Annotated in this window: 103 protein-coding genes, 1 tRNA gene, 3 pseudogenes and 1 riboswitch (1 of these 108 cut by a window edge); of the genes and pseudogenes, 55 read left to right on the top strand and 52 right to left on the bottom strand. The window is 65.6% G+C overall.

What is annotated here, in order from left to right:
• The 6 genes from CAG31_RS28470 to CAG31_RS18145 all read right to left on the bottom strand — a co-directional run.
• Positions 1-120: hypothetical protein (locus CAG31_RS28470; RefSeq protein WP_170930399.1), on the bottom strand; the 120-nt coding region annotated here is incomplete at its 3' end.
• A 186-nt stretch (positions 121-306) separates the two neighbouring features.
• Complete coding sequence (locus CAG31_RS18125) at positions 307-1,071, bottom strand: ABC transporter ATP-binding protein (RefSeq protein WP_085583625.1); 765 nt, start codon at positions 1,069-1,071, stop codon at positions 307-309.
• Between the two features lie 15 nt (positions 1,072-1,086).
• Positions 1,087-1,797, bottom strand: coding sequence for an ABC transporter permease (locus tag CAG31_RS18130; protein WP_085583627.1), 711 nt, complete (start codon positions 1,795-1,797; stop codon positions 1,087-1,089).
• A complete protein-coding gene (locus CAG31_RS18135; protein ID WP_085583629.1) occupies positions 1,794-2,522 on the bottom strand; it encodes an ABC transporter permease in 729 nt (242 codons plus the stop codon). The genes CAG31_RS18130 and CAG31_RS18135 overlap by 4 nt, the downstream gene beginning before the upstream one ends.
• A gap of 356 nt (positions 2,523-2,878) precedes the next feature.
• Positions 2,879-3,652, bottom strand: coding sequence for an ABC transporter substrate-binding protein (locus CAG31_RS18140; RefSeq protein WP_085583631.1), 774 nt, complete (start codon positions 3,650-3,652; stop codon positions 2,879-2,881).
• A gap of 101 nt (positions 3,653-3,753) precedes the next feature.
• Positions 3,754-4,947: a M20 aminoacylase family protein gene (locus tag CAG31_RS18145; RefSeq protein ID WP_085583633.1), complete on the bottom strand. Its 1,194-nt coding sequence runs from the start codon at positions 4,945-4,947 to the stop codon at positions 3,754-3,756.
• A gap of 144 nt (positions 4,948-5,091) precedes the next feature.
• On the opposite strand from CAG31_RS18145, the gene CAG31_RS18150 reads away from it, so the two are divergent.
• Positions 5,092-5,985: a LysR substrate-binding domain-containing protein gene (locus tag CAG31_RS18150; RefSeq protein ID WP_085583635.1), complete on the top strand. Its 894-nt coding sequence runs from the start codon at positions 5,092-5,094 to the stop codon at positions 5,983-5,985.
• 13 nt (positions 5,986-5,998) lie between these two features.
• On the opposite strand, the gene CAG31_RS18155 is transcribed toward CAG31_RS18150, so the two are convergent.
• The gene (locus CAG31_RS18155) at positions 5,999-6,655 is read right to left on the bottom strand and encodes an O-methyltransferase (protein WP_085583637.1); all 657 of its coding nucleotides are present in this window, start codon (positions 6,653-6,655) and stop codon (positions 5,999-6,001) included.
• A 138-nt stretch (positions 6,656-6,793) separates the two neighbouring features.
• On the opposite strand from CAG31_RS18155, the gene CAG31_RS18160 reads away from it, so the two are divergent.
• The 4 genes from CAG31_RS18160 (at position 6,794) to CAG31_RS18175 (ending at position 12,111) form a co-directional block, all read left to right on the top strand.
• On the top strand, positions 6,794-7,429 hold the full coding sequence (locus tag CAG31_RS18160) for a TetR family transcriptional regulator (RefSeq protein WP_085583639.1): 636 nt from the start codon (positions 6,794-6,796) through the stop codon (positions 7,427-7,429).
• A gap of 458 nt (positions 7,430-7,887) precedes the next feature.
• Positions 7,888-9,354 carry a tyrosinase family protein gene (locus CAG31_RS18165; RefSeq protein ID WP_085583641.1) on the top strand — a complete coding sequence of 489 codons (1,467 nt, stop codon included), beginning with the start codon at positions 7,888-7,890 and terminating at the stop codon, positions 9,352-9,354.
• An 11-nt stretch (positions 9,355-9,365) separates the two neighbouring features.
• Positions 9,366-10,142 (top strand): DUF2182 domain-containing protein, encoded by a 777-nt coding sequence (locus CAG31_RS18170; RefSeq protein WP_085583644.1) that lies wholly within the window; start codon positions 9,366-9,368, stop codon positions 10,140-10,142.
• Positions 10,135-12,111 carry a caspase family protein gene (locus tag CAG31_RS18175; protein WP_085583646.1) on the top strand — a complete coding sequence of 659 codons (1,977 nt, stop codon included), beginning with the start codon at positions 10,135-10,137 and terminating at the stop codon, positions 12,109-12,111. The genes CAG31_RS18170 and CAG31_RS18175 overlap by 8 nt, the downstream gene beginning before the upstream one ends.
• A gap of 14 nt (positions 12,112-12,125) precedes the next feature.
• Here CAG31_RS18175 and CAG31_RS18180 read toward each other — a convergent pair whose 3' ends face one another.
• The 3 genes from CAG31_RS18180 to CAG31_RS18190 form a co-directional block, all read right to left on the bottom strand.
• Complete coding sequence (locus tag CAG31_RS18180; RefSeq protein ID WP_085583648.1) at positions 12,126-13,376, bottom strand: voltage-gated chloride channel family protein; 1,251 nt, start codon at positions 13,374-13,376, stop codon at positions 12,126-12,128.
• Between the two features lie 80 nt (positions 13,377-13,456).
• Positions 13,457-13,525: riboswitch (Fluoride riboswitch) on the bottom strand.
• Positions 13,526-13,576: 51 nt separating this feature from the next.
• Positions 13,577-14,605: an AbrB family transcriptional regulator gene (locus CAG31_RS18185; RefSeq protein WP_085583650.1), complete on the bottom strand. Its 1,029-nt coding sequence runs from the start codon at positions 14,603-14,605 to the stop codon at positions 13,577-13,579.
• Positions 14,605-15,792: an MFS transporter gene (locus CAG31_RS18190; RefSeq protein ID WP_085583972.1), complete on the bottom strand. Its 1,188-nt coding sequence runs from the start codon at positions 15,790-15,792 to the stop codon at positions 14,605-14,607. Before CAG31_RS18190 ends, CAG31_RS18185 begins: the two co-directional genes overlap by 1 nt.
• 93 nt (positions 15,793-15,885) lie before the next feature.
• Here CAG31_RS18190 and CAG31_RS18195 point away from each other — a divergent pair, with 93 nt between their 5' ends.
• Positions 15,886-16,773: a LysR family transcriptional regulator gene (locus tag CAG31_RS18195; protein ID WP_085583652.1), complete on the top strand. Its 888-nt coding sequence runs from the start codon at positions 15,886-15,888 to the stop codon at positions 16,771-16,773.
• Here the strand turns inward: CAG31_RS18195 and CAG31_RS18200 are convergent, their stop codons facing one another.
• Together CAG31_RS18200 and CAG31_RS18205 are read right to left on the bottom strand one after the other, a co-directional pair.
• Positions 16,774-17,379: a glutathione S-transferase gene (locus CAG31_RS18200; protein ID WP_085583654.1), complete on the bottom strand. Its 606-nt coding sequence runs from the start codon at positions 17,377-17,379 to the stop codon at positions 16,774-16,776.
• Between the two features lie 12 nt (positions 17,380-17,391).
• Positions 17,392-17,661, bottom strand: a complete 270-nt coding sequence (locus CAG31_RS18205) for a hypothetical protein (protein ID WP_085583656.1) — start codon at positions 17,659-17,661, stop codon at positions 17,392-17,394.
• 106 nt (positions 17,662-17,767) lie between these two features.
• Here CAG31_RS18205 and CAG31_RS18210 point away from each other — a divergent pair, with 106 nt between their 5' ends.
• From CAG31_RS18210 to CAG31_RS18220, 3 genes are all read left to right on the top strand, one after another.
• Complete coding sequence (locus CAG31_RS18210; protein ID WP_085583658.1) at positions 17,768-18,688, top strand: LysR substrate-binding domain-containing protein; 921 nt, start codon at positions 17,768-17,770, stop codon at positions 18,686-18,688.
• Positions 18,689-18,791: 103 nt separating this feature from the next.
• Positions 18,792-19,565 (top strand): SDR family oxidoreductase, encoded by a 774-nt coding sequence (locus CAG31_RS18215; RefSeq protein WP_085583660.1) that lies wholly within the window; start codon positions 18,792-18,794, stop codon positions 19,563-19,565.
• A 93-nt stretch (positions 19,566-19,658) separates the two neighbouring features.
• The gene (locus CAG31_RS18220; protein WP_085583662.1) at positions 19,659-20,594 is read left to right on the top strand and encodes a LysR family transcriptional regulator; all 936 of its coding nucleotides are present in this window, start codon (positions 19,659-19,661) and stop codon (positions 20,592-20,594) included.
• A gap of 21 nt (positions 20,595-20,615) precedes the next feature.
• Here the strand turns inward: CAG31_RS18220 and CAG31_RS18225 are convergent, their stop codons facing one another.
• Complete coding sequence (locus CAG31_RS18225; protein ID WP_085583664.1) at positions 20,616-21,194, bottom strand: GNAT family N-acetyltransferase; 579 nt, start codon at positions 21,192-21,194, stop codon at positions 20,616-20,618.
• The gene (locus tag CAG31_RS18230) at positions 21,191-21,721 is read right to left on the bottom strand and encodes an RNA polymerase sigma factor (RefSeq protein WP_225927243.1); all 531 of its coding nucleotides are present in this window, start codon (positions 21,719-21,721) and stop codon (positions 21,191-21,193) included. The genes CAG31_RS18225 and CAG31_RS18230 overlap by 4 nt, the downstream gene beginning before the upstream one ends.
• A 293-nt stretch (positions 21,722-22,014) precedes the next feature.
• Here CAG31_RS18230 and sctW point away from each other — a divergent pair, with 293 nt between their 5' ends.
• The 13 genes from sctW to CAG31_RS18295 all read left to right on the top strand — a co-directional run bounded on the left by sctW (position 22,015) and on the right by CAG31_RS18295 (position 38,221).
• Positions 22,015-23,115: a type III secretion system gatekeeper subunit SctW gene (gene sctW / locus CAG31_RS18235; protein ID WP_085583669.1), complete on the top strand. Its 1,101-nt coding sequence runs from the start codon at positions 22,015-22,017 to the stop codon at positions 23,113-23,115.
• A complete protein-coding gene (sctV, locus tag CAG31_RS18240) occupies positions 23,112-25,205 on the top strand; it encodes a type III secretion system export apparatus subunit SctV (protein ID WP_085583671.1) in 2,094 nt (697 codons plus the stop codon). The genes sctW and sctV overlap by 4 nt, the downstream gene beginning before the upstream one ends.
• Positions 25,206-25,217: 12 nt before the next feature.
• A complete protein-coding gene (locus CAG31_RS18245; protein WP_170930400.1) occupies positions 25,218-26,147 on the top strand; it encodes an FHA domain-containing protein in 930 nt (309 codons plus the stop codon).
• Positions 26,147-27,502, top strand: coding sequence for a FliI/YscN family ATPase (locus CAG31_RS18250; RefSeq protein WP_176243869.1), 1,356 nt, complete (start codon positions 26,147-26,149; stop codon positions 27,500-27,502). Before CAG31_RS18245 ends, CAG31_RS18250 begins: the two co-directional genes overlap by 1 nt.
• Positions 27,489-27,941 carry a type III secretion protein gene (locus tag CAG31_RS18255; RefSeq protein ID WP_085583677.1) on the top strand — a complete coding sequence of 151 codons (453 nt, stop codon included), beginning with the start codon at positions 27,489-27,491 and terminating at the stop codon, positions 27,939-27,941. The genes CAG31_RS18250 and CAG31_RS18255 overlap by 14 nt, the downstream gene beginning before the upstream one ends.
• Positions 27,938-28,504, top strand: a complete 567-nt coding sequence (locus CAG31_RS18260; protein WP_085589517.1) for a type III secretion system HrpP C-terminal domain-containing protein — start codon at positions 27,938-27,940, stop codon at positions 28,502-28,504. Before CAG31_RS18255 ends, CAG31_RS18260 begins: the two co-directional genes overlap by 4 nt.
• 1 nt (position 28,505) lies before the next feature.
• On the top strand, positions 28,506-29,540 hold the full coding sequence (locus CAG31_RS18265) for a FliM/FliN family flagellar motor switch protein (RefSeq protein WP_085583681.1): 1,035 nt from the start codon (positions 28,506-28,508) through the stop codon (positions 29,538-29,540).
• Positions 29,537-30,190: a type III secretion system export apparatus subunit SctR gene (sctR, locus tag CAG31_RS18270; protein WP_085583683.1), complete on the top strand. Its 654-nt coding sequence runs from the start codon at positions 29,537-29,539 to the stop codon at positions 30,188-30,190. The genes CAG31_RS18265 and sctR overlap by 4 nt, the downstream gene beginning before the upstream one ends.
• Before the next feature lie 7 nt (positions 30,191-30,197).
• Entirely contained in the window at positions 30,198-30,458 is a 261-nt protein-coding gene (gene sctS, locus CAG31_RS18275) for a type III secretion system export apparatus subunit SctS (protein WP_085583685.1), read from the top strand.
• Position 30,459: 1 nt separating this feature from the next.
• A complete protein-coding gene (sctT, locus tag CAG31_RS18280) occupies positions 30,460-31,260 on the top strand; it encodes a type III secretion system export apparatus subunit SctT (protein WP_085583687.1) in 801 nt (266 codons plus the stop codon).
• A gap of 47 nt (positions 31,261-31,307) precedes the next feature.
• The gene (sctU, locus tag CAG31_RS18285; protein ID WP_085583689.1) at positions 31,308-32,399 is read left to right on the top strand and encodes a type III secretion system export apparatus subunit SctU; all 1,092 of its coding nucleotides are present in this window, start codon (positions 31,308-31,310) and stop codon (positions 32,397-32,399) included.
• 117 nt (positions 32,400-32,516) lie between these two features.
• Complete coding sequence (locus CAG31_RS18290) at positions 32,517-37,550, top strand: AvrE-family type 3 secretion system effector (RefSeq protein WP_085583691.1); 5,034 nt, start codon at positions 32,517-32,519, stop codon at positions 37,548-37,550.
• A gap of 59 nt (positions 37,551-37,609) precedes the next feature.
• On the top strand, positions 37,610-38,221 hold the full coding sequence (locus tag CAG31_RS18295; protein WP_085583694.1) for an aspartyl/asparaginyl beta-hydroxylase domain-containing protein: 612 nt from the start codon (positions 37,610-37,612) through the stop codon (positions 38,219-38,221).
• Positions 38,222-38,293: 72 nt separating this feature from the next.
• Here CAG31_RS18295 and CAG31_RS18300 read toward each other — a convergent pair whose 3' ends face one another.
• From CAG31_RS18300 to CAG31_RS18360, 14 genes and pseudogenes are all read right to left on the bottom strand, one after another.
• A complete protein-coding gene (locus tag CAG31_RS18300; protein WP_085583696.1) occupies positions 38,294-38,692 on the bottom strand; it encodes a type III secretion system chaperone in 399 nt (132 codons plus the stop codon).
• Positions 38,693-38,793: 101 nt separating this feature from the next.
• Positions 38,794-39,144: a negative regulator of hrp expression HrpV gene (locus CAG31_RS18305; protein ID WP_085583698.1), complete on the bottom strand. Its 351-nt coding sequence runs from the start codon at positions 39,142-39,144 to the stop codon at positions 38,794-38,796.
• A 291-nt stretch (positions 39,145-39,435) separates the two neighbouring features.
• Entirely contained in the window at positions 39,436-41,457 is a 2,022-nt protein-coding gene (gene sctC, locus CAG31_RS18310) for a type III secretion system outer membrane ring subunit SctC (RefSeq protein WP_085583700.1), read from the bottom strand.
• On the bottom strand, positions 41,450-41,872 hold the full coding sequence (locus tag CAG31_RS18315) for a type III secretion system chaperone (protein WP_085583702.1): 423 nt from the start codon (positions 41,870-41,872) through the stop codon (positions 41,450-41,452). Before CAG31_RS18315 ends, sctC begins: the two co-directional genes overlap by 8 nt.
• A complete protein-coding gene (locus tag CAG31_RS18320; RefSeq protein ID WP_085583704.1) occupies positions 41,859-42,080 on the bottom strand; it encodes a serine kinase in 222 nt (73 codons plus the stop codon). Before CAG31_RS18320 ends, CAG31_RS18315 begins: the two co-directional genes overlap by 14 nt.
• 85 nt (positions 42,081-42,165) lie before the next feature.
• Complete coding sequence (gene sctL / locus CAG31_RS18325; RefSeq protein WP_085583706.1) at positions 42,166-42,762, bottom strand: type III secretion system stator protein SctL; 597 nt, start codon at positions 42,760-42,762, stop codon at positions 42,166-42,168.
• The gene (locus CAG31_RS18330) at positions 42,713-43,294 is read right to left on the bottom strand and encodes a hypothetical protein (RefSeq protein ID WP_085583709.1); all 582 of its coding nucleotides are present in this window, start codon (positions 43,292-43,294) and stop codon (positions 42,713-42,715) included. Before CAG31_RS18330 ends, sctL begins: the two co-directional genes overlap by 50 nt.
• Entirely contained in the window at positions 43,291-44,085 is a 795-nt protein-coding gene (gene sctJ, locus CAG31_RS18335) for a type III secretion system inner membrane ring lipoprotein SctJ (protein ID WP_085583711.1), read from the bottom strand. The genes CAG31_RS18330 and sctJ overlap by 4 nt, the downstream gene beginning before the upstream one ends.
• Positions 44,086-44,094: 9 nt before the next feature.
• Entirely contained in the window at positions 44,095-44,451 is a 357-nt protein-coding gene (gene sctI / locus CAG31_RS18340) for a type III secretion system inner rod subunit SctI (RefSeq protein ID WP_085583713.1), read from the bottom strand.
• Between the two features lie 32 nt (positions 44,452-44,483).
• Entirely contained in the window at positions 44,484-45,467 is a 984-nt protein-coding gene (locus CAG31_RS18345; protein ID WP_085583715.1) for a DNA-binding protein, read from the bottom strand.
• A 69-nt stretch (positions 45,468-45,536) separates the two neighbouring features.
• Positions 45,537-45,797 (bottom strand): annotated as a pseudogene (locus tag CAG31_RS18350) (hypothetical protein); the annotation flags it as partial.
• Between the two features lie 90 nt (positions 45,798-45,887).
• Complete coding sequence (locus CAG31_RS18355) at positions 45,888-46,829, bottom strand: sigma 54-interacting transcriptional regulator (protein ID WP_085583719.1); 942 nt, start codon at positions 46,827-46,829, stop codon at positions 45,888-45,890.
• Positions 46,783-47,043 (bottom strand): hypothetical protein, encoded by a 261-nt coding sequence (locus CAG31_RS28235; RefSeq protein WP_139831397.1) that lies wholly within the window; start codon positions 47,041-47,043, stop codon positions 46,783-46,785. Before CAG31_RS28235 ends, CAG31_RS18355 begins: the two co-directional genes overlap by 47 nt.
• 130 nt (positions 47,044-47,173) lie before the next feature.
• Positions 47,174-48,097, bottom strand: a complete 924-nt coding sequence (locus CAG31_RS18360; protein ID WP_085583721.1) for a LysR family transcriptional regulator — start codon at positions 48,095-48,097, stop codon at positions 47,174-47,176.
• A gap of 122 nt (positions 48,098-48,219) precedes the next feature.
• Between CAG31_RS18360 and lysA the strand changes: the two genes are divergently transcribed.
• On the top strand, positions 48,220-49,458 hold the full coding sequence (gene lysA / locus CAG31_RS18365; RefSeq protein ID WP_085583723.1) for a diaminopimelate decarboxylase: 1,239 nt from the start codon (positions 48,220-48,222) through the stop codon (positions 49,456-49,458).
• Positions 49,459-49,461: 3 nt separating this feature from the next.
• On the opposite strand, the gene CAG31_RS18370 is transcribed toward lysA, so the two are convergent.
• Positions 49,462-50,352, bottom strand: a complete 891-nt coding sequence (locus CAG31_RS18370) for a LysR family transcriptional regulator (RefSeq protein WP_085583725.1) — start codon at positions 50,350-50,352, stop codon at positions 49,462-49,464.
• 136 nt (positions 50,353-50,488) lie between these two features.
• Here CAG31_RS18370 and CAG31_RS18375 point away from each other — a divergent pair, with 136 nt between their 5' ends.
• From CAG31_RS18375 to CAG31_RS18385, 3 genes are all read left to right on the top strand, one after another.
• Entirely contained in the window at positions 50,489-51,478 is a 990-nt protein-coding gene (locus CAG31_RS18375) for a zinc-dependent alcohol dehydrogenase family protein (RefSeq protein ID WP_085583727.1), read from the top strand.
• Between the two features lie 170 nt (positions 51,479-51,648).
• Entirely contained in the window at positions 51,649-52,269 is a 621-nt protein-coding gene (locus CAG31_RS18380) for a LysE family translocator (RefSeq protein ID WP_085583729.1), read from the top strand.
• A 9-nt stretch (positions 52,270-52,278) separates the two neighbouring features.
• Entirely contained in the window at positions 52,279-53,265 is a 987-nt protein-coding gene (locus CAG31_RS18385) for a quinone oxidoreductase (protein ID WP_256575583.1), read from the top strand.
• Positions 53,266-53,284: 19 nt separating this feature from the next.
• On the opposite strand, the gene CAG31_RS18390 is transcribed toward CAG31_RS18385, so the two are convergent.
• On the bottom strand, positions 53,285-54,166 hold the full coding sequence (locus CAG31_RS18390) for a LysR family transcriptional regulator (RefSeq protein WP_085583731.1): 882 nt from the start codon (positions 54,164-54,166) through the stop codon (positions 53,285-53,287).
• Between the two features lie 111 nt (positions 54,167-54,277).
• Here CAG31_RS18390 and CAG31_RS18395 point away from each other — a divergent pair, with 111 nt between their 5' ends.
• From CAG31_RS18395 to CAG31_RS18405, 3 genes are read left to right on the top strand one after another with little or no spacing between them, the layout of a single operon-like run.
• A complete protein-coding gene (locus CAG31_RS18395; RefSeq protein WP_170930066.1) occupies positions 54,278-55,414 on the top strand; it encodes a fatty acid desaturase in 1,137 nt (378 codons plus the stop codon).
• 2 nt (positions 55,415-55,416) lie between these two features.
• A complete protein-coding gene (locus CAG31_RS18400; RefSeq protein ID WP_085583733.1) occupies positions 55,417-55,872 on the top strand; it encodes a cobalamin B12-binding domain-containing protein in 456 nt (151 codons plus the stop codon).
• 42 nt (positions 55,873-55,914) lie between these two features.
• The gene (locus CAG31_RS18405) at positions 55,915-57,120 is read left to right on the top strand and encodes a methylaspartate mutase (protein ID WP_085583735.1); all 1,206 of its coding nucleotides are present in this window, start codon (positions 55,915-55,917) and stop codon (positions 57,118-57,120) included.
• 54 nt (positions 57,121-57,174) lie between these two features.
• Here the strand turns inward: CAG31_RS18405 and CAG31_RS18410 are convergent, their stop codons facing one another.
• Entirely contained in the window at positions 57,175-58,743 is a 1,569-nt protein-coding gene (locus CAG31_RS18410) for a winged helix-turn-helix domain-containing protein (protein ID WP_085583737.1), read from the bottom strand.
• A gap of 253 nt (positions 58,744-58,996) precedes the next feature.
• On the opposite strand from CAG31_RS18410, the gene CAG31_RS18415 reads away from it, so the two are divergent.
• The 4 genes from CAG31_RS18415 (at position 58,997) to CAG31_RS18430 (ending at position 62,948) form a co-directional block, all read left to right on the top strand.
• Complete coding sequence (locus CAG31_RS18415; protein ID WP_085583739.1) at positions 58,997-59,761, top strand: SDR family oxidoreductase; 765 nt, start codon at positions 58,997-58,999, stop codon at positions 59,759-59,761.
• A 34-nt stretch (positions 59,762-59,795) separates the two neighbouring features.
• Entirely contained in the window at positions 59,796-60,218 is a 423-nt protein-coding gene (locus CAG31_RS18420) for a cupin domain-containing protein (protein ID WP_085583741.1), read from the top strand.
• Between the two features lie 73 nt (positions 60,219-60,291).
• The gene (locus CAG31_RS18425; protein ID WP_085583743.1) at positions 60,292-61,374 is read left to right on the top strand and encodes an HlyD family secretion protein; all 1,083 of its coding nucleotides are present in this window, start codon (positions 60,292-60,294) and stop codon (positions 61,372-61,374) included.
• The gene (locus CAG31_RS18430) at positions 61,371-62,948 is read left to right on the top strand and encodes a DHA2 family efflux MFS transporter permease subunit (RefSeq protein ID WP_085583745.1); all 1,578 of its coding nucleotides are present in this window, start codon (positions 61,371-61,373) and stop codon (positions 62,946-62,948) included. The genes CAG31_RS18425 and CAG31_RS18430 overlap by 4 nt, the downstream gene beginning before the upstream one ends.
• 34 nt (positions 62,949-62,982) lie before the next feature.
• Here the strand turns inward: CAG31_RS18430 and CAG31_RS18435 are convergent, their stop codons facing one another.
• From CAG31_RS18435 to CAG31_RS18450, 4 genes are all read right to left on the bottom strand, one after another.
• Complete coding sequence (locus tag CAG31_RS18435; protein ID WP_085583747.1) at positions 62,983-64,221, bottom strand: DUF2599 domain-containing protein; 1,239 nt, start codon at positions 64,219-64,221, stop codon at positions 62,983-62,985.
• A gap of 29 nt (positions 64,222-64,250) precedes the next feature.
• Complete coding sequence (locus CAG31_RS18440; RefSeq protein ID WP_085583749.1) at positions 64,251-65,942, bottom strand: DUF2599 domain-containing protein; 1,692 nt, start codon at positions 65,940-65,942, stop codon at positions 64,251-64,253.
• Positions 65,943-66,041: 99 nt separating this feature from the next.
• Positions 66,042-66,497: an SLATT domain-containing protein gene (locus tag CAG31_RS18445; protein ID WP_085583751.1), complete on the bottom strand. Its 456-nt coding sequence runs from the start codon at positions 66,495-66,497 to the stop codon at positions 66,042-66,044.
• Positions 66,498-66,601: 104 nt separating this feature from the next.
• Positions 66,602-68,779, bottom strand: coding sequence for a tetratricopeptide repeat protein (locus tag CAG31_RS18450; RefSeq protein WP_085583753.1), 2,178 nt, complete (start codon positions 68,777-68,779; stop codon positions 66,602-66,604).
• A gap of 145 nt (positions 68,780-68,924) precedes the next feature.
• Here CAG31_RS18450 and CAG31_RS18455 point away from each other — a divergent pair, with 145 nt between their 5' ends.
• The 7 genes from CAG31_RS18455 to fusA all read left to right on the top strand — a co-directional run bounded on the left by CAG31_RS18455 (position 68,925) and on the right by fusA (position 76,298).
• A complete protein-coding gene (locus tag CAG31_RS18455) occupies positions 68,925-69,833 on the top strand; it encodes a hypothetical protein (RefSeq protein ID WP_085583755.1) in 909 nt (302 codons plus the stop codon).
• A 146-nt stretch (positions 69,834-69,979) separates the two neighbouring features.
• Positions 69,980-70,813, top strand: a complete 834-nt coding sequence (locus CAG31_RS18460) for an oxidoreductase (protein ID WP_085583757.1) — start codon at positions 69,980-69,982, stop codon at positions 70,811-70,813.
• Between the two features lie 22 nt (positions 70,814-70,835).
• A complete protein-coding gene (locus CAG31_RS18465) occupies positions 70,836-71,774 on the top strand; it encodes an AraC family transcriptional regulator (RefSeq protein WP_085583759.1) in 939 nt (312 codons plus the stop codon).
• Between the two features lie 99 nt (positions 71,775-71,873).
• Positions 71,874-72,749: an AraC family transcriptional regulator gene (locus CAG31_RS18470; protein ID WP_085583761.1), complete on the top strand. Its 876-nt coding sequence runs from the start codon at positions 71,874-71,876 to the stop codon at positions 72,747-72,749.
• Between the two features lie 32 nt (positions 72,750-72,781).
• On the top strand, positions 72,782-73,189 hold the full coding sequence (locus CAG31_RS18475) for a DUF2000 family protein (protein ID WP_085583763.1): 408 nt from the start codon (positions 72,782-72,784) through the stop codon (positions 73,187-73,189).
• Between the two features lie 107 nt (positions 73,190-73,296).
• Positions 73,297-73,920 carry a LysE family translocator gene (locus tag CAG31_RS18480; RefSeq protein WP_085583765.1) on the top strand — a complete coding sequence of 208 codons (624 nt, stop codon included), beginning with the start codon at positions 73,297-73,299 and terminating at the stop codon, positions 73,918-73,920.
• Positions 73,921-74,162: 242 nt separating this feature from the next.
• Complete coding sequence (fusA, locus tag CAG31_RS18485; RefSeq protein ID WP_085583767.1) at positions 74,163-76,298, top strand: elongation factor G; 2,136 nt, start codon at positions 74,163-74,165, stop codon at positions 76,296-76,298.
• A 60-nt stretch (positions 76,299-76,358) separates the two neighbouring features.
• On the opposite strand, the gene CAG31_RS18490 is transcribed toward fusA, so the two are convergent.
• Entirely contained in the window at positions 76,359-76,820 is a 462-nt protein-coding gene (locus CAG31_RS18490; RefSeq protein WP_085583769.1) for a VOC family protein, read from the bottom strand.
• Positions 76,821-76,966: 146 nt separating this feature from the next.
• Here CAG31_RS18490 and CAG31_RS18495 point away from each other — a divergent pair, with 146 nt between their 5' ends.
• Both CAG31_RS18495 and CAG31_RS18500 read left to right on the top strand, forming a co-directional pair.
• Positions 76,967-77,242 (top strand): hypothetical protein, encoded by a 276-nt coding sequence (locus CAG31_RS18495; protein WP_085583772.1) that lies wholly within the window; start codon positions 76,967-76,969, stop codon positions 77,240-77,242.
• A gap of 105 nt (positions 77,243-77,347) precedes the next feature.
• Entirely contained in the window at positions 77,348-79,474 is a 2,127-nt protein-coding gene (locus tag CAG31_RS18500) for a TonB-dependent receptor domain-containing protein (RefSeq protein WP_085583774.1), read from the top strand.
• A 29-nt stretch (positions 79,475-79,503) separates the two neighbouring features.
• Here the strand turns inward: CAG31_RS18500 and CAG31_RS18505 are convergent, their stop codons facing one another.
• Positions 79,504-80,184, bottom strand: coding sequence for a phytanoyl-CoA dioxygenase family protein (locus CAG31_RS18505; RefSeq protein WP_085583777.1), 681 nt, complete (start codon positions 80,182-80,184; stop codon positions 79,504-79,506).
• Between the two features lie 76 nt (positions 80,185-80,260).
• The gene (locus CAG31_RS18510; RefSeq protein WP_256575584.1) at positions 80,261-80,956 is read right to left on the bottom strand and encodes a tRNA (adenine(22)-N(1))-methyltransferase TrmK; all 696 of its coding nucleotides are present in this window, start codon (positions 80,954-80,956) and stop codon (positions 80,261-80,263) included.
• 154 nt (positions 80,957-81,110) lie between these two features.
• On the opposite strand from CAG31_RS18510, the gene CAG31_RS18515 reads away from it, so the two are divergent.
• A complete protein-coding gene (locus CAG31_RS18515) occupies positions 81,111-81,539 on the top strand; it encodes an anti-virulence regulator CigR family protein (protein WP_085583779.1) in 429 nt (142 codons plus the stop codon).
• Between the two features lie 164 nt (positions 81,540-81,703).
• A complete protein-coding gene (locus tag CAG31_RS18520; RefSeq protein ID WP_085583781.1) occupies positions 81,704-82,264 on the top strand; it encodes a TetR/AcrR family transcriptional regulator in 561 nt (186 codons plus the stop codon).
• A 100-nt stretch (positions 82,265-82,364) separates the two neighbouring features.
• Here CAG31_RS18520 and CAG31_RS18525 read toward each other — a convergent pair whose 3' ends face one another.
• Genes CAG31_RS18525 through CAG31_RS18535 form a run of 3 tightly spaced genes read right to left on the bottom strand, consistent with a single transcriptional unit; the run spans position 82,365 to position 88,121 of the window.
• Entirely contained in the window at positions 82,365-83,777 is a 1,413-nt protein-coding gene (locus CAG31_RS18525; RefSeq protein WP_085583783.1) for an efflux transporter outer membrane subunit, read from the bottom strand.
• Between the two features lie 4 nt (positions 83,778-83,781).
• Entirely contained in the window at positions 83,782-86,931 is a 3,150-nt protein-coding gene (locus CAG31_RS18530) for an efflux RND transporter permease subunit (protein WP_085583785.1), read from the bottom strand.
• Between the two features lie 26 nt (positions 86,932-86,957).
• Positions 86,958-88,121, bottom strand: coding sequence for a MexC family multidrug efflux RND transporter periplasmic adaptor subunit (locus CAG31_RS18535; protein WP_085583787.1), 1,164 nt, complete (start codon positions 88,119-88,121; stop codon positions 86,958-86,960).
• Positions 88,122-88,255: 134 nt separating this feature from the next.
• Here CAG31_RS18535 and CAG31_RS18540 point away from each other — a divergent pair, with 134 nt between their 5' ends.
• The 7 genes from CAG31_RS18540 to CAG31_RS18575 all read left to right on the top strand — a co-directional run bounded on the left by CAG31_RS18540 (position 88,256) and on the right by CAG31_RS18575 (position 94,175).
• A complete protein-coding gene (locus CAG31_RS18540) occupies positions 88,256-88,873 on the top strand; it encodes a TetR/AcrR family transcriptional regulator (RefSeq protein WP_085583789.1) in 618 nt (205 codons plus the stop codon).
• 439 nt (positions 88,874-89,312) lie between these two features.
• On the top strand, positions 89,313-89,984 hold the full coding sequence (locus CAG31_RS18550) for a TetR/AcrR family transcriptional regulator (RefSeq protein ID WP_085583791.1): 672 nt from the start codon (positions 89,313-89,315) through the stop codon (positions 89,982-89,984).
• A 109-nt stretch (positions 89,985-90,093) separates the two neighbouring features.
• Complete coding sequence (locus tag CAG31_RS18555; RefSeq protein ID WP_176243870.1) at positions 90,094-91,008, top strand: GNAT family N-acetyltransferase; 915 nt, start codon at positions 90,094-90,096, stop codon at positions 91,006-91,008.
• Positions 91,009-91,147: 139 nt separating this feature from the next.
• Positions 91,148-91,987, top strand: a complete 840-nt coding sequence (gene yghU, locus CAG31_RS18560) for a glutathione-dependent disulfide-bond oxidoreductase (protein ID WP_085583793.1) — start codon at positions 91,148-91,150, stop codon at positions 91,985-91,987.
• A 209-nt stretch (positions 91,988-92,196) separates the two neighbouring features.
• Positions 92,197-92,598 (top strand): hypothetical protein, encoded by a 402-nt coding sequence (locus CAG31_RS18565; RefSeq protein WP_170930411.1) that lies wholly within the window; start codon positions 92,197-92,199, stop codon positions 92,596-92,598.
• Positions 92,599-92,904: 306 nt separating this feature from the next.
• Positions 92,905-93,423 carry an isochorismatase family protein gene (locus CAG31_RS18570; protein ID WP_085583797.1) on the top strand — a complete coding sequence of 173 codons (519 nt, stop codon included), beginning with the start codon at positions 92,905-92,907 and terminating at the stop codon, positions 93,421-93,423.
• Positions 93,424-93,698: 275 nt separating this feature from the next.
• Positions 93,699-94,175: a hypothetical protein gene (locus tag CAG31_RS18575; RefSeq protein WP_085583799.1), complete on the top strand. Its 477-nt coding sequence runs from the start codon at positions 93,699-93,701 to the stop codon at positions 94,173-94,175.
• Positions 94,176-94,301: 126 nt separating this feature from the next.
• Here the strand turns inward: CAG31_RS18575 and CAG31_RS18580 are convergent, their stop codons facing one another.
• From CAG31_RS18580 to CAG31_RS28240, 3 genes and pseudogenes are all read right to left on the bottom strand, one after another.
• On the bottom strand, positions 94,302-94,646 hold the full coding sequence (locus CAG31_RS18580; protein WP_085583982.1) for a cupin domain-containing protein: 345 nt from the start codon (positions 94,644-94,646) through the stop codon (positions 94,302-94,304).
• Between the two features lie 82 nt (positions 94,647-94,728).
• A pseudogene (locus tag CAG31_RS18585) lies at positions 94,729-95,040 on the bottom strand (LysR substrate-binding domain-containing protein); the annotation flags it as partial.
• Positions 94,998-95,153, bottom strand: coding sequence for a hypothetical protein (locus CAG31_RS28240; protein WP_256575579.1), 156 nt, complete (start codon positions 95,151-95,153; stop codon positions 94,998-95,000). The gene CAG31_RS28240 and the pseudogene CAG31_RS18585, both read right to left, overlap by 43 nt.
• A 191-nt stretch (positions 95,154-95,344) precedes the next feature.
• Between CAG31_RS28240 and CAG31_RS28725 the strand changes: the two are divergent.
• The 3 genes and pseudogenes from CAG31_RS28725 to CAG31_RS18595 all read left to right on the top strand — a co-directional run.
• Positions 95,345-95,902, top strand: a pseudogene (locus tag CAG31_RS28725) (HD domain-containing protein); the annotation flags it as partial.
• A gap of 3 nt (positions 95,903-95,905) precedes the next feature.
• Positions 95,906-96,412 carry a GNAT family N-acetyltransferase gene (locus tag CAG31_RS28730; protein ID WP_256575582.1) on the top strand — a complete coding sequence of 169 codons (507 nt, stop codon included), beginning with the start codon at positions 95,906-95,908 and terminating at the stop codon, positions 96,410-96,412.
• A 140-nt stretch (positions 96,413-96,552) separates the two neighbouring features.
• On the top strand, positions 96,553-97,584 hold the full coding sequence (locus CAG31_RS18595; protein WP_085583803.1) for an NAD(P)-dependent alcohol dehydrogenase: 1,032 nt from the start codon (positions 96,553-96,555) through the stop codon (positions 97,582-97,584).
• 155 nt (positions 97,585-97,739) lie between these two features.
• Here the strand turns inward: CAG31_RS18595 and CAG31_RS18600 are convergent, their stop codons facing one another.
• The 8 genes from CAG31_RS18600 to fdnG all read right to left on the bottom strand — a co-directional run bounded on the left by CAG31_RS18600 (position 97,740) and on the right by fdnG (position 110,853).
• Positions 97,740-101,567 (bottom strand): hypothetical protein, encoded by a 3,828-nt coding sequence (locus CAG31_RS18600; RefSeq protein ID WP_085583805.1) that lies wholly within the window; start codon positions 101,565-101,567, stop codon positions 97,740-97,742.
• Positions 101,568-101,788: 221 nt separating this feature from the next.
• A tRNA-Sec gene (locus CAG31_RS18605) sits at positions 101,789-101,884 on the bottom strand.
• Positions 101,885-101,891: 7 nt separating this feature from the next.
• The gene (selB, locus tag CAG31_RS18610; RefSeq protein WP_085583807.1) at positions 101,892-103,811 is read right to left on the bottom strand and encodes a selenocysteine-specific translation elongation factor; all 1,920 of its coding nucleotides are present in this window, start codon (positions 103,809-103,811) and stop codon (positions 101,892-101,894) included.
• Positions 103,808-105,220, bottom strand: coding sequence for an L-seryl-tRNA(Sec) selenium transferase (selA, locus tag CAG31_RS18615; protein WP_085583809.1), 1,413 nt, complete (start codon positions 105,218-105,220; stop codon positions 103,808-103,810). Before selA ends, selB begins: the two co-directional genes overlap by 4 nt.
• Before the next feature lie 51 nt (positions 105,221-105,271).
• Positions 105,272-106,198, bottom strand: a complete 927-nt coding sequence (fdhE, locus tag CAG31_RS18620) for a formate dehydrogenase accessory protein FdhE (protein ID WP_085583811.1) — start codon at positions 106,196-106,198, stop codon at positions 105,272-105,274.
• Between the two features lie 3 nt (positions 106,199-106,201).
• A complete protein-coding gene (locus CAG31_RS18625) occupies positions 106,202-106,855 on the bottom strand; it encodes a formate dehydrogenase subunit gamma (protein WP_085583813.1) in 654 nt (217 codons plus the stop codon).
• Positions 106,852-107,787, bottom strand: a complete 936-nt coding sequence (gene fdxH / locus CAG31_RS18630; RefSeq protein WP_085583815.1) for a formate dehydrogenase subunit beta — start codon at positions 107,785-107,787, stop codon at positions 106,852-106,854. The genes CAG31_RS18625 and fdxH overlap by 4 nt, the downstream gene beginning before the upstream one ends.
• Complete coding sequence (gene fdnG / locus CAG31_RS18635) at positions 107,788-110,853, bottom strand: formate dehydrogenase-N subunit alpha (RefSeq protein WP_139831389.1); 3,066 nt, start codon at positions 110,851-110,853, stop codon at positions 107,788-107,790.
• Between the two features lie 406 nt (positions 110,854-111,259).
• On the opposite strand from fdnG, the gene CAG31_RS18645 reads away from it, so the two are divergent.
• Positions 111,260-111,679, top strand: partial view of a MalY/PatB family protein gene (locus CAG31_RS18645; RefSeq protein ID WP_085583821.1) — the 5' end (the start) only. 738 nt of this gene lie beyond the right edge of the window; only the first 420 of its 1,158 coding nucleotides appear in the window; the start codon lies at positions 111,260-111,262; its stop codon lies beyond the right edge, outside the window.

Raw genomic sequence — 111,679 nt, forward strand, 5'->3', positions numbered from 1 at the left:
CGGGTCGAGGTTGTTCATCAGCATGCGCAGCGGCGCTTCGGTCAGCCAGCTCTTGGCGGTCAGCTGGTTGCCGCGGGGGGCGCGGATTTCGACGTCGCGAAAACGGGTTGGCTTGCTCACCGTGAATCCTCTTGAATCGGCAGTCGTGCCGTTTTGTTGTTGTGGATTGGAGTAAATACAAACATGTATATACAGGCTCAATCAAGCGAAATTTGACGACCTGTGCGTTACCTGTCGCTTAGGGTGAAAGGAATAGGCTAACGATGGAAAACGAGCGGCCGGACGGCCGCTCAAAAGGCTGGAACGTTACTTCAGGTTGCCGCTGAGGAACTGCTGCAGGCGCTCGCTCTTGGGGTTGCCCAGCACATCCTCGGGCGCGCCCTGCTCTTCCACCCGCCCTTGATGCAGGAACAGCACCTGGTTCGATACCTTGCGGGCGAAGCTCATTTCGTGGGTGACCATGATCATGGTGCGCCCCTCTTCGGCCAGCCCTTGGATCACCTTGAGCACCTCGCCCACCAGTTCCGGGTCCAGCGCTGAGGTCGGCTCATCGAACAGCATGATCTCCGGCTCCATGCTCAGGGCCCGGGCGATGGCGACCCGCTGCTGCTGGCCGCCGGAGAGAAACGCCGGGTACTGGTCCGCGACCCGCGCCGGCAGGCCGACCTTGTCCAGGTAGCGCCGGGCCCGCTCCTCGGCGTCCTTCTTGCTGACGCCCAGCACCCGGCGCGGGGCCAGGGTGATGTTCTCCAGCACGGTCATGTGGCTCCACAGATTGAAGTGCTGGAACACCATCGCCAAACGCGTGCGCAGGCGTTGCAGTTCGTCGGCGTCGGCCACGCGCATGCCGTGTCGGTCGTGGACCATGCGGATCGGCTGGTTGTCCAGGCTCATGGCGCCGTCGTTGGGCGTTTCCAGGAAGTTGATGCAGCGCAGGAACGTGCTCTTGCCCGAGCCGCTGGCGCCGATCAGGCTGATCACGTCGCCGGTCTTGGCGCTCAGCGAAACGCCCTTCAGGACTTCGTGGTTGCCGTAGCTTTTGTGCAGGTTTTCAACGGTCAGTTTGTACATGGCAAACCTCCTGAATTAATGGGCCGGGCCAAGGAAGGACAACCAGCGCCGTTCCGCCAGGCGGAACAGGCTGACCAGCGAGAACGTGACGGCCAGGTAGATCGCGGCCGCGATGCCGAAGGACTGGAAGGTCAGGAACGTCGCCGAGTTGGCGTCCCGCGCGACCTTGAGGATGTCCGGCACGGTGGCGGTGAACGCCACGGTGGTCGAGTGCAGCATCAGGATCACTTCATTGCTGTAGTACGGCAGCGAGCGGCGCAGGGCCGACGGAATGATCAGGTAGACATACAGCTTCCAGCCGCGCAGGCCGTAGGCCTTGGCGGCCTCGACTTCGCCGTGGTTCATGCTGCGGATCGCCCCGGCGAAGATCTCCGTGGTGTAGGCGCAGGTGTTCAGGGCGAAAGCCAGGATGGTGCAGTTCATCGCGTCGCGAAAGAACGCGTCAAGCATCGGCTGGGCGCGTACCGCCGCGATGCTGTAGATCCCCGTGTAGCAGATCAACAACTGTATATACAGCGGCGTGCCGCGGAACAGGTAGGTGTAGAACTGCACCGGCCAACGCACCAGGGCATTGGACGAGACCCGGGCGATGGACAGCGGCACCGACAGCACGAAACCGATGAAGATCGAGGCGCTGAGCAGCCACAGGGTCATGGCCAGGCCGGTGATGTGGTAGCCGTCGTGGAACAGGAACGGTTTCCAGTATTCCTGAAGGAGCTCGATCATCGTACGGCCTCCCGGGTGCCGGCGGCGTAGAAGATCTCCAGCCGGCGCAAGACATAGTTGGAGACGGTGGTGACCAGCAGGTAGATCAGGGCCGCCAGCAGCAGGAAGAAGAACAGCTGATACGAACTCTTGCCCGCGTCCTGGGCCACCTTGACCAGGTCGGCCAGGCCGATGATCGACACCAGCGCCGTGGCCTTGAGGATGACCATCCAGTTGTTGCCGATGCCCGGCAGAGCGAAACGCATCATCTGCGGGAACACCACCAGGCGAAAGCGCTGCATGCGGGTCAGGCCATAGGCGGTGGCGGCTTCCATCTGCCCGCGGGGCACAGCGAGGATGGCGCCGCGGAAGGTTTCGGTGAAGTACGCCCCGTAGATGAAGCCCAGGGTGATGACCCCGGCGCTGAACGGGTCGATCTCGATGTACTCCCAGCCCATCGCTTCGGTCAGGTTGGTCAGCCAGGTCTGCAGGCTGTAGAAGATCAGCAGCATCAGCACAAGGTCCGGCACGCCGCGGATCAGCGTGGTGTAGGCCTGCGCCGGCATGCGCAGCAGGGCCGTGCGCGACAGCTTGGCGCTGGCGCCGATCAGGCCCAGCAGCACGCTCACCAGCAGGCACAGAAAGGACAGTTTGACCGTCATCCAGGCGCCTTCCAGCAGCAACGGGCCGAAGCCTTTCAGGCTGAAGCCCGACAGCCCCAGCACCTGCAGCAGTTCATCGAACATCGCGCACCTCCAGGGCAGAGGCGCCAGGCACGCAGGGGGCTTGAGGGCAGCGTTGCGGGAAAGGCAGTGGAGCAAGGATCAGAAATGTTTTTTTCATTGTTATTTCCTGAAGACCGACAAGGGCGCTTGCGGCGCACGGGTACTGTTCATGGAACGCAGATGAGGCGATGACACGCAGACACCCCGACCCGGGTCTCGAACCGATCCGTGTGTCGAGGTGTGCGGCCGACTCTAATGCACCTATATTTACTTGTACAGACAGGCTTAAGCATTTGGTCGGTTTGTTCGTCATCCTGTCGGGAACCGTGCAAGGCACCCTCCCCGACAGGCCCGCTCGCGACCCGTCTTCCGTCGGATCAGCCGTTGTCGATATCGAAGTCGAAGTACTTCGCCCGGATCTTCTCGTAGGTGCCGTTGCGGCGGATCTCGGCCAGGGCGGCGTTGATGGCCTGCTTCAGCTCGGTGTCATCCTTGCGCAGGCCGATGGACGCGCCGACGCCCAGGGTCTGGGTGTCATGCACCGCCTCGCCGGCGAAGCCGAAGTCATGGCCTCGATCGGTTTTGAGGAACCCCATGTCCGACTGCACCGTGTCTTGCAGCGCGGCATCCAGTCGCCCCGAGAGCAGATCCTGATACACCAGGTCCTGATTCTGGTAGGACAACACGTCGACACCGTTCGGCGCCCAGTGGGCCTTGGCGTAGGCTTCCTGGGTCGAGCCCATCTCCACGCCGATGTGCTTGCCTTTGAGCGACTCGATCGCAGGCTTGATGTCCGAGCCTTTGCGGGCCACCAGGCTGGACGGGGTGTGGTAGATCTTGTCCGAGAAGTCGATCTGCTGAAGGCGCTTCTCGGTCACGCTCATCGACGACAGGATGCCGTCGAACTTTTTTGCCTTGAGCCCCGGAATCACACTGTCCCAAGGGCTTTCGACCCACACGCACTTAGCCTTGAGCTGCTCGCAGATGGCGTTGCCGATGTCGATGTCGAAGCCCACCAGCGTGCCGTCGGGCGCCTTCGATTCGAACGGCGCATAGCTGGGATCGACGCCGAAGCGGATGACGGTCCAGTCTTTGGCGTGGACGCCGCCGGCAGCCAGGAACAGGACGAGCGAGAGGATGATTTTGTTCATGTCGGTCTCCGAGGACACATTCGTTCAAAGCCGTGCTTTGAGGTAAGGCCAGCCTGGGTAGTTGGACTCATTGTCAGAGGCTGGTCGGGGGAAGCATCAGGTCAGGGCTGCGCCAGAAACCGCTCGACCAGGCGCGCCCAATAGGCGGCCCCGACCGGCAGGTTGCTGTCGTTGAAGTCGTAACCGGGGTTGTGCACCATGCAGCCGTCCGCGCCGACGCCGTTGCCCAGGCGCAGGAAGCAGCCAGGACGGGCCTGGAGCATGTAGGCGAAGTCTTCGCTGCCCATCAGCAGGTCGGTGTGCGGCACGACCCGGTCGGTGCCGAGCAGCTCTTGCGCCACCTCAATCGCGAAGTCGGTTTCGCGGTCGCTGTTGATCACCACCGGATAGCCCATGCGGTAGTCGATCTCGACTTCGGCGCCGTAGCTGGCGGCCTGCTGCTGCACCAGTTCGGTGATGCGCGACTTGAGCAAGGCACGCACCTGGGCGCTGAACGAACGCACGCTCAACTCAAGCCGGGCGGTGCCGGGGATGACGTTGTTGGCGGTGCCGGCCTGCAATACGCCGACCGTCACCACCGCAGGTTGGGTGGGCTCGACGTTGCGCGCCACGACGGTCTGCAACGCCATCACGATGCTGGAGGCCACCACCACCGGATCCACCGTCAGATGGGGCCGCGCCGCATGGCCGCCGTTGCCCTTGACGGTGATGTAGACGTTGTCGCCCGCCGCCTGCAGCGGCCCGCGACGGAAAAGCATGGTGCCGGCCGGCGCGCCCGGATGGTTGTGCAGGCCGAACACCGCATCGCAGGGAAAACGCTCGAACAGGCCGTCCTTGATCATGCTCAGCGCGCCGCTGTCGATGCCGTGTTCCTCGGCCGGCTGGAAGTACAGGTGCACGGTGCCGGAGAAGTTGCGCGTCTGCGCCAGGTGACGGGCGGCGCCCAACAGCATGGTGGTGTGGCCGTCATGGCCGCAGGCGTGCATCTTGCCGTGATGCCGGCTGGCGTAGGGCAAGCCGGTCTGCTCCAGGATCGGCAAGGCGTCCATGTCGGCGCGGATGCCGATGCTGCGCGGGCCGTCGCCGACCTTCAGCGTACCGACCACGCCGGTTCTCCCGACGCCGGTGGTCACGGCGTAGCCCCACGCCTCCAGCTTCTTGGCCACCAGCCCGGCCGTCTCCAATTCCTCATAGGCCAGCTCGGGGTGCTGATGCAGGTGATGGCGTATCGCACGCAGATCGTCGGTCGATTCGGCAAGGTCGGCGACCTCGCAATAACGTCGGGTAGTGTCCATATCGCTTGGCTTCTCTTTGTGATTCCCCCCGTCTGACGGGGGTGTGAAGCCACAGTAGAGATTGCCGGGTGCGCTGAGAAGATGTAATTTTTTTGCCAATGATCAGCTTTATTTATCACCAGAAACCCGTGGAAGGCAGTGCCCATGAAGATCAACCAACTCCAGGTGTTCGTGACCGTCGCCGAAGAAAAGAGCCTGCGCGCCGCCGCCCGCTGCCTGAACCTGACGCAGCCCGCCGTCACCCGCAGCGTGCAGGAACTGGAAAGCGACCTGGGCGTGGTCCTGATGACCCGCAACGTGCAGGGCATCACGCTGACCGAATGCGGCAAGGCGTTGCAGATCCGCGCGCACCAGATCCTTGAGGATGTGCGGCGGGCCCGGGAAGAGCTCGACCAGATCACCCACAACATGCGCGGCAAGGTCACGGTCAGCGCCACCTCCACCATCGCGCTGAGCCTGCTGCCCAAGGCCCTGGAGCAATTCCAGAAGACGGCCCCCGATGCCGAAATGACGTTCATGGAGGTCAAGTTCCCGCTCGCGGCCCAGCACCTGCGCGACGGCTCGCTGGATTTCGTGGTCTCCCACGAACTGCCCGACATGCTCGGGGACGACCTGATCAGCCTGCCGCTGTTCTCGACCGACTTCGTCGTGATGGCGCGGGCCGGGCACCCGTTGGCGAACGCGCGCCACCTGCGCGAACTGACCGACGCGCAATGGCTGAGCACGGTGCCGTCCGGCGGTTTCCAGCACAGCGTGATGGAGACCATGTTCGGCCACGCCGGGCTGCCCCTGCCCCGGAGCATCGTCCATTGCTCATCGTTCGCCATCGCGCTGGGCCTGGTCACCGGCACGGATTCCCTGGTGCTGTTCTCGCGGCTGCTGGCCGACAGCATCGCCAGCTTCGGGCTGCAGCGGATTCCGCTGGAGCAGAAACTGCCGGCGCTGGAGATGAGCATCATCCTGCGCAAGGGCACCCTGCTCACACCGGTGGCCCAGCGTTTCATGGAGTGTTTGCGGGCCGTCGTCAAACACCGTTGAGGGCGGCCCCTCTTCAGGCCAAGCGCATCGACACCTCGATGTCATCGGCAAACGGCACCGAAACGTAACCGTTCTGCGGCGAGCGCACGTGGGCCACGAACTCGGGGCAGTAATCGGTGTTGTCCGCCACCACCAGCGCGCCTGGCCGCAGGTGTTTCTCCACCAGGCCCAGCACGTCACCGTACAGCGCCTTGGCGCCGTCGAGCAGCAGCAGGTCGACCGATCCGGGCAGGTTGCTCGCCAGGGTGACCAGCGCATCGCCTTCGCGGATCTCCACCAGGTCGCTGACGCCGCCTTCCTCGAAGTGATGCCGCGCCAAAGCGATCTTCGACGGCTCGAATTCGCTGCCGATCAGCACACCGCCGCCGTTGTCCCGCAGGGCCGCCGCCAGGTGCAGGGTGGACAGCCCGAACGAGGTGCCGAACTCGACGATGGCTTTGGCCTTCGTGCTGCGGGCGAGCATGTACAGCAGCTTGCCGGTGTCGCGGGACACCGGCAGCCACAGGTCCTTGAGCATGGCGTAGAGCTGGCGGTACTCGGTCTTGCTGTGCATCAGGCGCTCGCGCTCATCGCGCGACAACGTCTCCAGCACCGGGCTGGTGGCGGTGCTGGCCTGGGTGTAGAGGCGTTCGATCAGGGGCGCCAATGGCGCAGAGGTCAGGGTCGTCATGATTGCTTTCCGTCGGTTGCTTTGTGTGGGTTCGACGCTAGAGTTGCGAACCAAACGCGAGTGATTCATCGCATTCAAATGATGCGAGCGATTCGCGCCCGCCGCTATTCGCGTTCTCCACCCACCGTTGGGGCTCTCATGACAAACCGCCAGACCGCCCGTATTTCCTCACGCAAACAGCCGCAGCAGGTGCGCTCCACTGAGCTTGTGGGCGCCATCCTGGAGGCGGCTGTTCAGGTTTTGGCCAAGGAAGGCGCCGCCCGCTTCACCACCGCACGGGTGGCGGAAAAGGCCGGCGTGAGCATCGGCTCGCTGTACCAGTACTTTCCCAACAAGGCGGCGATCCTGTTCCGCCTGCAGAGCGACGAGTGGCAGCAGACCACTCAGATGCTGCAGCGGATCCTGGAAAGCCAGGCGCAGCCGCCGCTGGAGCGCCTGCGCGCCTTGGTGCATGCGTTCATCCGTTCGGAATGCGAGGAAGCGCAGATGCGCGGCGCCCTGAACGACGCCGCCCCGCTCTACCGCGACGCCCCCGAGGCTCAGGAAGTGCGCGCGGCCGGCAAACGGATCTTCGACGCCTTCATGCTGGAGCTGCTGCCCGACGCCGCAGAGGACGTCCGCGCCCAGGCCTGCGACCTGATGCTCAGGACGTTGAGTTCGGTGGGCAAGGACTTTTCCGGCACCCCGCGCAGCGAGGCGGACATCAGCGTGTGCGCCGACGGCATGGCGGACATGTTTTGCGCTTATGTCGGGCTGCTCAGGGCGCCGGCCTGAGCGGCAGGGAGCCGAACACTGCCATTTCGGCATAGCCCTTGTAGCCATCGGTTATCGACCATCGCGCCGGCCATTAGAAACCAGACCGCCGGTGCGAACTGGCCGCCCAATCACCTTGCGCGCAAGGCCGCGGCGACTATGCTCCCCAATGCTGCGCTAATGGCCATTGGCCTTGAAGCGCATGGCCTCCGGTTCCGCTGTCCGGGCACCGCAACGCTGATTGGCAGAGAGCCCTACGCCTGACGACGCAAGCGCGTCCGTGCGGGCGTTCCCCAAGGAGGGAGTCATGCCCGCACCCGGACAGTACCTGTCTGCAGTGCCTGCCTACGAACCCCTCGGCGACCCTCCCCTTGAAGGCTCGCTCTGTCTCCCCTTTATCGCTGAAAACAGAGCAACCCCGCCGGCCGGCGCGCACCCGCGTCCGGCCGGCATCACCCACAGGAACGGAGGGAAACACCATGGCCGCCGTACGCCAGGATGTCGCAAAACTCGGCTCTGGATGGAACAAGGACTTGCTGAACTACGCCCTTGCGATGCAAGCGATGGACGAACTGCCCATCCAGGATCGCAACAGCTGGAAGTTCCTGGGCGCCATGCATGGCTTTCATCCCCAGTTATGGAGAAACGAGCACCTCATCAAAGCGAACGCCCCGATCCCGACGGATCTGACCAACAACACCTTCGGCAACCAGTGCCAGCACGGCAGCTGGTATTTCCTGTCCTGGCACCGGGCCTACCTGTACGCGTTCGAGTCCATCGTCGCCGCCAAAGTGAAACAGCTGACCGGCGACGACTGGGCGCTTCCCTACTGGAACTACCTCGACAGCAGCAACCCGAAAGCGCTGAACCTGCCGGACGCCTTCGTGGCCAAGACGCTGCCCAACGGCAAGCCCAACCCGCTGAGGAAGTACCCGCGCCGCAACGGGATCACGGCGATCCAGGCCAGCCCCTGGCTGAGCCTTGCCGCGATGGAGGAGAACGATTTCCTGGTGGGCAACGACGGATCCCTGGGGTTCGGCGGCGGGATCTCCGATGATTTCGTGCAGTTCGAGGCCATGACCGGCGACCTGGAAAGCAACCCGCACAACACCGTCCACGGTCTGGTCGGCGGCTACATGGGCAACGCCCTGCTGGCCGGGCTCGACCCGATATTCTGGCTGCACCACTGCAACATCGACCGACTCTGGGAAGCGTGGATGAACACGCCGGGCAAGACGATGGTGCGTGACCCACGCTGGCTCAACGGCCCGGCGAACCGCCGGTTCATCATGCCGGTGCCCGGCGATAACGCGCCGGGTGTGACGTTCAGCGGCAAAGACACCCTCAAGGGTGGCAAATATCACCGGACCTACGATGATCTGAGCATCGGCACAGGCGTGAAGCCAGGAGTCCAGGCAGTGGCACGGGTCAACATGGGTTCGCCCACAACACAGAAGGTCCAGCCGATCGGCGCCAACGCCGACGTCGTCAAGGTCGGCGGTGCGCCGGTGCAGACCCGCATCGACCTGGAACCGACCGCCACCGCCAAAGGCATGGCCACCATGGGCGCAACGGCCACAGGCCAGGAAGTGACCCGGCTCTACCTGGCGCTGGATTCCGTGCGCGGTTCGGCGCCGTCTCCGCTCCTGCATGTCTACGTCAACCTGCCGCCGGACGCCGACCCGGCGCAGCACCCCGAACGGCAGGCCGGCAGCCTGACGCTGTTCGGGCTCAACGTTGCCTCGCAGGACGACGGCCCCCATGCGGGTGGCGGCCTGGGCTACACGATCGACATCACGGACCTGGCCCAGCGGCTGACCGACGCCGGCGACTTCGACCCCCAACACCTGCGTGTGACGCTGGTCCCGGGAGAACAGGTCTCCGACGACGAGCCGATCACGGTCGAGCGCATCAGCGTCCTGAAGCGTAGCGGTGTCGTGACTTGAGGATCGGTCCCATGCGGGTCGGCTCGGTTCTGCGCAGTTTCACCTATGCCCCCTGGCCGCTGCTGCTGGCCACGTCGGGGCTCGGCCTGGCCCTTTGCGTCTACAGCGAGGCGACCCGCGAGGGCCCGGCGTTCTGCGCGGCCGTCAACGGGGTGTCGGTGCTCACGCGCTGGCCCGCGGCATTGCAGGCGGAGCTGGCGTTGAACCCGCTCCCGCGGGTTCTGCAGGAATGGTTCCTGATGCTGCTGGCCATGATGCCGCCCCTGCTGGCGATGCCGCTCATGCACGTGTGGCGCTCCAGCCTGCCGCGCAGACGGGTACGGGCGACGGTCGTTTTTCTGCTCGGCTACGGCGCGCTGTGGATGGCGGCAGGCCCTGTGCTGCTGGCCCTGGCGCTGTTGCTGCAGATCGCCGCGCTCAAGGGGGCATTGATCGTGTCGCTGCTGATCGCGTTGCTGTGGAGCATGAGCCCGTGGCACCGGGCGGCGCTCAACCGCAGCCACCGCCGACGGCGCATCGGCCTGTTCGGCTGGGCGGCCGACCGGGACTGCCTGGCCTTCGGCGTGACGCATGGCGCCGGGTGCATCGCGTCGTGCTGGGCGTGGATGCTGGTGCCGCTGGTCAGCGGCGCCTGGCACCTGCCAGTGATGCTGGCCGCTGGCGTCGTCCTGCTGGCCGAACGCCTGTCCCCGCCCGGCCCTGCGCGTTGGCGCTGGAACCCCGGTGCTTCATCCATCCACCTTTTCTCGCTTCTCATCAAGCGCAACACGGAGCGTTCCCATGGATAGGCGTGCGTGTCTGGCAATCGGCGTGAGCACCGTGGTGCCCGTCGACAATCTGGCCCTGAATTTCGCGTACCTGGACGGCGCCGTCTTCGCGGCCCGCTCCCTGGGCGAGTGGGCCCTGAGCGCGGGCTTCGGCGCCGCGAACGTCCGGGTCGTCGACGACGAACCGGTTGACGCAACCCCCAACCCGGTCACCCGCGAGCGGGTACAAAAAGCTGTCGACGAGCTGTTTCCCCCAGGCGCCGCAGTGGTGGACCAGCTGATCCTGGCCTATTGCGGCCATGGGCTGACCGACGCGAACTTCGACTCGGTGTCATGGCTGTTCAGCGATTCGCTGCGCCAGAAGTACCGGGTGGTGGCCAATGCTTTCTATGCCGAACTGCTGCTGCACGGCGTCCGGCGCATCACGCTCATCAGCGATGCCTGCCGCGAGGCGCCCCAGGGCCTGGACCTGATGCGCCTCGACGGCGTGCGCGGAATCGTCGTGCAGGGGACGCAGGTCGACAGCCCGAAATTCGACCGTCTGACGTCCTGCCAGGACGGGCAGCTCGGTTACATGGTCTTCGACCCTGCGGCAGCGGCGCCGGGCAAATGCGTGTTCTCCGGCGTCATAACGGACGCGCTGTGGGGGCTGGAGCCGACGGCCATCGAGAAAGGCGTGATCACCACGACCACGTTGGGCAAGTGCGTGCGCTCCAGAACCACCGAGCGCGCCAGCCAATACCACCTCAGGCTCAATCCGCAATGCCAGGTCGACGTCGAATCGGCGGTGCTCTACGACACCGCCGAACCGCTGCAGGTGCCCGGCGACCTTCAGCCCTGGCCCGCCGGAACCAATGCCGCGGCCCTGGGTGCCTCACCGGCCGCCGAAGCGCCGCAGTCCGCCGACCACATTCTGGAGCGCGTGCACACCGACCCGGCGTTCAGGGACCAAGTGCTCGGCGCGGATTTCGGCCTCAAGCGCTTCAACCTGACCGTCCCCGACAGCCAGGCCATGACCATTCCCGATGACAGCAAGGACTTGCTCCGCGACCTGGTGGAACTGCGCCAACCCGCCACCTGGGTGCTCGGCAAGAAGCAACAGGTCCGGGCACTGGTCGAGCGGATCGAGACCGAGGCGGCCGCCGGAGAGCTGCGCCAGCGCCTCGGGCAGATCGGGGATCCCGGCGGCGCCAACCTATACGCTTGGGGTAACCGAGTGAAGCTGTGGTACGCCCACCCGATCGAGTCCCAGGCCGCCGCTGCGCCGTTCAACAGTTTTCGCATCGACGCCGATGACCGGGGCCTGCCGGTGCTGGTGGAGGTGACGCCGGGGCAGTTCTCGCCGGTCGTTCCCTACCAGGGGCTGTTTGCCGTCATCGCCCCCAACGCCGAAGGCGACATTTTCCAGGCCTACGGAGAACAAGGCTTCGCCGAGCGTTACCAGGAAGCCCTCAAGGCCATCGACGACTTCGCCGCCGGACGGCTCAGGCCGGACAGCCTCGACCGGCTGGCCGCCGACCTGCGCCGGGACAAGCACGCCGATCCGATGCTCGGCGTCATCTGCGCCTACCTCTACCGCGCGACCGCCGACTTCGACAACATCCGGCGCATGGCGTGCTTCTACGCCAAACGAGGCCAGGCGGTGCCCTACGACATCGCGCTGCTGGGCGCCATGCCGGTGACGAAGGCGGCGGACGGCGCCCTCATCGTGCAGGTGCCTGCGGTCAAGGCGCGCCAGTCCCCGGACGGCGGACCCGCCCTCCCCAACTATGCCGCCCAGGCCACGGACGCCGTCACCGCCCGGATCGGCGGGCGATGCCCATGGCTCGGGCTCGGCTGGGACTATGTCCAGGATCCCCGTCCGGAATGGGCCGCGCTCGTCGAGGGCCTGGCCGAGCATGCCGCCGAAGTCCGCCGCAGCGGTTCGACCCTGCTGCCCAAGGCCTCCGCCGATAAGCTCGCGCAGACCTGGGGGCTGACGCCGCGCTGACCGACGAGGAAGGCTCAGCGCAACGCGGCATCCGCCGCCTGCCGGTGATGCTTGGCGCTCACCCGCTGCGCCCGGTAGATGCCGGCATGCCCGGAAAACAGGTACGCCGTCACGCAGCCGACCGCCGCCAACGGCCCGATGCCGGCGCCGAACAGTTCCATCGCCATCAGCGTCGTGGCGATGGGCGTGTTGGCGGCGCCGGCGAACACCGCCACGAAGCCGATGCCCGCCATCAGGGCGAACGGCATGCCGAGCAGCGGCCCCAGCACGTTGCCGAGGGTCGCGCCGATGTAGAACAGCGGCGTCACTTCGCCGCCCTTGAAGCCGCTGCCCAGCGAGGCGACGGTGAAGGCCAGCTTGCCCGCGAAATCGTAGGCCGACATCGGTTCCTGGAACGAGCGGACGATGCCGTCGAGGCCCAGGCCGATGTAGGGCTGAGCGTTCAGGCCCCACACCGCCAGCGCGATGACGGTGCCGCCCAGCAGCGGGCGCAGCGGCGCGTAGGCGATCCGCCGTTTCATCAGCGCACCGAGCCAGTGGGTGGCGCCGGCGAAGAGCATGCCCACCAAGCCAAACACCACGCCCGCGATGACGACGGCCATGACGCTGCCGGCGCTGACCGGCACCAGGCCGCCGATGGCGTAAGGCGTGTGGTGCACGCCCCAGGCCAGGCAGACCCGGTCCGCCACCAGGCTGGCGGCGATGCAGGGAAACAGCGCGTCGTAGCGCAGGCGCCCGATGGCCAGCACCTCCAGGCCGAACACCGCCCCGGCCAACGGCGTGCCGAACACCGACGAGAACCCGGCGGCGATGCCGGCCATCAGCAGCACGCGCCGGTCGACGCGATCCAGCTTGAACAGGTGCGTGAGCTGATCGGCCAGCGCCCCGCCCATCTGCACCGCCGTGCCTTCACGGCCCACCGAGGCGCCGAACAGGTGCGAAACCACCGTGCCGCCCAGCACCAGCGGCACCATGCGCAGGGGGATCACGCGTTGGGGATCGTGGATCTCGTCGATGATCAGGTTGTTGCCGGCGTCGACGGCCTTGCCGAACCGGTGATAGATCAGGCCCACCGCGAAACCCGCCAGCGGCAGCAGCCAGATGATCCAGGGATGGCCCTCGCGCCAAGCCGTGGCCTGATCAAGCGATAGCAGGAAAAACGCCGACGCGCTGCCGGCCAGCACCGCCACGGCAGAGGCGATGGCCAGCCACTTGGCCAGGTAAGGCAGCATCCGGAACGGTTCGAAACGATTGAGGATTGGCATGGGTCATGAGCTCGAAAGGATTCGGGCTGACCGACGGAGGGGAACGTGACGCGAACGCCTACAGCCCCGACGTTGGTCAGGTATCTGTAGGCGTCATCAGCCGCGTGCGATGCGGCGGTTCAAGGAGGAACACCATCTCCTGCGGGCGATGCTAACCGGATCCTGGGGATGAGGCCACGGCTTTTTTGCGCCAGGGCGCCTCAGGTCTGCGGCCGTTCCTGCCACAAGCGCTTGGGCAGCACCGCCGGCGACGCATGGATGATCGACATCCGCACCACGTGGTTGAGCATCACGAAGGCCGGATCGAGCTTGAGCAGCAAGGCCGCCGCCGTCATCACCTCGACCCCGCCGGGCACCCAGGACATGAACAGCGCCAGGAACGGCCGCCCCGTCACCTGGCTGAACGCAGCGGCCACCAGCAGCGTGGCGCAGAACGTCAGGGTGGTGACCGCAAGGCCGGCGCGCACGTAACGCAGCACGTCCTTGAGGGTGATGTCCTTGAGGCGGATGCCGATCAGCCCGCCGAGCAGCACCAGAGCGACCACGGCCAGCGGATCCGGTACATGCAGCGCCGCCTGGGGGAACTCGACGTTGAACGCGGCGGTGTACAGCAGGCCGGTCAGCATGTACGGCGCCGGCATGTCCAGGCGTTCCAGCAGGTAGCCGGTGACGACGGCCGCGGATGCCGGCGCCAGCACCAAGAGGTAATCGTGCAGCGACCCGACCGTGGGCGCCGCGCCGCCGGGGTGCCCGCCGGCGATGAGCGTGACCACCAGCAGCAACGCCAGCAGACGGACGATGTGCACGAACGCAATGCGCCCGGAATCGGTTCCCTGCCCGCCCGTCACCGTCATGACCGCCGCCATGGCGCCGGGCACGGAGCCGAGCAGGCTTTCGACATGCCCCCATTTTTCCGCGCGCCGCAGCCAGTGGTAGCCGACCAGGATCTGCACGCTCATGCAGATGAGCAGACCGCCCAGGATGCTTACGTCGCCCAGCTCGCCGATCATCGAGACCGTGACGATGGAACCGACGCTGATCCCCAGCAGCAACTGCACGACGGCCACGAACGGATGCGGCATGCGCAGCGGCACGCCCAGCTTGCTCACGGCCGTGACGGTGCAGATCGCACCGATCAGCTCGCCGAGGGGCAGCCCGGTCAGGTGGCCGATCCAGGCCCCCAGCGCCGCCACCGGGATGGGCAACAGGCATTCGAACAGTGTTTTCATCAAGACTCCGGCGTATCGGTGGGCAAACGGGATTGAAGAGTGGCGTTGCCGGGCTTCCAGGACCGCTGGGCGATCAGCAGCGGCAACACTTGGAACAGCACGATCACGGCGGCGCATCCGGGCCAGCCCCAGCGCTCCCAGGCCGCGCCCGGCACAAAGGCTCCCAGGCTGCCGCCCAGGTAATAGCAGGTCAGGTACAGCCCCAGGGCTGCGGCCTTGTTGTGCCGAGCATTGGCGGTGATGAAGGCGTTGGCGGCGGCCTGGGCGAGGAACACCGCGGTGGAGCTCAACGCCAGGCCCGCCACGATCCAGCCCAGCGACGGCGACAGGGTCAGGGCCGTGCCCGCCACGCCCAGGCACGCGGCCACTTTCACCAGATCGACCTGGGGCCGGCCCTTGCCTAATCGTCCCGCCAGCGGCACCACCACCAGCGCCAGCAGGAACACCGCATAGATCGATCCGAGCGCTGCGCTGCCCAGCGAAAACGGCGCCCTTCCCAGGTGCAGGCCGATGTAGGTGAACATCGCCACTTGGGCGAACAGCACACAGAACCCCACCGCGCAGGCGCCCAGCAGCGGTGCGGAAAACAGGCTTGACCGGGCGGCCTGGACCGGCCGCTCCGGGGCTTTCGGATTGGCGGGCAATAACAAGGCAATCGCCAGCCCGGTCAACAGGCTCAGGCCCGCCAGCGAGGCCAGCCCCAGGCGCCAGTCGCCGACTTCCGTCAGCAGCCCGGTCAGGAAACGCCCGAGAAAGCCGCCCAGCACCGTGCCGGCGATGTACACGCTGGTGACCTCGGTGACGGCGCCGCCGCTCCAGCGCCCGCCGATGTAGGCGACGCTGGTGGCGAACACGAACGGAATCAGCAGCCCCTCGACCGAACGCCAGAACAGGAAAGCACCGAAACCGCCGGCCCACGCCGACATCGCCGCCGGCAGCGCCAGCAGCAGCGCGGCCACGACGATCACCTGCCGTTGCGGCCAACGGGCCGTCATCCGCCCTACAAACGGGGCGCACACCGCCACGGCCAGGGTGGTGGCCGTGATGCTCCAGCTGGCCTGCCGGGCAGAGATCCGGAAAGCGGCCGACAGCTGATCGAGCAGCCCCTGGGTGGCGTACAGGTTGAGGAACGCCGCGCAACCGCAGAGGAACAAGGCGATTTTCGGGCAATGCAGGCGTGGCTTCATGGGAATGTTCGTCAACGGACCGAACATTTTTATAAGATGGGCCGCCTTCAGGATCCAATACCGATTTCCGACCGATCGATACCAAGGACGAACATGCTCGACCTGCGCCGCCTGCGTTGCTTTCTGGTTGTCAGCGAAGAATTGCACTTCGGCCGCGCCGCGGCGCGCTTGCACCTGTCTCAGCCGCCATTGACCCGGCAGATCTCGGCGCTGGAAGCGGAACTGGGCTTTCGCCTGTTCGACCGCAGCTCGCGCAACGTCACGCTCACCGCCGAAGGCCGGCACTTTCTGCCCTACGCGCGGGCGTTGCTGGAACAGGTCGAGCGCACGGCCGCCATCGGCCACAAGCTGGCCGCCGGCAGCGTCGGCCATCTGGCCCTGGGCTTCGCCAGTTCCATCGCCCTGTCCGACCTGTTCAGCCAGGCCGTCCGGGATTTCTGCTCGGCCCACCCGCAGGTGCAACTGACGGTTGAGGAAGGCGCGTCCACCGCGCAGTGGTCGCAGATCGCCGAGGGACGCCTGGACGTCGGCCTGGGCCGCCTGCATCCGCCGGCCGACCGCTCGGACATCGAAGTGACGTGCCTGGGCCAGGAACCGCTGATCGCCGCCGTGGCCAGCGACAGCCCCCTCGCCGCGCAGAAACGGGTGTCGCTCAGCGAATTGAGCGAACACCCATTGATCGCATTCCCGACGGACTACGGCTCCGGGCTCAACGAAAGCATCGAAACGCTGTACCGCCGCCACGGGCTCACGCCCCGCCGGGCGCCGACCGGCAAGCAGATCACCTCGCTCATCGCCCTGGTGGCAGCGGGCCGGGGCGTCGCCGTCGTGCCGCAGTGCGTGCAGACCCTGGCGCGGCACGGCGTCACCTACCGCCCCCTGGCGGAAGCCCACGCCACCGTGCCGCTGCTGGCGATGACCCGCCGAGAGGAGCGCAGTCCGCTGGTGCGCGCCTTCGTCGAGATCCTGCGCCGGAACTGATCAGAGCATCGGGTAACGCTTGAACAGCGCGGTCTGCTCCAGGCGCTCGGCATGGGCCTTCAGGGCCGGAAAGTCAGCGGCCTTCACCACTTCCGGCAGCACCAACTGGATGAACGACCACGCCACGGCGCTGGTCAGTGCGGCCTGATCGGGCCGTTCGTGCACCGGCCGCACCGCCAGCCGGCGATCCAGCTCCGCGCAGGCTGCGAGCAACTGCCGGGTGACGCGCTCCACCCACGGCTGATGGCGCTTTTCGGCCGGCCGCAGATTGTCCTCGTACACCCGCTGGACGGCCTTCTCGCAGGCCGCCAGCGCCAGCCCCAACGTGCTCAGCACTTCCACCAGCGCCTGCGGGTTCTGCGGCAGGCACCGGAAGGCCGGCGCCACGAGGGATCTGCCGTACTCGATGATCAGCGTCGAATCCATCAGCACGGTGCCGTCGTCCAGCAGCAGTGTCGGTGCCTTGACCACCGGGTTGACCGCGGAAAACGTCTCGAAGGTGCGGAACACCGACAGCGGCTCATGTTCGAACGGCACCCCCAGCAGGTCCAGGCTGATCGCCACCCGCCGCACGTAAGGCGAGTCCAGCATCCCTATCAGTTTCATGGCGTTCGCTCCCTAGTAGACATTGATTTTCAGTAGCCGCGAACGCCAAGGGCGCCCATGGATCCGGCGCCCCGCCGAACGCAGCTGCAACAGCCCCTCGCCGTCGATCAGGGCAAGCCCGGCCGAGAGCTTCAATTGTTCGCCGGGGCCGATCAGGTAATCGACGCCGTCGGCGCTGATCCAGTGCGTGCCGCTGACCGCCTGGGTGTACAGCGCCCGGTCGGCCTGCACCGACAGCAGTTGAGATTTGGCCAGTGCGACCTGAAGCCATTGCCGTTCCATAGCGTTGTGCCTCCTTAGGGCTGATGGTTTACTGTCCCTTACAGTAGAGAAACCGATGGCGCCAAAAAATCGGTATTTATTACCAAAACGCGTAAGAAAAAGTGACATGTCGACCATTCCACCCATCACCTGCCTGCGCAGTTTCGAGGCCGTCGCACGGCTGGGCAGCGTCACGGCGGCCGCCAAGGAGCTGCACGTCACCCATTCGGCGATCAGCCAGCAGATCAAAGTGCTGGAGGAACTGCTCGGCGCCACCCTGCTGGTGCGCGAGGGGCGCGGCGTCAGGGTCAGCGAAGACGGGCGGCTTTACGCGTTGCAGATCCGCGAATCCCTGGGCGGCATCGCCGAGGCCACCCGGCAGATCAAGACCCAGCCCAAGGCTTCCGAGCTGGTGGTGGCGGTGGTGCCGTCATTCGGCTGCCATTGGCTGTTGCCGCGCCTGACTAGCTTTCGGCAGGCGCACCCGAACGTCAGCGTGCGCCTGCAAGCGAGCCTGGCGGTGTCGAACCTGAACCGGGAATCGGTGGACGTCGGCATCCGCATGGGCAAGGGCGATTGGGAAGGCCTGGACAGCCATCTGCTGTTCCACGACGAAACCGTGGTGGTGGCGGCGCCGCACTTCAACGCCGGCGCCCTGCCGCAATCCCCCGAAGAGATCGTCGGCAGCCGGATCATCTTCAACATGGAATCCTGGCAGCCCTGGTGCCAGGCGGCGGGCCTGGACATCGACGTGCCACGCTCGGGCCTGTGCAGCAACGATTCCAACCTGGTGCTGCAAGCGGTGCGCCTGGGCCAAGGCATCGCGCTGGAGCGGCGCAGCCTGGTGCATGACGCGATCCGCCGGGGGGAGTTGGTGCAGCTCAGCGAATACACGGCCCCCTACCCCTTCCCCTACTGGCTGGTGGTGCCGGGCCGCGAGCGCTCGCCGGCCCGGCGGCAGGCGTTCTGCGGGTGGCTTTGCGACGAGGTCGAGGCCTACCTGAACGAGCTGAACCCCGGTGCGGCGGACAGCGAACCTGGCCTGTGATTGTTCGCGATCCCTGGATGCACCATCCAGAAAAGCGGCGCTGATCCGCCCCCCAAGCCTCCCTATCCTGAGCGCTCTCAACCCAGCCATCAGGAGTACACCCATGCCCAACCACAGCATCCAGGACAAAGTCGTGCTGATCACCGGCGGCGCCAAGAACCTGGGCGGCCTGCTCGCCCGCGATCTCGCCGCCCACGGCGCCCGTGCCGTGGCCATCCACTACAACAGCGACGCCAGCCGGGCGGCCGCCGAAGACACCGTGCAAGCCATCCGCGCCGCCGGCGCCCAGGCTCTGGCGATCCAGGCCGACCTCAGCGGCGCCGCCGCCATGGAAAGGCTGTTCGCCGAGGTGGTCGCCACCTTCGGCCGGCCGGACATCGCCATCAACACCGTGGGCAAGGTGCTGAAGAAGCCGATCGCCGAAGTCAGCGAGGCCGAGTACGACGAGATGGCGGCGGTCAACGCCAAGTCGGCGTTCTTCTTCCTGCGCGAGGCCGGCCGCCAGCTCAACGACAACGGCAAGGTCTGCACCCTCGTCACCTCGTTGCTCGGGGCGTTCACGCCGTTCTATGCGGCCTACGCCGGCACCAAGGCGCCGGTGGAGCACTTCACCCGCGCCGCGGCCAAGGAATTCGGCGAACGCGGGATTTCGGTCACCGCCGTAGGGCCGGGCCCGATGGACACGCCGTTCTTCTACCCCGCCGAAGGCGCCGACGCCGTGGCCTACCACAAGACCGCTGCGGCGCTCTCGGCCCTGTCGAGCACCGGCCTGACCGACATCGGCGACGTCGTGCCCTTCATCCGCCACCTGGTCAGCGACGGCTGGTGGATCACCGGCCAGACGATCCTGATCAACGGCGGCTACACCACCAAGTGATGCCCTCCGGGGCCCGGCGCAACCTGCGCCGGGCCTTTTTCTTTTCTGGCCGCCCTATACTCGGCACCACCGCCACCCCAGGAACGACAGGGTATGGACAAGCTTGAGCGCTACAGGATCTTTGTCCGCGTGGCGGAAATGGGCAGCTTCATCAAGGCCGCCAACCTGCTGGAGTTGCCGCGGGCGACCGTCTCCGCCGCCGTGCAGCGGCTGGAGAGCGAACTCGGCGCCCGCCTGCTGCACCGCACCACCCGCAACGTGCAACTGACCGCCGCCGGCACGCAATTCTTCGAACGGGCCGTGGAACTGCTGACCAGCGCCGAGGCCATCGACCGGCTGTTCAAGGACCAGCAACGCCAGGTCAAGGGCCGCCTGCACGTCGACCTGCCCAGCCGCATCGCCCGCCGCGTGGTGGCCCCGGCGCTGCCGCAGCTGCTCGGCGAGTACCCCCATCTCCAATTGCTGCTCGGTTCCAGCGACCGCGCCGTGGATCTGGTGCGCGAAGGCATCGATTGCGTGCTGCGGGTCGGCCCGCTCACCGACAGCAGTCTGGCGGCCCGTCCGCTGGGGATGATCGAGCTGATCAACTGCGCCAGCCCCGACTACCTGCAACGCCACGGCACACCCGAAAGCGTGGAAGACCTGGCGCAGGGGCACCGGATGATCGGCTATGCCTCGCCGCTCTCCGGCCGGGAAATGCCCTGGGAACATGTCGATGCCCAGAGCCAGGCACACACGCTCACGTTGCCCAGCCAGGTGACGGTCAACAATGCCGAAAGCTACATCGCCTGTTGCCGGGCGGGCCTGGGGCTGATCCAGATCCCGCGCTACGACGTGCAGCACCTGCTCGATGCCGGCGACCTGTGCGAAGTGCTGACGGACGCGCGCCCGGCGCCGTTGCCGGCCACCCTGCTCTATCCGCACCGGCAGCAGCGTTCGGGGGTGTTGGAGGTGTTCGTGGACTGGTTGCAGGGGGTCTTGGCCCCCTGCTTGGTCAATCGGCAGCCAGGCCGCCGTCCATCGCCGTGAACGGTCGGCCCGGTGGCGGCGTCAGGCGCCGGGCGAGTGGTCGTCGGGTCGCTGGGGCAAGCCTTCGTACAGCGGCAGGCCGAACAGCAGCACGTCGGCCCGTTCCTCGCCGAAGCGCGCGATGTTCGGCAGGCGGGCCCACAGCACCGCGCCGATGGACTGCACGATCTGCTGGCTGGGCCGGTTGGCCGCCATGATCCACGCCACCAGGGTCTCCAGGCCGAACTGGCGGCCGAGGATCACCGTCGCATGGCCCAGGCGCACGCCGATGCCGCTGCCGTGGCGGTCGGCCCGCACGTAGATCGCGGTCTCGCCGGTGTGGCGGCAGGCCTGGGTGCCCCAGCTGAAGCGGTTGATCGACAGCCAGCCCACCACCTCGCCGCCGCGTTCGAGCACGTACACCGGCAGCCCGTCGCGCTTGTAGAGGTTGATGTAGAACGTCACCTCCTCCAGCGTCATCGGCCGGGTCACCGGCGAGTTGGCGCCGGTGCCGGCGGTTTCGTTGAAGATCTCCATCATCGCCGGCAGGTCGGCGTCGCAGGACTCGCGCACGCCGCGCGGCAGGGTCGCGGGCAAGGCCCGGCGGTTGAAACCGTTCATGCGCCGGCCTCCTCTGCGAAGACGCTCATCTTCAGTTGGCCCCGGGCCCGGGCCAGGCGCGAACGCACGGTGCCGATGGGCACCCCCAGCTGCACGGCGGCGTCCTGATAGCTGATGTCGGAATCAACCAGCAGGTCGATCACCGCGCGCATGTCCACCGACAACCCGTCGATGGCCTCCACCGCGCGGCTGAGCAGGCGCTGGTGTTCGCTGACGTGGCTAGGGTCGTGCCCGTGCTCCAGGCTTTCGATGCCCGACTCTTCCAGCACCGCGCATTGCGGGCGGCTGTACAGGCTCTTGAAATGGTTGCTGACCAGGTTGGAGGCGATGCCGAATAGCCAAGTCTCCGGCCGGGACGCGCCGGCGAACTTGTGCTGGTTGCGCCAGGCCTCCAGGTAAGTCATTTGCATCAGGTCATCGACATCGGCCTGGTTGAACACCCGCTTATTGATGAAGCAGCGCAGTTTGCGTTCGCTGCTGCGAGCCAGGCCTCCCAGGTCCAGCTTGATCGCGCCAATCACTTTCATGTCCGTTTGAACGGTATTCGAATCCACGCTTGATCCCTCATGTCTCACGCTATGCCGACAGTGGCGGGAGAGACAGAGAGCAGCGAACGTACCAACCTCGACGCATTTTCAAGCCATTGATTTAGAACGATTTAATTTTCGATAAACGCCGATTCGGGCAACTTGTTGCACTTTCGGAAAAATCCCCGTGCCAGTTCTTGCACGCCGTTTTCGGGCCAGGGAACGCCCAGGGAACCGGATGCCGCCGCGCGCCACTCAGAGCTCACCTGCACTGCGGTGGAAAGCGCGCCTCCATGAAAATCAATAGCTACAACGACGTCCTGCCCCTGGACCTGCCGGGCCGGTTTCCCTTCCCCGCCGACACGACCGTGGCCACGGCGAAAAACCCGCTGATCGACTCCATGGAAGAAGTCGCGCTCAAGTTCAGCGAAAGCGTCGAGCGGCACAGCAAGAGCCTGGACGAACGCCTGATCAGCGAATCGACGCGGGGCCAGCGGGTCGAGCGCATCGAGAAGCTCGCCGAGCTCTACCGCTTGCTCGACCACGGCGACCAACCGAGCCTGGAGCAACAGGCCCGGCGCATGCAGATGCAACTGCAGCAACAACCGTCGCTGCAGACCGCGCTGGGGCTGGCCGAGCAGGATCCGGCGCGGGCCGACATCCTGTTGCAGCAGGCCTTGCGCCTGTCCTTGCAGGAAGGCCGGGAGACCGATGCGCAATCCACCCGCAGCCTGATCGACGAGCTGCGCCAGCTGCACGGCGACCGGATCCGCGCCGGGTTCAACACCGCCGGGGCCATCGCTCTGTTCACCCGCGACCCGCAGCAGCGCGCCGCGATGCGCCAGCTCTACTACAAGGCCATCGTCGGCCAGCAGCCGTTGGCCAACCTGCTCGAAGGGCTGCTCGAACAGTTCAGCGAAGAGCAGTTCGGCCGGGGCCTGCGCACCTTGCAGCGGGCACTGGCCGACGACATCGCCGCCCTGTCGCCGTCCCTGCCCGGTGGCGTGCTGGGCTCGATGCTGCGCGGGCTGGGTTCCTGCGGGCGGCTCAACAGCCTGCTCCAGGCCTGCCAGGCGTTGCTGGAGCGCCTGGGCCAGCGGCACGGCGGCATGACCTCGCTGGGCATGAGCAAACGGCTGCTGCGCTTTTGCGGCAACGGTTTCTTCGCCCGGGACCTGACGCTGCTGGGCGATGACACGTTGGGGCCGGCCTCCGACCGTCAGGCGTGGTTCTTCAATGCCCTGTATCCGTTGCTGCAACAGCTGCCGCTGGTGCTGTGGAAAGACCTCAAGACCCGCCAGAACGGCCTGCGCCTGCTGCAGGGCCTGATGGAAGAGATGGCCCGCCAGGAGCGTCAGGCCCTGGGCCTGGACGATGGCCGGAGCCCGCGATGAACCGACTGATCCAAAGCCTCAACCGCCTGGCGCTGGCGGTGATGCGGCGCACCGAGATCGTCGGCGCGGTGATGGTCATGGCCATCGTGTTCATGATGATCCTGCCCTTGCCCACGCCGCTGGTTGACGTGCTGATCGCCCTGAACATCTGCATTTCCTCACTGCTGATCGTGCTGGCCATGTACCTGCCCCGGCCCTTGGCGTTTTCCACGTTTCCGGCGGTGCTGCTGCTGACCACCATGTTCCGCCTGTCGCTGTCGATCGCCACCACCCGCCTGATCCTGCTGCAGCAGGACGCCGGGCACATCGTCGAGGCGTTCGGCAGCTTCGTGGTCGGCGGCAACCTGGCGGTGGGCCTGGTGATCTTCCTGATCCTGACCATCGTCAACTTCCTGGTGATCACCAAGGGGTCGGAACGGGTGGCCGAAGTGGCGGCGCGCTTCACCCTGGACGCCATGCCCGGCAAGCAGATGTCCATCGACAGCGACCTGCGGGCCAACCTGATCACCGTCCGCGAGGCGCGCCAGCGGCGCGAGCAGCTGTCCAAGGAAAGCCAGCTGTTCGGCGCCATGGACGGGGCCATGAAGTTCGTCAAGGGCGATGCCATCGCCGGCCTGGTGATCGTGTTCATCAACCTGATCGGCGGGTTCTCCATCGGCGTCCTGCAGAACGGCATGGAAGCCGCGGACGCCATGCACCTGTACTCGGTGCTGACCATCGGCGACGGCCTGATCGCGCAGATTCCGGCGCTGCTGATTTCCCTCACCGCCGGCATGATCATCACCCGCGTGGCGCCGGACAGTCAGGCCGGCGACGCCAACATCGGCCACGAAATCGCCGAGCAGCTGACCAGCCAGCCCAAGGCCTGGGTGTTCTCCTCCATCGGCATGCTGGGTTTTGCGGCCATCCCCGGCATGCCGGGCCTGGTGTTCGTCAGCATCAGCCTGGTGTGCCTGTCCGGCGGGCTGTTCCAGCTGTGGCGCATCCGCCGCCGGCAACTGTTGCAGGAACATGCCGGCGCCGCCCGCAACGCCGCGCCCGAGCTCAACGGCCGCGAGGACATCCGCCGCTTCAACCCCTCGCGCCCTTACCTGCTGCAATTTCACCCCGCTAACCAGGGCAGCGCCGAGGTCGAGCGGCTGGTGTCCGGCATCCGTCAGCGGCGCAACACCCTGGTGCACCGGTTTGGCCTGACCCTGCCCTCGTTCGAGCTGGAGTTCACCGAGCGCTGCGCCGAGGACGAATTCTGCTTCTGCGTCTACGAGGTGCCGCTGATCCGCGCCACCTTCGACAGCCGCCGGGTGGCGGTGCCGGTGCATCAGGTGGGCGAACTGCATGACGGCGAACGCGGCTCGGCGGAGCGCGACGAAGGCCAGTGGGTCTGGCTCGAACCGGAACACACGCTGCTGCGCATGACCAGCGTGGAGCCGGCGAGCGCCGAAGAACTGATCCTGGAACGCATGAGCCGCGCCTTCCAGGCCACCGGCCCGCGCTTCATCGGTTTGCAGGAAAGCAAGGCGATCCTCGGCTGGCTGGAAAGCGAACAGCCGGAACTGGCCCAGGAGCTGCAGCGCACCCTGCCGCTGGCCCGCTTCGCGGCGGTGCTGCAACGGCTGTCGGCGGAACTGGTGTCGCTACGCGCCGTGCGGCCGATCGCCGAGACCCTGATCGAGCAGGGCCAGCACGAACGCGATCTGAGCGCCCTCACCGACTACGTGCGCATCGCCCTCAAGGCGCAGATCTGCCATCAGCACGCCGACCAGGGCGCGCTGAACGCCTGGCTGCTGAACCCTGAGACCGAAGTGCTGCTGCGCGACGCCCTGCGCCAGAGTCAGAGCGAAGCCTATTTCGCCCTGGAGCCCGAGCTCGGCGGCGCCCTGCTGGAGCAACTGCGCGACGCGTTCCCGCTGCGGGCCCGGCCGGCTCCGGTGCTGCTGGTGGCCCAAGACCTGCGCAGCCCGCTGCACGGCCTGCTCAACGAGGAATTCAACCACGTCCCGGTGCTGTCCTTCGCCGAACTGCTGTCCAGCGTGCAGGTGCAGGTGCTGGGGCGTATCGATCTGCAAGAGGCACAGGCCATGCTGGCCTGACGGAGTGCGACCATGAAACCCCAGATGCTCTATGAACTGCGCGTGCTCACGGGCCTGCACCGTGGCGCGGCCCTGCCGCTGACCGGCGACGAGTGGAGCATCGGCTCCTCCAACGGCGCTGACCTGGCGCTCTACGATCCCGGCATCAAGGACCGCCATTGCCTGCTGCGGCTGGTGGACGACACCTGGTCGCTGTCGCGCAAGGACGGCGCAGTGACCGACAGCGAAGGGCACAAGGTCGACGCCATCGACACCCTGGAGCCGGGCACGCCCTTCTCGCTCAACGGCGTCTGGCTGTCGGTGGTCAGCGCCAACACCGAATGGCCCGAGGACGAGGAGCCCGTCGCCGACGCCTTCGCGCCCGAGGCCTTGCCGCTGAACGCCGAACCGGATGACGCGCCCCGGCCGCAAGCGGTGGTGCAGTCCCGTCCGCTGCTCGGGCCGCTGCTGTTGCTGGGCGCGTTGGCGCTGTTCCTCGGGGCGCTGATCTGGGGGCTCAGCGCCGAGGATCCGGTGCCGCCGGTGCCGGTTGCGCCGGCCCGCACGCCGCTCAAGGATGCCGCCGCCGTGCGCGGGGTGCTGGAGGACATGCTCAAGGAACGGGAGCTGCAAAGCCGCATCAGCATCGTCGAGGAACAGGGCAAGCTGCTGCTCAAGGGCCGTTTCGAAGAGGACGACCTGCTGCAATCCACCGAACGCATGCTGCTGCGTTTCGAGCAACAGTACCGCAGCCCCCTGCCGGTGCAGAGCGCCCTGCCCCCGGCCACCGATGTCTTGCCGTTCACCGTGGTGCAGATCAGCAATGCGCGGTTGCCCAGCGTGCTGACCAGCGACGGCCGCCGGCTGTTCCTCGGTGACGAGGTCGCCGGGGTGCGGCTGGTGGACATCAGCGACCACACGGTGGTGTTCGAAGGCGACCAGCGCGTCGAGCTGAGCTGGTGATGCAGGCCGCGCTCGAACGCCTGGCCCAGTGGCAAGGCCAGCACCAGGCCCGCCTCGGGCACTGCGCGGCGGTGGAGATCCGCGGGCGCATCGTCGGGGTCAGCGGCATCCTGCTGCACAGCCGCATGCCCCGGGCGCGGATCGGCGACCTGTGCCGGATCCGCCGGGCCGACGGCGGCGAGGTGATGGCCGAGATCGTCGGCTTCGACCGCGACCACACCCTGCTGGCGGCCCTCGGCCCGCTGGACGGCATTGCCGTCGGTGCGCCGGTCACGCCGCTGTTCCAGCCCCATGGCCTGGTGGTCCGCGACCGGCTGCTCGGCACCGTGCTCGACGGCTTCGGCCGCGCCCTCGGCGGCGAAGGCCCGGAGGCCTTTGCGCCAGCCGGCACGCCCGGTGCCCTGCCGGTGATCCGCGATGCCCCGGCGGCCACCGAGCGACCGCGCATCGAGGCCCCGTTGCCCACCGGGCTGCGCGCCATCGACGGCCTGCTCACCCTGGGCGAAGGCCAGCGCGTCGGGGTGTTCGCCGGGGCCGGCTGCGGCAAGACCACCCTGCTCGCCGAACTGGCGCGCAACACGCCGTGCCAGGCCATCGTGTTCGGCCTGATCGGCGAACGGGGCCGCGAACTGCGTGAATTCCTCGACCATGAACTGGACGCCGAACTGCGCAGCCGCACCGTGCTGGTCTGCGCCACCTCGGACCGCAGCAGCATGGAGCGGGCCCGTGCCGCCTTCACCGCCACGGCCATCGCCGAGGGGTTCCGCGCACAGGGCCGCTCGACGCTGCTGATCATCGACTCGCTGACCCGCTTCGCCCGGGCCCAGCGCGAGATCGGCCTGGCGAGCGGCGAACCGGCCGGGCGCGGCGGCCTGCCGCCCTCGGTCTACAGCCTGCTGCCGCGCCTGGTGGAACGGGCCGGACGCACAAGCGACGGGGCGATCACCGCGCTGTACTCGGTGCTGATCGAACAGGACTCGATGAACGACCCGGTGGCCGACGAGGTGCGCTCGCTGCTGGACGGCCACATCGTGCTGTCCCGGCGCCTGGCCGAGCGCGGGCACTACCCGGCGGTGGACGTGCTCGCCAGCCTGAGCCGGACGATGGGCAACGTCACGGGAACCGAACAACTGCACGGCGCCACACAGTTGCGCCGGCTGATGGCGGCCTACCAGCAAGTGGAGATGCTCCTCAAGCTGGGCGAATACCAGCCGGGCAACGACCCGTTGACCGATTGCGCCGTGGATGCCCGGGCGCGGATCGACGCTTTTCTGCAGCAGTCGCTGCGCGAACCCGTGTCGCTCGACGACACCCTCGACCATCTCTTGCAGGTGACCGCCGATGTCCCACTCTGATTCCGACACCCTGTCGCCGGCCGGCGACGCGCTGCTGCCGACCCTCGACCTGCTGGCCCCGATCCGCCGCCACCGGCTGGCCATGGCCGAACAGGCCTGGCGCCGTCAGCGCGACGTGCTGGCGGCGTTGCAGACGCGCCTGACGCAAATGGCCGACGAGCTGCAACGGCTGCGCCAATGCCAGCAACAGGAGCGCCAGGAGCAGCGCGAGCAGCACAGCCACCGCCGCCTGCCGCTGCACGAAATGAACCGCTGGCTGGCCGGCGAGCAGCAGGCGATCCGCCGCATCGAGCGTTTCGAGCAGCACTACAAGGCCTTGCAGCAAGAGCACCGGCAACAGCAGCACTGGACCGACGACAGCCGCCAACAGCTGCGTCGGCGCCAGCGCGACCTGGAAAAGCTCGACTGCCTGCGCGACCTGTCCCGGGAGGCCTCATGAGCGCACGTCCTGCCTTGCTCAAGCCGCCGCCCCGGCCAGCGGAGCCGCCCCGTGCGCGCCAGGAGCCGCAAGCGCCCGGTGCCTGGCCGGCCCGGCACGGCGCCTCCCGTGAACTGCGCGGCGAAACCCACGACGACGGCGACCGCTTCGAACAACTGCTGGCAGGCATTGACGGCCCAAGTCCGGCAGACGTCGGCCAAGGTGCGGTGGCGGACTTCGGCGGCGGCGACCGCCAGCCCTCCGGCCAGGATCCGGAGCGATCCGCCGGCGCCCCCCTGCCCCCCGGGCCGTCGGCGGGCCTTTGGCAAACCCTGTTGGCGCGCCTGGAGGAACGGCTCCAAGCGCTCGACGCAGGACCGCTCGACGTCCAGTTGCACATGCCGACCCTCGGCACGGTGTCGGCGCGGATCAGCCAACAGGGCGACGCGTTGGAGATCGCCCTGGGTTTCGCCAAGGACAGCGCCCGGCGCTATTGCGACGCCCGGCGCCAGGCCAGCGCCGATTGGCTCGGCCGGCAGTTGGGCCGCCGCGTGCGCCTGACCCTGCACAGTGAGGCGCACTGACATGCCGGCCCATGCCCTGCGCCTGCCTCGCCTGCCCGCCGCCGACGCCCAGGCCCGCCTGCAATTGGGCGCCGGCCTGGACCTGCGGCTCGCCGCGCCGTCCTCCGCCACGTTGACCCTGCGCCTGGCCCCCGAGCCCTTCGTCCGCGCACCGGGCAACGCCCTCGAAACCGCCTGCGGGCGGCTGTGGCTGGACGATGCCCAGCCGTTGCTCAGCCGACTGTCGCAGTGCCCGGCGATCCTGGATCCGGTGCAACCGGCGTCAGACGACAACGACTGGTACTGGCCGCTGTACAACCATTACCTCGCTGCCGAACTCCAGCCGCTGCTCAGCCCGTTGCGGACGGTGGCGGCAGTGCCGGATGGGGGCATCGATTGCCTGCTGGGGCTGCACGAGGACAGCGCGACCGCCCTCGTCTGCCGTGCGCGGATACCCGCCGCCACGCTGCTGAACCTGATCCGTGGCGCGCCCTGGCAACGGCTATCGAGCCATGACGCAGCGCCGGACTGGCCGCTGCGCATCCCCCTGCCGCTGGGCCACTGCACGCTGAGCGCTGCGGAGCTGGCCAGCCTGCGGACGGGCGATGTGCTGCTCGCCGAACAGCCGCTGTTCACCCCCGAGGGCCTCGGCCACCTGCAACTCGGCGCCTGTCGCCTGCACCTGCGGCTCCTGCCTGCAACGGATCTGCGTTTTACCCTCACTGAACTGGAAGACCTGCCCATGAACGCCTCCCTTGACGCTTTCGCCCTGGCCGACAGCGAGCCGCTGTACGCCGCGTCCGAATCCTTCGACGCGCTGCCCGACCCGGGCCGTTTCGACGACCTGCCGCTGGCCCTGACCCTGCGCGCCGGCAGCGTGAGCCTGAGCCTGGGCCAGTTGCGTCACCTGAGCGTCGGTTCGGTGCTGGCCTTCAGCGGCTGCGCACCGGGCCAGGCCAGCCTGTTCCAGGGCGAACGCGCGCTGGCCCACGGCGACCTGGTGGACATCGATGGCCGGTTGGGCCTGCAGATCACCCGCCTGGAGCCGCGCCCGTGAACCTGCAGGATGTCGATCCGCTGACGCTCGCGCTGTTTCTCGGGGCGCTGTCGCTGGTGCCCCTGCTGATGATGATCTGCACCGCGTTCCTGAAGATCTCCATGGTGCTGCTGATCACCCGCAACGCCATCGGCGTCCAGCAGGCGCCGCCGAACATGGCGCTGTACGGCATCGCGTTGGCGGCGACGCTGTTCATCATGGCCCCGGTGTTCAGCGACATGGGCCAACGCTTCAGACAACTGCCCCAGCGCATGGCCGACTACCCCGCGATGGAGAGCGCCGCCGCCCAAGTGGCCGAACCGCTGCGCAAGTTCATGTCGCGCAACGTCGACCCGGACATCCAGACCCACCTGCTGGAAAACACCCAGCGCATGTGGCCGGCGGCGATGGCGGCCAAGGCCAGCCGCGACGACCTGCTGCTGGTCATCCCGGCGTTCGTGCTCTCGGAGTTGCAGGCGGGTTTCCAGATCGGTTTTCTGATCTACGTGCCGTTCATCGTCATCGACCTGATCGTCTCCAACATCCTGCTGGCCCTGGGCATGCAGATGGTGGCGCCGATGACCATCTCGCTGCCGCTCAAGATCCTGCTGTTCGTGCTGGTGGACGGCTGGACGCGGCTGCTCGACGGCCTGTTCTACAGCTACCTGTGAGGACGCCATGGAAACCTTGACCCTGTTCAAGCAGGCCATGTTGCTGGTGGTGGTGCTGTCGGCGCCGCCGCTGATCGTGGCGGTGATCGTCGGCGTGCTGACCTCGCTGCTTCAGGCGGTGATGCAGCTGCAGGACCAGACCCTGCCGTTCGCCGTGAAACTGGTGGCCGTGGGCATCGCCCTGGCGCTGACCGGGCGCTGGATCGGCGTGGAGCTGATCCAACTGGCGCAACTGGCCTTCGCCATGATCCCGCAGACGAGGGCCTGAGATGTTCCAGGCGGCCTTCAGCGACATCAGCGAATCGATCATCGCCCTGACCGTCGGCATGGCGCGCCTGTACCCGTGCCTGTTCCTGGTGCCGGCGTTCGCCTTCCGGGAGATCAAGGGCGCGCTGCGCCACGCGATCGTCCTGGCGCTGGCCCTGGTGCCGATGCCGGCGATCCGCACCAGCCTCGCCGGGCGCGACCTCGGCTGGCTCGACCTGAGCGGGCTGATGCTCAAGGAAAGCCTGATCGGCCTGCTGCTGGGGCTGTTGCTGGCGATGCCGTTCTGGCTGTTCGAGTCGGTCGGCTGCCTGTTCGACAACCAGCGCGGCGCCCTGATCGGCGGGCAGATCAACCCGGCGCTGGGGGACAACACCTCGGAGCTGGGGCACATGTTCAAGCAGGTGCTGATCCTGCTGCTGATCCTGGGCGGCGGCTACGCCAGCCTCACCCAGGTGATCTGGGACAGCTACGGCCTGTGGCCCGCCAGCCAGTGGCTGCCGATGCCCGCCGTGGACGGCTGGGGCCTGTACCTCAAGCTGCTGGCCAGCACCTTTCGCTTCATGGTGCTGTTCGCCGCGCCGCTGGTGGGCCTGTTGCTGCTGATCGAGTTCGGCATGGCGATCCTCAGCCTGTACAGCCCGCAGTTGCAGGTCTCGACCCTGGCGATGCCGGCCAAGAGCCTGATCGGCCTGGGCTTCCTGGTTCTCTATCTGCCGATGCTGTGCTGGCTGGGCAACGGCCGGCTGGCGGAACTGGCCGACCTCAGGCACCTGCTGCCCTTGCTGCTGCACCCTACCCCCTGACGCCTGCCCCCTGACCTCTCTGCCATGAAACCTGACGAGCACCGCCCGTGAGCGAAAAGACCGAACAGCCCACCCCCAAGAAACTCGCCGACGCCCGCAAGAAAGGCCAGGTCGGCCAGAGTCAGGACGTGCCCAAGCTGCTGATCTTCGCGGCGCTGCTGGAACTGATCCTGGGCCTGGCCGGCGGTGGCATCGGTAAGCTCGAAGGTCTGGTGATGCTGCCGCTGCGCCAACTGGACCGGCCCTTCGCCGCGGCGGTCGGCGAGGTGCTGACCAAGGCCGGCTGGGACCTGCTGCTGTTCATGCTGCCGGTGCTGGGCATCGCCGTGGCCATGCGCCTGGCCGGCGGCTGGGTGCAGTTCGGCCCGCTGTTCGCCACCGAGAGCCTGAAGCTCGATTTTGAGCGGCTCAACCCGCTGAACCAGTTCAAGCAGATGTTCTCCTCGCGCCAACTGTTCAACCTGCTCAACAGCTTGTGCAAGGCACTGCTGATCGGTGCGGTGCTGTATTGGGTGCTGCCGCCGGCCCTGAACGACCTGATCGGCTTGGCCAACACCGACCTGGACACCTACTGGCAGGCGATGATCGCCCTGTTCAGCCGGCTGTCGCGCACCTGTCTGGGCGTGCTGCTGGTGCTGGCGGTGGCCGACTTCGCCTTGCAGAAGTACTTCTTCATCAAGGGCCAGCGCATGAGCCACGAGGACGTGCGCAAGGAATACAAGGAGATGGAGGGCGACCCGCACATGAAGTCGCACCGCAAGTCCCTGGCCCGCGAACTCACCCAGCAGCCGGCCGGCGCCGCGCCGGCCAAGGCGCCGGTGGAAGACGCCGACCTGCTGCTGGTGAACCCGACCCACTACGCGGTCGCGCTGTTCTACCGCCCGCAGCAGACGCCGTTGCCGCGGATCATCTGCAAAGGGCACGACGCCGAGGCCCGGGCGCTGATCGAGCGTGCCCGCCAGGCCGGCGTGCCGGTGATCCGCTTCGTCTGGCTGGCGCGCACGCTGTACCGCAGCGAGGTGGGCCATTTCGTCCCGCGCGAGACCTTGCAGGCGGTGGCCCAGGTCTATCGCCTGCTGCGCGAGCTGGACGCCGCCGCCCACGGCGAACTGATCGAGATGCCCGGCGTGCCGTACTGACGCTCCGGGGCTGGAACCAGGGCGCGAGCGCTGCCACTCAGGGCAAAGGAATCTTTCCTGAACGCCCCCGGCGAGCCTAACGAACTCGCCCTGTCAGTCCATGACACGGAGAACAGCATGCCGTCACCGGTTCACGCCAACTTCAGCGCGGTCACTACCCCGATCACCGCTCCAGTCACCGCCCCCGCCGGGCAAAACCCCCAGGGCCTGGAACAGCGCCCCCAGGAGCCGACCCAACGCAGCGCCCATTCCTTGCGCCACATGGGCCAGCGGCTGATGCGCAACATCGGCCAACTGTCCCAGGACCTGCGGGCCCTGCCGCGCCCCTGGGGGCGCAGCCAGAACACGGCCCCGACGGGCAACCTGGCCCCGGCCACCGGCGCACCGCTACAGCGCGGGGCGGCGCCGGCGAGCGAGACGATCGAACTGCAGGAACACCCCAGCGAGGCCGCCGAGGCGTCCGGCTCCACCCCGCGCCTGAACCGCAGCAACGCCGGGCGCTTCGACAGCCACAGCGAACGCATCCAGCGCCAACCCACGCCCGAACCGCCCTCGGCGGGTATCCGCCTCGACGCCAAGGGCAAGCCCGAGTTCCAGCACTTCCAGCCGTCGGCGGTGGGCGACCTGCTGCAAAACGCATTGGGCCAGTCCGGCCAACGCTATCAGGCGCAACACAGCGCCGGCGACGGTCGGAACCATTTGCTGCTGGACCGCCAAGGCCACTTGCTGCACGTGAAACAGACCCCGACAGCCTTGGTCACGGTGCGCAGCAGCCGGGCCGAAGGGCCGGTGGCGGACAAAGCGGCGGCCGCGCCGGGCCTGACGCTTGAGGGCAACGCCGCCAAGGTCGGCGACGGCGCGCCGCTGCCCACCCTCGGGCGGGCGCAGTTGGGGCACCTCACCGGCATCCACGAGGACGACGCAGGCCAGACGCTGCGCCTGCACGACGGCAAACTGTATGAGCTCGACCGCGCCAGCGCGACCTGGCAGCAGCCGGCCACGGAGGCCGAGCCGGCGACGTTCAGCCAGCTCTCCCGGCAGGGCAACGGCCATCTCTACGGCCAGAGCGGCGACAACCTGGTGAACCTGACCGACCACGATGCCGTAACGCTCACGGTGGCGGACCTCAAGGCCTTCTCCGTGAACAACGAGGGCATCGCCGCCAGCCTGAGCGGCGAAAAGAGCCAGACCCTGCAGTTCACGCAACTCGCGGACCACACCGCCAAGTCCATGACCCTGGAGCTGAACGGCGGCTCGGCCGAACCCAAGCACATCGGCCTGACAGAGGACCGGCTGTTCGTCAGCGACACCGAAGGCCGGCTGTACAGCGTCGGGCGCGGAGAGATCGACGACGACGCGACCACCCTCAAGCTCCAGCCCGACCGCCGCTTCCAGCCGCCGGGCGAACCCCTGGGCGGCAGCCGTCAGGTCAGCGGTTTCCTCCCTGGCGACGACGGCAGCCTGCATGTGCTGGTCGGCGACAAGGCCGGGCACGCCCATTCCCATCCCCTGGACGAGCAACACCCTGCGCTGGAGCACGGCTGGAACCTCAGCGACGCACTGGTGCTGGACAACCGCCGCGGCCTGCCCGGCGCCGAGGCGCCGACACCGGCCGCCACGTTCGACCTGGAGCGTTCGGGCCGGATCGGCCTGAGCGACGGCCGCGTGCAGAGCTGGGATTCGGCCCGCCAGGACTGGAAGGACACCGGCATCAAGGACGTCACGCAGCTGCAACGGGGCACTGACAGCAAGGCCTACCTGCTGCAGGACGGCAAGCTGCACAAGCTGGACGTCAGCGCCAAGTTCGAGTCGGTGGCGGTCAGCGACGGCCATGCGCTCAACCGGCCGCCGCGCAGCACCGACGTGGCCCTGGGCGATGCGCTGCCGGGCCTGACCGACCGCCACATCACCGCATTCGCCATGCTCAACGACAAGCAGTTCGTGGCGCTGGACGACCACAACCGCTTCACCGCCCACCACAAGAACGGCGAAACCAGCGAACTCAGCCGCCTGGATCTCGAAGGCACGGTGGCCTCGCTGGCGCTCGACGAGAACCACAACCTGCATGCCCTGACCACCGAAGGCAAACTGTTCACCCTGGCCAAGGACGACTGGCAGGCGCCCCCGGACAACCCGCGTCCGCAGGCCAAATGGAAACCCGTGGCGCTGCCCGAGGGCAAGACGCTGGCCAGCATCCGCACCTCCGACGACAACCGCTTGAGCGCCACCCTGCACGGCAGCCAGGATCACTCGCAGGTACAGCTCAAGGGCAACGCCTGGCAACCGCTGACGCCGCGCCCCGCCGACCACAACGCCCTGGACAATCTGTTCGACCGGCTCAAGGGCGGCGTCAAGACCGCGAAGATCCCCGGCACCGGCCTCACGGCCCGGTTCAACTACAACCTGATGGGCCGCGGCGCGATGGAAACGGGCAACCAGGCCAGCGTCGGCGACTACTTCCGCGCGCACATCTTCAAGCCGACCCTGGAAATGCCGCGGCCGCTGAAGAACGTCGGCTATCACCTCCAGCACCGCTATCAGGGGCGCGAAGGCCTGAGGCCGCTCTACGCCTCCGAAGGCCGCGAGTTCAAGCGCCTGGAACTGCTGAGCGAGAAACCGCCGCGGACCGGCGCCGGCCAGGATCTGCAGTCGCGCATCGCCGCGCTGGGCTCCCGCCCCGGCCTGCAGGGCACCGGACTGGTCGAGGCGCTGGAAGCGTTCCGCAAGGAGCTGGAAGACAACAGCCTGCGCGCCACCCAGCACCTGGGCCGGCACGCCGGCAAGTCAACGCTGCTGCAGCAGAAGGAAGGCCTGCTCAACGTCCACGGCGAGCTGTCGGCGCCCTCCAAGCGCAGTCAGTTGAGCCTGAAGCTGGACCGGCTTTCGCAGAACTTCAATTTCGCCAGCTCCGGCCATGATTTCCTCAAGGAACTGAACGGCGCCCTCGCGCATCTGGCGCCCTCGGCGCAGAACCGCACCGGCGCCCTGCTCACGGAACTGCGCAACAACGGCTTGCGGGTGTCCCACCAGAAAGCCGACATCCCCCTCGGCCAACAGCGCGACGCCAGCGACAGCCTGGGCCTGATCAAAGCGCGTCTGGCGCTGGACGTGGGCACGATGGAAGAGTTCGACCAGGTGCTCAAAGGCGCCGAGAAACTGGCCGGGGCCTCCAACACCGAGGCCGGGGTCGAGGCCTTGAAAAAGGAACTGGGCGAACTGAAGGACAAGAAATACGGCGAGCATCCGCTCAAGCAGATCACCGACATGGGCTTCGCCGACCACGCCAGCCTGGAAGGCGCCTACGACGGCATCAAGGGCTTCCTCAACGGCTTCAAGAAGGAAGACCACGCCACCAGCGTCAGCCTGCGCGCCGCCACCGGCAGCAAGACCCAGCCGGAGATGGCGCAGACCCTCAAAGAGGCGCTCAAGCAACTGCATCACCCCGACGACGAGATCGCCGTGCAGCGCGGCTACGGCATGAGCGTGAGCACGCCGTTCGTGTCCCTGGCCAACAAGGGCCTGGGGCCGTGGCCCAGCGGCGCCGTCAGCGGCGCACGCAACTACAGCTTCAGCGCCGAACGCGGCGAGAAAGGCGTGACTGTCTACCTGCAGCGCGAAGGCTCGGGCACCGCCAGCGGGGGCGTCGGCGGCGGCAAAGACTATTGGCCGGGGTTCTTCAGGGGCGAAGACGCCGACCGTTTCACCAAGGTCGACATCGGCAACGACCGCCGCCTGACCCCGGCCCTGCGCCTGGGGGCGGACGTCACCGGCACCGCCGCCACCACCTGGCGAGACGGCGTGGTGTTCACGTTGCCCGACGAGGAAATCGATCCGTTCATCGACAAGCTGGTCGACGGCAAGCTCGATCCGCTGGAACTGATGAAGAAAGGCGTCGACCACGAAGCCCAGAAGAGCCTGCGCTTCAACTTCGACCTCAATGCCAGCGCCACCGCGGAATTCCGGGTGGGGTTCGGCCTGACCGACAAGGACAGCACGCCGCTGTCGGCGGCGGCGCGGGTCGGCGTGGGCGGCACGGTCAACGTCAACCTGCTCAACTACAGCAACTATTCGCTCGAGCAGCACAGCAACAAGGGCGAGCTGCAGGAAAGCAGCCGCAACCGGCCCCGCCTGCTCAACAACTTCGGCGTGTCGGGATTCGCCCGTGCCCAGTTCGCCGGCAGCCGCACCCCGGCCTCGGACGCCGCGACGCCCGCCAACCAGGGCATCACCGCCCCGCTGGGCGTCAGCGCCGGCGTTTCGGTGGACAACAAGACCAGCAAGCGGATCAAGTTCACCTTCAAGGAGGCAGAACCGCTGACCGCCGAGAACCTGGACAAGCTCGGCAAAAGCCTGGGCAAGGCGTTCAAGGATCCGGAATCGGAGCGGGTGCTGGGCCGCCTGGCCGACGCCGACGACGCGCAGTACGCAGGCCTGGACGCCACAGAGCGGCTGCAGCGCCACCTGGAGGGCTTGCAGGCGCACTTCGCCAGCAAGCCCAAGGACAACGACGAGCAATACGCCGCCCTGCGCGCCCTCACCCGCGCCGGCGTCCAGCACCAGGCGGCCGAGGCCCGGCACAGCCTGCTCGACAGCGGCCGGTTCGAATCGACCTACACCAACCTCTCGCGCATCGACGGCAAAAGCGCGGTCGCCAGTGTCATGGCGAAAATCAATCCCCACCATTCGCCGAGCAACGCCGAACGCATCACCGCGCTGATCGAGCGGGATCCGGACCTCAAGGCCTTGGTCAAGCAACTGCAAGCCACCCCCGGCACCCAGGCGCGGGTGCGCCTGGAACTGAAGGACGATGTGCAGGACCTCATCGACCAGCGCAGCCGCGACGGCACCCTCTCGCAGAAGGAACTCGGCGCGCTGCTGTCGGACCGCAACAACATGCGGATCAAGGCGATCACCGTGTCCCACAGCGTCAACCAACCGGAAAACTTCACCTCGCCGCTGCCGGTGCTGAGCTACAGCAGCAACGCGTCGGTCAACCTCAGCAAGGCGTTGGGCAAGATCAACTTCAGCTACGGCCAGGATCAGGACACGCCCAAGAGCTACTTCCTCGACGGCATGATCGCCAAGCCGGGCGAAGCGTTGAAGGCCACGCTCGGCGCGCTGAAACAGGAGGGCCTGCAACTCAAGGGCTGACGCCCGCCCCACGGCCCCGTCCGCCCGGGCGGGGCCTTTACCCCCGACAAGGAGTTCACATGGATCCTGCCTTCTACCCGCTCGACACCTTCCCGGCCCTGGCCGCCCTGGCCGACCGCTGGACGGTGATGCGCCAGGAACTGCTGGCGCTGCACGCGCCGCTGCTGGACATCGACCGCACCGACAAGCCCCACCAAGCAGTGCACGACGAAGTCAGCGCCCATCTGCGACAGGGCGGCACCTACGGCTGGCTCAAGGGCTGGGGCGAATCGGGCGGCAATCGCGACTGGGTGCAATACCCGCTGCTGTTCCGGGATGAGCCCATCGCCCCGGCGCTGGCGGCCCTGCCCCAGACCCTGGCCATGCTCGGCGAAGTCGGCGGACTCAAGGTCGCGGCGCTCGCACGGTTGGCGCCCCAGGCGTTCCTGCCTCGCCACCGGCACCCGGAGATCCGCGCCGAAGGCCTGTTGCAGATGCACTTGACCCTCGATGCCGCGCACGAGCGCAACGATGCCTACCTGAACGTGGCCGGCGAATTCCATCGGCACCGCTGCGGTGCGGCGGCGGTGTTCGACGGCTCGCTGGACCATTTCGTGGTCAACGCCAGCGAGGCGCCGCGCACCCTGCTCTATCTGGAGTTCGACCGGGCGCGCCTCGCACGCCCGACGTGAGGCGCGCCGCCGGGCGCACAAAAAGAAACGGGCGCATGATGCATGCGCCCGTTTTTTATTTGTCCGGGTATGTCAGTGCAAGACCCGACCCAGCCCCGAGCGGGTCTCGCGTACCTGGGCGACGAAGCCGCCGACCACGTCGCTGAAGCTGTCCTCGTCCAGCCGGGCCAGTTCGCGCTGGGTGCACAGCCGCACATCGCCCTTGTCCAGGGCCAGCCAGCAACCGCGCAAGGCCGCGATGTCGAAGTTCATGGTCAGCAGGCGTTGCAGGTTGTCCGGGCCTGGCCGCAAGGCGCCGAGCCGGCAGTGGATGATCACGTTTTCGCTGTGTTCGGGCCACTCGATGACGGCAGCCTGGATCTGTTCGCGGTCGTACAGCGCGCAGACGCCGTTCTGCCAGGTCAAGGGGGTGCCCAACCGATCGGCCAGATGGGCGATGAAACGCTGGATGGCCGGTGTGGAGTTCGCCATTTGTTTTTCCTCTTAAGTTGAATGGCCTTGGGGTTGGCCGTTTCGCAACTTGAGTGGAAAAACAATGGCGAATAGTTCCAGCCGGAACAAATATTCCGGACTCAGTGCTTCAATCCCGCCAACGACAGGAGTTGTCCGAGCAAGGCCTGTAGTTGTTCGCCCTGATCGTCGTTGTGCAGTTCATGCCAGACCACGAAAGTGTGCTGGCTATCGAGACATATGTAGTAACCCTCATAGGATTCGACATTGTCGAAACGCCGCTTGAGAGTCTCGGAAAACAGATCCGGGCGCTGGGCCTGGCGCTGGATGTTCAGGGAAAGTCCCCAGCCCAGGCTCTCCTGGCGGCAGACGAATTCGACGCCCGGAGCCCACTGCCAGACGCTTGCCCGCTTCTGGGCGATGCGCTGGAGGAAGTCCTGCTGATCGGTGCTTTGAAAAATCGTTTCAGTCATTCAGAGGCACCGTACTGTATTGGCCACCGCCGTCACGCAGTGCCGGGGACCACCAGACGTTCAACTCGGAGTTGTTGGCGTCAAGTTGCTGACAATTCCCTATGTGACAGGAAGTTTCAGGTACTGACGTACAAGCGCTCAATATAAGTAAACACAACCACGCAATACCGGCACGACACCACTTCATCTCTTCACCTTCCTTGTCGGACTCTACAGATTATCGCCTCAAAGCCTAGCTGCTTAAGGGCACCGCGACAGGCAAAAGCCATGTCCAGTTGATTGAGTCTTCTCTTATAACCCGCGCGAAAGCGGGGGCAACATCGATACCCGTGCCGGCGCCGCCGCAGGCGACGCTGTCGCTGCGGGCCGCAAGGCCACGAACACCTCCGTTGATTCACCAGGTTGCAACAGGAACCGCGGTGCGGCCGTCACTGCCAATGTCGCGCCGCCGGAACAGGCCTCGGGGTTGAAACGCTGCGGTTTGACACCGACGTTCTTGACCACGCCGACCGCCACCGAGTAGTCCGTTGCGCTGAACCACTGCATCCGCCCGCGGTCCAGCGCGAACGGGCCGTCCACTTTACACAGGTCGCCCAAGGCCACACCAGATGATGTTCGTTTGATATCACCGGGTATCCGCCCGCGCACCAGCTCGGCGAAGGTAGCGCCGATCGATGCCCGCAACACCGCAGGCCCCCCCGGTTGGCGGCCGGACGCCAGGGCCTGGCCCAGCTGCGCGCGGTTTTCGCTGGCCACGTAGCGGGCCGGGTCGACCTGATCGCCGATCAGGCGCGGGGTCAGGATGAACAGGCGCTCGCGGCGCGACAGCTCGCGGCGGGTCGAGGAAAACATCGGCCCGACCCACGGCAGCTTGCCCAGCACCGGCACGCGGTCGCTCTGGTCGCCCTGCTCGTCCACGTGGAAACCGCCGATCACCAGCGAACGGTTTTCGCTGATCACCGCCTGGGTGCTGACCGTGCCGCGCTTGACCGTCGGCGTCTGCTGGTCACGCTGCTGCTCCAACTGGCCGTCCTCGATGTCGACGATCAACTGGAAGCGGTTGTTCGGCCCGCCTCCGATGGTGCGCGGCACCACTTGCAGGCTGGTGCCGGCGGTGACCGGCTGGATCGTCGCCACCCGCTCGCCCGTGGCGGTGATGAACTGGGTGCGGCTGAAGTCGATCACCGCCGGCTGGTTCTCCAGGGTCAGCACCGAGGGCCGGGCGATCATCGAGGCCATGCCCTGCCCCTCCAGCGCCTGGATCTCGGCGAAGAACCGCTCGAAGTCGCTGATGAACAGCGTCGATGAACCGCTGTTGAGCAACGAACTGCCGAAGCCGACTTTGCCCGCCCTCGCCGACCAGCGCGACTCCAGGTTGGCCAGTTGGCTGCGGTCGATGTCGAGGATGATCGCGTCGATCTCCACCAGATTGCCCGGCAGGTCCAACTGCTCGATCAGTTGCTGGTAGGTGGCGCGCTTGTCCGGGTTGTCGTAGATCAGCACGGCGTTGTTGCGCACGTCGGCCGCCACCCGGCGCTGGCCTGCGGCGGACTGGGGCCGGTGGCCGCTGCGCCCGGCGGTGCGTTCGCTGGCCAAGTTGAGGATCTTGCCCCGGGCCATGTCCGCCATGCCTTGCAGGGCGTCGATGTTGGCCTTGGGATCCTGGGGCGACGGCTGCGTCGGGCGCTGGCTGTCGAGCATGTCCTCCAGGATGCTGGCCACGCCGGGGATGCGCAGGCTCTGGTCGCGGTAATTGACCTGGCGGTCGGCCACCGCCGCGTAGCGCAGGGGGAACATCATCACCTGCTGCTTTTCGTCGGGCTTGGCCTTCTCCTTGCTGAACCCGCGGATCAGCTCGACGTAGCGCACAGGACCGCTGACCAGCACCACGCCTTCGTCGGGCAGCTCGCCCCAGCCGAAACGCTTGTCCAGCAGGCCGATGTCGGTCAACGCCTGCTTCAGGTCCGGCGCGGCGTCGGCGGACACCTCCAGCCGCTGCGAGACCTGGGCCGACTGCGGACTGACGTACAGCTTGCCGTTGTAGACGAACCACTGGAACTGATGCTCCAGCGCCAAGCGGTCGAGGAATTCCTCGGCCGTCGCCGCCCGCAGCTTGGCGTCCACCGTGCCGCTGACGCCGCTCAGGCTCAGGCCCACACCATAGGCGTTGGCAAAATCCTTGAGCACGGTCTCCAGCGGCGTGCGCGAGGCCTCGTAGGCGTAGGCCGATTGCCGCCAGTCATCGGGCACCACGGCCAGCGCCGGGCAGGACGCGGCCAACAGCAGGGTCAGGCCGCACAGTCGCTTAAACATAGGTTCTTCCCAGAGGCAGAGGACGGTTCACAGGGCGGGGCAAAGAACGGGAAACCGCGGCGCTGCGTTCAAGCATCGCCTCCCACACGTCCCGTTGGTTGGCCAGCGATTCGATGGCGGCGATCAGCGCCGGGATGCCCTGCAACGGCAGGTAGCGCATCAGGCACAGGCGACGCTCGGCCGGATCCAGCGCCAGCGCCCCGCCGAATCGCCCGAGGCTGGGGCCGGACAGGCGCAGCGCCGCTTCAAGGCTGGCGTCGTCGCCGCGCCAGGCTGCGCTGAGCATGGCCAGGCACAGCACGCCGCCGGGCCGCCGTTGCAGGCGCAGCGGCGCGCCGTCGATCAGCAGCCCCAGTTCGCCGTCGCCGCCGTCCAGCCAGCGTTGCGCGGCGAGCGCCAGTTCAGCGGATTTCATTGATGATCGCCTTGGCCAGGTTGTGCTTGACCACGATTTCCTGGTTCGCCGCCCAGCTGGCGGTGGAGGACTGGCGGATCGCCGAGTTGAAGGCATGCCAGTCGTCCGGGGAAAACGCATCCATGTCCAGCGCCGCGGCGTCCAGATCCTGTTGCGCGTTTTCGAAGTTGTTGTCCAGGCGGCGGCGCAGTGCATCGGGAGAAAGCATGGTGAGGCTCCAGGTCGATAACTGCCCATTGAGTGGCACGTTCCCGACGTTGGTTCCCTGCCCGCCTGCGCTCATTGCGCCAGCTTCATGGCTGCGCGCTGTCCGGCAGCGGCCCGAGCGCGCTGCCCAGGGCCTGCCAGTCGATCGCGAAGTCGCCGTGCTCGGTGCGCAGGCACAGGCTGTCCGGCGCCTGCTGCGGATCGGCGCGCAGGCTCCACACGGCCTGGGCCTGCTGCAGGTGGTTCGCGGCCAGATCCAGCCGGTCAGGGTGGCAATGCAGCACGCCGGGTTCGTCCGCCGGCCGGGCAGCGCTCAGCTGCCGGCACAGGGCGGCGATCCGTGCCGCATCGCCCTGCTCGCCCAGCAGTCGCTGCCAGGCTTGGCCCAACAGCGATTCGGCGCTCTGGAGAATGGCGTCCCACATCTGTTGGCGTTGCGCCTGCCATTGGGCGAGCAGCGCATCGGCCTGCTGCCAGACCTCGGCCAAGGCTTGTTCCTGCGCCGCTTGGCGCAGGCGCTCGGCCTCTTCGCGGGCGTCGGCCAGCAACGTGTCGGCCTGGGCGCGGGCATGCGCCAGCAGTTGCCCGGCCAGCAGGCTGTCTTCGAAGACTTCTCGGCGCAGGACGGGGCCGTCAGGCAACGCCTGGGGATGGCTCAGGCTCAGTCGGCGACGGGTCAGCATGGGGAGATCCTTGTGTAGTGAACGTGAGGGCGTACCAGCCGACCGCCTGCCAGAGTGAGGCCAGCCGTGCGTGGGGCAACCCCTGGAGCGGCGCGTCTTCGATGGATGTGCAGGCGAACTCCAGGCGCAGGCGTTGCCACACCGGTTCGCCGACCCAGGCCCGCAGCAGCCTCAGGCCTTGGCTCTGCGTGTCGCCCTCGCGCCAGCGGGCCGGCAGCCAATGGCCCGGCTGCAGCGCCCGGCCCAGGCGGCGGCACCAGCGCAGCCCCGCGTCATCGAGCCCCGGCGGCGGTTCGCCCTGGCTGCCGGCGCAGACCGCCACCGCCAGGCTCAGCACCTTCGCCCACTGCTGCGCGTCCAGCACCAGCAACGGCAACAGTCCGCCGTTGGGCGGCGCGGGCCGCGTGGCGCCCATGCCCGCATGACGGGCCCGCCACTCAGCCGGCCATGGGGTGTTCGATGGCGGAGCGGCGTCGGCCCACCAGCGCACCCAGGCAAGCGCCTGCGGCGGCGTGACCTCCTGGGGCTTCATGCCGGCCCGGACGGCGCGTTCTTGCCGCCGCCTGCCGCGTTGCCCAGGCGTTGGCGCCAGTGCGGATTGAGGGCGAACAGGCCGGCGACCAGCAGCACGCCGGCCACCGCGCACAGCCCCAGCAGCCATTGCCAGAACCGCCAGCGCTCGCGGGTCAGGGTGAACGGACCGACCGTCACCGTCTCCACGGTCTCGCGGTAACCCTGGGCCGGCACGAACACCACCGCGAGCTTCTTGTCGTCGGCGCCGCCGATCCCCGGAATGCTGCTGGCCACCATGCGTCGGATGCGCGGCAGCACGCTGTCCGGATCCAGCTCGGCGCGGTGCTTGATGAACACCGCCGCCGACGCCGGCTGCACCGGCTCGCCCGGCGCGATGCGTTCGGGCAGCACCACGTGCACCCGCGCCACCACCACGCCGTCGATCTGCGACAGGGTCTGCTCAAGTTCCTGGGACAGCGCATAGAGATAGCGCGCCCGTTCTTCCAGGGGCGATGAGATCACCCCTTCCTTGCGGAACACCTCGCCCAGGCTCGAACGCGAGCGCCGGGGCAAACCCACCGCCTCCAGCGCCCGCACCGCCCGGGAAATGTCGCGGTTGGCCACCAGCACCGCCACGCCGTTCTTGTCCAGACGCTTCTGCGCGTCGATGTCCTTGCCGGCCAGTTCCGCCAGCACTTCGTTGGCGTCCTGTTCAGAGAGGTCGCGGTGCAGTTCCATGCGCTCGCCGCAACCGGCCAGCAGCAGAACCGTCAGCACCGCCGCGAGCGGCCCGAATACCTTGGGATGCATGGCTGCGCCTCATTGAAGACTGGTGAGTTTTTCCACGCTCTGGGCGGCCTTGCTCACCAGTTTGGCGCTGAGCAGGCTTTGCAGATAAAACGACGACAGCGAACGGTTGGCCTGCAGCGCCTGCTGCGGGTCCACCGAGCGCGCGGCGCGCTGCAGTTCGCGGGTCGCCTTGTCGGCGTCTTTGTGCAACGCCGTCGAGGCCTGGGAAATCGCCGACACCGACGGTTCGTTGCCGGCGGCGCGCATCGCCGCCTGCTGCATCTGCGCATTGAACCAGGCGATGTCCGCCTCGGCAGGCGGCCTGGCCGGCAATGCCTCGGGCGCGGCTGCACCCGAATGCCCGGTTGTTACCCCTGTAATCGCCATTCACGCTCTCCTGCCAGGACGAAGGTTTACATTCAGCCGAAGAGGCTGCCGGTGCTTTGCTGCGTCAGCACCGAGAGCACGTTGCCGGCGGTGATCCGGGCATCGGTCTGCAGCGTGTTGCCGGCGCCGCCGTTGAGGAAGTTCTGCTCGGCGTTGGGGAACAGTCCGCCCATCGAGTGGCCCTGGGCACTGCCCTTGACCTCGCCCTTGATCATGTCGATCGCCTTCTGGAACTGCTTGCTCTCATCGCGGGACATGTATTGATCGCCCTCGGACAGCTCGCCCATCCAGTCCTTGGATTTGCCGTCCGGCTTGCCGAACTCTTCAGGGTGCATGTCCATGAAGCGTGCGATTTCCTTGAGCACGTCCTTGTCATCGTTGGAGAACGCCATCTCGCCGCGGGCATCGCGGGCCGGGTTGCCGGTGGGCTTGAGCAGGTTGTCGAGCTTCTCCTCGCCCAGGCTGCCCAGCAGCGACGACAGCAGGTCCTGCACGCCGCCACCGCCGCCGATGCCGCCGGGCATGGGGTTCCAGCCGCCCCCGCCGTTTCCGCCTGGCATCGGGTTCCAGCCTCCGCCGCCGTTGCCGCCCGGCATCGGGTTCCAGCCGCCGCCGTTGCCGCCGCCGAACTGGCCGCCGTTCTGCAGGCCGCCGCCCAGCATGTCCTTGATCATGCCTTCGAGGCCTTTGGTGAACGCCGCCTTCTCTTCGCTGTTGAGGTAGTTGTCCTCGGTCAGCTCGTCGCGCCAGCTGCGCACCTTGCCGTTGGCGTCGTCGGGCTTGCCGAACTTGCCGGGGTTCTTGTCCATGTAGTCGGCGATCATGCCCAGCAACGGGTTTTTCGCGTCGCGGATGTTGGCGCCGCTGCCGGATTTCTCGAACAGCGCCTGGCTCAACAGCTCGGCGATCTGCCCGGCGCTGTTGCCCGAGCCGCCCTGGGACCCGCCCATGCCCGGCAGGCTGAAGCCGCCCTGGAACGAGCCGCCTGGAGGGAGTGTCAACGCAGTGGAAAACATAAGGTGCTCCTTGCCTGGATTGCCCAAGTCACGGCCCTTCCGGCCAAGGCCGGAAGGGCCTGTGACCACTTAGTAGTTGATCGCCTTGCCGGTCTGCTGGGCGGCGTTCTGCGCCTTGGTGGCGGAGTCCTGGTAGGCGCTGGCGATACCGTTGACGGTATCGGTCATCATCTTGTTGGACTGAGCCTGGGCGTTCATGGTGGTGGTGGCTGCTGCAGTGGCGTCCATTTGTTGCATGGCAGCCATCGAAGCGCCAAGGGATGCGGTACCGGCCATAGTGTCTACTCCTGATAATCGATTGTTGTTTGAGCACCGGATGGTGTTCGAACAATGAGTGGTCGATTCTCGGCAGCGGTTCCATGGCGAACGCGAATTGGCCGGTGCGGCAGGTTCCGGGCGTCGGGGGACGGACCGCGGGCGTCAGAGTTCCGGGGAGTCGATGCTCAGGCTTTTCATGCGGTGATAGAGGGTTCGGCGCGGAATGCCCAGCTCGCTGACCACCGAGTCGATGCATTTGGCGTGGCGCGACAGGCAATCCATGATCAGGGTCTTTTCGAACAGGCGCAGGTGGCTCTTGAGCGGTGCGGCCTGCCGGCACGGGGGCGAAGGATCGTCGGTCTGCAAGGCCGGCATGCCCAGCACGAAGCGCTCGGCGGCGCACTTGAGTTCACGGATGTTGCCCGGCCAGCGGTGGTTGAGCAGGCACTTGAGCAGGTGCGGGTCAGGGGCCGGCATCGGCTGGCGGTGGCGTTCGGCGGCCTCGCAGACGAAGCGCTGGAACAGCGGCTGGATGTTTTGCAGGCGCGAACGCAGGGTCGGCAGCTGGATCTTGATCACATTGAGGCGAAAGAACAGGTCGCGGCGGAACTTGCCCTCGTCCACCAGTTTCTCCAGCGGCGTCTGGGTGGCGACGATCACCCGCAGGTCCAGCGGCACGAAACGGGTCGAGCCCAGGCGTTCGATGCCGCGCATCTCCAGCACCCGCAGCAGCTTGGCCTGCAGCAGCAAGGGCATGCTGTCGATCTCATCGAGGTAGAGGGTGCCGCGGTCGGACGCTTCGATGTAGCCGGCCCGGGACTTGGAGGCGCCGGTGTAGGCCCCGGCCATGACCCCGAACAGTTCGCTCTCGGCCAGCTGTTCCGGCACCGCCGCGCAGTTGAGGGCCACCAACTGACCTTCGCGTCCGGACAGTTCGTGGATGCGCCGGGCCAGGGTGTCCTTGCCGGTGCCGGTCTCCCCCTCCAGCACCATGTCGACCTTCAACGGTGCGGCCTTTCTGATAAACGCTTGCAAGGTGCCCACTGTGTCGAGAACTTCATGTTCCCATTGCACGGAGTGGTTGTTCGAAAAGCCCCCAGTCATCTTGTTCCCTCACGATGATGATCACTTCTGTCGGGATCGAGGAATACAGAAACGCCGCGCCTTCTTTCAATCCGAGCATCGGAAGGTCGATGGACGTCAGAAACTCAAGCGTATGCCTGCGACACCATTGTTTTTGTTCAGGGCGATATTGATAGCAGCAGATTTCCATCACCAGCCTGCGTTCATTCCCCCGATGGTTCAGTGCGATTTCCAAGGCCGGACGCCGCTGCGGGTGCGCCGGCCGCTCTCCTGCGGCAAGGCCGCAGTCTAGCGTCGCACAGGTGCGGGGCGAAATTGAAATTCGCCGCAAAGGCCATAGAAACGCTCAATTCCGGAACCGCGCCTCATGGCCGTCGCAAGGCGGCCCTCACCCCCTCGGCCATCGACTGCGCCTCTTCGCGCAGCGCCTGGCAGAACGCATCGGCGCTGACCGACGCCGGTCGGTGCTCCGGCCGGATCAGCATGACCCGGTACGGCAGCGACACCGCCAGCGGACGCATCACCAGGTCGCGCCCCGCCTCCGTCAATGCGGTCAGCGGGTTGATGATCGCCACCCCCAGGCCCTGCCTGACCATGGCGCAGACCGATGCGGCGTTGTCCGTTTCGATCACCGTGCGCCGGTCGACCTGCGCCTGGCGGAAACACTCGTCCAGGCGCTGGCGGTAAACGTCCAGGCTGGACAGGTTGATGAAGTCGACCCGGTGAAAGTCCGCCAGCGACAGCACCGGTTTGGCCAAAAGCGGATGCCCCGGCGCCAGGACGCAAATCATGTCTGCGCTGAACAGCGGCTCGCCCCGGGTGCCGCGCGGCACTTGCTCGACTTCGGTCAGGCCCAGATCGTGCTGCTGGGTGACCAGCGACTCTTCGAGCATCGGCGACTCCTGCGCCACGATGCTCACGCTGACGCCCGGTCGGGAGCGGTAGAAGCGCCGGCACACCCGGGGCAGCAGGGTCTGGGAAAACAGCGGCAAACAGGTCAGGGCCAGCCGGCCGTGCTCGAAATTGCGGATCGACTGCGCGCAGCGCTCGATGCGCTCAAGCCCTACATAACTGCGCTCGACCTCATCGAACAGCATCAGGGCCTGGTCCGTCGGCAGCAGGCGCCCGCCGGCGCGCTCGAACAGGCGCAGTCCGGAGACTTGTTCGAGCCGGGCCAGTTCGCGGCTGACCGTCGGCTGCGAGGTGAACAGCAACCGCGCCGCGCCCGTGACGCTGCCGGCCTGCATGATGGAACGGAACACTTCGATCTGACGCAGCGAGATCTTCACTGGGATTTTCCGGTGACAACAAGAAGGCCATATCAGATATGAATGGACAGCGAATAAAAAGCTATTTTTTCTGATGAGCGAGGCACGGCATGCTGCGCCGATCCTTTCGATGAGCATGCGCCATGTCCCCTACGCTTCCCTTCACCCTGTTGGCCGACAGCGCCCGTACCCACGGCACCCCGCTGTGGAGCTACGACGCCGCGACAATCCTTGAGCGCATCGGGCGCCTGCGCGCGTTCGACACCGTCCGCTACGCGCAGAAGGCCTGCTCCAACCTGCACATCCTGCGCCTGATGCGCGAGCACGGCCTGCACGTGGATGCCGTCTCCCTGGGCGAGATCGAACGCGCCCTGCTCGCCGGTTTCCAGGTCGGCGGCGCGCCGGCGGGCATCGTGTTCACCTGCGACCTGTTCGACCGCAAGACCCTTGAGCGCGTGGTCGAGCTGGGGGTGGAGGTCAACGCCGGTTCCATCGACATGCTGCGCCAACTGGGCGAGCGTTCGCCGGGGCACCGCGTATGGCTGCGGATCAACCCCGGTTTCGGTCACGGCCACAGCCGCAAGACCAACACCGGCGGCGAGAACAGCAAGCACGGCATCTGGCACGAAGACCTGCACGAGGCCCTGGCGGTGATCCGTGAGTTCGGCCTGAAACTGGTGGGCGTGCACATGCACATCGGCTCCGGCGTGGACTACTCGCACCTGGAAGAGGTGGCGCGGTCGATGGTGCAACTGATCGCTGGCCTGGGCCAGGACATCGAAGCCTTCTCCATCGGCGGCGGCCTCTCCACGCCCTACCGTCCGGGCGAGGCCGCCGTGGACGTCGAGCGCTATGCGCGCACCTGGGCGGTGGCCAGGAAGGAAATCGAAGCGCTGCTGGGCCATCCGGTGCACATGGAGATCGAACCGGGCCGCTTCCTGATGGCCGAGTCGGGCCGGCTGGTGAGCGAAGTGCGGGCAGTCAAGCGCATGGGCAACCGCCGCTACGTGCTGGTCGACGCCGGCTTCAACGACCTGATGCGCCCGGCCATGTACGGTGCCTACCACCACATGACGCTGCTGGACGCCGAAGGCCGCCCGGTGGACCGGCCGCTGGTGGACACCGTCGTCGGCGGCCCGTTGTGCGAGTCCGGCGACATCTTCACCCAGGACGACCAGGAACTGCGCCCGCAACCGCTGCCTGAAGCCAAGGTCGGCGACTTGCTGGTGTTCCATGACACCGGCGCCTACGGCGCGTCAATGTCGTCCAACTACAACAGCCGGCCGCTGCTGCCGGAGGTGCTGTTCAGCGACGGCCAGGCCCGCTTGATCCGCCGCCGGCAGACCCTGGACGCCCTGTTCGAGCAAGAACAGGAGCTCTGAGCCTCACGCACCCGGACCGAACGCGGCCCTGACGAACTCCATGAAGCTTTGCAGCTTGGGCGTCAGCCGCCGGTCCGGGGCGTACAGCAGGTTCATCGGCGAGACCGGCACCTTGTACTGCGGCAACAGCCGCACCAGCGTGCCTGCGCGCAAGGCGTCCTTGACCAGCTCCAGCGGCAGCATCACCACCCCCAGCCCGGCCACGGCGGCGGCCAGCAACGGGTCGCCCTGGTTGATCGTCAGCCGGCTCTTGATCGGCACATCGACGACGCCTTCCGGTCCCTCAAGGCGAATGTGCGAACGTCCGTCCGAATAGGCGAACGCCAGGCACTCATGGGCCTGCAGGTCCTGTGGCGTCGCGATGGCCGGGCGCCGGGCCAGGTACGCCGGCGCGGCGCACAGCACCATGGGGTACGGCTTGAGCGGCAAGGCCTTCATGCCGCTGTCGGCCAGTTCGCCGATTCGAAACACGGCGTCATAGCCGCCCTCCACCAGATCCACCAGTTCGTTCGACAGGGTCAGGTCCACCGACACCTGCGGAAAACGCACCATGTACTCCAGCAGGCGCGGCGACAATGTGCTCACGCCGAAGGTCACCGGCGCGTTGATCCGCAGCCGCCCGCTGGGCACGCCACGGGTGACGGCGGCCATTTCCTCGGCGGCGTCCACGTCGGCCAGGATCAGCTTGGCCCGCTCGTAGAAGGTGCGGCCGAAGTCGGTCAGGCTTTGCTTGCGGGTGGTGCGGTTGAGCAAGGAAACGCCCAAATGCTGTTCGAGCATTTTCACCTGCTTGCCGACCAGTTGCGGCGACAGGTTGAGCTCGTCGGCCACGGCGCTGAACGAACCCAGCTCCACCGAACGGACGAAAGTGGCCATCAACGTGAGGCGATCCATTGGAAACCCTGTGTTTCTAGTGTCGCGCCATCGTAGGGCTTTATCCGGCCCAGGCCAAAGACTAAATTGGGCGCCACGACACGCACGCACCGGGACTGCCCCGGTGCGTCGCTCCATTGATACAGCAGAGGTGCACATGGCCCGGATTGTCAGGATTCACGAATACGGCGACGCAAGCGTCTTGAAACTGGAAGCGGTGGACGTGCCCGCCCCCGCGCCCGGCGAGGTGCAGATCCAGGTCAAGGCCTTCGGCCTGAACCGCGCGGAAGTGATGTTCCGCAACCACGCCTACCTGCAGGAAGCCGAATTCCCTAGCCGTCTGGGCTACGAAGCGGCCGGCGTGGTGGCGGCGGTCGGCGAAGGCGTCAGCGGCTTCAATGTCGGCGACGCGGTCAGCCTGATCCCGCCGCTGGACATCGCCCGCTGGGGCACCTACGGCGAAGTGGCGAACGTGCCCGCTCACCTCACCGTCAAGCACCCGGCCAACCTGTCCTTCGTACAGGCCGCCGCGTCCTGGATGCAGTACGTCACCGCGTGGGGCGCGCTGATCGAGCAGGCGAAACTGACCCAGGGCGACGTGGTGCTGATCACCGCCGCCTCCAGCAGCGTCGGCCTGGCCGCGTTCCAGATCGCCCGCAGCGTTGGCGCGGTGCCGGTGGCCATCACCCGCACCCAGGCGAAAAAGCAGGCCCTGCTGGACGCCGGCGCCGCCCATGTGATCGTCAGCGACGAAGAAGACATCGTGGCGCGGGTCATGGCCCTCACCGACGGCCAGGGCGCCCGGGTGGTGTTCGACCCGGTCGGCGGCCCGGCCTTCGAAACGCTCACCCAGAGCATGGCCCGCGGCGGCATCCTGCTCGAATACGGCGCCCTGAGCCCGGAACCCACGCCGTTCCCGCTGTTCACCGTGCTGGGCAAATGCCTGACGCTCAAAGGCTACCTGTACGCCGAGATCGTCGCCGACCCGGCCGCGCTGGAACGGGCCAAGGCGTTCATCCTCGACGGCCTGGCCTCGGGCGCGCTCAAGCCGGTGATCGCCAAGACATTCGCGCTGGAAGAGATCCAGCAGGCCCACCGTTTCCTTGAGGCCAACCAGCAGATCGGCAAGATCGTCGTCACGGTCTGAGCCCTTCCCTCCCCACCCTTCCAGACCGCCGCCCGATGCCTGCATCGGGCGGCGCGCAAGGCTTCCACCATTTCTGGGATATCGCCTTGCGCTCTTCGCTATAACCTTAGAAGCGGCCGCGAATTAGACTGGCGCGAAAGCAGTTCGCACCGCGATTTAAGGAAGAAAGCATGCAAGACATTTTCAGCATCAACTGGTTGCTCTGGCTGTCGACCATGGTGCCGCTCACCCTCAGCGCAGGCCCCGGCAACCTGATGGTCGCCACCTCCGGCGCGCAAAGCGGCGTGCGCCGCTCGGTCTGGTTCATCGCCGGCCTCGACATCACCTATTTCCTGATCGCCGTGCTGGTGGGCCTGGGGCTCTACCACACGCTGATGAACCACCCGACGCTGGTCTGGGGCCTGCAAGTGGCGGGCAGCCTGTACATCCTGTGGCTGGGCGTGCGCCTGCTGCGCCGTCCGCTCAAGGCACCCGGCGACAAGACCCTGCACCTGCAGTTTCGCGACGGCATCTTCGTGCAGTTGGGCAACGTGCAAGGGATCGTCATGCTGCTGGTGATGTTCTCGACCTTCCTGCCCGCCGGCGACACCAGCAGCACCGTGGTGCTGGTCCTCAGCGCCGCACTGATTTCGCTGAACTTCTTCTCCCACGTCATCTGGGTCTCGATGGGCTCGACCGTGCAGAAGCTGATCCGCTCGCGTCCCCGCTTGCTGGTGGCCCAGAACGCCGCGTTCGGCCTGATGCTGATTGCGGTCGCCGTGTGGATCTTTCTGCGCATCGGCCCGCTGTAAGGACTGCCCATGACTCACGCCCACGCCATCGTCTTCACCACCCCCGGCGCACCGGACGTCCTGGAACTGCGCGAACTCAAGCTGCGCGCCCCCGGCGCCGGCGAGATCACCGTCGCCGTCGAGGCGGCCGGGGTCAACTTCATCGATCTGCACCGCCGCTCCGGCGCGCTGGACGACGGCTCGCCGTTCCCCCGGGGCCTGGGCATGGAAGGCGCCGGCCGCGTCCTCGAATGCGGGCCGCAGGTGCAGGGCCTCGCCCCCGGCGACCGGGTCGCGTTCGTCGACAGTTCGACGGGGAGCTACGCCAGCCACGCCGTGCTGCCGGCCTCGCGGGCCATCCGCCTGCCCGACGACATGCCCAGCGAAGTGGCCGCCGCCTTGATGTTCAAGGGGCTGACCGTCGAGTACCTGACGCACCGCTGCATACCCGTGGCACCCGGCGACTGGGTGGTTTGGCATGCCGCCGCCGGTGGCGTGGGCAGCATCGCCACGGCCTGGCTGAGCGCCCGGGGCCTGCACGTCATCGGCCTGGCGTCGAGCGAAGACAAACGACGTCAGGCGCTCGCCGCCGGCTGCGTGGCGGCCTTCGACGCCGAAGCGCCGGACACGCTCAGGCACATCCGCGAACTGACGGCGAACAAGGGCGTCCACACTGTGTTCGATTCCGTGGGGCGCGCGACGGTCGAACTGTCGCTGGCGTGCCTGCGCCAACGCGGGCATCTGGTGTCGTTCGGCAACGCCTCCGGCGACGTGACCGGATTCAACCTGTCCCGGTTGGGGCAGATGGGTTCGCTGCACGTGACCCGGCCGTCGCTCAAGCACTACATCGGCCAGGACAGCGAGCTCGCCGAGGCCGCTCAGCGGGTGCTGCGGGCTTTCTCCGACGGCGCCATCCGAGCGCCCGCCATCACCCGCCTGCCGCTGGCCGACGCCGCCGAAGCCCATCGCCGGGTGCAGGACCGGGAAACCCGCGGTTCCCTGATCCTCATGCCATGACCCGCCCGCAGAACGGCCGTCAGTGAATCGCGGCCGTTCTTTCGCTCAGCACTTGCGTCAGATAGTCCACCACCCGGTCGACACGGCCGATGCCCTGGGTCGCCTGGTTGCGCAGCAGCCAGACCTCGGAGCTGTGCGAAGGGCCGTCCGCCAACACCCGGCGCAAGCCTGACTGGTGCGCGACATAGACCGGCAACGCCGCGATGCCGAGATCCGCTTCGACGGCCTTGAGCTGACCGTTGAGGTTGGAGACGCGCATCCACGGTTTCTGTTCGCCGCTCATGTCGCTCAGCCACTGCGCGAGCGGCATGTACGCCATTTCCTCGGTCCAGCCGATCAGCCGGTGGCGCTTCAGGTCATCGACCGCCGCCGGCAGCCCGTGGGCGGCGGCATAGCCTTCGGAACAGAACAGCGCCTGGGTCAGCGTGCCGACCCGGCGCATGGTGAAGTTGCCGTTCTCGGGCCGGCGCAGGCGGACGATGATGTCGCTGTGGCTCTGGGTGAGCTTGGACGACACGGCCGAATTGAAGAAGTCGAAGCTGATCTCCGGGTACTGCTCACGGAACTGCGCCAGCGCGGGAATGATCAGGTGCGTGCCCATCAGTTCCGGGCAGTCGATGCGCACCTGCCCGGCCATCCGTTCCCCCGGCTGCGACATCTGCCGCTCGATGAGCTTGAAGCGCTCTTCCGTCTCCAGCGCCAGCGGCAGCAACGCCCGGCCGGCCTCGGTCAGGAAGTAGCCGTTGGTCTTCTTCAGGAACAGAGCGGCGCCGAGGGATTCCTCCAGCGCCGCGATTTTGCGGGACACCGTCGAAGCCGAAACCTTGAGCGAGGCGCCGGCCTCGGTCACGTTGTTCGATTTGGCGACGAAGATAAAAACTTTCAGATCATCCCAATCCATGTCGATGATTTACCCAAAAATGAAAAATCGATCCCCATGTATTTCTGTTCGAAATAACCAGAGGTCACGTTAAAGTTTTTTGCATGGAGCAAAACCCTAGAGGAAACATGGATGATACGTAACTCGATGCGCCCGCTTCCAGGGTTCATGCAGCCGTTCTTGAGTTGGCTGACCGCCAAGCCCCTGCCCGAGGACCTCGACCGGGTCCGGCCCCTCAAACCGATGCACCATATCATCGTCTCCGCCGGATTGATCGGCATCGGCGCGTCGCTGGCCGGCGCCGGCTACCTGCAAGGCAGCGTCTGGCTCTGGCTGCTGGGCTTCGTGCTGGCGACCGGCGGCATCAAACAGATGCAGGTGATGATCTGCCACAACTGCGCCCACGACATGGTCTTCAAGGACCGCGAGCGCAACCTGAAGGTCGGCCGGATCATTTCCGGCGTGCTGATGCTCAAGCCCTTCGACGTCTACAAGCATGAACACACGCTCCACCACAGTTCCAGGGCCCTTTTGACCGACGATGACGACACCCTGTCCTATCTCCAGGAAGTGGTGAAACTCAAGCCGTCCGACAGCATCTCCACCATGTGGACTAAGCTTGTGACCACCGCGCTGTCGCCGCTGGCCATCCTGCGGTCGTTCTGGGGCCGCGTGAAAGCCACCGCCGTGGCCGACAACCGCCGCGTCGCCCAATGGACGCTGATGTTCTGGGTCGCCCTCGCCCTGCTCTCCGCTGCCCTGGGGCATTTCGACCTGTTCGTCATGGCCTGGGTGGTGCCGGTGTTCGCCGGCTATCACATCAGCACCACGTTCCGCCTGGCCGCCGAGCACACCTGGCCCAGCGTGGACGTGCTGGAGCGCCGCGGCATCGACTTCATCTGCGAAAGCACCACCGGCGTGTTCATCGGCGAAGAACTGCGCCTGCCGCAAGACGCCGGTTTCATCCGCCGCCAGGCCCTGATCGCCCTGTGGCTGGTGAAGATGCTGTGCTTCCACCTGTTCGTGCGCCTGTTCGTGATGGTCGGCGACACGCCCTGCCATGACTTCCATCACCGCCGCCCGCGCTCCGCCGACTGGCCCAACTACATCACCGCCCGCGAGCGGGACATGCTTGAAGGCTCCAAGCCCTTCCCGACCAACTACAGCGAAAACTGGGGCTACATCAACGCGGTGACCGCCAACTTCCGCAACTTTCAACGAGCACTTCCGTACTACGCCAACAGGACTGCAACCCAAAAAGGACTTTAAGGATGATGTTCAACAAAACCGCTCTGCTCGCCACCGTACCTTCCGACTCCCACAGCTGGAACCTGGTGTTCATGGAATTCCTGCTCAACGACCTGGGCTACAAGGTCGAGAACCTGGGGCCCAACACGCCCATGGACGAGGTGATCGACCGCCTCAACCGCAAAGGCAACGCGATCGTCGTGGTCAGCACCGTCAACGGCCACGGCTACCTTGAGGGCGCGGAACTGGCCAAGCGCGTGCGCAGCGAGACCCGTCACCAGGGCGGGCTGTACATCGGCGGCAAGATCTGCACCGAGAACGACAGCCAGACCATCGCCCGGCACAGCGAAACCCTGCGCACGGCCGGTTTCGATGAAGTGTTCGACGACAGCGTGGCCAACAGCTTCGATACCTTTCAGGAACTGGTGACCGCGCAACTGAACTCGACGCACTTCCTGGAGAAACGGGTCGCCCGCTGACCCGTCCGCGCCACCTACCGGTTTGATGAAAAGGTTTACCGCATGATCGACTTCAACACGCATGTCCTTGAACGGTTCGCCGAGCAAGGTCCGGTGCTCCAGCCGCGCATGGGCTTCAGCGACCCGGCCCGGATGCAGGCGGGGCTTGAGGGCGTGGCCGCCAGCCGCGCCAACACCGTCTGCACCATCACCCTCGATGCGTTCACCCGGGTGAACAACCTCGCGGCGGCGCAGCGGGCCATCGACAGTGGGTCGATGCTCAACGGCTATCCGATCGTCAACCACCCCGGCGAAGACACCCGCGCGATGCTGGAGCAGATCTATGCCCGCCACCGCCTGCCGGTGCAGATCCGGCATGGCTCGCCCGATCCGCTGCACATTTTCGAGCGGATGGTCGAGATCGGCCTGCCCACCACCGAAGGCGGACCGATCTCTTACTGCCTGCCCTACAGCCGCACACCGCTGCGCGAGGCGTTCGGCCATTGGGAGAAAGCGTGCCGGGTGCTGGCCGACGGTGTGGAGCACAGCCACATCGAGAGCTTCGCCGGCTGCATGATGGGCCAGATGTGCGATCCGGCGATCCTGGTGGCGCTGAACATTCTCGAAGGCCTGTTCCTGCGCTCCCACGGCATCCAGACCCTGTCGTTCTCCTACGCACAAGGCACTTCGCCGGTACAGGACCGGGCAGCGGTGACGGCGTTGCAGCAGTTGGCCAGCGAGTACTTCGCGCCGGGCAGCTACCACTTTGTCGGCTATGTGTTCATGGGCTTCTTCCCGCGCTCGTTGGGCGGGTTCTGCCGGATCACCAGCGATGCGCTGGCGATGATCCGCGCCACCGGCGTGCAGCGGGTGATCATGAAGACCCCGGTGGAATCGCGCCGCATCCCCCGCATCGAGGAGAACATCGCGGCGCTGGAGTACGCCGACTTCTGCCTGAACACCGACGGCGAACTGCCGGACATCCCGTTCGATGCGCAAGAGCACGCCCGCGTCCTCGGCGCCGCCCGAAAGCTGATCGAAGGCACCCTCGCCCGCGACAGCGACCTGTCCGAGGCGATCCTAGATGCCTTCGCCGGCGGCTTCCTGTCGATCCCGTACTGCCTGCACCCGGACAACCGACGCAACGCCGGCACCGTGGTGACGGCCCAGAACTACTACCAAGGGTTCGACGGCGAGCGCGTCGAGAATGCGTTCTCGTTCCTGGCGGCGCTGCGGCACAACATCCAGACCTACGACCGCGTGGCCTGACGGCGCAGCGCTTTGCCTCCCCCACAAACGCCCGATGCCCGCATCGGGCGTTTTCTATTCGGGCAACCCGGCCAGGCGCAGCCCTTCGATGAAGAGGGCGACGTCTTCGGGGCGCTGGATCGGCAGCCACTCCTTGAGCCTGGACACCCGCAGGGTGGGATCCAACTCAAGCAGGCGCGCCATGACCGGCCCGGCCTTGTCCATCCGCCCGCCCAGCGCGTGGCTGGCGGCCATCAGCGCCACCGCCGGCAGCAGGCTGGGCAGATTGCCGACCGACTGTTCGGCATAACCGGCCGCGATCTCGAAGCGACCGGCGAAGAAGTGGGCGATGGCCATGCCCACCTGCATGCGGAACATCTCCGGATCCAAAGGGCTGAGGCGTACCGCGTGCTCCAGGTTCTGGATGGCGGCATCGGTCTCGCCGCGCATGGCCCGCAGGATCCCGCCCAGGTACCAGGCCGGCGCCAGGTTGGGATTGAGCAGCCGGGCCCGGTCGAGCAAGGCGATGCCGCCGTCGACGTCGCCGGTCAGGTGGGCCAGCGCGTGGCCGCTGCGGGTCAGGGCCACGGCGTCGTCGCGGCCCAGCTCCACCGCCATCCGCGCCAGCCGTGCGCCTTCGGCGATTTCCCGCGGCCGGTCGGTCATCCAACCGTTGAGCTTGCGCCAGAAGTGGCACCAGGCGGCCATGCCGTAGGCGGAGGCGAACTCCGGATCCAGTTCGATGGCGCGGTAGAACAGCGCGAGCGATTCGTCGATGGCCTCGCGGGTGGCGATGTGCAGTTTGGCCGTGGCGCGCAGGTAATAGTCGTAGGCATCGAGGCTGTCGGTGGGCTTGCGCTTGGCCCGTTCGATTTCCGCGCGCTCCAGTTGCGGCGCAATGGCGCCGACCACGCTTTCGGCGATCCGGTCCTGCAACTCGAAGATGTCGTCGAGCTGGCCCTCGAAGCGCTCGGCCCACAAATGCATGCCGCTGCTGGCGTCGATCAGCTGGCCGGTGATGCGCACCTTGTTGCCGCACTTGCGCACGCTGCCTTCGAGCACGTAGCGCACGCCCAGTTCCTGGCCGACGCTGCGGGTGTCCACCGCCCTGCCTTTGTAGGTGAAGCTGGAGTTGCGGGCGATGACGAACAGCCAGCGCAGGCGCGACAGCGCGGTGATGATGTCCTCGGCCATGCCGTCGGCGAAGTAGTCCTGTTCGGGGTCGCCGCTGAGGTTCTGGAACGGCAGCACGGTGATCGAAGGCTTGTCCGGCAGCAGGAGCGCCGGGCGCGGCGGCGCCGTCGGCTGCGTTGCGGCGGGAGGCTCGGGATCGTCGCTCGGTTGGACCTCGCCGACGAAACGGTAGCCCTTGCGCGGCACGGTGCGCACCAGGCGCTGGTGCTCGCCGGTGTCGCCGATGGCCTTGCGCACGGCGTTGATGTGGCTGGTGATGGTGGATTCGGAGACGACCCGGCCGCTCCACACGGTATCGAGCAGTTCGTCCTTGCTCACCACCCGGTCGCGGTGGCTGATCAGTTGCAGCAGCAGATCGAAGACTTGCGGCCCGACGGTCACGGTCTGGCCGCGTTGGGTCAGGTCCCGGCGCTCTGGGTCGAGCACGAAGTCTTCAAACTTGAATGGCACGCTGGCGGTTCCCTGATCGGACGCCCCCGGCGCGGAATCCGGGGTGGCAGTGGGTTGGGCCCTCAATGGTACGGCAGAGTGTGCGCCGCCGCACCGGTCTGTGCGCCGGCCACAGCAGTTTGGACGGTTTGGACGCAAATCCAAGCTCGGGCCAAGGCAAATCCAAGCCCCGGGCAAAGATTCGGATCCCCGCCGCAGGCATCCTCGAAGCACATCGACAGCAATGGTTGCGGTCGGCAAGCGGAGAGACGCCATGAAGATTGTCGTTATCGGAGGCACCGGCCTCATCGGATCGAAACTTGTGAAGAACCTGCGCGAGCGCGGCCATGATGCACTGGCGGCCTCGCCCAACACCGGCGTGAACAGCATCACCCGCGAAGGCCTCGCCGAAGCGATGGACGGCGCCCAGGTGGTGGTCGACGTGTCCAACGCGCCGTCCTGGGAAGACCAAGCGGTGCTGGAGTTCTTCGAGACCTCCACCCGCAACCTGCTGGCCGCCGAGGCCGCCGCCGGGGTCCGCCATCACGTGGCGCTGTCGGTGGTGGGCAGCGAGCGGCTGCCGGACAACGGCTACTTCCGCGCCAAAGTCGCCCAGGAAAACCTGATCAAGGCCTCCGGCATGCCCTACAGCCTGCTGCGGGCCACCCAGTTCTTCGAATTCGTCGGCGGCATCGCCCAGTCGGCCACGGTCGGCGACGAAGTGCGCCTGTCGCCTGCGCTGATCCAGCCCATGGCGTCGGACGACGTCGCCGCCGCGCTGACGGATGTGGCGCTGGCCGCGCCGAGCAACGGCACCCAGGAAGTCGCCGGCCCCGAGGCCTTGCCGCTGGATGAGCTGGTCCGGCGTTTCTTCCGCGTCACCGGCGACACCCGCAAGGTGATCCCGGACGTCCACGCCCGCTACTTCGGCGATGAACTGGACGACCAGTCGCTCACCCCCGGCAGCGCCAACCCGCGCCTGGGCCCGACCCGTTTCGAAGACTGGCTGGCGAAATCGACCGCGTCGGCTGCGCGCTGAACGCGCACTCACCCTCATCTATAGGAGCACTGCCATGTTTAGCCGAATCCTGTTGGCCGCCACCCTCGCGGCCGTGTCGGTCACCGCTGCCTCGACGGTCTCTGCGGCCGAGCCGCAGGCGGGCAAGGTCACCGTGGTGTTCGACCGCGCCCTGCCCAACGTGCCGGGCAAGACCATGAAGGGCGTGCTGGTGGAATACGCGCCGGGCGGGTCTTCGCCTGCGCACTTCCATCCGAAGTCGGCGTTCATCTACGCCACGGTGCTTGAAGGCGCCGTGCGCAGCAAGGTCGGCGATGCGCCGGAGAAGGTCTACAAGGCCGGGGAACACTTCGTCGAGCAGCCGGGCGACTTCCACGCCGTCAGCGCCAACGCCAGCACCACCGAGCCGTCCCGCCTGCTGGCGGTGTTCGTGCTCGACAGCACCGAGGGGGATCTGGTCCGGCCCGTGAAACCGTAACCGCCCCCTTCTACCGCCCGCCTCCGGCAGCCCCACGCTGCCGGAGGCGTTGGCCTTGCGCAGGATCCTGAACATGAACGCCCTCCAGCACGAAGTACCCGATAGCCAGGCCGGCGAACCCTCGCCGTCCGCCGTGCCGCGGCGCAAGCGCAAAGTGGCGGGCGTGCTGTTGTGCGCGGTGGCGGCCGTGGTGGCGGGCGGCGGTGTCCTGCTGTTCGGCGACGGCGGCGTCAGCACCGACAATGCCTATGTTCGCGGCGATGTCACATCGCTGGCGGCCAAGGTGGCCGGCTACGTGACCGCAGTCGAGGTGCAGGACAACCAACCGGTGCGCAGCGGCGACGTGCTGTTTCGCATCGATGACCAGGACTACCGCGCCCGTCTGGCGCTGGCGGAGGCCAATCTCCAGTCGGCGCAGGCGCGATTGAGCAACGTGGACGCCCAGACCGAACTGCAGCATGCCCAGATCCGTCAGGCCGAGGCTCAGCGGCGCTCGGCCGCCGCGCAGCTGAACCTGGCCAGCAAGACCCACGAACGCAACCGCAAGCTGATCGTCAGCAATGCGGTGAGCCAGGCGCTGGTCGATGAAACCGCCGCCGCCCAGACCCGGGCGTCCGCGACGGTGGAAGCGGCATCCGCATCGGTGCAAGCGCAACAGCAACGCATCGCCGTGCTGTCGGCCCAGCGCGCCGCGGCGCTGGCCAGCGTGGCCCAGGCCCAGGCTTCTCGGGACCTGGCCCGGATCGACCTCGACAGCACCGTGGTGCGCGCGCCGGTGAACGGCGTGGTCGGCAACCGTCAGGTGCGTGTCGGCCGCTTCGTCACGCCCGGGGGCGCCCTGCTCGACATCGTTCCGGTCCAGGACGTCTGGGTCGTGGCCAACTTCAAGGAAACCCAGCTCGAACGGATCAACCCCGGCCAACCGGTGCGCATCACGGTCGACGGCTACCCCGACGATGCCCTGCGCGGCGTGGTCGACAGTTTCGCCCCCGGCAGCGGTTCGGCCTTCAGCCTGTTGCCCACCGACAACGCCACCGGCAACTTCGTCCGGGTGGTGCAGCGGGTGCCGGTGAAGATCCGCCTGGCCCATAACCCGCTGCCCGGCCGCATCGTGCCCGGCCTGTCGGCCCGGGTCGACGTGGAGCCCGGGTCATGAAACGGCTGGCCGGCACGTGGAGCGGTGCCCTGCTCCTGGCCGGCGTCCTGCTGGCCAGCCTGACCGAAGCGATCGCCGGCAGCGCCCTGGTACTGGGACGCAACGGCATCATCGGCGACACCTACGCCACGCCCGACGAATTTGCCTGGCTGGACATCGGCTACACCGCGCTCAAGCTGATCGGCTTCATCAGCGCCTCGGCCTTGCTGACCCGCTTCGCACCCCGCACCGTGATCGTCGGCGCCACATTGGCCATGGGCCTGACCTGCGCCCTGGCCGCCGCCGGCACCCGGCTTGAGCTGCTGGTGCCGTTGCGCATGGTTCAGGGCTTCGCCGGCGGCACCCTGCTGGTGGCGGGCCAGGCCTTGATCTTCCGTGCCTTTGGGCGCGAACGGCAACCGTTGCTGCAGGCGCTGTTCGCCATCGGCGCCGTGGTTGCCTCCGCCACCTTGACCCCGGCCCTGCAAGGGTGGCTGGTGGACAGCCGCTCCTGGGGCTGGATTTTCTTCAGCGCCGTGCCGTTGGCGCTGGCGGGCTGCGGCCTGATGCTGTGGGCGGAGCTGCCCCGGCCGGCCAAGGCAGACCGACGGCCCTTCGACTGGATCGGCTGGGGGCTGATCAGCGCCGCCCTGCTGTGCTTCACCTACGTGCTCAGTCAGGGCGAGCGTTGGGACTGGTTCGAAGAGCCGCGCATCGTTTGGCTGACACTGGCGGGCACCGCCGCCCTGCTGGGGTTCCTGGCCAGGCAGTTGCTTTCCAGGCGCCCGCCGCTGCTGGACTTCGATCTGTTCGGATCGAGCGATTTCGCCTTTGCCTTCATCGTCAGTTTTGTCGCCGGGGCGGCGTTGTTCGGCAGCGCCTATCTGATACCGGCCTTCGCCGTGTCGGTGCTCGGCTTCACCCTCACTGAGGCCGGCCTGCTGCTGTTGCCCAGCGGCGCCGTGTTCATCGCCGCCCTGCTCGTTTCGGCCTGGCTGATGCAGGCGCGGGGCGTGGCGCCGTTCGCCACGGTGCCGCTCGGCATCGGGCTGATCGCCCTCGCCATGTGGATGCTGTCCGGCTCCACCCTCGAGAGCGGCAGCGACGACATGATGGCGGCGATCCTGCTGCGCGGTCTGGGCCTCGGTTTCCTGTTCCTGTCCATCACGCTGATCGCGTTCAGCCGCCTGACCAGCCGTCACCTGGCCGCCGGCATCGGCCTGTTCAACAACGGCCGGCAATTGGGCGGGCTGATCGGCGTGGCCGCGCTGCAGACGCTGATCGAACACGGCCATGCGCACAATGCCGTGGTCCTCGGCACCCATGTCACACCGGGCGGCCCGGCCGTCATCGAGCGGTTGGCGAAACTGTCGGCGATGCTGACCGACAAAGGCCTGGACGTGCCGGCAACCGGCCGCGCCGCAGCGAATCTGCTGGGCCGCACGGTTTCCGGGCAATCGATGGTGATCGCCTTCGACAGCGCCTTCATGGCGGTGGTCCTGCTGTTCGCGTTCGCCGCCCCGCTGCTGGTGGCGGTCAAGATCGCATTCGCCAGGCGCGCCAAAGCACAGGCAGCGACGGCCGGCACCCGTTAGCGGGTCCGGCCGTCCGGCGCCCTCTCAGACAGCCTCAGTAAGGGTTGCACTGTTGCGCCACCGCGGTGGCCTGGTCGACATAGGGCCGCGCCGGCTCCAGGTTCCACTCCGGCTTGTTGCGCACGGGCCTGCCGTCGAAGGTGGCCGCCAGGTGGCAAACCAATTGACGACGCAGCGAGCCGCCGTTGACGCTGTACTGGCGCCACTGGTCGTCGTTTTTGTGCTTGTTGTACAGCTCGGCGAACATCCGGTCGGTCTGGTCGTCCTTGATCGCACGGCCGCACGCGGTGGGCACCACCTGCAGCGACCAGGTGTCGGGGCCGAGCTTGGGATCTGGGCGCTTCACCCACGTGCTGGACTCGATGTACTTGTCGCAGTACTTGGGCTCAGACGTCGATGCGGTCTGGATGCAGGAGAACGTCGCCTTGGCCACCGGGGTTTTCGGGAAGTCGATCTTGATGATGTTGCGATCCTTGCCGGTCTTGTTCTTGTAATCCTTCTGATTGGCCAACGCATCGTTGAGGCCGCGCTGGTCGCTGTAGAAGAAGGCCAGGATCGGCAGTTCGTCGGTCTTCGGGTTACCCAGGCGCAGCTCGGTCTGTGTCTGGAACTCACGGCTGTTGATCACCCGCCGCGAGCCCATGAAGTTCTGGAACGCGGTGACCCGCTCCTGGCTGCTCATGGGGTTGCGCATGTTGAAGCCGCACTGCAGTTGATCCTGCTGGCGGTTGTTGTTGAACTGGGTGAAGTGCGCGACCCACGCATTGACGTTGCTGATCGGCGGCGCCATGGACTGGCACACTGCTTCGGTCTGGGTGGTGTTCTTGTTGTTGCCGCAGCCCCGGTCGTCGCGAAAATCGGTCCAGGCGTCGTTGGGGAACGCGCAGTAGATGTGCACCGGGTTCTCGGGGTCGCGCACCAGATCCACCGGCGTGATGAGGTAGCCGTTCTGGGTGCTCATGCCGGGGTCTTCGTAGCTGATGCCGTCGGCGCGCATCCACGACGCGGCGAAGGTGCCCAGTTCCTGGGCCTTGGGGCTGGGATTCCAGACATCCCACTGCTGCCCCTTCGCCGGATCCGCCCGGTGGGTGCCCCGGACCAGCAGCCCCGAACAGTCCGACGCCGGATCCCTGCCGCAACTGTCGACGGTGTTGTTGTACAGCGTTTCGACTTTCTTCAGCGTTTCCGCGCATGACTCGGCATAAGCCGAGGCCACGTGCAGGCATAGCGGCAACACGCACAGCGGCGCGATCCTGTTCCAGCGAGTCTTCATGACGACTGTCTCCTGCCTTCTTGCAAAACCTAGCGCGCCACCGGATTGCAGCCCGCCGCGCGGGTGTCGCTGTCCGACAGCGCGGGCCTGAACGGCTCAAGATTCCATGGCGTCTTGCTGCGGTAGTTGACCAGCACGCAGTTCAGTTGCCCGCGCATGCTGCCGGCGGACTTTTCGTTGTCGCGCCAGTTGCCGTCGCCGCCGCGCAGGGCGAACAGCTGGTCGTACAGGGCGCCGAGCTGGTCGGGGGGCAAGGCGCGCCCGGCCGCAGTCGGCACCACACTCAAGGTCCATTCGTCCTGGCGGGTGCCCGGGTCATAGCGTTTGACCCAATCGGCGGACGCGATGTACTGCACCGCTTTGGCCGGCACCGGATTGCACCCGGCCTTGGCCGCTTCCTGCGGCGTGACGACGGGGCGGAACGGTTCAAGGTTCCATTCGGTCTTGCCCGGGTAATGCTGCACCAGGCAACTCAGTTGCTGGCGCATGCTGCCGGCGGCCTTCTCGTTGTCGCGCCACTGGCGGTCGGTGCCGCGCAGCTCGAACAACTCCTTGTAGACCGCCTCCTGGTCGCTCGCCTGGCTCGCCTTGCCCTCGGCGGTGGGGACGACGTTGAGGGTCCATTCGTTTTTCCCGGTGCCGGGGTCATGGCGCTCGACCCAAGTGGCCGAGGCGATGTACCGGGCGGTCGGCGGCACCGGCGGCGGCTGGCCGTTGCCGGCCGCCGTCAGGTCGATCGCCTGGTCGGCGGCGACATAGCTGAAACGCTGCTCCGGCGGCTTGGTGAAATCCAGCCGCAGGATCGGCACGCTGTAGCCCTGGGCCTGAAGCTTTTTCTGGAAATTGCGGGCGCTGTTGAGGCCGTTCTCCGGCTTCGGCGGTGCCTGGTCGCCGCGGGTGGCGAAGTTCTGTGTGCTGTTGACGTTGTAGATGAAAGCGTCGATGTACTTCATGTTTTCGCTGCCGTCGTTGCTGGCCGAGGCGTTCTTCAACATGAATTCGTTGACCTGCGCGCTGAAGGCGAAAGGGTCCTTGTTGGTGGTCTTCACCCGCGATTCGTGGACGCGGATCATGGCGTTCCAGTCGTCGGGCCGTTCGGCGTTCCAGGAGCACTGGTCGTACTGGATCGGCCCCTTGAACAGGCCGGTGTAGCGGGCCGTCCACTGGGCGGCGGTGCTGACCCCGGCTTCGGCGCAGGTGCCGTAGGCCAGCGCCGCGTTGCGGTTGTCCATCGCGGCCTGGGCCTTGCGCGGCGGTTCCTTGCTGTCGAAGAAGCCGCAGCCGTACCACTTGCGCTCCGGCCCCGTGCCGCCGTCGAACGCGTAGATGCACGTCCAGCCCTGCTCCTTGACCGGCAGCTGCAAGGCCCGCGAATCGATGGGCGTGCGCAGGATGAACCCGGCCGGATGGATGAGGATGCGCGTGCTCAGATCCTTGCGGATCCACGAATAGGACGTCGCGCCGATCTTGATCGCGTAAGGGCTGTAGTCCCACGGGTTGAACGGCCCGTCGTTGACCATGCGCAAGGTCACGCCGCTGCAGTAGTAATGCCCGCGGGCGGCGCCGGTGTCGGGCTCCTGGCAGGCGTCCTTGAGGGTGTTGTAGTTGCGGTTGATGCGGTTCAGCGTCTCGACCGGATCGAGCACCGTCTGGGCCGCCGCACCGAAGGCCAGGGTAAGGGAACACACGAGAGCGAAAGACGAACGCAGAGCTGCGCGCATGGCCGACGACTCCTTGTCGTGGGAGGTGAAACGTCCTTGGGGATGAGCGTAGATAGGGCTGTGATTCCGGTCAAACCAGTGATCCGGAAATGCCGTCCACTATGGCTTTGCAGGAATTTCCTTTTCGCGCTCCTGCTCCACCAGAGCTTTGGTGTACGCCTTTATGGCCTGGTACTTGGGAAACAGCTTGTCCCGAAGCACCGTCTCCAGATCGGATCGCTGATGGTCGAAATAGAACACGAATTCGCTTCTGATCTCTCTCAGTTCGACAAGCATCAACCGGTAAGTATTCTTTTTGGTCTCGACCCCGAACAACGTGTCCATCGCCGTGATGACGGTCGTCGCAACGCCCAAGATCAGCAGCCAATTCACGGCCCGGGCAGCGGGTTCGGCATCAGTCCAGCCAGACACCAGCGTCACGGCGGATGCCACAAGGATCAGACAGATTCGGAATGAGTAATAGACCAGCCTATAGGTGTCAGCCTTGCTGTCGACCCTGTCTATGTCCTGTTGCAGTTGCGCATAGAACGCGTGGTCTATCGACGGATTTTTCATGTCTCAGGTCCTTTGATCAGTTTCGGCGCGGTGTCGAATCCAGCCCAGGCTGAAGCATAGGTCAGGTTTGAACCGTCTCTGCGCAGCGATCATCGATCAAATGGCTAATTGATGCTCGCGGTGCACGATCTGAGCGGAGGCTCGACGGCGCCTTCAAGAATCTGCCTGGCCTCGGCGTCTCCCTCGACCGCTGCCTTCACCAAATAGTTCTGGCTCTTGACCAGATCCTTGGTGACGTACTTTCCGTCCCTGTAAATCCGCGCCAGATAGACTCGGCTCTCATTGCTTCCCAGATCGGCGGCATCGTTCAGGTACTTCAGGCCGCGCGGAGTGTCTTGAGCAGTCAACTCTCCTGTGACATAAATCACCCCCAAGTTGAAACCTGCATTCGGTCGCCCACCAGCAAAGCCTTCCTCCAGCCAATGTAGGGCCCCCGGCACATCTTTGTTCACTTGATCGCCTTTCAACAGCGCCAGTCCGTAATCGACACTGGCGCACGGTTGCCCGTTCTTGGCGGAAAGCTCCAGCCAATGCATCGCCTTATTCGGATCCTGATAACGTGGGCTGCGGTAAATTTTGTGCATCCGGTACTGTGCCCATTTGTCATCTTTCTCAGCAAACTTCAGAACCGCAGCAACCGCCGCATCCTTCTCCGGCATGGATTCGAGCAGCAAGAAATTAGAATACTGAACATCTACGTCATAGGTTGGATCAGACGGATCAAGCTCCTTGGCCTTAACGTAATATCGGCTAGCCGCAGCCATGTCCGGAGAAACCGCTGTGCCTTCTTCATAGATTGTGCCTAAGACATTGGCTGCCTCAGCGCTTCCTAGACTGACTGCTTTTTCGAGCATTTCAATACCTTTGGCAGCACTTGAGTCTTCGAAGATAAAATACCCCGCAACAAAAGTCAGATGCGCATCCTGGGTGGCGACCCCTAGATCAACCCACTTACGGGCTTCGACCTTATCAACGGGCACCCCCAGGCCGTAACGGTAAATATTGAAGAGCCTTTCAATAGCGTATACGTCGTTATCCTTGGCAGCCTCGACATAGTACTCAATTGCCGTGCTGATATTTTTTGCGACCGCTACCCCTTGCTCATAGAGCATGCCAAGAGAAGACTTCGCTGATGCACTGCCAGCCTTGGCCGATTTCTCGAACCATTTGAGCGCTTCCGACTCATCTTTATTGCCTCCCCTACCGTACAGCAATGTCAGGCCATAGCTGTTCATTGCGTTCGGGCTGCCATATTCCGCGCCGTTCTTGTAAAGACTCCGCGCTTTGGCCAAGTCCTTCGGATATCCCTCAGCGCCCAGTTCGTAATAGGTTCCGAGCAGACCAAACGACTCTGGATTAGTGTCCACCAGCGAGTCCTCAAGCAGATGCCTTGCCTTCTCGTTATCACGAGGCACCAGCGATCCTGCACGATACACAATCGACAACTCGGTTTGCGCTTCCGGCCGACGACGCCCTGCGGACTGGGTGAGATAGTCCAGGTATTTTCCATCATCCTCACTCTGATACGACTGCGCCAACAAATACAATGCAAAGCTATTCCCGAGCCCCGCAGCTTTCCTCAGCCAGATTCTTGCAATTTCCTTGTTGCCCTCGACCCCCTCTCCATCGAGATACATTGATCCCAAAAAATTGTAGGCGCGTTGATAGCCTCGATCAGCGGAAAACTTGATGAACTGAAATGCCTTTTTCTGATCCGCACCGACAAACACACCTGTGTCGTACATTTCTCCCAAGTAAAAGCATGCCGCCACCACTTGACTCTCATCGCACCATTTCTGCAACGCCGGAAATGATTTCTGCGCAAGACCAACAGCCCGGGCGGTATCCTTCCTGACACCGGCATCGTTGAAAAGCCTGTCGCTCAGATAAGCTTCCGCGAATGGATTCTCATCCTTAACCAGTTCATCGAGCAGACTGTATATCTTCTCGGAGTCCCGCCCGGTGTAGTGGAGACGTTCAACTTGCTTTAGCCGTTCATCTTCGGAAAACGCCTTGATCCTGGCTGACGGGTCATTGGTTCCATCCGGTTTTGCATTGTTCGCATAAACACTCACCAACCACGCGACAATCCCTGCAACCGCCACCGCCCCGACCCAGTTCACGACCAGACGCAGCAAGCGAAACACTTGCATCGGACGCATCACCCGGATCAAGCCACTCGATATCAACTTCATCAGAACAAACAGAAAAACAACGACTGCAATGCCGCCGATACCGGCGGTCTTTCCGACCGCCTCGAACACTTCCGCATTAATATCCATGGCGATACCTGCGCCGCATTTTTCAGGGATACAGCCCCACACCGACTATAGTTCACACCTGAGACGCCGGAGCGCAGCCCCTAGAACATGCCCCACTCCAGCACAACGACGGATCGCTAAGGCTCACACCATCAGGAACCCCACGATGAAGGACGCATCAACGGATCTTGGCAAACAAATCGACACCGCGATGAAACTGCTGTCCCTGTCGGCCAAAGTCGGCCTGCTGGTCGGCGGCGGTTCGATCGTGGGTTATCTGCTGATGAACGGACACTACCCGCAAGGCGTCTCCCTGGGCGATGGATTGCTGTTTCTGGTGTCGGCGTTTTCCTTCGGAATCGTCTGCCTGTACTTCTCGATCTCCATCACGGCGGTCGGGATTCTGCTGTCGCCGATCCTCGCGCCCGCCGTAAGGCTGGCCGTCCGGGTCGTGAACCGATTCAAGGAACAGAAGATCGCTTCGCCCGTCACGCAGCAGAAGATCGGTTTCCCGGCGGTGTTCTTCGGGATCTGCGGACTGGCCATCATCTATTTGCTGGCGCGCAGAAGCCTGATCGATCACCTGCCCCTGATCGTGCTGCCGGTGTTCCAATACGTCATGTATGCGGCGCTCGTGGAGCAGAACGAGAAGATGCGGCTGGCAAAGCTTCAGGCCGAGTCCGATCCGCAAGAAACCACCGACTTGCACCCCATCAGAAAGTCCAGGGCCATCCTGGCGGGCATCATTCTGATCGTCCCGATTTTGATGGGCGGCGTGACATCCGATCTGTTGCAGCTGGCCATGAGCTTCGCAAAAATCCGCATCGACCACGCGACCATCCTGGTGAAGGCGCCCTACGCCAACCTGCTGCCGAACCCAAAGGAATCCAAGATCGACAACTTCAAGACCTTCGAAAAGGCCACCGTGATTTTCAGGGGCGTGGGCAACACGACGCTCATCGAAATGCGTACCCCCGACACGGCGACCCGGCTGGAGATCCCGAACGACTCGATCATCATCGAACGCACGGCGAAGATCGCGCCGGACGCCAAAATCGCTGAAGGCAATCTCTAGCGCTCAAGAATCCGGCAAAGCGCCCTTTCCTACCCTGCCGATGCCAGCCCCTGATAGGAATAGGCAACCCTCAAAGACGAACCGGCATAGGTCGACCCGGCCTGATTCCCTACCATGGGCTCCACGCCAACACACCGGAGCCCACCATGCCAGCCACCAAAACCCTCTTCATCACCGGCGCCAGCAGCGGCTTCGGCCAGGCCCTGGCCAAGGAAGCGCTCGCCGCCGGCCACCGTGTCATCGGCACCGTGCGCCGCGAGGCGGACTTGCAGGCCTTCGAGGCTCTGTCGCCGGGCAATGCCCATGGCGTGATCCTGGATGTCACCGACTTCGACCGGATCGACGCCGCCGTCGCCGAAACCGAGGCCGCTTTCGGCCCGGTCGATGTGTTGGTCAACAACGCCGGCTACGGCCACGAAGGCGTCTTCGAGGAGTCGCCGCTGGAGGAGATGCGCCGTCAGTTCGACGTCAACGTGTTCGGCGCCGTGGCCGTGACCAAGGCATTCCTGCCCTACTTCCGCCAACGCCGCGCCGGGCACATCCTCAACGTCACCTCCATGGGCGGCACGATCACGATGCCGGGCATCGCCTATTACTGCGCCAGCAAGTTTGCGCTCGAAGGCATCTCCGATACCCTGAGCCAGGAACTGCGCCCGTTCGGCATCTTCGTCACTGCCGTGGCGCCCGGTTCGTTCCGCACGGACTGGGCCGGCCGCTCGATGCAGCGCACCCCGCGCAGCATCGCCGACTACGACGCCAGCTTCGACCCGATCCGCAAGGCCCGCGAGGACAAAAGCGGCAAGCAGCTCGGCGACCCGCAGAAGGCCGCGCAAGCGATGTTGCAGGTCATCGCCGACCCGACGCCGCCGGCCCACCTGCTGCTGGGCAGCGACGCCCTGAACCTGGTGCGCGACAAGCTCAAGCGCACCGCCGACGAGATCGACCGATGGGAAGCCCTGACCCGCTCCACCGACCATTGAACCCACAGCGGGAGGTGCGCCCATGAACCCGCACGATGCAGACACCCGGCGCATGGTGCGACTCATGGAGAAGCTGGCCCCGGTGGAGGGCTACAACCTCAGCGCGTTGGATGACGTGCGCTTCCTGCGCTCGAACCGGCCGCTGACCCGCACCCCGGTGCTGTACGACCCCGGCATCGTGATCCTGTGCCAGGGGCGCAAGCGCGGGTATCTGGGCGACGAGGTGTATGTCTACGACGCCAGCCACTACCTGGTCGTGTCCGTGCCGGTGCCCTTCACCATGGAGACCGACGCCAGCGAAGAGGAATCGATGCTGGCGGTCTACATGCGCCTGGACCTGCGCCTGGCCAGCGAGCTGATGCAGCAGGTGGACGAGGTGCATGGCCCGAGCCAGGCGCCACCCAAAGGCATGTACGCCTCACCGATGGACGACTCGCTGCGTGCCTCGACGCTGCGTTTCCTGGAGGCCATGAGCGTCCCGGGCGAGGCGCAGATCCTGGGGCCGTCGCTGATGCGGGAGATCTACTACCGCATCCTCACCGGTGCCCAAGGCGGCTCGATGCGGGCGGCGCTCGATCGGCAGGGGCATTTCGGCAAGGTGACCCGTGCGCTCCGCATGATCCACACCTGCTACCCACAGCCTCTGGACGTTGAGCAGCTCGCCCGGGAAGCGAGCATGAGCGTGCCCAACTTCCACTTGCACTTTCGCAACGTCACGGACGCCTCGCCCATGCAGTACCTCAAGTCCACGCGCCTGCATCAGGCACGGCTGCTGATGCTGCGCCACAGCATGACCGCGTCGGCGGCGGCGTTCGCCGTCGGCTACGAAAGCGCCTCGCAGTTCAGCCGCGAGTTCAAGCGCTTCTTCGGCAGGACGCCGCTGGCCGAGATCGAATGGATGAAAGCGACGTATGCGCTGCCGGCGCCCGCATCGCCTTCGATCTATGTGTCGTCGCATTAGCGACCGGATCCGCGAAATGCCTGCCTGCGCGCGCAACGGACTTGCAACCTCGCCGGATTCTCATCAAGGTGGAGCGTCCGGCAATCAGGCAGTTTCGCGATGACCTCTTCCACCCACGACCCGACCGCCAACGACTGGATCAACATCCGTCGCGACCGGGACACCGGCATCGAAAGCGTGCATGCGCACTTTCAGGGCCACGCCTACGAGCCCCACGATCATGACGAGATGCTGGTGGGCGTCACCCAGCAAGGCGTGCAGCGTTTCAGTTGCCACCGTTCGCTGCACACCAGCACGCCGGGACGTTCGATCCTCATCGAGCCGGGCGCGGTGCATGACGGCCATGCGCCGGAGCCGGAAGGCTTCACCTACGCGATGCTGTACCTGCCGCAGACGTGGGTCGCGGGCATGACCGACCGCCTCGGATTGGGCGATGCGTCGGCGCTGGAGGCGGCGTTCCGCAGCACCCTGGCGGACGACTCGCAGCTCAGCGCCTCGATCCAGCAAGCGTTCCTCGCCATCCACAACGAGGAAGGCCGGCTGGCCCGGGACCAAAGCCTGGATCACCTGATCGGCATGCTGGCCCGGCACATCTACCGGCCGACGCCTTCCGGCAAGGCCGACGCCGACTTCGAAATGCAGCGGGCCCGGGAATACCTGCACGCCCATCTGTCCGACGACATTGGCCTGGATGACTTGGCGATGCATTCGGGGATCGACCGTTTCCGCCTCACCCGCCAGTTCAAGCGCGCCTTCGGCCAGACGCCCCACGCCTACCTGGTGCGGCTGCGCCTGCGGGCCGCGCGCATTCTCCTGGCCAGCGGCCAGGCGCCGGTGGACGTGGCCGCCGCCGTGGGCTTCGCTGACCAAAGCCATTTGGGGCTGTGGTTCCGCCGCGCCTACCGGCTCACCCCGGCCGGCTATCAGCGACAGTGCACAAACCTTACAGACCGGGAAACCGCCCGCCTTCCATGATGCAGGCTCCAGACTGACGGAGCCTTCCACTCATGTTCGATACCAAAATCGTCTTCATCGTGCGCAACGACCTGGCCACCTGGCAGCGGATGAACGTCGTGGCGTTTCTCGCCACCGGCATTGCCTCGACTGCCCCCGACATCATGGGCGAGCCCTACATCGACGCCAACGGCCACCGCTACGGCAACATGGCCGGCCAGCCGATGCTGGTGTTCGAAGGGGATCTGGCCGGCCTGCAAAAGGCCCACCGGATCGGCCTTGAGCGCGAACTCACCCTGCTCCCCTACGTATTCCCGATGTTCTCCACCGGTTTCGACGAAGCCAACCGCGAGGTGTTCCGGGCACAGGATCCGGACAACCTGGACTTGGTCGGGATCGTCCTGCGCGGCTCGAAAAAGGCCGTGGACAAGGCAACCAAAGGCCTGTCGCTGCACGCGTGAGCCCTTCCCTTCCCACCTTTCAAGCGGTGTTCGACGATGTTCGATTCTTTTGTTGCGGCGGGCCGACGCTCCGCCTCCTTCAACCCCTGCCGACAGGGTGCACACCGATGAGCGCCTCGACCCTGCTCGGTTTCTGGGCCTTTGCCCTGGTGTTCGTGATCGTGCCCGGCGCCGACTGGGCCTATGCGATTTCCGCCGGGGTGCGCGGCCAAGGCGTCATTCCCGCCGTACTCGGCCTCCTGACCGGCTACACCGTGCTGACCGTGGTGGTGGCCGCCGGCCTGGGCGTGCTGGTGGCAGCCAACCCCAGCCTGCTGATGGGCCTGTCCATCGCCGGCGCCCTGTACCTGTGCTGGCTGGGGGTCGGCATGCTGCGCAGCCCGCCGGCGTCGATCAAGGCGGACGACGCGACCGACGCACTGCGCGGGATGGACTGGTACGTCAAAGGCACGTTGGTCAGCGGCCTCAATCCCAAAGGCCTGCTGTTCTTCGTCGCGTTCCTGCCGCCGTGGACGTCCGCCCAGGCCAGTTGGGGCATCCCCGCGCAGTTGCTGGCCCTGGGCCTGGTCTACACCGCCAGTTGCTCGGTCATCTACACGCTGGTGGGGTTGGGCGCGGAACGCACGCTGCGGACGCGGCCCAATGCGGCGCGGCTGATCGGCCGGGTGTCCGGGGTAATCATGCTGGTGCTGGCCGCTTCGCTGCTGTACCGGGAGCTGCCGATGGGCTGATCGCGATCCTTGTGCGACCTGTCCGGCCGACCGCTGGTCAGGCCCGCCCGCTGCGCCCGTCGGGCGGGTCGCTTTTTTGCCCGCCGGTGTTGGCAGCCGTCCGTTCCGGATCTATACCAGCCAATGAGCGAGGGCCCTTGCAATTTGTGCGATGACCCTCCATCTGGGGGTGGTTGCTTGCTCGTCGAGCTTCTAAGATCGAGCAACCGGTATCCCATGAACATTGTTTCGAGGAGAACACCATGGCACGCACGACCCCCATCAACCGCTACCGCAACCTGGGCATCGTCGCCCACGTTGACGCGGGCAAGACCACCACCACAGAGCGGATCCTGTTCTACACGGGTCTGAGCCACAAGATGGGTGAGGTGCACGACGGTGCCGCCACCACCGACTGGATGGTGCAGGAACAGGAACGCGGCATCACCATCACGTCCGCCGCCGTGACCACGTTCTGGAAAGGTTCGCGCGGCCAGTACGACAACTACCGCGTCAACATCATCGACACCCCCGGCCACGTGGACTTCACCATCGAAGTGGAGCGTTCGCTGCGGGTGCTCGACGGCGCGGTCGTGGTGTTCTGCGGCACCTCCGGCGTCGAGCCGCAATCCGAGACCGTGTGGCGCCAGGCCAACAAGTACCACGTGCCCCGTGTGGTCTACGTGAACAAGATGGATCGCGCCGGCGCGGACTTCCTGCGCGTCGTCGCCCAGATCAAGAACCGCCTGGGCCACACCCCGGTGCCGGTGCAGCTGGCCATCGGCGCGGAAGAGAACTTCCAGGGCCAGATCGACCTGATCAAGATGAAGGCCATCTACTGGAACGATGACGACAAGGGCACCACCTACCGCGAGGAAGAGATTCCGGCCGACCTGCTGGCGCTGGCCAACGAGTGGCGCAACAACATGGTCGAGGCCGCCGCCGAAGCCAACGAAGAGCTGATGAACAAGTACCTGGACGAAGGCGACCTGTCCCCCGAGGAGATCAAGGCCGGCCTGCGCGCCCGTACCCTGGCCAGCGAAATCGTGCCGGCGGTCTGCGGCTCGTCGTTCAAGAACAAGGGCGTTCCGCTGGTGCTCGACGCGGTGATCGACTATTTGCCGGCGCCCATCGAGATTCCGTCGATCAAGGGCCATCACCCGGACAGCACCGACGACAACGAGATCATCGACGAACGCCACGCGGACGACGACGAGCCGTTCTCGGCGCTGGCGTTCAAGATCGCCACCGACCCGTTCGTGGGCACGCTGACGTTCGTGCGGGTCTACTCGGGCTTCTTGAGTTCGGGCGACTCGGTGATCAACTCGGTCAAGGGCAAGAAAGAACGCGTGGGCCGGATGGTGCAGATGCACGCCAACCAGCGCGACGAGATCAAGGAAGTGCGCGCCGGCGACATCGCCGCGCTGATCGGCATGAAGGACGTCACCACCGGGGACACCCTGTGCGACATCGACAAGCCGATCATCCTGGAGCGCATGGACTTCCCTGAGCCGGTGATTTCCGTGGCCGTGGAGCCCAAGACCAAGCAGGATCAGGAAAAGATGGGCATCGCCCTGGGCAAGCTGGCCCAGGAAGACCCGTCCTTCCGCGTCAAGACCGACGAAGAGACCGGCCAGACGATCATCTCCGGCATGGGCGAGCTGCACCTGGACATCCTCGTCGACCGCATGAAGCGCGAGTTCAACGTCGAGGCCAACATCGGCAAGCCGCAGGTGTCGTACCGCGAGAAGATCACCAAGAACAACGTCGAGATCGAAGGCAAGTTCGTCCGCCAATCCGGCGGCCGCGGTCAGTTCGGTCACTGCTGGATCCGCTTCTCGCAGCCGGACGTGGACGAGAAAGGCAACATCACCGAAGGCCTGGCGTTCACCAACGAGGTGGTCGGCGGCGTGGTGCCGAAGGAGTACATCCCGGCGATCCAGAAAGGCATCGAGGAGCAGATGAAGAACGGCGTCGTTGCCGGCTATCCGCTGATCGGCCTGAAGGCCACCGTGTTCGACGGCTCTTACCACGACGTCGACTCCAACGAGATGGCGTTCAAGGTCGCGGCCTCCATGGCCACCAAGCAACTGGCCCAGAAAGGCGGCGGCGTGGTGCTGGAGCCGATCATGAAGGTGGAGGTGGTCACCCCCGAGGACTACATGGGTGACGTGATGGGCGACCTGAACCGCCGCCGCGGCCTGATCCAGGGCATGGAAGACTCGGTGTCCGGCAAGATCATCCGCGCCGAGGTGCCGCTGGGCGAGATGTTCGGCTATGCGACGGACGTGCGCTCGATGTCCCAGGGGCGTGCGAGCTACTCGATGGAGTTCTCCAAGTACGCCGAAGCGCCGCCGAACATCGTCGAAACGCTGGTGAAGAAACAAGGCGGAGCCTGATGTGACCGAAGCCGGAGCCTCCTGAAAGGGAGCTCCGGCTTTTTCATGCCCGGCCGTCCCTCACGGCTCGGCGAACGCCTGCTCGATGAACGCCTCCAGTTCCCTCTCCTCCAGCAGCTCAATCGAAAACTGCCCGAAGCGTTTCGGCAGCCAAAGGATCCGCGTCCCGCTCGGCGACTGGAGGTTGTCGCGGGTCAGCGGCCGGCCGTTCTCGTCTTCCGGCTGCACGCCGCTGGCCACCAGTTCGTCGTAGGCCGCCTCGATGTCCGGCGTGGAATAGCAATGGCGGTAGATCGTGCCTTCGCCCTTGGCGTCCATCAGGTCCTTGAGGTTGCCGGCGAACGGCTGCACCAGCATCAGGCGTTCACTGCCGAACCGCACGACCGCATAACGCACGTGCAGGCCGCCGCGCTGCCAGTCGAGGGTCTTGGAGATGCGGGCGTTGAAGACCTTGGCGTAATAGCGGCAGGCTTCGTCGAGGTCGGCGACGAGCACATCGATGTGGCTGAACGTAAGGTCCAAGGGCTGCTCCCTGCGCAGTGGCGTGAAGCTGACGTTGTACACAATCCCGGCGCACGGATCCACGGTCCGGCGCAACAGCCACTATGCTCACAGAACCCCACCCCGCATGGACGCCGTCAGCCTCTCGCCCCAGGAGCAGGCCGTCCATGAACACCGCCACTCTGCTGACCCTGTTCGCCGTCACGCTCGCGCTGGCCGCCGGCTGCTCCGACAAGAAGGCCAACATTCGCTACGCCGCCGCCCAGACCGGCTCCAACTGCTACGCCAAGGCCCTGCCCACACTGGGCGAAGGCGGTCTGGCCTGGGGCGACACCTTGAGTGCGGCCCGGCAGAAATCCATGGCCAACTGCATGCGCTACGCCGGCCGCTCCGGCGGCACGCCGGACACCTGCCAAGTGGTGCTGGCCGGGTGCAAGGACTGAACGCCCGCGCCATCTGACCGAAAAAGCAAAATCCCCATGTGTTTCCTTCGTTGTTAAGGGCGTCGCACTGTTCCCTGCCCGTTCGTCTTGCCTGGAGTTGCCCCGATGCCCTCGCCCAAATCCCTGCCCACCGCTTTGCTGGGCCTGGCCCTCGTCTGTCCGGCCATGGCCGACGCCGAGGGGCTGGAACTGGGCCAGGTGGTGATCGGCGCCGAAGACCGCAGCGGCGAGGACCAATCGGTGGAGGACGCCAAGGCCCGGCTGGCCGAGGTGCCCGGCGGCACCAACGTCATCGATGCGCGGCGCCCGTTGCAGGGCCGGGTGGCCAGCAACCAGGACGTGCTGGCCTACCAGCCGGGGATCTACGCCCAGTCTTCGGGCAACGAAGGGGTCAAGGTGTCGATCCGCGGCTCCGGCATCAACCGCGCACCGGGGGCCCATGCCTCGGGGCTGTACGCGATGCTCGACGGCCTGCCGCTGACCGGCCCCGGCGGCACGCCCTATGAGTTGCTGGAACCGCTGTGGCTCGATCATGTGGAAGTGCTGCGCGGCGCCAACGGGTTCGACCGGGGCGCCCTGGCGCTGGGCGGCGCCATCGATTACGTCAGCCACACCGGCTACGACTCGCCGCTGCTGCAGGTGCGCTACGCCATGGGCAGCCATGGCTACATCCAGCGCCAGGTCAGCTCTGGGCAGGTGCTGGGTAACCTCGATTACTACATGGCGGTGACCGGCGCGCAGTCCGACGGCTACCAGGACCACACCGCCAGCAAGAGCCAGGGTGTCATCGCCAACGTCGGCTACCGGTTCAACCCGAACCTGGAAACCCGCTTCTACCTGCGCCACCGCGAGACCGACAACGACCTCGCCGGACGGGTGACCAAGCATTCCATCGAACACGACCCGCGCGCCGCCAACCCGGCCTACGTGACCCGCAACGACAGCCGCGACGAGCCCGGCAGCACGTTCTTCGGCAACAAGACCACGTGGTACATCGACGACGATTCGAGCCTGCAGACCGGCCTGGCCTACCACGACTACCCGATGGACCTGCGCGAAGGCCCCAACCGCCTGAAGGTGGCGTACACCGACGTCAGCGGCACCCTGGACTACAAGCGCCGCGACACCCTCTGGGGCCTGGAAAGCCGCAGCAACGTGGGCCTGCGCGTGACCAAGCACCTGCCCAACGCCGGTGCCACTGAGCTGGTGCGCATCCCCACCGGCATCACCGCCGGCTACGCGCCGGGCACTCACATCCGCGACTTCACCTACCAAGGCTCGGACACCGTGCTGCACGCCGGCAACGACCTGGAGATCGCCGACGACCTGTGGCTGACCACGGGCCTGGCCGCCATCTACACCCGCCGCGAAAGCGCCGTGACCTACCCCGACGGCGGCGGCAAGACCAGCCTCGGCGACTGGGACTACGCCCCGCGCATCGGCCTGCGCTACCAGCTGACGCCGGATCTGCAACTGTTCGGCAACCTCAGCCGCTCGGTCGAGGCACCGCACCCGTGGTCGCTGATCTACAGCTCCAACGTGCGTTTCCCCGCCGGCAGCGGCGTGGCCACCGGCGCCCAGCGCGACCCGATCAAGCTGCAGAACCAGACCGCCACCACCCTGGAACTGGGCGGCCGGGGCGACGCCGCCATCGGCCAGTGGAGCCTGGCCTGGTACTACGCCCAGGTGCGTCATGAATTGCTGTCGGTGCTCCCGGACGCCAACGCCACCACCCCGTACGAACTCAACGCCAGCCCCACCGTGCACCAAGGGGTGGAAGCCGGCCTGCTGAGCGACCTGTGGACCGCCACCGACGGTGGCCGCTTGAGCCTGCGCCAGAGCTACACCTTCAGCGACTTCCACTACCGCGACGACGACCGCTTCGGCGACAACCGCCTGCCGGGCCTGCCGATGCACTTCTACCAGGGCGAGCTGCGCTACGACTGGCCCCAGGGCTTCTTCGCCGGCGTCAACACCCAGTGGGCCTCGAAGGTCGCCGTGGACTACGCCAACAGCTATTACGCCGACCCTTACGCGATCTTCGGCGCCACCGTGGGCTACAACGCGCCCAAGGGCGACTGGCAGACCTGGCTGGACCTGCGCAACCTGACCGACAAGCGCTACGCCGCCACCGTCACGCCGGGTTACGACGACAAGGGGCTGGACGTGGCGCGCTCCACGCCGGGCGAAGGGATGGCGATGTACGTCGGGGTGTCGTGGAGCCTGCGCTGAGGTTCGGTGGGGCCCCGCAATGCCTAGGGCTAGCGGCTCGCCGCCGCACAACCCGCGGGCTCGAAGCGCTCCGAGGTGTCCATGCGGACATTGCGCAAGGGCGCCGTGGCGAGGTCTGACGCGTAGAGGCCTTCGGCGCAATAGCCGATCAACAGCGTGCGGCGACGTCCGCCGACAACGTTCAGGCTGCCGGCGTGCACCAAATCGGCATCGAACAGCAGAATGTCGCCGGCGCTGCCGCACAGCTGCACGGATCGCGACTCGTCGCTGAAGTCGAACGGCGCCTCGCCCGGCGAGGGCCGGTGGCTGCCGGGGACGATCCGGGTCGCACCGTTCTCCTGCCCGTAGTCATCCAGGAAGGCCAGCGCGTTCACCCGATCCCCCGGCCTCTGCGCCGACAGGTCGCGGTGCAGCACTTGGTGGCCGCCGCCGGCCAGCGGCTCGCGCCCCTCCACCTGCGAAATGAAGAACCGCTCGGCGATCAACGCCCCCGCCGCCGCCAGCACCGACGGCAAGCGGCACACGGCCAGAACCGTCGGATCGTTATCGAGCAGCGAATGCCGCCAGTCCCAGCCTCGGGGCACGGGCCATTGGTCCGAGGGTTTCACCTGAGCGTCGAAGGTCGCGCGCAGTCCATCCAGCCATTGGGCGGGGATCGCCCGACGGAGCAGCACAAAACCATTTTGGTGGAGTTGCTCGCGGTCGGTCATGGCGTGCTCGAATCCTTTCGCTCAATGGGTTCAATGAACCAGAGTAGCTGTGCCATCCCTCACGTCGAGCGCCAGCCTATGCCAGCAGTTCGGTAATCCAGCGCGCCTGCCGCTCGATTTCCCCGGTCTTCTCTTCGGGCACCGACTGGCGGGCCCGGGCGAAGTGGCTCAGGGTCTGCTGACGGCGGCGCAGCGTGCGCTGCCATTTGTCGAGGAAGGCCGGGCTGCGGGCCTGCATCTGCAACGGGCCGAAGTACAGTTCCCGGTCGCTGTAGACCGGCGCCTCGCCGCGTTCGGCGACGATGATCTCGTAGTCGAAGCGGTTTTCCCGCAGCACTTCTTCGTGAAGGATCCGGTAGCCGTTTTCCATCAGCCACAGGCGCAACGGCTCTTCGCCGCCGTTGGGCTGCAGGATCAGGCGCTCCCGGCCGTTCAGGCGCGCCTTGCCGCTGTCGAGGATGTCGCGGATCGTCTCCCCGCCCATGCCGCACAGGCTGACTGCGGTGATGCCGTCGTCCGGCTCGATGGCCTCCAGGCCGTTGGCCAGGCGCACGGTGATGGATTCGTCCAGGCCGTTGTCGCGCACCGTGCGCTCGGCGGCATGGAACGGCGTGCGCGCCACTTCGCCGGCCACCGCCGCCGCAATCGCGCCACGGCGCATCAGCGCCACCGGCAGGTAGCCGTGGTCCGAGCCGATGTCAGCCAAGCGTGCGCCTTGCGGCACTTGGGCGGCGACGCGCTCAAGGCGCATGGACAATGTCTGTTCGTTCAACGGCGGTTCCTGTTCACCAGCGGAATCGGCCCGGCGGCCGGATCGGGACGCGATTGTGTCGGGCTGCGTCGCACATTTCAAATCCCGGCGACGGAACCGTGCCCCGGCTGGGCTACACTCGCCAACGTCAGGACTTTTCCAAGGAGCGTGCCCGATGTCGATCAACAAGACCCTGCTGGCCATCGTCGCCGGCCTCACCTTCGCGGCCACCGCCCCGGCCCTGTTGGCCGATCCGGGCAACGGCAAGGGCAATGGCAAGGGCCACGACAAGGGCGCCCAGCACGGCAACCAGGCCCACGGCGGGTACGGCCAGCCCAGTGTCGACATCGGCGGCGTGCGGGTGATTCTCAACGACAACCGCGGCTACTGGAGCCCCGGCCCGTCGCTGCCGCCGGGCATCCAGAAAAACCTGGCCCGGGGCAAGCCGCTGCCGCCGGGCATCGCCAAGAAACTCGACAGCCGCTTAAGCGGCCGCCTGCCCCACTACGAAGGCTATGAATGGCAACAGGCAGGCACCGACCTGCTGCTGGTGACGATTGCCACGGGGCTGATCTACGAGGTGCTGCACGACGTGCTGGACTGAGCGTCGGCCACAAAAAGGCTTATGGCTGCGGATCGGCCATCGCATTTGCAATGCCTGTGCTCCCCTTCGCGCACATGACAACGCATTCGCGATGGCCCTTTTCATTGAACCCCCGCGCTTTTTCTGCACAATGGCAGGCATTCGAAACACCACCGAGACTCCTGATGTCCCTGACTCCTCACGACGAACGACTCATCAAGGCGCTGGCACTGGCCATCGTCGATCGCCCGCGGGCGACGCTCAAGGAGCTGGCCGAGGCCGCTGGCGTCAGCAAGGCCACCCTGCACCGCTTCTGCGGCACCCGCGACAACCTGGTGCTGATCATGGAAAACCACGGCGAGACAGTGCTCAACCAGATCGTCGGCACCACGGACCTGGTGCACGGCGAGCCCCTGGCGGCGCTGCGCAGCCTGATCAACGAACACCTGGCCCATCGCGAGATGCTGGCGTTCCTGCTGTTCCAGTACCGCCCCGATACCCTCAACGGCGGCGACGAGCGCTGGCAGCCCTACGCTGACGCGCTGGATGCGTTTTTCCTGCGCGGCCAGCAACTGGGCGCGTTCCGCATCGACGTCACGGCGGCGGTGTTCACCGAACTGTTCCTGACCATGATCTTCGGCATGGTCGACGCCGAACGACGCGGGCGCGCCGCCAGCGCCAACTCGGCCCATGTGATGGAACTGATGTTCCTGCAAGGCGCCGCCGCCACCCCCCGCCCGGAATAACCCGCCCGCCGCCGACGCCGCGCATAAAAAAGCCCCGCGGCCCAAAGGGCGCGGGGCGAGCGGGTCGAAGCTTCCAACCCAAGGAGCACGCAACGTGCGTTTACCGGTTGGCGAGCTTCTCGCCCGGCCAGCCGCCGCCCAACGAGCGGAACAGGTCCACCAGCGCGATCTGGCGCTGGGTGCCGACTTCGATCAGCGCCGATTCATCGACGAAACTGCTGCGCTGGGCATCGAGGTAGCGTAAATGACTGTCGATCCCGCCTTCGTAGCGGGCCTTGGCCAGGGTGAGGGTCTCGCGGCTGGTGTCGGCCAGCGCACGTTGGGCCTGTTCCTCGCGGCGCAGGGTGTCGGTGGCCGACAAGGCGTCCGCCACCTCACGGAACGCCGTCTGGATCGTGCCTTCGTACGCGGCCACCGCCGAATCCTTGCGCGCCTCCGCCAGGCTCAGCCCGGCGCGGTTGCGGCCGCCGTCGAACAGCGGCAGCGACAGGGTCGGCACGAAGCTCCAACTGCGCGACCCGCCGTCGAACAGGCCGGACATCTGCGCGCTCGACGTGCCGAAGCTGCCGGTCAGGGTGATGCGCGGGAAGAACGCCGCCCGCGCCGCGCCGATATCGGCGTTGCGTGCCTGCAAGCGGTGCTCGGCGGCCAGGATGTCCGGACGGCGCTCGATCAGCGACGACGGCGTGCCCGGCGCGATGTCCTGCACCAGCATCGGTGAGTCCTGCGCGGTCTTCGGGATCGACTTCGCCGCATCCGGCGTGCCGAGCAGCAGCACCAGGGCGTTGAACGCCTGCTGCTTCTGGCGCAGGTTGCGTTCCTGTTCGGCGCGGGACTGCTCCACCAGCCCCAGCGCTTCCTGGTAGTCCAGGGCGCTGGCGGTGCCGACCGAACGGCGTTGGCTGATCAGGGCGAAGGAGTATTCGCGGCTGATCAGGGTCTGCTGGGTCAACGTCAGACGGCGTTGGGCGCCGTCGTGCACCAGGTACGCCTGGCTGACCTCGGCGATCAGGGCGATCCGCGCGGCGCGGGCCGCCTCCTCCGTGGCCAGGAATTCCTGGAGCGCAGAGTCGCTGAGGCTCTTCACCCGGCCAAACAGGTCCAGCTCGTACTCGGGCAGCGCCAGGCCGACCTGATACTGGCTGGCGACTTCGGAGCGGCCGCTGTTGGACAGGTCCGCCGGCTGCCGCTGGCGGTTGCCCGAGGCGCCGGCGTTGAGGCCCGGCACCCGGTCGGCGCGCTGGATGCGGTACTGCGCGCGGGCCTGTTCGATGTCCAGCAGGGTCTGGCGCAGCGAGCGGTTGTTGTCCAGGGCCGTGGTGATCAGGCCCCGCAGCTGCGGGTCGACGATGAACGTCTGCCAGGACAGTTCATTGATGGCCGTGCCGGCCTGGGCCGACTGGCCGCGCCAGTGGTCGGCCACCGGCGCGTCGGGCCGCTCGTAGGTCGGCGCCATGGAGCAGCCGCCCAGGGCCAGGGCGATCAACAGCGAGGAAATGGCTGAAAGACGCATGGGATCACTCCTGGGCCAAGGCCGGTTTTTCGGAAGGCTCGGACGGTTCGATCGGAGCCGGTTTGCGGCGCAGCACTGTCAGCACCCAGACAAAGCAGATCGGCACGAACAGCACGCCCAGCAGCGTGGCGCTGAGCATCCCGCCAATGACGCCAGTGCCGATGGCGCGCTGGCTCATGGCGCCTGCGCCGGTGGCCAGGGCCAGCGGCACCACGCCGAGGATGAACGCCATCGAGGTCATCACGATCGGGCGGAAGCGCAGGCGCGCGGCTTCCAGCGCGGCGTCGCGCAGGCTGTAGCCCTTCTCCCACAGTTCCTTGGCGAACTCGACGATCAGGATCGCGTTCTTCGCCGCCAGGCCGATGATGGTGATCAGGCCCACCTTGAAGTACACGTCGTTGGGCATGCCGGTGACCATCACCGCCAGCACCGCACCGATGGCGCCGATGGGCACGATCAGCATCACCGTCAACGGGATCGCCCAGCTTTCGTACAGCGCCACCAGCAGCAGGAACACCACCAGGATCGCCAGGGCGAACAGTTGCGTCGCCTGGCCGCTGGACACCTTCTCCTGGTACGACAGGCCGGTCCACTCGTAGCTGAAGCCCGCCGGCAACTGCGCAGCCAGGCGTTCCATCTCGGCCATGGCCTCGCCGGTGCTGGAACCCGGCGCGGCGTCGCCGACGATGCGGATCGATGGATAACCGTTGTAGCGCACCAGTTGCACCGGGCCTTCTTCCCAGTGAGTGGTGACGAACGCGCTGAGCGGCACCAGATTGCCCGCGCTGTTGTGCACGTACAGCTTGAGCACGCTTTCCGGGGTCATCCGGTCGCCCTGCTCGGCCTGCACCACCACCCGCTGCTGACGGCCGGCGTTGGTGAAGTCGTTGATCACCTCGGAACCGAACGCCGCCGACAAGGCGCCGCTGACCGATTCGAAGCTCACGCCCAGGGTGCGCGCCTTGTCGCGGTCGATCACCACGCGCAGCTGCGGCGACTCGGCCAGGCCTTCCATCATCGCGTAGAGGATTTTCGGGTTGCCGTTGGCCTGGCCCAGCAATTGGTCACGGGCGGCGATCAGGGCCTCACGGCCGAGGCCGGCGCGGTCCTGCAGACGCAAGGCGAAACCGCCGGAGTTGCCCAGACCGTCAATCGGTGGCGGCGGCACCGCCATCACTGCGCCGTCGCGGGGCACGGCGAACTGCCCGTTCAAGGCGTTGATTTCCGCCAGGGCCGATTGCTCTTCGTTGCGCAGCGACCAGTCCTTGAAGGTCGGGAACACCAGCGCCGCGTTGTCGCCCATGCCGGAGAAGCTGAAGCCCGACACCAGGAACGTCGAAGCCACGGCCTCGCGGGTGGCGAGGTAGCGCTCAAGCTCCGCACCAGCCGCGTCGGTACGGGTGCGGGTGGCGCCCGGCGGCAGTTGGATGTCGACGATCATGTAGCCCTGGTCTTCCACCGGCACGAAGGACTCCGGCAGGCGCACATAGAAGTAGCCGAGCATGGCGATGATGCCGACGTACACCAGCATCATGCGGCCGGCACGCATCACCAGAGCGTTGTTGAGCAGCGAATAGCGCTCGGTGAGCCGGGCGAAGCCACGGTTGAACGCGCCGAAGAAACCGCGCTTCTCATGGTGCCCATGGGGGATCGGCTTGAGCAGCGTGGCGCACAGCGCCGGGGTGAAGGTCAGCGCCAGGAAGCCCGAGAACAGGATCGACACCGCCAGCGACACCGAGAACTGCTGGTAGATCACGCCGACCGAGCCGGACATGAACGCCAGCGGCATGAACACCGCCGACAGCACCAGGGTGATGCCGACGATGGCGCCCGACACCTGCCCCATCGCCTTGATCGTGGCGTCCACCGGCGACAGCCCTTCCTCGGCCATGAGCCGTTCGACGTTCTCCACCACCACGATGGCGTCGTCCACCAGGATGCCGATGGCCAGCACCATGCCGAACATGGTCATCATGTTCACCGAGAAGCCGAGCAGGTACATCATCAGCAGCGTACCGGCCAGGCACACCGGCACCACGATCGACGGGATCAGGGTGTAGCGCACGTTCTGCAGGAACAGGTACATCACCAGGAACACCAGCACCATCGCTTCGATCAGGGTGTGGATCACCTTCTCGATGGCGACGTCGACGAACCGCGAGGTGTCGTAAGGGACGGAGTATTCCACGTCAGCCGGGAAGTACTGCGACAGCTCGGCCAGACGCTCCTTCACCGACGCGGCGGTCTGCAGCGCGTTGGCGCCCGGCGACAGCTGGATCGCCGCCGCCACCGCCGGCCGGCCGTTGAGGCGCGAGGAGAAGTTGTAGCTTTCCTGGCCGATTTCCACCCGCGCGACATCCGCGAGCTTGACGGTCGAGCCGTCTTCGTTGGCGCGCAGGACGATCTGGCCGAACTCCTGCGGGTTGTCCAGCGTGCCTTTCACCGCCAGGGTGGCGGTCAGCTCCTGCTGGCTGCTGCCCGGCACGCTGCCGAAACTGCCCGCCGGCACCTGCACGTTCTGCCCGCTGATGGCGGCGCTCACGTCGTCGATGGACAGACCGTAGCCCACCAGTTTCTGTGGGTCGATCCAGACCCGCATGGCCGCTTCGGAGGAGAAGAACTGCAGCTTGCCGACACCCGGCACACGGCGCAGTTCGTTGTTGATGTTGCGCGCGGCGAAGTCGCCCAGCGCGGTCGCGTCGGCGTGCTGCGCGCCTTCTTTGTAGTAGAGCGCGTAGATCAGCAGGAAACCGGCGCTGGTCTGCTCCACCTCAAGGCCCTGGGTCAGCACGGCCGGCGGCATGCGCGCCTCGGCCTTCTTCAGGCGGTTCTGCACGTCCACCTGGGCCAGCTGCGGGTCGGTACCCGGCTGGAACGTCACCACGATCTCGGCGATACCGTTGGAGTTGTTGGTGGACTCGAAGTACAGCAGGTTGCGGGCGCCGTTGAGCGACTCCTCGATCACGCTGGTGACCGAGTCCACCAGCACTTTGGCGGAGGCGCCGGGATAGGTCGCCGTCACCTTGATCTGCGGCGGCGCGACGTTGGGGTACTGCGCCACCGGCAGCATCGGGATGACCAGCAACCCGGCCAGGGAGATGAACAACGCCACCACCCAGGCGAAGTTCGGGCGTTTGATGAAAAATCGGGACATCGGAAAATCCTCGCGGCCACCGGGCCTTACTGATGGGCGCCGGACAACTGTGCTTGAGCTTGTGCTTGAGCCTGGCTGGCCGTGACCTTGGCGCCCGGCTGCAGGCCGGCCATGCCGCCGACGATCACCTGGTCACCGGCCTTCAGGCCTTCGCTGATTTGCCAGCGCGAACCTTGCATCGCGCCGGTCTGCACGCTGCGGGCCTCGACCCGCTCGTCCGCGCCGACCACCAGCACCGTCGCGCCGCCGTCGCTGCCGCGCTGCACCGCGCGTTGCGGCACCAGAATGGCTTGGCCGTCGGTGCCTTGAGGCGTGCGCACCCGCACGTACATGCCCGGCAGCAGCACGCCGTCGGTGTTGGCGAACTTGCCGCGCAGCGACACCTGACCGGTGCCGCGGTCCACCGCCACGTCGGTGAACATCAGGGCACCCTGGCGCTCGTAAGCCGTGCCTTCGACCCGGATCGACAAGGCGCTGTTGCCGTTGGCCGAGAGCTTGCCGTCCTTGAGCGACTCACGCAGGCGCAGCGCGTCGGCCGCCGGTTGGGTGAAGTCGACATACACCGGATCCAGCTGCTGGATCCGCGCCATCAGCGTGGCGTCGCCCTGCCCGACCAGCGCGCCTTCGGTCACGAGCGCGCGGCCGACCCGGCCGGAAATCGGTGCGGTGACCGAGGCATAACCGAGGTTGAGACGGGCGGTTTCCACATCGGCCTGGGCCGTGCGTGCAGCCGCTTCGGCGCCGCGCAGTTGGGCGGTGGCGCTGTCGAAGTCCTGCTGGCTGACCGCTTCGATCTTCACCAGCGGCTCGTAGCGCTTGAGCCGCGCCTGCGCCTCCTGCTGCGCCGAGCGGGCCCGGGCCAGTTCGCCTTCGGCACGGGACAGCGCGGCCTTGAGCGGTGCCGGGTCGATCTGGAACAGCAGGTCGCCGGCCTTCACGTCCGCGCCTTCCTCAAACCGCTTGTGCAGGACGATGCCCGACACCCGTGCGCGCACTTCCGCCACGCGCATCGGCTCGACCCGGCCCGGCAGCTCCGAGCTCAACGCCAACGGTTCGGTGACCACCGGCACCACCTCGACCGGCCGCGGAACCTCAGCCACGTTCTGCTGATCGTCCGCCGCCCCGCACCCGGCCAGCGCAATGGCCATCGCCAATGAACTCGCCATCCCTATTGCACGCAAATTACCCATGAGACACCCAAGGCTTGATCAAGAATGGCGCGAATGCTACTTTCAGATTCGTTATGAGTCAAATGTGTCTCATATGAATGTTTTTTGTCATTCCCTTGAACCCGACCCTGGTCTGCGCCATGCCCCCAACAGAAATGCCTGCTTCCGCCACCGCTCCACCTGCCCCGGACTGGACGCATCCGCCGACGCCCCACGACGAGCATCTGTTCAAGCGCCTGACGGCGGCGTTCGTCAGCCGGCCCCGGGCAACCATGAAGGAACTGGCGCAGATGGCCGGCCTGAGCAAGGCCACCCTGCACCGTTTCTGCGGGACGCGGGACAACCTGTTGAACCGGCTGGAGCTGCATGCCGAGAACATGCTCAGGATGATCATCGCCAATGCCCGGCTCGACCCGGCCGATGCCCAGGAAGCCCTGCGTCGCCTGATCCGGGAGCACCTGACCCACCGCGAGCTGATGGCGTTCCTGATGGTCCAGTACCGGCCCGACTCGCTGGACTTCGACCAGCCGGACGCACGCTGGAAACTCTATTTCGATGCGCTGGACCGGTTCTTTCTCGGCGGCCAGCAACTGGGCGTCATCCGGATCGACATCACGGCGGCCGTGCTCACCGAACTGTTCATCTCGCTGATGTACGGCATCGTCGACGCCGAACAGCGCGGGCGTGCGGCGCCGGCCGACTCGGCCCGAGCGGTGGAGCAGATGTTCCTGCACGGCGCCGTGGGCCGCGAACAGACCGCGGCGGCCCATTGACCGCGGCGGCCGGACAGGCAGTCGCGCAAAGTCAAAAACCAGTCATGCAAAGCCAATCAATCGGCGCAGGACTGGCCAAGAATCCAGGTGCTCTCTTCGCAATCATTCGAGACCTGCACCAATGGAATTCGACTACATCATCGTGGGCGCCGGCTCCGCCGGCTGTGTGTGGGTCAAGTGGAACTGATGACCTTCCACACCGACCTGCAAGCCGACATCTAGGCGTTCGCCAAGGTCCAGGACGAGTATTTCCCCGACCGCTACCCGGCGTGGAGCGCCCTGGGCATCTCGCAGCTGTCGTTGCCGCAGTTGCGGGTGGAGATCCGCGCCGTGGCCGTGGTCGGCAGCGGCCGGGCCGGGTGCTTTCCCCCGATAATTTTCCTATAGTGCGGGACTGGATCACTTGCGCAACGACTGCGCCCGGAGCTCAGCCATTCCCATGCCCAACGCCCCTCGCCCCGCCCCTGCCGACACGCCCGGCCCGCTCCTCGACGGCCAACCCGAACCGCGCGCCCGCCGTGGCCGCCCGGTGGGCAACCATGAGGAAAAACGCACCGGGCTACTCAAAGCGGTGATGTCGGTGATCGCCCGCGAAGGCTATGCCGACACGTCGATGCGTAAGGTCGCGCAGCAGGCCGGCTGCACCACCGGCGCGGTCACCTACTACTTCGCCAACAAAGAGGAAATGGTCACCGCCGCCGCCCGCCACCTGTTCGACGAATTCGACATCCTGCTCCGCGGCGGCAGCGACCTGGACATCGGCGCTTTGATCAAGGAATGGCTGAACCTGGCCAAGACCGAGGAGGCGGACGCCTGGCTGGCCCTGTTCCAACTGATGGCCCACGCCCGGCACGAGCCGGCCTTCGTCAAAGTCTTCGAGGAGCGCTATGCGCGCTTTCGCGAAGCGTTCAGTTCGGTCCTGACCAGGGGGCAGCGTGACGGCACGATCCGCGAGGACGTGGAGGCCACCGTGCTCGCCGACCTCATCTGCGCCATGGGCGACGGCTGGATGATGGCCAAGCCCATCGAGCCCGAACGGTTCACCGACGCCCGCAAGGAAGCCTTGCTTGCGGCGGTGCTGACCCTGATCGCGCCACCGCCCGCACGCTGAACCGACGGCGGGCTGTGCCGGCGCCCTTGGGCGAAGGCGCGCAATTGAATTGACATGGTTGCCTTGGGCAACTATATAGTTGCTCAAGGCAACCATAGGGTCTTACATCATGTCCCCGATCATCGAACGCGCCGAAACCGTCCGCCGCTTCAACCGCTTTTACACCCATCAGATCGGCGTGCTGCAGGAACACCTGCTGCGCAGCGAGTTCTCGCTGACCGAAAGCCGCATCCTCTACGAACTGGGCGCACGGGCCGACCTCACCGGCGCCGACCTCTGCCAGATGCTGGGGCTGAACGCGGGCTACCTGAGCCGGGTCATCGGCGGCTTCGAGAAAAAGGGCCTGATCGACAAGACCCGCTCCGCCACCGACGCCCGGGCCTCGTGCCTCGGGCTCACCGATCAGGGCCGGCAGGTGCTGGCCACCCTGGAGCACGCCTCCCGCGAAGAAGTCATCGCCCTCCTGCAGCGCCTGCCTGAACCCCAGCAGGAGCAACTGATCCAGGCCATGAAGCGGGTACAAAACCTGCTGGGCGACAGCGACCCCTCCTACCTCTTGCGCGACCCCAAGGCCGGCGACATGGGCGCCGTCGTCCAGCAGCAGGCCGAGCTCTACACCCGCGAATACGGCTGGAACAGCGAGTTCGAGGCGTTGGTGGCCGAGATCGTCGCCAAGTACCTGCGCGAATTCGACCCCAGCGGCGAGCGCTGCTGGATAGCGGAAAAGGACGGCCGGGTGGTCGGTTCGGTCTTTGTCGTGCGCCATGACGCCACCACGGCCAAGCTGCGGATGCTCTACGTCGATGCCGGCGCCCGGGGCCTGGGGATCGGCCAGCGCCTGGTCGAAGAGACCCTGCGCTTCGCCCGCCAGGCCGGCTACAAGACGATGATGCTGTGGACGGTCGACATCCTCACCGACGCCCGCCGGCTGTACCAGAAGGCCGGTTTCCGGCTGGTCGAGGAGGAACCGATGCACAGCTTCGGCAAGGAGCTCGTCAGCCAGACCTGGGCGGTGGACCTGTGACGCCTACCTGCCCTGAACAAAGGATTCGACCATCAGCGAGGTGGAGTTCAGGGGCGGTTCTGTGGTGTCCTGTCGGCAAAGGCCCGCCGTTGCCGGCGGGGCTCACGTCATTCGGCTACTTCACGATGAGGTTCGATTCATGAGCAAAGCGCCCTACGTCCCGCCCAAGGTCTGGAAACACGAGGCTCCGTCCGGCGGCCAGTTCGCCAACATCAACCGCCCGGTGGCCGGGCCGACCCACGACAAGGCCCTGCCGGTGGGCAAGCATCCGCTGCAGCTGTATTCCCTGGCCACGCCCAACGGCGTGAAGGTTACGATCCTGCTCGAAGAACTGCTGGCCCTGGGGCACTCCGGCGCCGAGTACGACGCCTGGCTGATCCGCATCGGCGAGGGCGATCAGTTCTCCAGCGGCTTCGTCGAGGTCAACCCGAACTCGAAGATCCCGGCGCTGCTGGACCGCAGCGTGGAACCGGCCATCCGCGTGTTCGAGTCCGGCTCGATCCTGCTGTACCTGGCGGAGAAGTTCGGCGCCCTGCTCCCCTCCGACCCGGCCGGCCGCACCGAAACCCTGAACTGGCTGTTCTGGCAAATGGGCTCGGCCCCGTACCTGGGCGGCGGCTTCGGCCACTTCTACGCCTATGCGCCGGAGAAGTTCGAGTACCCGATCAACCGCTTCACCATGGAAGCCAAGCGCCAACTGGACGTGCTCGACCGCCGCCTCGGCGAAAGCGCCTATCTGGTCGGCGACACCTACACCATCGCCGACATCGCCGTCTGGCCGTGGTACGGACAACTGGTGCGCAACAACGTCTACGCCGCCGCCGAGTTCCTCAACGCCCAGCAATACACCCACGTGCTGCGCTGGGCAGAAGAGATCGCCAAGCGGCCCGCGGTGCAGCGCGGGATGCGCGTTAACCGCACGTGGGGCGACGAGGCGAGCCAGGTGCCGGAGCGGCATCGGGCTGAGGATTTGGGGTAAGGGCGTGGGGCTTTACTGATGGAACGGCTGGTCAAGCATTGGCTTGACCGGCCGTTTTTTGCTTTAGCGCATTGGCGATTCTTTGTGGGGCTGCGCCTACATTCGTAAAGGGGCAGCTATCGGCCAGAAGCGGACGGTCAATCAGGAGTTGTAACAAAGAGTTGTCCGCCATTTAATGAGTGATCGAACATCAGGTTGATGACCCGAAAATGAGTAAATTGGGTTGCATGTGTGGCCATGTGATTACCGATCAGACCGACGGCTTGCCCTATAAGGCGAGCCTGCTTCGCGACGAGGTGGAAAATGAATTTTGGAATGAGGTGCACCGTGAACTCAAACCTCTGGTAGAGGCGGCGGAGTCCGGAGACAAGGCTGCGATCGCCGATGCATTTGGCGAGTTTTCACCCGGGTTCAGCGCTGCTGACGAGCTGCAAGACCGAATTTCCAGCCTCTACATTCGCCGAATGTCGACTGCCTACGAGTGTCAAAACTGTGGACGCCTTTGGGTGCAAAAAGCTGACAGTGAAAGATTTGTTTCCTATGTCCCTGAGGAAGGTGCATATGGCGCAATCCTGGCAGTGGCATCAGTAGCATCTGAAAATCTGAATTAAGCGTTCGCGATGGGTCGGAAGCGGAAATTGCAATAGGCAGCAATCGGCCAAAAGCGGTCCCCAACTAGCAATACGAGAAGCAGCCATCACCTGGATCTTGCCCCTTGCCAACCGGGGCACCGTGCAGATACTGTCCACCTATGAATCAGCTTCGTATTGCCTCGACCACCACTACCACGACCGCCCGAGGCGGGTCGTGAGAGGTGTCGTGAGTCAATAATGCACGATCTTCAAAGGCCCGCCAGTGATGGATAGGGCCTTTTCTTTTGCCCTTGTGTCGCTGGCCCAAACGCAAGGAAAAGCACTATGCATGCACTGTTGATTCTCGATATGCAGGTTGGATTGTTTCATGGTCCAGAAAAACCATGGGCTGGTGAGGCGCTGCTAAACACGTTGAATAGCCTGTTGAATGAAGCCCGCAGGGCCGGCGCGCCCATTTTTCTTGCTCGCCATGTGGGGCCGCCCGGCTCACCTATCGAACCAGAAAGCCCGTTGACGCAATTGGTGGAGGAACTGCTGCTGAGGGGCGACGAAGTGATTTTCACAAAAAGCCGGCCTAACGCTTTCGCCATGACAGACCTGGCCGATCGACTAAAGGCTTGTGGTGCTCAAGGCGTGGTTATTGCCGGAATGAAGACCCAGTATTGCGTCGATAGCACCTGCCGCGCCGCACGAGATCTAGGATTCGATGCAGTGCTGATCGCCGATGGTCATACCTGCACCGATACTCCCGCTTTGAAGGCTGAAAGTATCGTCGCTCATCACAATGCAACCCTGGCGGGCCCATTCTGTCGTGTCGTTCACGCTGCGGACTGGCGTTTCTGACCGGCATTGATAGATCGGCTCAAGTTTTGGGTCGATCTGTCCGTTTTGGGTGGCTTGTGTTCGCACGAAAATAAGGGACGGATTTATTTTCGGATAATAAATTCGTCCCCTTTTTTCCCCTTTTTTCTATGACAGATGTGTCGCAAAAACTGAATGACTAGAAAGGGATACGCAATGGAAAGCGATGTCACGCCACAGACTCAGCCACACTGAACTCTATCGCTAACGCCTTTCCGCCCGGCCTGAAACTAGATGCAGAGGGTCTGAGCCTGGTCATGGGCGATCCCAAATTTGCTGATCACCAAGGCATAGAAGTCACAGCAGGCAAAAGTCATGTGGTGATTCCATACCGAATCTACCACAAGGGCAGCGAGCAGGATGGTGAGTCACTGAGCCGGACTCAGAGCACGATGTACTCGTGCCTTTTGACCAGACACCACGATGGCTACATACGCCAGCGTCAACTCGAAAACATCCTCCCGATCTCCGAGCACTGGGTCGTTCCATTCGTTGTTCAGCTCACTGGCGAGTATGTGATTGAGCTCCTCGACACATGTGAAGCCCATTTATCTCTACTTGACCCTGTGCTTTACGGCTCCTTCATCAATGACAACCCGAAGTATTTCCAGACCACGCGAGACCGAATGATCAGCTACTGGGATTGCTACTACCGGCGGCTGTATCCGCACAGACATGACTATGTCGGGTTCAGGCTGTTCGACCGACTCCAGGAATTTGCATCTCGTCTATGAGCACTGGATCGCTTCCCAGTTTTCTTGAACACCGGTCGAATTCACGACTGCTTCTGGCCGATAGCGCTCCTCCGTAATCGAAGGATTTCATACAACACCGAACGCCAGTAGCTCGACGCCCCCACCTCACCCCAACCTAACAACATCCACCGAAACCTCCCGAGCCACCTCCGTCCCCCGGTTCTCCAGCCAGTGCGTGGTGTTCCTATCCTCCGGCCAGCCGGCGCCGGGGCCATAGTCCGTGGCGATGCCGTTGCGGTGATCGGTGATCGTGCCTTGCAGAATGAACACCATGCCGGGCCTGTCCTTGTGGCTGTGGATCGGGCCGAACACGCCGCCGGGGTCGATGGTCACCAGGCGCATGCGCAGTTGGCGCCCTGCCATGCCTTCGATCTCCGGGCCCAGGTCCAGGGTTGCCAGTAACTCCACGGTGACGCCTTGGGTTTCCGGGGCCGTGCGTTCGCCGCTCATTTCGGTGTCCTCCGCAAAAAGACAGGGCTTCATCAGCAGTAGACACCTTGAAGGCCTTCAGCGGGCGATAAGCGACAACCGGTCAGACGGCCCACGGCGCCGCAGGGTCGAACTTCGACTCGATCCACTGCTTGAACGCGACCACCGTCGCACTGGGAAACCGTGCCGAAGGCCTGACCAGGTAAACGCCGCCCGGCGTATCGAGCTGCCAGTCGGCGAGCACCTGGCGCAGCCTTCCGGCGGCGATGTCGCGGCTCATCAGCCAGTCGCCTGCGCCGAGGATGCCCTCGTCGGCGCAGGCTGCCGCCTGCAGGGATTCGCTGTCGTTGGCGGTCAGGTTGCCTTGGGGCGTCACGGTCTGGATTTCGTCGCCCCGGTGCAGGCGCCAACGCCGATGGCTTCCTGGCGGAGCCAGACCTCGCCAGGGCCGGGCGACAACTCTTCGAGGGTGTCCAGGGTCAACACGTCAGGCGCGCCGGCCTGGGCAAAACGGATCGCTGAAACCATGGGGGTTTTCCTTGCTGTCAGAAGCGGTCATCAAAGGGTGGGCCGAGTATGGGAATTCGCTACTGCGCCAACAATGAGGCCTCGTGCAGATCATTGCTGCACCCTTTACAGCAATCCAACAAACCGGACATTGACCTCAACCGGCCAAGCATCGAACATTCGCCGCGAACCTCTGAATGAAAGAAACGGGCATGAACCTCGAAAAGATCAAAGGACGATTGGCCTTCCTGCGTGAAGCGGAGAAGCTCAAAAGCGTGCTGCGCAGCGCCCATACCGCCGCCGGACGCCCGGAAAGCACCGCCGAACACAGTTGGCGCCTGTGCCTGATGGCCATTGCCTTCGAAGACGAACTGACCGGTCTGGACCTCTCCAGAATCCTCAAGCTGTGCGTCATCCATGACCTGGGCGAAGCCATCAGCGGCGACATTCCTGCCGTCAACAAAGCGTCGTTCCCCGACAAGAGCGAGCAGGAAAAGAACGACCTGCTGCTGTTGACCCAGGCGCTGGACGCGCCCCTGCGGGACGACATCCTCGCGCTGTGGGACGACTACGAACACGGGCGCTCCGCCGAGGCCCAGGCGGTGAAGGCACTGGACAAGCTGGAGACGATCCTGCAGCACACCCAGGGCGCCAACCCGCCCGATTTCAACTACGCGTTCAACCTGACCTACGGCAAGCGCTACACCGACGCCACGCCGCTGTTTCAGACCCTGCGCGCGCTGATCGACCAGGACACCAAAGAACGGATCGGCATGAACCTCTCAATCCGCAAAGAACGGCCACAAGACACCGAAACCATCGCCCGCCTCACCGAAGCCGCGTTCCGCGACACCGAGCACTCCAGCCACACCGAGCACTTCATCGTCGACGCCCTGCGGCGCGCCGGGCAGTTGAGCCTGTCGCTGGTGGCGGTAGAGAACGGCGTGATCGTCGGCCATGTGGCCCTGTCGCCGGTCACGGTGTCGGACGGCACCACGGGTTGGTACGGCCTCGGGCCGATTTCCGTGTGGCCGGAGCGTCACGGCCAAGGCATCGGCGCGGCGCTGATGAAAGCGGCCCTGAGCGAACTGCGGGAACTGGGCGGCGCCGGTTGCGTGCTGCTGGGGGATCCTGACTACTACGGCCGCTTCGGTTTCAAGCCTCATCCGGGCCTGGAATTGCCGGGGGTTCCGGCCGAGTACTTCCAGGCACTGGCGCTGGGCGACGCGGTGCCGACAGGCGTGGTGCGCTACCACGAGGCTTTCGACGCCAAAGAATGAAGCCCCACCGGCAGCCCGGTTCCGCCGGGCTGCTACACTCTCGACGCTTTGCGCGATGTTCCGATGTGCTCCCCTGACTGTCCCCGCAGCGCTCGCCGTTCGGGTCGTCGTCCCCCCGTTTCGCCAACCGGAGGTGTCCCATGAGCAACAGTACCGAACTCTCGTCCTTCACCGGCTGGGCCGCCACCGCCGCCGGCGCGCCGCTTGAACGCTACAGCTACGATCCCGGCCCGTTGGGCGACGAAGACGTCGAAGTGGCCGTGGAATACTGCGGCGTCTGCCACTCCGACCAGTCGCTGATCGACAACGATTGGGGCATCAGCCAATACCCGTTCATTCCCGGCCATGAGGTGGTCGGCAAGATCGTGCGCACCGGTTCCCAGGTGCGGGGTCTTGAGGTCGGCCAGCGAGTGGGCATCGGCTGGTACAAGGGCAGCTGCATGCACTGCCCGTCCTGCATGGGCGGTTCGCATAACCTGTGCAGCACCGCCAGGCCCACCATCATCGGCAGCCACGGCGGGTTCGCCGACCGCGTGCGCAGCCACTGGGCCTGGGCCCTGAAGATTCCCGCTGGGCTCGACCCGGCGCTGGCCGGGCCGCTGTTCTGCGCCGGCTCCACGGTGTTCAACCCGCTGGTGGAATTCGGCGTCAAACCCACCGACCGCGTGGGCGTGGTGGGGATCGGCGGGCTCGGTCACCTGGCGTTACGCTTCCTCAATGCCTGGGGCTGCGAAGTCACGGCGTTCACGTCATCCTTGAGCAAGCAGGACGAAGCCAAGCGCCTCGGCGCCCACAACGTGGTGGCCTCCACCGACAGCGCCGCGCTCAAGGCCATCGCCGGCACCTTGGATTTCCTGCTGGTCACCGCCAACGCCAACCTCGACTGGTCGGCGATGCTCGCCACATTGCGGAGCCGGGGCCGCCTGCACTTTGTCGGCATCGTGCCGAGCGCCATTCCGGTGCACGTGTTCGAACTGATTCCCCAGCAGAAGGTCCTGTCCGCCTCGCCGGTCGGCTCCCCCGCCGCCACCGCGACCATGCTGGAGTTCTGCGCCCGGCACCAGATCGTGCCGCAGGTCGAGCAGTTCCCCATGAGCCGAGTCAACGAGGCCGTCGACCATTTGCGCAGCGGCAAGGCGCGGTATCGCATTGTGCTGGATGCGAGCCGGTGAACCGAGGGGCGTGTCGGGAGGTGACCGGCGCGCCCGCCTTTATCTTCGATTCTCAAACGTAGTTCTACTTGAGTCTGGGCAGACCTTGGCAGTGTAAAGTGTCTGCTTGAGAAACTTGTAGAACTATGCTGTCAGCCAATAGGCCACCCGTTAAGTCAAGCCTCCCAAAATTCCAGTTTTTCACCATACTCTTCAAACGTATACTCATGCGCGAGCTTCAGCAGCTTTAGCCGATAGGCTTCAATTTCTTCCAAGTCCGCATCGGCACTACCTATATCTTTGAAGAGCCTGCAAATAGCATCACACGTCGAATAATGCACTGGCAATTTAGCCTTAAACTTATCCATAAAGTTCCGCAACAACTCATTCACCACATATCTTCGAACACCCTCAGACTTGACCTCATCAAGCGCAGCGAACGCCTCCGCAGCTGCTTCTTTCAGGCTATAAACAGCGTTAAGCAATTCAACATCGGCAGGAAACAATCTTAATAGGCTATTTGCGTACCGTTCCCCTACCCAGTCGCGAACTTCTACAAGTTCATCAAGCACTCTCTGAGCATGAGTAGCCATTACTGCAAGCCAGATATCTAGTTTTCCAACAGGTGCATGATCAAGCAAAATCTCCCAAGCACCGGGCATGAACCCTCCGTTCGTACGGACCTTATGCTCAAGCAGCCTGTCAAACATCTCCTGCGGATACTGTCCAACCAACTTAGAAACGAAGTTTGAAACTTTCTCATCATCGGAGCTAGATGTAATGTGTGCCCATGCCTTATTGAACAGCGCATGATCTGGATTCAAAGCGATAGACTCTACTATCGGCTCCCAAGTCTTCCCTCCGGCAAGATGTGCTCCGATATTGCCTAGAATTCCGGGATTCCCCATATAGATTTTCAATGCACATTCAATGAGTGTCGATTCAAACCCCGACAGGGTTACAACCGTCGGCAGGGCCCCAGAAGGGAACACGAGCGCAACCACCTCCGGAGGAACGGCGTACCTTGTCACTGCCGTAGCATGTAACCACCTTTGGTCGACTCTATCTTCGCTCAAATAGCCGAGCACCTGAGTTCGGTCTGCCGCAGTCAGCAAGTCCCATCCATCCACAAGCTCCAGCACGACCCTTATCTGAGCGCCTGTACCATTTACCTTAAACAAACGATCCAGCCTTGTACCCCTTAGGTCAGGCGCAGCCTCTGTCCCTCTGATCAGCAAGTCAGTGACCGCCATTGCGTAGTCGCTCGGAATCGCTCGTAACGCTTCTCTCTCAAGCAAGCCAATCCAGGCATCGGCAATATTGATAAAGTCCGACTGAGCAATATGCTTCAAACTTTTCTCGACCGCCGCATGCAATCTGGCGTCGTTCAGGTTGGCGCCTTCGGGCAATGCGGACAAAATATCAGGAAGCAACCCACCAAACAGTCCCCAGGGCAGTTCATTACCGTACGCCTGATGTTCCATCTTTAGAATAATGGCTATCATTGTTGAGGCTGACGCTGGGAGTGCAGCGCACCTCTTCAACCCAGCCAGCAAGTCACGCTGTCTGTCCGAATCGCATTCCGGCCATATACGTACCGCACCTTCCAAAGCGGCCTGTGCCACCGAAGGGTGCTGATCCGAAAAAATCTTCTTCAGCACTTCCTGGTCATTGTGCCGGACACTGCTGATCCATACCTTTGCTGCCGCTGCCCTTACACCGCCCAAATCATAACTAAGAAGGCGCAACACAATAGGTTGAGTCAGTTCTTCCGGGCATCCCTCCAAGTAGCACATTGTCTTCCAGGCATCTTCCGCGCTGATTTCTTCATCCGACTCGCCACTGAATGCAATTAGAAACCCTTCGACTTCTTCTCTTTCGTAGAACTCAAATATCTTCCCTTCAAGTGTAAAATTCTCACCGGCAGGCAGCATTGCCTGCCCTTTCTCCCAAAGCACATGCTTCAGAGTGACAAACGACACTTTGTTGACCCACTTATTAAACTGAGATCGCTTGCCTTCCGAAATATCCTCTATGGACTGAAGAAGAAAAAAGAAACAGGCTTCTTTTGTTACCAGATACCTTGATTCGAGCCCTTCTATCGCAAAGTCCACGACTTTGTGCCGTTGAACAGACGCCCTCATCGCCTCATAAATCCAACGCAGTGCAATCGCAGTGGCCCGCGAAGACTCAAAGGAAAGCGAGAACAAACCTCGCTCTGCGTATTGCAACAATCTTCTGTCTACAGCGCTTGCCCGCCCACTGGCAGAGAGCTCCGCCGCCGACCGGTAAAACTCGTGAGAGAAGTTGAACCGTTCTGCACCCGTTTCTACGATTATTCGACGACGCTCCAGAATTTCAAAAAGCGTTTCGTCTTCCGCAGAGAACGTTAGCTCACCATAGGTTTCAGGCACTCGATCCACTGGTTTCGGCGCCATTCCCAAACTAGCCGACAGGCCTAAGTAGCTGGCGACCGCATAACGGTTTTTCGTTCCGTCACCATTCAGCACATACTTCAGGTCCTGCAACGAGCAGGAGTCCTCATGAGAGGTCACCACAGCCAGTGCCTGCAACAAAGGGCTAAGCCCTTCACCAACCAGTGCCGAGGCCAATGACTTCGAATCCTCACGAGCAAGACGTACCGCCGCGTTCAAATCAGCAGGCTCGTGCAGGCGGTAGCATGAAGCCGCCAAGTGCATCAGACAACCTGGTTCTATACTCAAGGAGCCGCTCCGCAAGGCCCCGAGCATGTTCTCAGACAAAACATCCGGAACGTCGAACAGATTCTGCAGTTCTTGCCAAATCTCCACCAGAAAACTGCTGCGGTACTTGCCTAGATCGTGCCATCGGCGCCTGCCCAGCCATACATCCTCAAGCTGCGCATCTCCGGAAAACTGCAAAAGCCGATCTTGCACTTGAGAGACAATAAGCTTCCTTGACGGTGTCAACCTTTCCGACAGTTGTTGCAATTTAGAAAGCGCCCGGCCGGGATCATCGCTCAGAAAGCTCCCTCCCAAGGGGTCGTCCACGACAGCAAGCCGCTCGCCGGGTGCCGGATCAAGCAGGAAGCGCTCCACCTCGTCGAGATTGCTGCTCAGCTTTAACTGATACCCCAACGCTTCAAATTCAGCCGCCATCCAACGCCCGGCGTTTGTCTTACCTACCCTGGGCGAGCCAGAGAGCAGAAGGATATTATTCTCTGACAGTTCCTTCTTCCAATCCTCTTCGAATCCTCGAAGCACGTAGTTCCTGGGTCGAATCTGTTCGGGAAGATTCTTGTTCAACTCCGCCAACAGATCAGAATGAATATTCCCCTTACTCTCTTTTGCCTTTTTGATTATCGCAACCAGCTTGCCAACAACAACTTCACACCTGTCAAGCGGCAACCTCAGCTTTCGCAGTTTCCTTTCACAGGCGTCCCGCAACTCATCTTCCAACACATTTTCGACAATGGTCAGACGAGCCAAAGCATTTCGGATCTGATCCACCTTTGCACCCTTGACGAACTTACGCAGGTGAAGCGCCCTTTCGTCATCGAGGGATGACTCGGTTTCCTCCAACGTACTGGCGTAATTTTCAAGCTCGCCCAACAGTTCGCCGGCAACCTCCCTGGAAAGTTTTTTGCCCTGCACATCCCAGGGTGCGGTGGCGCTCTTGCAAAGCACCGAAATCTTATCGCTGCACCTTGCCGACACCACAAATACGACGTGCGTATCCAGATCGTCACACAATCGTTCCAGCAGCGTATTCACAGCCTTTCTTTCTTCAAAGTGCGAAAGCCATTTTGCGAACTCCGCCAGCGTCACCCCCTCCAGAGCGCCCTTGACTTGTATCTCAATGACTTTCTTTCCACTGGCGGATGGAATGATGACTTTCGCGTCTTCACCGGCCTTTGGCTCTATATACAGTTCGACGCTTTCTTCACCCTGATGACGTAGAAAGACATCAACGCAAACCAAGTCTTGAAAATCGTACTTTTTTGGCCCTACCGTCGCGATCGACATCTGAACTCCATGTAAAAAAACAAATATAAATTTATGCAAAAAACAAAAAACACATCACTACAAAAACAGCCACCCGCACGATGAACTTAAATAATTCGCCATTTCATGAGACTTTGGCGTGCGGATAGTCAACAACCCTTCAGGCGCCATGATTATGCCATCAATCAAATCAAGGCCAACCCTTTATGGTTCACGGGAGAACAGATCTTTTGCTTGCGAAATGGCGGAAGGCAGCCGGAGTCGAACCTGCCCGGGAACGGATGCCGTCCCCAACCGGGTTTGAAGCCCGGCCGCGCCACCGGGCGCGATTGCCTTCCGTTGAACTCAGTGTGCGTCGGCGCTGGCCAGCGCGCTGTCGAAGCGGATTTGCCGGTGATCGGCCACCCGCCGGGTCAGGCCCAGGCGGTCGAAGTACTCAAGCACCTGAATGCTGCGCTTGCGCCCCAAGCCTAGCGCATCGCGGAACGCTGTGACCTGGATCTGCGGATTTTCTTCGCCCAGTCGCAGCAGCACCGCCGCCATTTGCCGCAGCGTGAGATCGGTGACGAACAGGTCGCGCACCACCTGATGCATCAGCCCCAGCCGCGCCAGCTTGCGCAGCAGCAGGCGCACGGCGGCATCGTCCCTGCCCGTCACCGCCGCCACGTCGCGCACCCACGGCGGATCGAATCCCGCTGCTTCGAACAGCGGTTGCAGCACTTGCCACAAAGCCTCGTCGTCGGCATTCAGGCGCACCTGATGATCCGGTAGGTGCAGCCACGGGCCACTGGCGGTGATCGAGCCGGCGGCGCGCAATTCGTCGAGCAGGCTGAGGAAGGTCGAACGCTCCACCTCCAAGCCGCTGAAGCGCCGCAGACGGTCGCGGTCGGGGCCCATCTGGTCGGGCTCCAGCTCATGCAGGCGGGCGAGCTTTTCCAGGAGGGTGAACTTGAGGATGCCCCAGCGCTGGGCGTTGAACAGCACCGGCCCTTGGCGGGTGTCGATCTGCCGGACGTTCTCCGGCAACGCCCAACCGGCCTGCGGACGGTTGAACTGGCGCTCCAGCCGTTGCGCCGCCAACCCGCTGGCGCTGTGGTCGAGCAACGCCGGCAAGGCCGCCTCCATCGCTTCGCTGCCGGCCAACGCCCGCAGTTGCGCCAGGCGCTCCGGGCTGCGTCGCTGGCGCGTAGGGGCAAACGGATCGAGCACCTGTCCGCCGCCCAAGGTGCGCTGGGCGCTGGCATCACGCAGGATCAACCGGTCCCCTTTGACGGCCTGCACCGGCGAGGCCGTCAGCAATTGCGCGAACGTGCGTTCGCCGGGATTCAGCCGCGCCCCTTCCAGCAGCGCCACGCGGGCGATCACGTCTTGCGTGCCCAGGTGCAGGTGCACCGGCTGGAAGTGCTCGAAGGCGCGGGTCTCGTCGGGCAGCAGCCGCCATTCGATGTCCAGCCGCTGGGTCGGCGCGTGCAGCCAGTCGGCCGACAGCCATTGGCCCCGGTGGATCTGCCCGAGCTCAAGGCGTTCGCCGCTCAGGTTCAAGGCCACCCGCTGACCGGCGAAGGCGTGTTCGGCGGGCTGGTTCTGCGCATGCAGGCCGCGCACCCGCACCGACTTGCCGGACGGCCCGAGCACCAGCCTGTCGCCCACCGCCACCATCCCCGACAGCGCCGTGCCGGTGACCACGATGCCCGCCCCGGCCACGCTGAACGCCCGGTCGATGGGTAGGCGAAACCCGCCCTCCAGGCTGCGGGCCTGCACCTCGCCCTGGGCCAGCAGCAGTTGCTCACGCAGCGCCTCGACACCCTGCCCGGTCACGCTCGACACCGCCACCATCGGCGCCTGGCTGAACGGCCCCGGCGCCAGCAGCGCCCTCACCTGCCGCCGCACCGCGTCCACCCTGGCCGGTTCGACCCGGTCCGTTTTGGTGATCGCCACCAACGCACGCGGGATCCCGAGCAGCTCGACGATTGCCAGGTGCTCGCGGGTCTGGGGCATCACGCCGTCGTCCGCCGCCACCACCAGCAGCACCAGATCGATGCCTTGGGCCCCGGCCAACATGTTGTGGGTGAATTTCTCGTGGCCCGGCACGTCGATGAAACCGGTCAGCCCGGCGCCCGGCGCGAGCTCCGCGTACAGGTAGCCCAGATCGATGGTCATGCCCCGCTCGCGCTCCTGCGGACGGCGGTCGCCGGCCTGGCCGGTGAGCGCCTGAAGCAGCGAGGTCTTGCCGTGGTCGATGTGCCCGGCGGTGCCAACGATCATTCAGGCACCTGCAGATGCCCGAGCTGCGCCAGCCACGCCGGTTCGTCGTCCAGTTGCCGCAGATCCAGCCACAAGGCATCGTCGTCGAGACGGCCGAGCACCGGCACCGGCAAGCGGCGCAGCGCCGCTTCCAGGTTCAGCAGGCAGCGACCGCGCAGGCGCTTGGACACCTGCGGGCGTGCGCACAGGGCGGCGCTGGGCAGCCGCGCCACCGGTTGGCTGCCGCTGCCGATCATGCCCAGGGCCGGTTCGGCGCTGACCTGCCAGGCAGGCCCCAACGTCTGGGCCAACGCCGGTTGCAGGCGTTCGGCCTGGGCCAGGATGTCCTCCTGCGGGCGGGTCAGCAGGCGCAGGCTCGGCAGGCGCTCGGCCAAGCGGTCCGGATCGCGGTACAGGCCGAGCACCGCTTCCAGCGCCGCCAAGGTCAGCTTGTCGACCCGCAGCGCCCGTTTCAGCGGGTTCTTCTTGATCTTCGCGATCAGCTCTTTGCGCCCGACGATCAGCCCGGCCTGGGGCCCGCCGAGCAGTTTGTCGCCGCTGAAGGTCACGATGTCCGCGCCGTCGAGCAAGGCCTGGCGCACGGTCGGCTCCGCCGGCAGGCCCCAGCGGGTCAGGTCCAGCAGGCTGCCGCTGCCCAGGTCTTCGAGCAGCGGCAGGCCATGCCGGTGGGCCAGTTCCGCCAGTTCGGCGGTGGGCACCCGGGCGGTGAAGCCCTCGATGCTGTAGTTGCTGGCGTGCACCCGCATGATCAAGCCGCTGCGCGGGCCGAGCGCCGCTTCGTAGTCGCGGGCGTGGGTGCGGTTGGTGGTGCCGACCTCGTGCAGGCGCACGCCGGCGCGGGCCATGATGTCGGGGATGCGGAACGCGCCGCCGATCTCGATCAGTTCGCCGCGGGAAATGATGCCTTCCTTGCGCGCGCCCAGGCTGTTGAGGGTCAGCAGCACGGCGGCGGCATTGTTGTTGACCACGGTCACGGCCTCGGCGCCGGTCAGTTCGCGGATCAGCCCTTCGATCAGGTCGTCGCGGTCGCCGCGCTTGCCGCTGGCCAGGTCGAATTCCAGGTTGAGCGGATAGCGCGCCGCGACCTGCACCGCCTCGATCGCTTCCTCCGGCAGCAAGGCGCGGCCCAGGTTGGTGTGCAGCACCGTGCCGGTCAGGTTGAACACCCGGCGCACGTGGCTGCGCCGCTGCGCCGTCAACCGCTCGGCGGCGCGGCCGGCCAGCGCCTCGGGGCCGATCTCGATGGCCGCCACCTGCCCGCTCAGGACCTCGGGGCGCAGTTCATCCAGCAATTGGCGCAGACAGGCCAGCAGCGCCTCCCGCCCGAAACGCTCGCTCAGCGGCCGGCAGGCGGGATGACGCAACAGGCTGTCGATGGAAGGCAAACGCGGGGCGACACTCACAGACATCCGGCTCTCCCGAAATCAACAGATCGTCGGGCCTGAGTGTAGACGCTGCCGTCATTCGTCTCCGGGGGCCAGCAGCAGATTCGGCGCCAGCCGTTGATGGCCGTCCTGGGCCAGGCGCATGTCCAGCAGCAGGCTGGTCAGGTCCGCCGACAGCGCTTCGGCGTCGGGGTCGTTCTCCAGGTAGACCAACTTGAGGTAGGTGTTGCAGGTGGGGCACACCTCCGCCCGCAGCGGCGCCCGCTCCGCCGTGTGGCGGTCGTCCGCCAGGCTCATGTATTCCAGGCCTTTGCTCTGCTCGCAGTACACGCACTTGACCCGCACCACGTGCCATTCGCAGGCGCACAGCGAACACACCAAGTAGCGCAGTCCGTTGTGCTTGCCGCGGTGGCGGATCACCCCGGCCATGGCCGGCGATCCGCAGGCCGGGCATTGGCTGAGGCTGTCGCCGGGGGTGAGCCGCAGGTTCGGCACGCTGAGCAGCCAATGGCTCCACGCCGCTTGCAGGGCCGCGCCGAGAAACGGCACCAGCGCCGCCGGCACCAGCGAATACTGGCCGCTGACCAGCGCCACCGCCCAGGCGCGGCGCTGGCCGGGGCTGGCTGTGCGCAAGGTGGTCACGGACTCGACCACCGCCGCTTGTTCGGATGCGTCGTAGCGTTGCAGCAAGGCGTCCAGGTAAGCCTGCCAGGCGTCCTCGCGGATCAATGTGTCGGCGGCGAACGGCGGCAAGCCGTGCTGGTGGCACGTCTCCAGCCGCTGCGCATCGGGCGCCACCGCCAGCGGCGGATCGTCCAGCACCTGCTGCTGCACCCGGCACAGGCCGGCGATCAGGCGCAGGTACGCGGCCAGCGGATGCCCCTCGGCGAGATGCTCCAGCCGCAGGGCCCGCAAGGTGAACAGATCGCGCGGCGGCAAATGCAGGAACGGCGGCGAACCGGCCGCCGCTTCGATTTCCCCAGGTTCCAGAATGGTCGGCAACGGTCAGCCCTTCTTGGTGATCGGCGGTTTCGGCGCAGGCTCGCCTTCCACCTCGCGAGCCCACAGCGCGTGGTGCTTGCGGGCCCAGGCGCGGCTGACGCGGCCGTGCATCATCGCGTCCACCGAGCCCTTGATCCAGATCCCGGCGTAGATGTGCACGATGATGCTCAGGATCAGCACGAACCCGGCCAGCGCGTGCAGCAGCATGGCCCAGCGGATCGTGGTGATGCCGAACCAGTGGCTGAAGTACGCCCGCCAGATCACCAGCCCCGTGAACAGCAACGCCAGCATGCACAGCAGTAAAGTCCAGAACAGCAGTTTCTGCCCGGCGTTGTACTTGCCCACCGGCGGCACGGTCTCCTCGTCGTTGACCAGCACCCGGTCGATGCGCCGCAGCCACTTCCAGTCGTTGTCGATGAAGAAGTTCGAGCGCCAAAAGCGGAACACCAGCCCCATGAAGAACACGAACATCAGCACGCCCATGAACGGGTGCAGGATCCGCGTCCACGGCCCGCCGCCGAACAGGTTCGTCAGCCAGAACAGCGCCGGGTGGAACAGCGCCAGCCCCGACAGCCCGGCCATGAAAAACAGGATCGCCACCAGCCAGTGATTGGTGCGCTGGTTGGCGGTGTAGCGCAGGATCGGTTTGTCGCTCATGGCCTGCCCTCCCCGCGGGGGTCGAAGGTGTGCACCGCCGGATCGACGACATGCACCGAGGTGTCCGGCGGCTGCGGATGCTCATCCTCTTCCGTGCGGTTGGGCCCGACGCGCACGTAGTGGAAGAACCCGGCCAGCACCGCCGCGCCCATCGCCAGCAGGCCCAGCGGCTTGCTGATGCCTTTCCACAGGCCCACCAGCGGGCTGATCGCCGGCGCGTCCGGCAGGCCTGCGTACAGCCGTGGCGTGTCGGCGTGGTGCAGCACATACATCACGTGGGTGCCGCCGACGCCTTCGGGGTCATACAGGCCGGCCTGGCCGAAGCCGCGGCTCTTGAGGTCGACGACGCGTTCGGCGGCGTGGACCTTCATGTCTTCCTTGCTGCCGAACACGATGGCACCGGTCGGGCAGGTCTTCACGCAGGCCGGCTCCAGGCCCACGGCCACCCGGTCCGAGCACAGGGTGCACTTGTAGGCTTTGTGGTCCTTCTGGGAGATGCGCGGGATGTTGAACGGGCAACCGGTGATGCAGTAGCCGCAGCCGATGCAGTGATCCTGATCGAAATCGACGATACCGTTGGCGTGCTTGATGATCGCGCCGGGGCTCGGGCACGCCGCCAGGCAGCCGGGTTCGGCGCAGTGCATGCAGCCGTCCTTGCGGATCAGCCATTCCAGGTTGCCGGCGTCGGTCTCGTGCTCGGTGAAGCGCATCAGCGTCCACGAGTCGGCGGTCAGGTCCTGCGGGTTGTCGTAGGTGCCGTGGTTGTGGCCCACCTCGTCGCGCAGCTCGTTCCATTCCGAGCACGCGACCTGGCAGGCCTTGCAGCCGATGCACTTGGTGGTGTCGATCAGCTTGGCGACCTCTTGCTGACCGCGCACCGACGGCGCCGGCGTGGTGGTGGCCGAGCGGGCGATGATGTCTTGGCTGGCCATTTACAGTTTCTCCACGTTGACCAGGAACGACTTGGATTCCGGGGTCTGGGTGTTGCCGTCGCCGAGGAACGGCACCAGCGTGTTGGTCAGGTAGCCGTGCCGCGTAAGGCCCGTGAAGCCCCAGTGCAGCGGAATGCCGATCTGGTGCACCACCTGGTTGTTGACCTGCAGCGGCCGGATCCGTTTGGTGACCACCGCCACCGCCTCGATGAACCCGCGCTTGCTGCTGACCCGCACCCGGTCGCCGGCGACGATGCCCTTCTCTTTGGCCAGCACCTCGCCGATCTCCACGAACTGCTCCGGCTGGACGATGGCGTTCAAGCGGCAGTGCTTGCTCCAGAAGTGGAAATGCTCGGTGAGCCGGTAGCTGGTGGCGGCGTACGGGAAGTCCTTGGCCTGGCCGAGGCTGTCCCACACCGAATCGAAGATCCGCGCCGCCGGGTTGCTGGTGGCGTTCTTGTTCTGCGGGTGCAGCGGGTTGATGCCGATCGGCGTCTCGAACGGCTCGTAGTGCTCGGGGAACGGCCCTTCGTTCATCTTGTCGACGGCGAAGAACCGCGCCACGCCCTCGGGGTTCATGATGAACGGGTTCATCCCCGCTTCCGGCGGCACGTCGGCCTTGTAGTCCGGCACGTCGGTGCCGCCCCAGGCCTTGCCGTTCCACCACACCAGGCGTTTCTTCGGATCCCACGGCTTGCCTTGGGGGTCGGCCGAGGCGCGGTTGTAGAGGATCCGCCGGTTGGCCGGCCATGCCCACGCCCAGCCCTGATGCTGGTGCATGCCGTAAGGGTCGTTGTTGTCGCGCCGGGCCATCTGGTTGCCGGCCTCTGTCCAACTGCCGCAGAAGATCCAGCAGCCGGACGCGGTGCTGCCGTCATCCTTGAGCTGGGCGAAGGCCGCCAATTGCGCGTTGGCCTTGACCGCCAGGCCGCTGGCATCGGTGAAGTCGGTGGTGGCGTAGCCGTTGACCTCCTTGGCGATTTCCTCCGGCGACGGCTCGTCGGCAATCTTGTACGGCCACGACAGCTTCAGGATCGGCTCGGCCCAGGCGCCGCCCTCGGCCTGATAGCGCTGGCGCAGGCGCAGGAACAGCCCGCTCATGATCTGCACGTCGGTGCGCGCCTCGCCCGGTCCGTCGGCGCCTTTCCAGTGCCATTGCAGCCAGCGGCTGCTGTTGACCAGCGACCCGTCCTCCTCGGCGAAGCACGTGGTGGGCAGGCGGATGACCTCGGTCTGGATGTCGGCGGTCTTCACGTCGTTGTAGGGGCCGACGTTCTCCCAGAACTGCGAGGTCTCGGTGGCCAGCGGGTCCATCACCACCAGCCACTTGAGCCGCGCGAGCGCTTTCATCACCCGGTTCTTGTCGGGCAGCGCGGCGATCGGGTTGAAGCCTTGGCACATGTAGCCGTTGACCTTGCTCTGGCCCATCAGGTCGAAGACCTTGAGGATGTCGTAGTTGGGGATGTCGAGCTTGGGCAGGTAGCTGTAGCCCCACTGGTTCTCGGCGGTGGCGTTGGCGCCGTACCAGGCCTTCATCAGGCTGACGTGGAACTTGCTGTAGTTCTGCCAGTAGGACAGCTGCCCCGGCCGCAGCGGTTTCTGTGTGCGTTTGGCGATGAAGGCGTCGTAGTCCTGCTCGGCGTCCAGCGGCAGGGTCAGGTAGCCCGGCAGCGAGTTGGACAGCAGGCCCAGATCGGTCAGGCCCTGGATGTTGGAGTGCCCGCGCAAGGCGTTGACCCCGCCGCCCGGCATGCCGACGTTGCCCAGCAGCAGCTGCACCATCGCCGCGCTGCGGATGATCTGTGAGCCGATGGAGTGCTGCGTCCAGCCCAGCGCGTACAGGATCGTCATGGTCTTGCCCGGTTGCGAGCAGGTGGCGATCTCTTCCCAGATCTTCTTCATGGCCTCGCCCGGCATGCCGCAGATCTGGCTGGCCAGGTCGATGGTGTAGCGGCTGTAGTGGCCCTTCATCAATTGATAGACGCAGCGCGGGTCCTGCAGGGTCGGATCGACCTTGGCGAAACCGTCCTCGCCCAGTTCGTAGCCCCAGGTGGACTTGTCGGTGTAGCTGCGCTTGGCCGCGTCGTAGCCGGTGAACAGGCCGTCCTCGAAGCCGAAGCCGGCCTTCACGATGAAGGACAGGTCGGTGTAGTTGCGCACGTATTCGTGCTGGATCTTGTCCTCGGTCAGCAGGTAATTGATCAGCCCGCCCATGAAGGCGATGTCGGTTCCCGTGCGGATCGGCGCGTAGTAGTCGGCCACCGATGCGGTGCGGGTGAACCTGGGGTCGACCACGATCAGCCGCGCAGCGTTGTGCGCCTTGGCTTCGGTCACCCATTTGAAGCCGCACGGATGCGCTTCGGCGGAGTTGCCGCCCATCACCAGGATCAGGTTCGCGTTGGCGATGTCGGTCCAGGTGTTGGTCATGGCTCCACGGCCGTACGTCGGGGCAAGACTTGCCACCGTCGGGCCGTGTCAGACACGCGCTTGGTTATCGAACCCCAGCATGCCGAGGCTGCGCACCACCTTATGGGTGATGTAGCCCGCTTCGTTGGACGCCGCCGACGCCGCGAGGAACCCGGTGGTGAGCCAGCGGTTCACCGTCTGGCCCTGGGCGTTGCGCTCGGTGAAGTTGGCGTCGCGGTCGGCCTTCATCAGGTCGGCGACGCGGTCCAGCGCTTCGTCCCAGGAAATCCGCGTCCACTCGTTGGAGCCCGGCTTGCGCACCTGCGGGTATTGCAGGCGGCCCGGACTGTGGATGAAGTCCAGCAGGCCGGCGCCTTTGGGGCACAGGGTGCCGCGGTTGACCGGGTGGTCGGCGTCGCCCTCGATGTGGATGATGTTCTGCGCCACGTTCTTGCCGGCGTCGCCCTGGCTGTACATGATCAGCCCGCACCCGACCGAGCAGTACGGACAGGTGTTGCGGGTCTCATGGGTGTGGGCGAGCTTGAAGTGGCGCACCTGCTCGGCGAAGGCCGGCGTCGGGGCCATGCCCAACGCGCCCAGGCTAGAGCCTGCAAGGCCGATGCCGGCGACCTTGAAGAACTGACGACGGCTGAGATCCATCGTGCACTCCTGATCAGGTGGAACCCGGTGCGTTGCCGGGCTGTTCTGGACAATCACGGTTGCGGCAGACGCACTGCCGATCCTTTCACTCTAGCCAACGAACCGACGGCCGGCACGCCAACCGACCGTCGGTGGCACGCGGTCATTCGCCGATTCCCCTTGTGGGAGCGACTGCCCTGCCCTGGGCCGGTGGTGTCCGGACCGACGCCATCGCCAGCAGGCTGGCTCCCACAGGGGAATGTATGTGCACCCCGGAACACACGGTCGTCTGCCGATGCCTTTGTGGGAGCCAGCCTGCTGGCGATGGCGGCCTGCCTGGCACACCGCGATGACCGCCCGGTCGCGCAAGGGCAGGCAGTGGCTTATCATGGCGCCCATCAACGACCCCGCCTTCACGAGACCCCGCATGACTTTCGATTTTGATCAGGTATTCGACCGCCACGACACCGGCAGCACCAAATGGAGCCGCTATGCGGCCGACGTGCTGCCGATGTGGGTCGCTGACATGGATTTCGCCGCGCCGCCGGTGGTCATCGAAGCGTTGCAGCAACGCCTGCTGCACCCGCTGGTGGGCTACAGCGTGGCCCAGGACAACCTGCGCCAGGCCATCGTCGCCGACCTGTGGGCCAAGTACGCCTGGCGCGTGCAGCCCCAGGAGCTGGTGTTCCTGCCGGGCGTGGAGTCGGGCTTCAACATGGCGCTCAAGGCGCTGGTGCAGCCGCAGCAGAACGTCGTGGTGCAGACCCCGAACTACCCGCCGCTGCGCCACGCGCCGGGCCACTGGGGCCTGAACAAGGTCGAACTGGAATTCCTCGCGCAGGACGAC

Source organism: Pseudomonas sp. R25(2017) (assembly GCF_002112565.1).
In the GTDB taxonomy this organism is placed as follows: Bacteria; Pseudomonadota; Gammaproteobacteria; order Pseudomonadales; family Pseudomonadaceae; genus Aquipseudomonas; species Aquipseudomonas ekonensis.

What these genes read in the sequence shown, in the direction of transcription:
- CAG31_RS18125 (WP_085583625.1), bottom strand. Translation starts at nt 1,071, where the DNA reads ATGTACAAACTGACCGTTGAAAACCTGCACAAAAGCTACGGCAACCAC.
- CAG31_RS18130 (WP_085583627.1), bottom strand. Translation starts at nt 1,797, where the DNA reads ATGATCGAGCTCCTTCAGGAATACTGGAAACCGTTCCTGTTCCACGAC.
- CAG31_RS18135 (WP_085583629.1), bottom strand. Translation starts at nt 2,522, where the DNA reads ATGTTCGATGAACTGCTGCAGGTGCTGGGGCTGTCGGGCTTCAGCCTG.
- CAG31_RS18140 (WP_085583631.1), bottom strand. Translation starts at nt 3,652, where the DNA reads ATGAACAAAATCATCCTCTCGCTCGTCCTGTTCCTGGCTGCCGGCGGC.
- CAG31_RS18145 (WP_085583633.1), bottom strand. Translation starts at nt 4,947, where the DNA reads ATGGACACTACCCGACGTTATTGCGAGGTCGCCGACCTTGCCGAATCG.
- CAG31_RS18150 (WP_085583635.1), top strand. Translation starts at nt 5,092, where the DNA reads ATGAAGATCAACCAACTCCAGGTGTTCGTGACCGTCGCCGAAGAAAAG.
- CAG31_RS18155 (WP_085583637.1), bottom strand. Translation starts at nt 6,655, where the DNA reads ATGACGACCCTGACCTCTGCGCCATTGGCGCCCCTGATCGAACGCCTC.
- CAG31_RS18160 (WP_085583639.1), top strand. Translation starts at nt 6,794, where the DNA reads ATGACAAACCGCCAGACCGCCCGTATTTCCTCACGCAAACAGCCGCAG.
- CAG31_RS18165 (WP_085583641.1), top strand. Translation starts at nt 7,888, where the DNA reads ATGGCCGCCGTACGCCAGGATGTCGCAAAACTCGGCTCTGGATGGAAC.
- CAG31_RS18170 (WP_085583644.1), top strand. Translation starts at nt 9,366, where the DNA reads ATGCGGGTCGGCTCGGTTCTGCGCAGTTTCACCTATGCCCCCTGGCCG.
- CAG31_RS18175 (WP_085583646.1), top strand. Translation starts at nt 10,135, where the DNA reads ATGGATAGGCGTGCGTGTCTGGCAATCGGCGTGAGCACCGTGGTGCCC.
- CAG31_RS18180 (WP_085583648.1), bottom strand. Translation starts at nt 13,376, where the DNA reads ATGCCAATCCTCAATCGTTTCGAACCGTTCCGGATGCTGCCTTACCTG.
- CAG31_RS18185 (WP_085583650.1), bottom strand. Translation starts at nt 14,605, where the DNA reads ATGAAAACACTGTTCGAATGCCTGTTGCCCATCCCGGTGGCGGCGCTG.
- CAG31_RS18190 (WP_085583972.1), bottom strand. Translation starts at nt 15,792, where the DNA reads ATGAAGCCACGCCTGCATTGCCCGAAAATCGCCTTGTTCCTCTGCGGT.
- CAG31_RS18195 (WP_085583652.1), top strand. Translation starts at nt 15,886, where the DNA reads ATGCTCGACCTGCGCCGCCTGCGTTGCTTTCTGGTTGTCAGCGAAGAA.
- CAG31_RS18200 (WP_085583654.1), bottom strand. Translation starts at nt 17,379, where the DNA reads ATGAAACTGATAGGGATGCTGGACTCGCCTTACGTGCGGCGGGTGGCG.
- CAG31_RS18205 (WP_085583656.1), bottom strand. Translation starts at nt 17,661, where the DNA reads ATGGAACGGCAATGGCTTCAGGTCGCACTGGCCAAATCTCAACTGCTG.
- CAG31_RS18210 (WP_085583658.1), top strand. Translation starts at nt 17,768, where the DNA reads ATGTCGACCATTCCACCCATCACCTGCCTGCGCAGTTTCGAGGCCGTC.
- CAG31_RS18215 (WP_085583660.1), top strand. Translation starts at nt 18,792, where the DNA reads ATGCCCAACCACAGCATCCAGGACAAAGTCGTGCTGATCACCGGCGGC.
- CAG31_RS18220 (WP_085583662.1), top strand. Translation starts at nt 19,659, where the DNA reads ATGGACAAGCTTGAGCGCTACAGGATCTTTGTCCGCGTGGCGGAAATG.
- CAG31_RS18225 (WP_085583664.1), bottom strand. Translation starts at nt 21,194, where the DNA reads ATGAACGGTTTCAACCGCCGGGCCTTGCCCGCGACCCTGCCGCGCGGC.
- CAG31_RS18230 (WP_225927243.1), bottom strand. Translation starts at nt 21,721, where the DNA reads ATGAAAGTGATTGGCGCGATCAAGCTGGACCTGGGAGGCCTGGCTCGC.
- sctW (WP_085583669.1), top strand. Translation starts at nt 22,015, where the DNA reads ATGAAAATCAATAGCTACAACGACGTCCTGCCCCTGGACCTGCCGGGC.
- sctV (WP_085583671.1), top strand. Translation starts at nt 23,112, where the DNA reads ATGAACCGACTGATCCAAAGCCTCAACCGCCTGGCGCTGGCGGTGATG.
- CAG31_RS18245 (WP_170930400.1), top strand. Translation starts at nt 25,218, where the DNA reads ATGAAACCCCAGATGCTCTATGAACTGCGCGTGCTCACGGGCCTGCAC.
- CAG31_RS18250 (WP_176243869.1), top strand. Translation starts at nt 26,147, where the DNA reads ATGCAGGCCGCGCTCGAACGCCTGGCCCAGTGGCAAGGCCAGCACCAG.
- CAG31_RS18255 (WP_085583677.1), top strand. Translation starts at nt 27,489, where the DNA reads ATGTCCCACTCTGATTCCGACACCCTGTCGCCGGCCGGCGACGCGCTG.
- CAG31_RS18260 (WP_085589517.1), top strand. Translation starts at nt 27,938, where the DNA reads ATGAGCGCACGTCCTGCCTTGCTCAAGCCGCCGCCCCGGCCAGCGGAG.
- CAG31_RS18265 (WP_085583681.1), top strand. Translation starts at nt 28,506, where the DNA reads ATGCCGGCCCATGCCCTGCGCCTGCCTCGCCTGCCCGCCGCCGACGCC.
- sctS (WP_085583685.1), top strand. Translation starts at nt 30,198, where the DNA reads ATGGAAACCTTGACCCTGTTCAAGCAGGCCATGTTGCTGGTGGTGGTG.
- sctT (WP_085583687.1), top strand. Translation starts at nt 30,460, where the DNA reads ATGTTCCAGGCGGCCTTCAGCGACATCAGCGAATCGATCATCGCCCTG.
- CAG31_RS18290 (WP_085583691.1), top strand. Translation starts at nt 32,517, where the DNA reads ATGCCGTCACCGGTTCACGCCAACTTCAGCGCGGTCACTACCCCGATC.
- CAG31_RS18295 (WP_085583694.1), top strand. Translation starts at nt 37,610, where the DNA reads ATGGATCCTGCCTTCTACCCGCTCGACACCTTCCCGGCCCTGGCCGCC.
- CAG31_RS18300 (WP_085583696.1), bottom strand. Translation starts at nt 38,692, where the DNA reads ATGGCGAACTCCACACCGGCCATCCAGCGTTTCATCGCCCATCTGGCC.
- CAG31_RS18305 (WP_085583698.1), bottom strand. Translation starts at nt 39,144, where the DNA reads ATGACTGAAACGATTTTTCAAAGCACCGATCAGCAGGACTTCCTCCAG.
- sctC (WP_085583700.1), bottom strand. Translation starts at nt 41,457, where the DNA reads ATGTTTAAGCGACTGTGCGGCCTGACCCTGCTGTTGGCCGCGTCCTGC.
- CAG31_RS18315 (WP_085583702.1), bottom strand. Translation starts at nt 41,872, where the DNA reads ATGAAATCCGCTGAACTGGCGCTCGCCGCGCAACGCTGGCTGGACGGC.
- CAG31_RS18320 (WP_085583704.1), bottom strand. Translation starts at nt 42,080, where the DNA reads ATGCTTTCTCCCGATGCACTGCGCCGCCGCCTGGACAACAACTTCGAA.
- sctL (WP_085583706.1), bottom strand. Translation starts at nt 42,762, where the DNA reads ATGCTGACCCGTCGCCGACTGAGCCTGAGCCATCCCCAGGCGTTGCCT.
- CAG31_RS18330 (WP_085583709.1), bottom strand. Translation starts at nt 43,294, where the DNA reads ATGAAGCCCCAGGAGGTCACGCCGCCGCAGGCGCTTGCCTGGGTGCGC.
- sctJ (WP_085583711.1), bottom strand. Translation starts at nt 44,085, where the DNA reads ATGCATCCCAAGGTATTCGGGCCGCTCGCGGCGGTGCTGACGGTTCTG.
- sctI (WP_085583713.1), bottom strand. Translation starts at nt 44,451, where the DNA reads ATGGCGATTACAGGGGTAACAACCGGGCATTCGGGTGCAGCCGCGCCC.
- CAG31_RS18345 (WP_085583715.1), bottom strand. Translation starts at nt 45,467, where the DNA reads ATGTTTTCCACTGCGTTGACACTCCCTCCAGGCGGCTCGTTCCAGGGC.
- CAG31_RS18355 (WP_085583719.1), bottom strand. Translation starts at nt 46,829, where the DNA reads ATGACTGGGGGCTTTTCGAACAACCACTCCGTGCAATGGGAACATGAA.
- lysA (WP_085583723.1), top strand. Translation starts at nt 48,220, where the DNA reads ATGTCCCCTACGCTTCCCTTCACCCTGTTGGCCGACAGCGCCCGTACC.
- CAG31_RS18370 (WP_085583725.1), bottom strand. Translation starts at nt 50,352, where the DNA reads ATGGATCGCCTCACGTTGATGGCCACTTTCGTCCGTTCGGTGGAGCTG.
- CAG31_RS18375 (WP_085583727.1), top strand. Translation starts at nt 50,489, where the DNA reads ATGGCCCGGATTGTCAGGATTCACGAATACGGCGACGCAAGCGTCTTG.
- CAG31_RS18380 (WP_085583729.1), top strand. Translation starts at nt 51,649, where the DNA reads ATGCAAGACATTTTCAGCATCAACTGGTTGCTCTGGCTGTCGACCATG.
- CAG31_RS18385 (WP_256575583.1), top strand. Translation starts at nt 52,279, where the DNA reads ATGACTCACGCCCACGCCATCGTCTTCACCACCCCCGGCGCACCGGAC.
- CAG31_RS18390 (WP_085583731.1), bottom strand. Translation starts at nt 54,166, where the DNA reads ATGGATTGGGATGATCTGAAAGTTTTTATCTTCGTCGCCAAATCGAAC.
- CAG31_RS18395 (WP_170930066.1), top strand. Translation starts at nt 54,278, where the DNA reads ATGATACGTAACTCGATGCGCCCGCTTCCAGGGTTCATGCAGCCGTTC.
- CAG31_RS18400 (WP_085583733.1), top strand. Translation starts at nt 55,417, where the DNA reads ATGATGTTCAACAAAACCGCTCTGCTCGCCACCGTACCTTCCGACTCC.
- CAG31_RS18405 (WP_085583735.1), top strand. Translation starts at nt 55,915, where the DNA reads ATGATCGACTTCAACACGCATGTCCTTGAACGGTTCGCCGAGCAAGGT.
- CAG31_RS18415 (WP_085583739.1), top strand. Translation starts at nt 58,997, where the DNA reads ATGAAGATTGTCGTTATCGGAGGCACCGGCCTCATCGGATCGAAACTT.
- CAG31_RS18420 (WP_085583741.1), top strand. Translation starts at nt 59,796, where the DNA reads ATGTTTAGCCGAATCCTGTTGGCCGCCACCCTCGCGGCCGTGTCGGTC.
- CAG31_RS18425 (WP_085583743.1), top strand. Translation starts at nt 60,292, where the DNA reads ATGAACGCCCTCCAGCACGAAGTACCCGATAGCCAGGCCGGCGAACCC.
- CAG31_RS18430 (WP_085583745.1), top strand. Translation starts at nt 61,371, where the DNA reads ATGAAACGGCTGGCCGGCACGTGGAGCGGTGCCCTGCTCCTGGCCGGC.
- CAG31_RS18435 (WP_085583747.1), bottom strand. Translation starts at nt 64,221, where the DNA reads ATGAAGACTCGCTGGAACAGGATCGCGCCGCTGTGCGTGTTGCCGCTA.
- CAG31_RS18440 (WP_085583749.1), bottom strand. Translation starts at nt 65,942, where the DNA reads ATGCGCGCAGCTCTGCGTTCGTCTTTCGCTCTCGTGTGTTCCCTTACC.
- CAG31_RS18445 (WP_085583751.1), bottom strand. Translation starts at nt 66,497, where the DNA reads ATGAAAAATCCGTCGATAGACCACGCGTTCTATGCGCAACTGCAACAG.
- CAG31_RS18450 (WP_085583753.1), bottom strand. Translation starts at nt 68,779, where the DNA reads ATGGATATTAATGCGGAAGTGTTCGAGGCGGTCGGAAAGACCGCCGGT.
- CAG31_RS18455 (WP_085583755.1), top strand. Translation starts at nt 68,925, where the DNA reads ATGAAGGACGCATCAACGGATCTTGGCAAACAAATCGACACCGCGATG.
- CAG31_RS18460 (WP_085583757.1), top strand. Translation starts at nt 69,980, where the DNA reads ATGCCAGCCACCAAAACCCTCTTCATCACCGGCGCCAGCAGCGGCTTC.
- CAG31_RS18465 (WP_085583759.1), top strand. Translation starts at nt 70,836, where the DNA reads ATGAACCCGCACGATGCAGACACCCGGCGCATGGTGCGACTCATGGAG.
- CAG31_RS18470 (WP_085583761.1), top strand. Translation starts at nt 71,874, where the DNA reads ATGACCTCTTCCACCCACGACCCGACCGCCAACGACTGGATCAACATC.
- CAG31_RS18475 (WP_085583763.1), top strand. Translation starts at nt 72,782, where the DNA reads ATGTTCGATACCAAAATCGTCTTCATCGTGCGCAACGACCTGGCCACC.
- CAG31_RS18480 (WP_085583765.1), top strand. Translation starts at nt 73,297, where the DNA reads ATGAGCGCCTCGACCCTGCTCGGTTTCTGGGCCTTTGCCCTGGTGTTC.
- fusA (WP_085583767.1), top strand. Translation starts at nt 74,163, where the DNA reads ATGGCACGCACGACCCCCATCAACCGCTACCGCAACCTGGGCATCGTC.
- CAG31_RS18495 (WP_085583772.1), top strand. Translation starts at nt 76,967, where the DNA reads ATGAACACCGCCACTCTGCTGACCCTGTTCGCCGTCACGCTCGCGCTG.
- CAG31_RS18500 (WP_085583774.1), top strand. Translation starts at nt 77,348, where the DNA reads ATGCCCTCGCCCAAATCCCTGCCCACCGCTTTGCTGGGCCTGGCCCTC.
- CAG31_RS18505 (WP_085583777.1), bottom strand. Translation starts at nt 80,184, where the DNA reads ATGACCGACCGCGAGCAACTCCACCAAAATGGTTTTGTGCTGCTCCGT.
- CAG31_RS18515 (WP_085583779.1), top strand. Translation starts at nt 81,111, where the DNA reads ATGTCGATCAACAAGACCCTGCTGGCCATCGTCGCCGGCCTCACCTTC.
- CAG31_RS18520 (WP_085583781.1), top strand. Translation starts at nt 81,704, where the DNA reads ATGTCCCTGACTCCTCACGACGAACGACTCATCAAGGCGCTGGCACTG.
- CAG31_RS18525 (WP_085583783.1), bottom strand. Translation starts at nt 83,777, where the DNA reads ATGCGTCTTTCAGCCATTTCCTCGCTGTTGATCGCCCTGGCCCTGGGC.
- CAG31_RS18530 (WP_085583785.1), bottom strand. Translation starts at nt 86,931, where the DNA reads ATGTCCCGATTTTTCATCAAACGCCCGAACTTCGCCTGGGTGGTGGCG.
- CAG31_RS18535 (WP_085583787.1), bottom strand. Translation starts at nt 88,121, where the DNA reads ATGGGTAATTTGCGTGCAATAGGGATGGCGAGTTCATTGGCGATGGCC.
- CAG31_RS18540 (WP_085583789.1), top strand. Translation starts at nt 88,256, where the DNA reads ATGCCTGCTTCCGCCACCGCTCCACCTGCCCCGGACTGGACGCATCCG.
- CAG31_RS18550 (WP_085583791.1), top strand. Translation starts at nt 89,313, where the DNA reads ATGCCCAACGCCCCTCGCCCCGCCCCTGCCGACACGCCCGGCCCGCTC.
- CAG31_RS18555 (WP_176243870.1), top strand. Translation starts at nt 90,094, where the DNA reads ATGTCCCCGATCATCGAACGCGCCGAAACCGTCCGCCGCTTCAACCGC.
- yghU (WP_085583793.1), top strand. Translation starts at nt 91,148, where the DNA reads ATGAGCAAAGCGCCCTACGTCCCGCCCAAGGTCTGGAAACACGAGGCT.
- CAG31_RS18565 (WP_170930411.1), top strand. Translation starts at nt 92,197, where the DNA reads ATGAGTAAATTGGGTTGCATGTGTGGCCATGTGATTACCGATCAGACC.
- CAG31_RS18570 (WP_085583797.1), top strand. Translation starts at nt 92,905, where the DNA reads ATGCATGCACTGTTGATTCTCGATATGCAGGTTGGATTGTTTCATGGT.
- CAG31_RS18575 (WP_085583799.1), top strand. Translation starts at nt 93,699, where the DNA reads ATGGGCGATCCCAAATTTGCTGATCACCAAGGCATAGAAGTCACAGCA.
- CAG31_RS18580 (WP_085583982.1), bottom strand. Translation starts at nt 94,646, where the DNA reads ATGAGCGGCGAACGCACGGCCCCGGAAACCCAAGGCGTCACCGTGGAG.
- CAG31_RS28240 (WP_256575579.1), bottom strand. Translation starts at nt 95,153, where the DNA reads ATGGTTTCAGCGATCCGTTTTGCCCAGGCCGGCGCGCCTGACGTGTTG.
- CAG31_RS28730 (WP_256575582.1), top strand. Translation starts at nt 95,906, where the DNA reads ATGAACCTCTCAATCCGCAAAGAACGGCCACAAGACACCGAAACCATC.
- CAG31_RS18595 (WP_085583803.1), top strand. Translation starts at nt 96,553, where the DNA reads ATGAGCAACAGTACCGAACTCTCGTCCTTCACCGGCTGGGCCGCCACC.
- CAG31_RS18600 (WP_085583805.1), bottom strand. Translation starts at nt 101,567, where the DNA reads ATGTCGATCGCGACGGTAGGGCCAAAAAAGTACGATTTTCAAGACTTG.
- selB (WP_085583807.1), bottom strand. Translation starts at nt 103,811, where the DNA reads ATGATCGTTGGCACCGCCGGGCACATCGACCACGGCAAGACCTCGCTG.
- selA (WP_085583809.1), bottom strand. Translation starts at nt 105,220, where the DNA reads ATGTCTGTGAGTGTCGCCCCGCGTTTGCCTTCCATCGACAGCCTGTTG.
- CAG31_RS18625 (WP_085583813.1), bottom strand. Translation starts at nt 106,855, where the DNA reads ATGAGCGACAAACCGATCCTGCGCTACACCGCCAACCAGCGCACCAAT.
- fdxH (WP_085583815.1), bottom strand. Translation starts at nt 107,787, where the DNA reads ATGGCCAGCCAAGACATCATCGCCCGCTCGGCCACCACCACGCCGGCG.